We start from the raw sequence: 115,103 nt of genomic DNA, 5'->3' as shown, positions 1-115,103 counted from the left end.
ACAGGAAACGCATCGCCCAATTTTGCTTACCAGTCGCGGCCGCGGCGTAGCGGTTGTTCAGGGGCTTGAAGATTATGAGAAAACCGCAGAGGAACTGCAGTTTGTAAAAGCGGTGGCGCAGGGACTGATGGATGTTCGCGAAGGCAACTCTGTATCGTTGGAGGATGCCAAGAAAACCTTGGGTATCAAGTAAATGGAATTACGCATCGCACAGTCTGCTCTTGAAGATTTACAGGCTATTCAGGAGTATTACCGAGAGCAAGAAGTGCCGCATATCGGTGAGGACTTTGTCGCTGCTATCTTGAAGCATTGCGGAATGCTTCAAATTCCCCCTGATGCTGGTCGAGTTGTTCCTGAATTCAACCTAGACCATATTCGCGAATTGATTCATGTACCATTTCGGGTTGTCTACCTCAGACAAGCTAAAGAGATTGTGCTAATACGAGTCTGGCGAAGTGAAAGACAGCTCGAATTATCAGAGAATGAAACATAAACAAACAACCCTCGGACGTTAATATCCAACATTGCCGTTTGACCTCGCTCTTTGTGTTCGCTTTGCTCGTTTGGTCCATCTAAATAATTTAAATTACACGTTTAGACTGGCAGAGAATGAAAAACCTCACTAAGATCAATAAATAAAAAAAACAGCACGAAAAAAAACAATGAGTTGCTGTTTATCAAAAATAGTTTGTTGTTAAATTTCGAGAAGGGTTTTCAATGAGTTTTGATAGTTTTTGGGCAGATATAATCGCCACATTAGTTGGTGGTATTTGTTTAACACTTCTTTTTTTTGTTGCTAGAGAAAAACTATTTCCTGTACCTGAAATTACAGGTCGCTGGTACATTGAAATGGTTACAGTAAATACCGCGTACAATCCCTTTAAGGGCATGGTTTTGAGATACGTAATAATGATCTGGCGAGAGGGAAATGTTCTAAAGGGAAGTGCTGAAAAAATTTACGAGGACTCTTCTACAGGTAAGCGAAACTTTGTAGGAAAGAATAGGACTAGAGCGAATGTCGAAGGGTATATTGAAAGAAAATATCTTGGAAAAGATAAAGTCTATCTACATTCAGTAGAAAATGGTCATGGCCGAGAATCTACGAATTTCTACGATCTATTAGTAAAATCTGAATCAGAAATGATCGGTGCATTTAATTCAATGGTTGCAAATCAAGACGGTACAGTTACTTGCCAAAGGGAACCTTTTTGAGGGCTATTTATTTCATAATAACTATTCCGATAAATTTTATAGGGGGCTTCTTATTATTCTTTAACGTTTTTCAGTTGAAAGAAAAATTAGACAAATGCATTCAAGTAGTAGATCAACAACACTCTGAAATACCGGGCTTTTATACTTATTATCTTGTGGTAGCAGAAGATCATAGGTCATACTTTCATTATGGAATTGATCAAATTGGTATCATTAGAGCTCTTTTTAAGAGGTTCTTTAGCTCCGAAATCCAAGGTGCTAGTACTGTCGAACAGCAGTTCGTTCGTGTTGTGACAGGAGACTATTCGTACTCTCTTCAAAGAAAGTTTAAAGAACAACTATTGGCGGTTCTACTTTCAAAAAAAAGAAACAAAATTGATATAGCAAAAGCGTATTTAGCTATTGCTTACTATGGTCATAATTGTGAAGGAACTTTTGGTATTTCTAACCTAGTAGGTAACGATCTTAAGCTTGCATCTGAGAGCCAAGTGATCTCAATAGTGGCTAGATTAAAGTATCCAAAACCTTTGGCTAATGTAGAAATATGGGAAGAGAAGTCTAATCGGCGTATATCCTATATTACGAAAAGATGTCAACTGTCAGCTAACAAATCAAGGCTGCGGGCGCTTCATACCGAAGACTTGAGGCATTGCAGTCAAAACAATCAATCACTAAGAAAACCATAATCCTGCAACAAGGGAATTTAGGGTCAGATGAAAAATAGCGTTTTTTTCATCTGACCCTAAATTCGAACCAAACACCACCGCTCGACACTATCGTTTGACCTCGTTCTTGGTGTTCACTTTGCTCCCTGATAAAACTTTGTCTCCATTGCAGGAAAAAATATCTAAGTGATCTAAACAAAACAGAAGTGAAAAAAAGGGTAGTAGATTTACTTGGAAAAAACCAACAATGAGTTGGGTAATGTGAAATACAGTTCAGTGGTTTGAAAGTACAACTTTAGGAGATTGAACAAATTGACATTCCTTTCACGGAACTGCCACTTACCTCGGTGTAATGTCATTTTTTTAATTCTACTGATGCTTCTATCACATTTGAAGATATCATCTCAAACCCCGTGAAAAATAATGACGCGATGGAAATGCATAACGCTGTAACTGATGCAGCTAGAGTGAGTTTAAATCTGCGGTCTTGAATTTTAAGGTCTGCTAATATGGATGCCATAAAAGGAAAATGAACACACTTTACGTCTTTTCCTACTTTAAACTCAAACAGTCTTACTATTGGTGCTGTGCCATTATCATGATCGGTATATTTGTACTTATTTGCTAAGTGATAGTAGAGTCGCCCGAAAACAATATCTCCGTTTGTTCCTAGTTTTTGTGCTATTTTCTGGCAATCAATAGGGACGAAGATTTTTGAATCGCGGATAGATTTATCTTGATCATAGGAACAAAACTCATCGTAATAAAAATTATAAATTGTCTGTAAAATCTGCAGATCTGTTGGAACGTTTCTAGCCATAGCTGCCTCTGAAAAAATAATACATTGACATTAAATTAATTTTCCATAGTTTGCTATCGTTACACAAATAAGATGGATGCTATCTTTCTGCTAGGTCGATTAAGGTCAGCAATATAAATAAAAACATATTTCCCTGTCTTGTCCTAAAATTACTTCCAAACTGGCTTTCTCACTTCGTGTTCCACGTCGGCCGCGGTTAGGCCGATGTCTTTTCAGTTGAGCGTCGTCTAGACGGCTCAATCTGCTTCTAGTACGCCAGTTATGAGCTTTTTTGGCTTGTCAATTGGGTGAAGTCGAAGTAAAAAGACACATAGCGCAAATTAAAGACAGCGTAACAGTAATACGTGCAAAACCACCATCGCATTCCGTATGTCAAGATGAGCGAAGCGTAAGCTGTCGCGAAAACGCAGTTTTTTGTGTATGCAGAATAAAATTTAGGATGAAAAAATACGAAAAGAAATTACAGCGTAAGCTGTGTGCATGTACAGTTTATTTTTATTAAGCTCATTTTTCTGGTGAAAAATAAATAACCCCTTTATTATCAATAGATAAGAATTCACGACATATAGATAGCGATCAGTGAATAAATATTTAAACGCATGCGCTTATTTTTCCAGTTTTTGCTTTGTTTATGGATAATTACATTAATCGCTTAAGTGGTTTGATGATTTTTTAAATGTGTGAATGAGCATGCGAACTATTAAAATATTATGTATGAGTAGCCGATGAAATTACTTTTTGCTGTAATCTATTTAGTTGTCTTGGTCCTATATATTGGGAGCCATATCTTTGAGTTGCCGGATGCTCTCATAGAGTTTATACAGTACTCAGAAACAGTGTTGCTATACTATTTTCTGGTGTCACTCACAATCCTGTCAATCTCGGAAATATTATCGAGATGGCGTCGTAAAGGCTGCAGAACATCTTCAGAGATAATGTCTGAAAATCTTAAAGCACACGTTTATACAACTAGAATAGTTGTTGCGCTAATAGTTGTTGGTTTTCCTGCTTTTGTCTACTTTAATTGGTCTCGTAGTTGGGGGATTTCTGATGCTGTGATCGTAGCAATTCCAACAATTCTTCTTGCAATTGTAATTGCAGAACAAAATGTATATACCTACTTGTCAGGCCGGCTTGATCGTATCGGCATTGAGCAAGCAAGAGTGGCAGCAATTTACCAGGTTGTGGACACAATGCTTAAAGACCCTACGAGAAAAGGCATGCCAAGCAAAGAGGATCTAGATGAATTAGAACATCGTCTTAGGCTATGGGAAGATCGAACCGCAGAGGCTAACTTTGCAAAATTTGCTGCTCAGTCAGTAAACACGTTGCGCTCAATAGAAAGAAACTCTGCTAAAGCTGTTTGGGATGACTATTTGAGGCTCATCCATAAGGATCTTAAAGAGTATGTTGAGAGCTTTACATAACAAGGCTAGACACCGCGACGGCTTTTACATTTCGGCTTTGCTCCACTATAAAGTCGCGTGTGCTGCTGCCTTATAGGTCAAAAGGAAATGTATGGATAGTTTTTTATTCTTTTGGGGAATGTATAAAAGAGCAAGCTTTTGGCGTGTTCTACGTGATGGCTATCGCCCTGATGGGCGTACGAACATAGGTTTACTCACCTATTCAACTTTGTTGCTGGTGTTTCTAATTGTGCACGCTTTTAGGAACAGAAATTTTTATATATATATAGATTTTTTGCTTATTGGATTATGGGTGTTCTGGTTGTGGAAAAGCATTAAACGTGCATATCGACACTACGAAGAACAGTACGCTTCCAGACTTGAGTATTACAAACAAGAGCGACAGTATCTACGTTACCTAATATTTCGTGACGAAGTAATAAGAGATAATATATCGCATGGAATTTCTATTTCTGATGCGCTGGCGCACATAGAGACAGATTTAGATACAGAAGTTACTGATGTGCTTAAGACAAGTATTTTTATAACAACAGGATTGTCAGTAGTTATAACATTAACAGTTAACTTAATAGGAAAGTGGGACACTTCTTACACACTACTAGTCCTTTTTGTTTCAGCCATTACTCTACTTATTGGGATATCCATTCTCGGTTCAGTGCGAAGCAGGAAGGTTAAGCTTTTGGAATTGAAACGTTATTTAACATGGCTTCAGCGCGAAGAAGCATTAACAAGAGCAACCGAGTAGCGCCAAAATCGGCGCACTTGATGCTTATTGTTAGAAATCAATCTTAGATTCGTAACTATAAGAGTTACAATACCTCAATGGTTATTAGTTTCGTGCATAAAGGGCTCGAACTCAGACTACTAATAGACCACCCATCTTTAAGCGTAAGTTATATGAAGGGATTGGCTGTTTAATAAAGCCGATTGTACTACCGACAAGAAAATTATGAATTGGAGAGGGATAAGGTTGTCAATTGAGTTAAAAAATAGATTTAAAAAAAGTTAAAATAACGTATTGAAGGTGTCGGCAACCATAAAGTCATAAAGTGACAGTAATACGTGCAAAACCACATCGCAAGCGAACAGGGAAGTCAGATAATGAAAAGAGTAAATCCCCTATATAGCCTTTCCTAAGCCACCGTATAACCTTTAATTGTTAAGTGCTGGTCAATTTTAGCAGATCCCAAATAATGTAAATGGAGAAAAAATGCAGTTTGCTAAGGCGTTTCAATACAAAAAGTGGGCAAATAATGAATTGCTTGATCTAGGAGAAAAGCAGTTTTCAAAACTTCCAGAAAGTGATGGTACATTTTTCATCAGAATCTTAAATCATACAGCGGTTGTTGATAGTCTCTTTATAAGCCGAATTTTAGGAGAACCTGAAAAATACATTGGTGATAATACAGTGGAGACTCCAACGTTATCGGAGCTACGTGAAACCATGAATCAAAATGATTTTTGGCTAGTTCAATATGTCGAATCAGCATCTGAGCAAGAACTAAAAAGGGTTGTTTCATTTAAGTTTGTCGATGGCGATACAGGGCAATTGTCGGTCGAAGAAATACTGATCCATTTGCTAACTCATGGTAGTAATCACCGAGGTATGGCATCTAGAACGCTGGCTATAAATAGTTTAGAACGTCCAAAAGATACATTTACGCGATATCTGCATCAAGCGGAGCCTTCAAGAAGAACAGGGGCTAGCATCTAATAAACTAATCAAGTGGGGGAATATCAAGCCTGCCACTTTTAGAAGCTAGTCATATCGAGTGATTAGCTTTTTTTACAGAACAACGTTAGTTGCAACAAGGGCACCCGCACCAAGCACCCTTGCTCCCCCCACAATCACTTCCAAGCCGGCTTTCTCACTTCCTGATCCACATCCGCAGCGGTTAGTCCGAGGTCTTTTAGTTGAGCGTCGTTAAGTTGGCTCAGTCTGCTTCTTGTACGCCAGTTGTGAGCTATTTTGGCTAGGCGTTGTTTCCATGTGTTTGCTTTTAGTTTAGCTAATGCGTTTTTGCAGTTAGAAGTTATGTCTAGTTGGCTGCTTTCGAGCTTGTTTAATTCTTCTGATGTGCAGTTTTTCATGGTGCTATCCTTTTCTCTGTTAATGAGTTTGTTTGCTTTATGTTCAAATAATCGGCTTTTAATTGCGGTGCGACAAACGAGAAAAAGTGTTTTATAGTTAAGAAAATCTTACTTATAAAAGGTGCCTTCCATGTCTTCTAATCGAGCTTTACCGCCGCTGAAATCTTTGCAGGCGTTTCGTTATGCGGCGCAGACGTTGAGCTTTAAAAAGGCGGCGGAGTCTCTTTTTGTGACGCAGGCGGCGGTGAGTCAGCAGATCAAAACTTTGGAGCAGGCGTTGAGTGTTGAGTTGTTTGAACGACACACTCGCCAAGTGGTGCTGACGTCGGAAGGCCAGTATTTGTTTGAATACGTTGAGAAAGCGTTTGGTTTATTAGAAGAAGGAGTAAAAGGCATCACGGAAGATCCGAATCCCAATACCTTGGTGATTAGTTCGGTGCCGTCGTTTTCGAGTCGTTGGTTGGTGTCGCGTTTGGGTGGGTTTCAATCGCAAGAGCCGGAGATTAACCTTCGCCTAAGTCCGAGTATTGATTTATCGACTTTTACTGATAGTGATTTGGATTTGTGTATTCGTTTAGGTCGAGGTGAATATGCGGGGCTGAAATCGCAATTGTTATTCAGGGAGCATTTGGTGCTGGTTTGCCATCCTTCGATGATTAATCTGGACCAGCCAATTAAGGCGCAGTTAATCAATATTCCGATTATTACCGATACTGGGCCGGATGTCCGACATGTGTGGCCTGTGTTGCAGCGGTTTTTGGATCTTTACGATATGCCGATGAAGTCGCATTTGCATGTGGCGGATTCGACTTCCTTGGTGGAGGCGTTGTTGTCTCAACAAGGTTTGGCAATGATGCGTTATGGTTTGGTGTATGAGCTGATTGAGAAGGGGCAGTTGATTTCTCCGCTGCCTATTTATATGAAGTCGCAGTATGACTTTTACCTTGTAGCGCCAGCACCGCATTTTAAGTACCAAAAAGTGATGGCGTTCAAGCGCTGGATTGAAGATGAGGTGAAGGTGATTGATTCCTCTTGGAAGGCGTATTTGAAAAATAACCCTGATATGGAAGAGGTTAAAGTGTAGTTTTAATTCATTGCTATCTAGAATTTATCCTTGCTAAGGAATATGCGATAAAGTCAGCAGCATGAGATAGTTTTGCTGACTCAGTCCTATGAAGCCTTCTTTCTGATATGAACCAACTCTCCTTCGCAGACACTGAATTTACTAATAAATGCCGCAAGACCCGAAAAGAGCTCTTTCTCGGAAGAAAGGGTGAGTTAATTTAATTCCTTGGCGGCAGCTTCGCAAATTGAACCCTTTTATCCAAAAGCTGGCTATGGCCGTCATTTATAACGGCTCGCCAGGATGCTACGTATTCACTTTATGCAGAACTGGAACAACATGGGTGATCCAGCTATGGAAGACTGTTTACGATAATCGCTCAAATCAAGGGCAGGTTGAAGTGCAAAGAAATGTAACAAGGATGCTTTGTTACATGCTTTTTTTCAGTATTTTACTGATTTTTTTGAGTTGTTCACCATTATGCTTCTAATCAGGCTATACAATTTTAGCTAAGCGTTTTTATAATCTTTTAAATATAAAAAAAGGTATTTTTATGTCCACGGTTCGAATTATTGCTCGTCATACTGGTTTTTCAATTGCAACCATTTCAAGAGCGATTAATGAACCTAATAAAGTTTCGGTAGAAACCCTTGCAGTTGTTAGAAATGCAATGCAAGAACTAAACTATGAAAAAAAGGAAAAAATTAAAAAGAAGAGTAATATTTTTGGTGTTATTTTTCCCAATATCTCTAATCCTTTTTTTTCAGAATTATTAGGAGTTCTAGAGAATGAGGCGTTTCATAATGGACGATGTATTCTTTTTTTTAATAGCCGTCATAATCTACACCAAGAGAAAATTGCTTTAGCTGAGTGCAAAAGTCATGGGGTTGACGGTGTTTTTTTAGTTCCTCATTCAACATCGCCGGAGTATTTACAAACAATTAAAAACCTTCCATTTCCAACAGTATTACTAACACAAACATCTCCCTGCCTTCCTAGCGTTGGTGTTGATCATATTGAGGGAGGGCGTTTAGTGGCCGATCACTTTTTTTCTTCTGGTCATAACAAGATTGGATATATAGGTCCAATCTCTAAACAGGAAGGGAAGTATATTGGTTTTATAAATAGGCTTAATGAACTTGGTATCAATATTAGTGAAGAATTTCAATTCAATGCTGTGGAAGGTACCTTTCTGAAAGGATTTATTAATAGTTGTATAGATGAGAATCAAAATTTAAAGATATCTGCTTTATTTTGTATGAATGATATGGTGGCGCAAAAAGTAATTGAAATATTGACGGAATTTGGATTTGTTATTCCAAAAGATCTTGTAGTTGTTGGTTTTGATAACACTTTTACTTCAAGGATACTGGGAATAACAAGTGTTTCTCAGCCGATGCAAGAAATTGCACACGTTGGTTTTCAAGAAATGCTCGATTTGATAAAAGAAAATAAAAAATCTGAAAATTATTCTGCGCAATTATTATTGCCTAGATTGGTGCTAAGAGAAAGTTCTCTTCAATTAAAAAGGAAATAAAAAATGAAAAAAATAAAAATTCCATTATTAACCGGACTTTTAGCGTTAACAGCCCCTGATTTTCTACAAGCGAAGCAAATAACTGCTTGGGTAATTGATGGTGAATCAGAACGCCAATATTTTGTACAAATGGAAAAGGACTTTAATGAAAAATTTGCAGGGCAAGATGTTTCGCTAAAAATTCAACCCATACCTTCCTATGATGATGCAATCCGAGCTGCTTGGATGTCAAATGACTTACCTGATGTGGTAATGGTTGATGGTCCAAACATGGCCAACTACATTTGGTCAGGTATGTTACAACCTATAGGTAATATGCTGGATAAAGGAGTGGTTGAACAAATTTTGCCCGGTGTGAGAGCTCAAGGAACTTATAGTCCAGATAACAAGATCTATATGTTAAGCCAAGGTGATTCATCGGTTTTGTTGTGGGGAAATAAAAAGTATTTAGACAAAGCGGGGATCGTTGTTCCTAGAACAATTGAGGATGCTTGGGATTACGATCAATTTACTGAAGTGCTGAATAAATTGTCTAAAGTTGATGGAGTGAAATGGCCCCTTGATTTTAAATTAGGCAATGGTGGGGAATGGAATACTTATGGTTATTACCCCTTCATTAAATCGGCTGGTGGAGACATTATCAATCAAAAAACCTGGAAAGCAGACGGAACAATTAATAGTAAAGAAACCAAATCCGCTATCAATAAAATGAAAAGCTGGATAGATAGTGGCTATGTTGTTCCTGCGACCGCTGGAGATAACCGTTTTTTTGGTGATAAAACAGCGGCTTTGTCTTGGGTAGGTAACTGGATGTGGCGTTCTCATTCGCAAGCATTAGGCGATGACCTTGTTTTAATTCCTGCGCCTAGGTTTGGTGAGCATTCGTATGCACCAAATGGTGGTTGGGGATGGGCTGTGCCATCTTCATCAAAAAACACAAAAGATATTACTACTTTTTTAAACTTTGTGTTGTCGGCTGATCAAGTTGCGAAGTGGAGTACTGCTACTGGTTATATCCCTGCTCGTCGAGATTCAATAAAAATGACACCGATGTTTGCTGAAGGTGGTAAGGCTGAAATGTTAGCCTTGCAAGCACAAAAAATTGCAGTAGTACGCCCAGTACATCCTGCCTATCCGGTCATTACCAGTGAGTTTGGTAAAGCGCTAAAGAATATTTTCGAAGGCGCAGATATAGATACCGCATTAAATCGGGCTGCGATGGCGATTGATGATGATATCGAAGACAACATGAATTACCCACCATTTGATAAATAACATTTAAATTGTTGGCAATATTTTATTGCCAACTTCCTTTTTAAATTTCACGGACACCTATTATGAAAAGTTATAGACGCTTTTTACCTGAAGTGGGGATGCTATTGCCTGCGATTATATTAATGGTTGTTTTTATTTTTATTCCATTTTTCTTGTCAGGGTATTTTTCATTCACTAACGAGAGATTAATGCCGAGGCCGATTCCAACACAATGGATAGGGTTAAGAAATTACGAACGTATACTGGCCGATAGTGAGTTTTGGATGTCAGTAAAAAATACGCTTTATTTTGCTATTGTTGTTATTCCAATTCAATTGAGTTTGTCGTTAGCGACTGCAATTTTATTAAACAGTAAACTTAAGTTTATTGCAGTCTTTAGAGGTATTACTATTTTACCAATACTGACCCCTATCACCGTTATTGTTGTCATTTGGGCTGCTATTTTTCAAACGCCAGATGGATTATTAAATGGCGTTTATCAATGGTTAACTGACTCTTCTGATTACATTGATTGGTTAGGTGATGAAGCAATCGCAATGTTATCTATTGTTATTTTATCAATTTGGGCTTCGTTTCCATTTCAAATGTTAATCTACTTAGCTGGTTTGCAAGAGATTCCAAAAGATCGCTATGAGGCAGCAGAGATTGATGGTTTTAATAAATGGCAGCAGTTTAGATATATCACCTTTCCTGGTTTGAGAAATACCAATATCTTTGTGGTCATTATTACCACAATTGGAGCATTAAGCCTGTTTACTCAAGTGAATATTTTAACTGGAGGTGGGCCAAATGGTTCTACCACAACCATTATTCAGTATATGTTTAGTAATGGTTTTTCATCTCAAAAAATTGGCTATGCCTCTGCAGTATCCGTCATATTTTTTATTACAGTTGCCTCACTTGGTTTACTTCAACGTCGTCTAATGAGAAATGAATAGGAATTGAAGAATGCAATATTTTAAGTACCTTTTAGCATTTATACTGTCTATGTTTATTCTGATTCCATTAATGATGGCAGTAACAATTAGTTTAAATCCATCTAATACTGATATTTTGGCGAACATGGGGTCTTGGAAAAGTTTTATTCCTCAGGTGTTTTCTTTTGATAACTATCGTGCCGTTTGGTCAGATCCATATCATCCTTTTGGTCTTTATCTATTTAATACATTTTTTATTACTTCAATATCATTAACCTTATCATTGATGGTTAACTCTTGTGCGGCTTTTTCGCTAGCATGGGGGGAGGGGAAATACCGGAAGTATATATTAGGTGCAATTATTTCTGTGCTAGCTATTCCCGGAGAAAGTTTAGTTTTACCGCAGTTATTAATGGTAAGTAAAGCCAACCTTGTTGATACCTATGCAGTACAAATTCTACCGGGACTTGCCAATGCGTTCTTTATATTCTTGTTTTATCAATTCTTCAGCAAGATACCAAAAGATCTCATTGACGCAGCAAGAGTGGATGGTTTTAGTCTATTTCAAACCTACCTAAAAATTGCTTTACCTTTGTCAAAACCAGTGTGTGTCACTGTTTGTATTTTACATTTTCTAGGTATTTGGAATAGTTATCTATGGCCCATTATGGTAACTCGTGGTCCAGAAGTTCGTCCATTATCTGTCGCTATGGCTGCATACTTTGGTAGTAATCAAACTCAATGGGGTAACGTTATGGCATTTGCTGTTTGCATGGCCATACCTGTCATTATCTTCTTTTTAATTATTCAGCGTCAATTTATCGCTAGTATTACTGGTTCATCTGTAAAAGGTTAATTTTAATGTCAAGTAAAAATGATTTATATAGACCCGCGATACATTTCTCTCCCGCCTTTGGTTGGCTTAATGATCCCAATGGTTTGGTTTACTCTGAGGGTCAATGGCATATGTTCTACCAGTATTATCCAATGGATACTATTTGGGGACCAATGCACTGGGGACATGCAGTCAGTCAAAACTTGGTAACTTGGCAGCATTATCCAATCGCCTTGGCTCCTGATGAATTAGGTAATATGTTTTCGGGATCAGCGATTGTTGATAAAGCTAATACAAGTGGTCTTTTTGAGAAAGAATCTGAGGCTAATTTGGTGGCTTATTATACTGCAAGCTTGCCAAGCTCAGATACTTCGTTGGCTGATTATCAGACGCAGTGTTTAGCTTATAGTGATGATCAGGGTTTGAATTGGATAAAGTATGAGCAAAACCCTATTTTAAATAATCCTAAAATAGAGTGTTTCCGTGATCCGAAAGTATTTTGGTTTGAGCAAGCTAAGCACTGGGTGATGGTGATTACTCATGGACAATCGATTGGTATTTATTACTCTCAAAATATGGTCGACTGGGAATTAAGCTCTGACTTTGGAGCAGAAGAGGGGCACCATAGTAATGGACCATGGGAATGTCCTGACCTGTTTCCATTGACAGCGCAAAATGGCGTTACTAAATGGATAATGGTTGTCGGTATCGGCGATGGTTGTTATGCCCCTGGCTCAGGTACGCAATATTTTATTGGTGATTTCGATGGTAAAAAATTTACTAACGATGGCCCTGCTGACAAAGTATTGTGGATGGACTATGGACGAGATTATTACGCTACACAAAGTTGGTTTAATGCACCTGATAATAAAAGAATTGCTATTTCTTGGATGAGTAACTGGCGATATGCTCGTCAAACTGAAACAAAAACATTCCGTGGTATTATGACTTTACCTAGAGAATTTAGTTTGATTTTTAATGAAAGTGGCCATTATATTTTGAAACAGTCGTTTTATGAATCGGTGTCTTATTTTTTAAATGAAACAATGTCAAATGATAATGTTGGTGTTTTTCGCGTGAATGGCAAAGTAATGCTTGAAATAGGCGAGGAAATTGAAATCAATTTATTTGAAGAAGACTGCCCACAGTTTATATTCAAGAGGCTTGATGCGAAAACAATTTCTATTATTAATAATCGTCTTTATCTAGGCTCAGATAAAGTTATGGAAGATGAATTTTCTCATAACTATACCTCGAATATCACTAATGAAAAGTTTGAAAATGATCTTGAAATAATAGTTGATAAAGGCGCTGTTGAACTTCTTTTTGCTGATGGTACCTTTAGTATGACTCAACTTTATTTTCCCGATAAAATCGAAAATGAAATTCAAATAACTGGCTCTGGTCGATTTTCATCTATCGCTGAAGATTCCAAATAATATAAGAGTAATAATATGTCAAATTTGAAATTAAGTGGAATAAGTAAGTCTTTCGATGGCATTAAAACCATTCATGATGTTGATCTAGATATTAAAGATGGTGAGTTTGTTGTCTTTGTTGGTCCATCTGGTTGTGGTAAATCTACATTATTAAGATTAATTGCCGGGCTTGAAAAAGTTACAGAGGGTGAAATTAATATAGGAGGCCGAGTTGTTAATGATTTAGAGCCTTCTAAGCGTGGTATATCTATGGTGTTTCAATCATATGCGCTGTATCCACACATGACAGTTCGACAAAATATGAGTGTCGGTCTTAAAGTTGCCGGTTTGAAAAAAAGTGAGATTGAAAGAAAAGTTAATGAAGCGGCTAAAATTTTACAATTAGATGATTTAATGGAGCGTAAGCCCGCACAATTATCTGGAGGTCAAAGACAGCGTGTTGCTATTGGGCGCTCTATTGTTCGTAATCCAGATGTATTCTTATTTGATGAACCGTTATCAAATTTGGATGCCGAGTTGCGTGTAAAGATGCGTTTAGAAATTACTGCATTGCATGAGCAACTTAAAAGTACAATGATCTATGTTACTCATGATCAAGTTGAAGCAATGACTATGGCCGATAAAATCGTTGTATTAAAAGAGGGTAGAGTCGTGCAAGTTGGTTCTCCTCTGGAATTATATAATAATCCAGTTAATCAATTTGTTGGCGGTTTTATAGGCTCACCAAGAATGAATTTCATTGCTGCTTCTTTTCATAAACAAGAAGGCAAGAATATTACATTAAAAACAAAGACTGGTGAAAATGTTGACTTTGCCCTGGACACGGATACGACACTAAAAAATGATCCCCTATCAATTGGCATTCGTCCTGAACATATTGCGTTAGGAAATAAATATTCAGTTAAAATTAGGTTGAAAATAAAGGCTATCGAATTGCTTGGAGGGACAAGTTATGTTCATGGAAGTCAAGAAAATGGTGAAGACTTAATTATTGAAATAAAATCAGAGAATATGCTAGAACGTCACAAAGAATATGATTTTTCTTTTTGTCCTTCACGCTGCCATGTTTTTGACCATTTAGGTAATGTAATTAAACTTGCTAGAAATTAACTTTATTTGAAGTAAATGGCGGAAGTGATTTTCTTCTTTTTCTCTGAGGAAAACCAAGGTAGTTAGGGAACATGGGATCAAGCCTGGTTGCTTTCCAATAAGCTATTTCATACAGTTCGATGTATTCTAAAATGTAGTTTTAGAATACATCGAACGCTAACTTAGGGCGTTAGTACCTAAATTCCCTTTCATTTTACGGATTAACCTGTTGCAGAGCGCATCAGCTGGTCAAGTTGTAGCAGATCTTTAAAAGCAAAAAGACCGCAAGTTTATTGTCATTTTAAAATAAGCCTTTATAGACTTCTTTTCTAAAGCCGAATAGGCATTTCAGTATTCTAAACATATACTTAACTTTCGCTCGGATGCTCGCTTTTAAGTACTCAGTTCCGGTTTTTGGTTGAGCTAGCGGCTCCGATGATCGTCGCATCAACGGTCGATCGTTTCTTAAAGTAAGTGCCCGAGTCAGACAAGTCACTCGTTTACTCCTATAAAGAGCGTACGACTATGCTTTTCGGAGAGAAGGCTTCACAGGAGTGAGTAAGCAAAACTATTTCATACTGCTGACATATCGCATATTCCCTAGGATGTAGATTCTTTTTTAGGAAAAAAGCGGCGAATTTGTTACAGTCTGTCGTTAGTCAAAAATAAGGTAGCACCTCTGTATTATGCCCATTAGAAATTTATTCGGTTCATTGCCTACTTTTGCAGTTGAACCTGACCAATTCCAAGTTCTGCAATCTGCCCTTAGTTTTCGAGAATATTTGTTAGAAGCTATCCATAACGCGACGTCGAGAATTTATCTTGTTGCGCTTTATCTCGAAAATGATGAAGCGGGCAGGGAGGTTTTGACAGCGGCTTATGAAGCCAAACAGCGTAATCCTGAGTTAGATATTATTATTTGTGTGGATTGGCATCGTGCTCAGCGCGGTTTGATCGGCGCAGAAAAAGCCAAAGGCAATGCCGCTATGTATCAGGCGTTTGCTGAAAAATATGAGCATGCAATTCCTGTTTATGGTGTGCCGGTTCGTAATCGTGAAGTGTTTGGTGTTTTGCATTTAAAAGGTTTTGTCATCGATGATGCGGTGATATACAGCGGTGCGAGTTTAAACAACGTTTATCTGCATTATCAGGATCGCTATCGATTTGATCGGTATCATGTTATTCAGAATCCATCGCTGGCAGACAGCATGGCGGGATTCATTCGTAAAGAGATGATCCAAAATCCTGCGGTGAATAATCTTGCTGAAACGGATTTACCTTCAACGAAAGAGCTTAAATCCACAATTCGGCAGTTTAGAATCTCGCTGGGTAAGTCGTCTTATAGTGGCGAAAAGCAAGTGGTAGGTGATCATCAGGTGGCGGTGACGCCTATGGTTGGCGTGGGTAAGCGTAACAATGTGCTTAACCAAAAAATTACTGCGTTGTTGGCGGATGCGAAACAAGAGATCGTGCTTTGTACGCCGTATTTTAACCTTCCTAAAGTGGTGTTGAGAGAAGTGAAGCGTGCTATTAAGCGTGGCGTGAAGGTTCATGTTGTGGTGGGGGATAAAACCGCCAACGATTTTTATATCGCGCCAGATCAGCCTTTTAAAGCTATTGGTGGTTTACCGTATTTGTACGAGATGAATTTGCGTAAGTTTGCTCGCGCTAATGAAAGCCATATTGCGTCGGGTGGTTTGTCTATTCATTTATGGAAGCACGACAACAATAGTTATCACCTAAAAGGGCTTTGGGTAGATCGTCGTACCATGTTGCTAACAGGCAATAATGTGAACCCAAGAGCGTGGGCGCTTGATTTGGAAAACGGCTTATTGATTGAAGATCCAAATCAGCATTTGCTAGCTAAGTTCACTGCTGAGTTTGATAATATTCATAAGTATACGCAGCGAATCTCATCTTACAGTCAGCTTGAAACCATTCATGATTATCCAGTGAAAATCCAAAGGCTGCTAAAAAAAGTTATTCGAACACGGGCGGATAGATTACTTAAGCGGATTTTGTAGTTTTTGAGTGTGTTCTTTCTTAATTAAAGGGGTGAAGCTGTATGCTTCAACCCTTTTTTATTTGATCTAATTCTGATTAATATCCAGCTGTATAGAGCCAATTCCCTCGATAGCACCGATGATTCTGTCTCCTTGTACTACGGGACCGACACCGTCTGGTGTGCCTGTGTAAATTAAATCACCCGGTTGTAGGTGATAGAACTTAGACAAATGAGCGATGATCTCACGCACGTTCCAAATCAAAAGGTTGATATCCGATGCTTGTTTTGTCTTACCATTGACTGCTAGCTCTATTTTACCTTGGGTAATGAAGCCCGTTTTTTTAATCGGAATTATAGGGGCCAGTATGGCGGATTCTTCGAAGTCTTTACCTAAATCCCATGGTCGACCGGTTTCACGGGCTTTTAATTGTAGGTCACGACGTGTCATGTCTAGTCCACAGGCGTAGCCGAAGATGATGTCTTCCGCTTGTTCTTCAGTGACGTTAAAACCTTCCTTGCCAATGGCAACAACAAATTCCATTTCATAATGATAGTTGGCAGTTTGTGGTGGATAGTTGATGCTTGAACCACTGGACACGTAAGTGCTGGCGTCCTTGATAAAGTAAAAAGGTTCCTGTGTAGTTTTATCAACAGCGACGCCCATTTCTGCTGCGTGGGCGTGGTAATTGCGGCCAACACAAAAAATCCTATGTATTGGAAATAGATTGTCTGAATCAGCAATTTTAGCTAAAACGGGTTCTTTGGCAGGAAACGCAAGTTTGTTCGTCATGATTTTGTCCTTTTATTAAATACAATTGAGGCAGAATAAACCGATTAAAAAATACCAAGATAACGATGAAGAGGAGCTTCGTCAGCGGTAATGATGAAAGCTGGTTCGGTGGTAGAGGCATTGCTTATGGTTATTTCTGTGTAACCAGGAGCGCTAAGGGTGTCTTTTTCTGTCCAATGGATAGAGTCATTGGTATCGACTTTTAGTGAGCCTTGGCCTTCTACAATATGAAAAACGCATGCTGTGGTGCGTTTGGGTATTGGTAAGGTTTCCCCAGGACGTAACATCATAGCTCCGAATCCAATACTCGGGAATAAACTGGAGCCTGTTTCAGGATTCACATAAGTAATACGTAACGGTCTATCACCATAGTGTTGTGCCATTTCCAGAAGACAAGCGCGGGTTTTTGTCCATGGATATCGCAACATAGGGGAGTCTACACTTGCTCGCTGGAAGTCAAATTCAGGTACTACGCCAGCGGCACTGTATTCAGCAAATGATTTGTCTCGTTCTAAGGTTGTAGTTTGAGGTTTTCCCTCGATTGCCCAAGAGCTTTCTAATTGATACATCAGGGGTAAATCTAAAATATCCAACCAAACAATAGCAGTGCCTCCATCATGCTGATGCTGATGCCATTTGCCTGATGGTGTCAGGATTAAATCCCCCCTTTCCATAATGCAAGGTTCGCCATTGACAATCGTCGTCGCTCCTTTGCCTTCAATGATGATGCGTACCGCATTCGGAGTGTGACGATGGTTAGGAGCGGTTTCACCAGGCAAAATCAATTGCAGGCCCATGTAAATACTCGGAGTAGCTTGCATGTTAGCGAGCCCGTGGCCTGGATTAGCCAATACCAACACTCGACGCTCAGCTTTTTCTATTGGCGTTAAATCACCAGCTTCAATCAACAAGGGACGAAGCTTATCAAAACGCCAATTTAGCGTTTGTGTTTTACGACTTGGGACTTTATGGGGCAAAACTGCTCGCATATTTGGCCACAATGGCACCAAATTCAATTCTGTTAATTTGTCGCGATAGGATTGAGGTAAATCCTCTAAAGTTCCTAATGATTGCATATGACTCTCCTCGTATTTGGATGTGTCGGTGTTTCGATAATGTTGTTTAATTCATGCTCTTTAATTCATGTAATCGGGTTGTTGATCCGGTGCAGCTTGTTGAAAAGCAGGCTGCTGCTGGCAATGCTCATATACAGCTAATACCTTAGGAAAAGTCGATAGATCACAACCGAAGCGCAAAGCATTAGCGACTTGTGGGACTAGACAGCAATCGGCTAGAGTTGGTTGTTCTCCAAAACAATAAGAACCGTGACCATGTCTCGTTAGTAGTGTTTCTACTGCAGTAAAGCCTTCATTAATCCAATGTTGGTACCAGTCATTTTTTTGTTCGTCACTAATGCCAAATTCTTTTTTCAAATACCCTAGAATGCGTAGGTTGTTGACTGGATGCATATCACAGGCAATGACATTGGCTAGCTCTAGTACTCGGCTTCGATCCATGTTGTCTGCGGGAATAAGTCTTGGAATAGGATGGGTTTTATCCAAATAGTCGATGATAGCCAGGGATTGGCTGAGCGTTTGCTCATCATCGGTAATGAGCACAGGTACACCTTTTGATGGATTTATACGCATGTAATCCATGCTGGATTGCTCACCAATGCGGATGTTTATTCCATGGTGCTGATAATCTAGTCCCTTTAGGGCTAAAGCGATACGAACTCGATAGGAGGTCGAACTGTTGAAAAAATTATATAAATACATAGCTGCTTCCTAAGATTGAGTCTGTTTAGATGACGCCTGAGACGTTGCCTTATTAACGAGAAGAGTTGCGCAAAGTAGAGTAGCTAATAGAGCCAGACCTGCCACCTTTGGAGCAATTGGCGTATCACCGCCTTGTAAATTTGGCAGTAAAAATAAGCCTCCCGCGATGACAAAACCAAATCGAAATACGAGGTTTAGTTTATTTTTGAAGTAACCCGCAAAGCCTACCGATACAGCCCAAACACCGATCAGTGCGCTCATCACTGTAATGACAATTTGTGATGTCTCTCCGATTAATAAGAGTGACGGCGTTGTGACAAACAAGAATGGGATAATGTATGCCGTCCAACCGAGTCTCATTGAGGTCAATGCTGTTTTCATTGGATTTGCCTTGGCAATGCTGGCAGCAAAGAAGGCGCCAATGGCTATCGGCGGTGTCACCATGGACATCATGCCCAGATAGAAGATGAACAGATGTGCTGCAATAGGTTCTACACCAACTTGAATTAATGAGGGCGCGACTAAAACAGCGAGCAATAAATACACGCCGACGGTTGGCATTCCCATACCGAGTACGATGCAAACCACAGCAGAAATGACCAGTAAGAGGAATAGATTGCCTTGTCCTAATTCGACCAAGAAATAGGTTAATCCGAAGCCTAAGCCGGTGATATTTAGTATGCCGATAATGAACCCTGCAGCGGCACCAATCATGATGATATCGACAATAGAATGCCCAGTTTCCTCTAGGCTGCCCAAGATGTCTTTAGCGCCCATGCGTTTGCCCTTATAACCTTTTAATACACCAACAATTAGTGCACCAAGAGCACCCCAAAGGGCGGCCGTTTCCGGACGTTGGTTAAAGCTAAAGAGGGCTAAAATTACGGCAGCGAAAGGAATGATAAAAATCCAACCTTGTTGTAGAACCTTTCTTTTAGAGGGAATAAGTGCAGGATCAATCGGTTTGATTTGTTCTTTTGCCGCTTCTAAATCTACTTGGATATACAGTGCTGCATAGTAAAGAATGGCAGGTACCAAAGCGGCAATGACCACCTCGCTATAACCAATTTGCAGGAATTCTGCCATCAAGAAAGCCACAGCACCCATTACAGGAGGCATAATTTGCCCACCCGTTGATGCAACAGTTTCAATGGCGGCTGCCGTGTGAGGTTTGAATCCACCTTTTTTCATCATACGAATAGTGACGACACCTGTAGCCACAATATTCGATACAACGACGCCGGAAATGGAGCCAAATAACGCTGAAGCGATAGTGGCGATTTTGCCTGAACCACCTTTGCTTCGACCCATTAGAGCTAAAGCAATATCATTGAAAAAGTCAGCTCCACCAGAACGAAGTAACAGCTGCCCGAATAAAATAAAGCCAATAACAATGGTGGCCGCTACGTTAAGGGTTAACCCTAACATACCGTTAGTATCGACACCTAGATAAACGAAGAGTCTATCTAGGTCAATGTCACGTGTTTGTAGAGGGCCTGAAAGATGGCTTCCTAGTAGGGCGAATACCATAAATAGCATGACGACAATGACTAAGGTGAGCCCAACTACTCGTCTTAATCCTTCCAATACCAGAACAAATAGTATGGCGGAAACTGCTAAGGCATCTAAAGGAAGATCGAGTTGTCGCTCAACAAGATCAGGATATTGCACTGCTAAATATAGACTGGTGATCAAACCGAGTAGCGCAAGCAGACCATTTAGGCTGCGTTTTAATTGGCTACTTTGGGGTTTTAGAAAGACCAGCGCTAAGCTGATCCCCAAGATCACCGCTAGATATTGCTCAGTATAAATTGCAATTCCTAAGCGGCTGAAAAGATCAGCGGCAAAAGCAATGGCGGCGAGGGCGATTAACACCCCTAAGCCATTTCTTAATACTGATATCATCGCAGGCTCGTGAATAACAACTTCTTGAGTTGATGATTCCGTGTTCATTTAAAGCACCTTTTACTGAAGTAAATAAGAGTACTGATGGTTAAAAAGAGAGGTATTACTCCTGCCAAAGGCCTTTTTCTTTGAAGTAACGAATCGCACCTGGGTGGTATTGAATTCCGGGATAGTTTTTGTTTGGTGTATTAATAGCTAATGTTTTAAAGCCTGGGTAAAGCTGTACCAAGGCGTCTTTGTTTTCCAAAATGGCTTTTACCATTTGGTAGACTTGCTCATCAGAGACTTTGTCATTGACGACTAAGACGTTATCCCATGTCAGCATGTTTATGGTTTTGTCGATGCCAACTAGATGCGGTGCAGGTTTAATTTCTGAAAAATAAAAAGCAGGGCGTATTTTTAGTACTGCGTCGAGCGCCGCTTGATCCGCGTTGACAGGAAGAAAGGTGACGCCACCAACAGACGCATCAACTTCCGCCACTTTGGGTCCACCTACAGCAAAATAAGTTGCATCTAAACGATTGGCGGAAAGATTGTCAGCAGCACGAATTAAGTCAGGAACAGGAACTTGTTGAACATCGTCCCAAGTTAAGCCGCCAGTTGCCAACATGGCCTCCATGTGAGGACGACCAATTGGAAAAGCATTCCAACCTGATGCAACGCGTTTACCTTTTAAATCTGCAATCGTATTTATGCCCGCGTCTTTACGGACAAAAATGCCAATAGGTTGAGGGCTGATTCGTAGGGCAATTCTTAAGTGGTCGCGTTTTTTACCCTTGTAATCTGCTTCGCCTTGGGCAGCCACTATGGCATCGTTTACATCATTAATGGCAAACTCGGCCAAGCCTTGATTTACCGCATCCATCATGGCGCGGTTGCCGCTATAGGGCTGAACCACTAAATTAATGTTTTCTTTGGATCTGCCTACATTGGCTATGCCATTACTCATCGTGTTCCAAACAGAACCTTGTGGCGGTGACGCAATAGACAAAATTTGTGCAGAGGTATTGGCTGATAGCAGCGTGATTGAGCAAGTCGTAAGAACTGCTAATAGTGATTTTTTCATTGTTTCTCTCCAGATTATTTATATTTATTGTTTGCTGGTTTGCCAGTGATATCACAGCAGATGTTATAAGCATCAGACAGTAAATATCGTTAACTAAATCTTAGGAAAACCTGCCCGTTTTCCGTTCTAGTTACATAGGTTTTAATGTCTTCTGTTAGCGGTTCGCTCATGGCTTTACCGCTTTTTATACAGAACCGTCCTTGATGAAGAGGGCATTCAATTTCCCCATCTTCCAAGAAACCATCGCTTAACAAGGCATGCCCATGTGTGCAGATATTGTCTGTAGCGAAGATTTCATCTTCTACTTTATAAAGTGCTATCTGGTGGCCATTTACAGTGATACCAATAACGTCATCTTCGGGAATATCGTTAATACTGATCGTATTTATCCAATTTTCGCTCATAGGGACCTCGACTTATCCTTATGTTTTTAAGTGAGTTAGATGGGGTAAATTAACGAGTTGAGGATCATCTCGTTATCAAAAATACAGAGGCGGGATTCAATCTGAATACCATCATCTGTTATCCGCAAGCGATCGAGATAACGACCTACGTTGTAGACTTCTGCAATACCATCATTTTTGGTTCGGAAAACGGTGTAATTTGCTTGTGATTCAATAACACCTTTATCAGATTCACTGAGAATTAATGGTGATGACACCATATGCAATTGATGGTAAGGGTCGTGAAATATTGTTTCCGTGATGCCATAAATACGGTCTTTCAGCATGCCTTTACTGGTTAGCGAAAGCGCTGCCATTGGCAAGTTTCTGTCATAGTTTTCACGAGCTTGAATCTTGTAGACACAATCCTCTGCGAACATATCGAGCCATGCAGTCCAATTAGCTTGATCCACTACGGCGGCGTAGGTTTGATAGAACTGAGTCAGCTTTAGATAGTTTTTAGTTGTTATTAGCGTTGTTTTCATGGCTATACTCCCATCACTTTGCGCCAGTAGGCATACATGCCTCGGATTAAGGTTTCAGAGACCATGTGATCGGTTTCTTCTATGTCTTTACCGCCAAGTTCTGCAAGTGACCTATGGAAGGGTTTTTGTTCAAAGCCCTGCTGGGAAAATTCAATAACCTCACCGTCATCGGCCGAAACAAAACCTGCTGGGCCAAATAAATTAGCTTGACGTAAACGGCGTTCAGTCATTTCTGGAGTGTCGTCTTCATAACCGAAATGCGTCCAGACAAAATCGAACGAGCCATGCCCATTGGGTTGAATGTGGCGCGTACTGACACTGTTAACTTGTTGTTGCAGAATGACACTAGGGAATAGGGTCATCATTACTGCTGTAGGACCGTCCCACCATGGCTCCACTTCAACATCCAGGAAGCTCGGATCATTGAGTTGCATGGATTCTTTAAAACTAGAGACATTGGTGGTTTGGGTGTCTTTACCACCTGAACCGCGAGTTGAAATCATTGCCGCATGACGAAAATGTTCATCCATTTTGAGTTCTGAGCGATTATCTGCACGCCATAAGCCAAAAGTGACAAACCAAGTATGCAATAAGCCAGGATGATAAGGATCTTTGATATTTTCTTGCATGAGTTTCCAGTTACCTGGAATGCGTTGTTTGTTGTAACCCAATAAAGTGAGTTTTCGACCATTAAACATGCGGTCAAAATAAGACAACATAGTAGGACCAAGGAAGGCTTCGAAAGATTCCACATCATGATCAAAACTGGCGAATACCACACCACCACGTTCTGCTACTAATAATTTGGTTAGCCCATGATCGGAGGTTTTAAAGTCTTTTGACATGCCGCCTTTTACTTTGCCGTCTTGCTTGACGCCACGACGAAAAGGAACGCCTTGAAGATTGCCTTCTAGGTCGTAATTCCACTGATGATAGGGGCAGGTGAAGCTTTTAGTGTTGCCATGCTTTTCACGGCAAAAACGCATGCCGCGGTGGGCGCAGACGTTTTCTACCACATAAATGCTGTTATCTTCATGGCGTACCATAATGACTGAGCGTTCACCAATCACGGTACGTTTGAAATCGCCTGGTTGTGGGATTTCTGCTTCTAATCCTACATAGCACCAATGATTCTTGTAGAAGAGCTTTTCAAGTTCTTGCTTGTGTATGTCTTCGTTTGTGTAAGCCCAAAATGGAATTCGACTCGTGTCTTCATGGTCCCAAATTGGCGTCATTGGAATGCGATTTTCCTGACTCATTTTGTTCACCCTTTTTTGTCTTTATTGTGGGTTGGATTTTGTCCTTTAAAGAAATGACTGGTTTTCTGTAAAGGCATTATTTGGATTCAAAAATTAGAAATACTGGCTTATACCCCACTCGGGTAAAATGCATCGGCGTATATCCGCTCGATGTCTGCACCGCGCTTAGTGCACGCCAAGGACGCAGCTTCTACCATGGCGGGAGCACCAGCTAAGTAGATTCGCCAGTTTTTAAGTTCGGGAAAATGAGCCGCGATGGCATCAGTCACCAAACCACGGAAAGAGGTGCTATTGGGTTTGGTATGATCTAAAGCGATTAGGTATTGGAAATTTGAGTATTCAGTAGCCAAGCAATTCAAATAGTCCAAGCCGTATAAATCTTCTTCGGTGCGGGCTCCAAATACCAAATGAATGTCGTTTTTCATACCAGATTCTAATGCACCACGAACAATTGAAAGAATGGGAGCAAGCCCTGTTCCAGTTGCGACACACAGCATAGGGTCGTTATTTTTACGTCTTAGGTAAGAGGCGCCAAGAGGACCATTGAGTTTGATTGATGCACCAATTTCTATGTGTTCATCTAGTTTTGATGTGACTCGGCCATTGGGAACAAGACGTATATGGAATTCTAGTAAATCGTCTTCTGTTACCCCTGCCATTGAGTAAGAGCGGGTTCCGTCTTCACGCCAGAAAGTGAGGCTAGCAAATTGTCCTGGAGAATAGTCGAAGCCTTTGTTGATTTTGAGCTTAAGGCTACGAACGTCATTGGATAACACATCGTAAGCAACAATTTGGGCTTTTACTGTTTTGGTTGGGTGCGTAATGATTTCATCTGGCTCAGGTATCTCAATGATTGAATCGGTTTCAATACGGCTTTGGCAGGCTAAAACAAATTGACCATGTTGGGCCAAACGGCCTTCTGCAGCGGATGGTCCGCTTACAGTACCTTCAATTACTTTACAGCGGCAGGTACCACAACGGCCAGATAAGCAACTATAGGAAATAGGAATCTGATTTTCCAAAAACGCTTCTAGCAAGGTGCTGCCTTGAGTAGCTGTTATCGTTTTATTGGTAGGCTTAATTAAAATTTCCATCTTCGCTCTTACTTATTATTGTTTGATTTATGTGCGATGCTTTTTCATAAACGGACTATAGAAGTTGTAGAGATATTCAGATATAAAATAATCCTAATAATGTATATTCACGACAGTGAGATCTCTAACATGATTCGCCTGCAAGATATTGATTTAAACCTGTTGGTTGTTTTTCAACTAATGTATCGAGAACGTAAGACTGGGCTAGTGGCAGAACAGCTTGGATTAACTCAGCCTGCAGTAAGTAATGCCCTAGCCAGATTAAGGTTGGCGTTAAATGATGAGCTGTTTGAACGAACGGCACGTGGTATGAGGCCCACTCCATTTGCCGACAGTATTGCGGAGTCTGTTGGCTATGCGTTAAGCACATTACAAGACGGCTTAAATTATCAGGAACGTTTTGATCCGCTTTCGAGTGATCGATCCTTTTGCATTAATATGACGGATTTAGGTGAGATTTATATGTTGCCAAGATTGATGGCGTATCTTGCTGAACATGCACCTAATATTTCGGTCAGTACTGTAAGAGATCAAGGGCAATCACTTAAAGAGGAATTAGAAACAGGAAGTGTGGATCTTGCGATTGGGCTTTTGCCTCAGCTAGAAGCGGGTTTTTATCAACGAAGACTATTTGATCAAGATTATGTTTGTTTGATGCGTAAAGGGCATCCCTATGCAGAAGAGACTCTTACTTTAGAAAGCTTTTCAGAATCGGAACATATTATTATAGAAGCTCAAGATACAGGGCATGGGCGAGTAGAAAAGTTATTGGCTAAAAGTGGTATTTTGCGAGTCAGTAAATTGAAGTTACCGCACTTTATTTCTGCTCCGTACATTGTTGCGAAAACAGATCTAATTGCTACAGTGACCGAGAAACTTGCCTTACAAACAGCCGAAAATCTTGGGTTGATCGTTAAGCCGCACCCAGTTGATATTCCTCCAGCACAGATCAATATGTTTTGGCATCGTCGCTATCACCAAGATACAGGCAACATTTGGTTTCGTAATCTGATTTTTGAATTGTTTTCAGAATAATTTTATAAAAAAGCAAAAAACAAAAAGCGAATCAAACGATTCGCTTTTTGTTTTTCTAGAGGGACTAGAAAAAGATTTGGGCTATTTGAACATGTTCGAATTACTTGGCTTTTAGATTTTTCTGCATAGTGGATGAGTACCAGTCTAAAAAGTTGATAACACCAAATTCATAGGTTTCTGAGTAAGGACCAGGTTGGTAACCAATCGAGTTGATCCCTAACTGGTTGCGCTCGCCGAGAATTTTGTCTTGTTCGTTGGTGGCGTCCCACACTTTGCGTAGGGTATCTGTCTCGTAGTCTATGCCTTCTACGGCGTCTTTATGGACGAACCATTTGGTGGTGACGATGCTTTCTTGGGCCGAAACAGGTAATACGCGGAACACAATAAAGTGGTCTGACTGCATGTGGTTCCACGAGTTTGGTAAATGCAAAATACGCATGGAACCAAGTTCGCGGTTTTGAATTCTTCCAAGTGGTAACGAGCAAGCGGAAGAGCCGTCTATGGTCATTACTTTCGTGCCTTTTTTGAGCGGCATCCGCACGATGCGGTTACGTTGCACTTCACCAAAGCTTTTTAGCTTGTGAGGAATGCCTTCTTTATCCCATTGTGCAGCTTGAGCATTGTAATGATCGTGAAAGTCTTGTGGTGCGCGAGGATCTTCTGTGTCGTCCCATTCTAGTAGTGTTTGTAGTAACTCTGGGTGACTTCCAGCGCAGTGATAACACTCGCGGTTGTTTTCGAGTACCAATTTCCAGTTAGCGCGTTCATACATGGTGGATTCGACCGCTAATTTGGTGCTTTCCACGTCGTAGGGCTCCATGTATTCGTCTAGCGTTGCTAAGAATTCGTCAAATTCGTCGGTTGGTTCAGTCTTACCTAGACAAACAAAGATGAAGCCACCGCCTGTTTTGCAAAACGCTGATTTTAGGCCGTGTTGCTTCAAATCGAACTCTTTATTCATTTCTGTGCCAGCAAACAGTAAGTTGCCTTTGAGGTCGTAAGTCCATTGGTGATAAGGACAAACGAGGTTGGCAACCTTGCCTCTGTGTTCGGTGCAAAGTATTGAGCCGCGGTGTCTACAAGTGTTGTGGAAGGCGTTCACGTTGCCTTCGCCGTCACGCAGAATCAACACTGGGTTTTGTCCAATTTCGACGGTTATATAGTCGCCTTTTTTTGGGATCTCACTAGTCATGCCCACAAATAGCCATTCTTTTTGAAAGACTTCTTCCATGTCGATTCTGAACATGTGTGGGTCGTTATAAAGCTGTGCGTCGAGTGAATAGTTGCTAGGACGTTTTTCTAGCAAGTCTGTCATGGCTGTTTTGGCTTCATCTAAGGAAGCATGGCGAACATTCAGTAGGTCGTGTTGATTCATCTTTCTGGGCCTTAATGACAAAAAGATTGATGGAATGCGTCTTTTGACTACGAGGCTATAGTCGCTTAATCAATAGGGAAAGAAATGACCATTAACGACAAGAGTTGATACATAAATCGACTCTCAATCGCTTGAGGTACCTAGTCTTGATCTAGCCTTGGCTGCCCTGAGCAACTAATTGTCGCGCAGAGTTAACTTACATTGATCAACAGGACCCAGAATGGCTCAAAACGGTGCCGCTCTTTGTAAGTCAAAGAGTAGATGCTCAACTTCAGGCACTTTACTTTAGGTGTGTGAATTTAATTAAGAGATTTCAATATGACTAACTCTTCTACTATGGTGAACGCTGATTATTTAGCACCTGTAAATACTCAGACTTGGGTAAATGGACGTCACAATGTTCGTTGTGTGAAGGTGATTCATGAAACATGGGATGTGCGCACGTTTTGCTTTATGGCGCAGCAACCGGTTATGTTCTTTTTTAAACCGGGACAATTTGTCACTTTAGAGTTGGAGATCGAAGGCAAGCAGGTGATGCGCTCTTACACGATTTCGAGCTCGCCTTCTGTGCCTTATAGCTTTTCTATTACGGTAAAGCGTGTGCCTGGTGGGGAGGTGTCGAATTGGCTACATGAGAATATGTCGGTCGGTTCTGAACTGGCAGTACATGGTCCTGTAGGTCAGTTTAATTGCATCGATTTTCCTGCTGAGAAAGTCTTGTTACTGTCTGGTGGTGTTGGGATTACGCCAGTTATGTCCATGGCGCGCTGGTGGTTTGATACTAATGCGGATGTGGATATTACCTTTATTCACAGCGCGCGTTCGCCAAGGGATGTGATCTATTCTCGTGAGTTAGATCATATGGCGGCGCGATTAGACAATTTTGGTTTGTATTTGATTGTTGAACGCATGGAGAACGGTCTGCCTTGGCAAGGATATCGAGGCTATTTGGATGCTTATAAACTCGATATGATTTCCCCCGATTTTATGGAGCGAGAGATTTACTGTTGTGGCCCTGCGCCTTATATGAAAGCGATTCGTGCGCTGCTTCTCGATCGTGGCTTTGATATGTCGCACTATCATGAAGAATCTTTTGGTGCGACACCTGTCAATGTCGTGGAAGATGCCATTGAGCAAGCAGAAGTGGCTCAGGCGGAAGCCGATGCAGTTAATCAAGAGGACTTATTGCGCGTTGAGTTTATGGGCAGTGGTAAGAGTATTCAGGTCCTTGCGGGGGAAACCTTGCATAATGCTGCGGCAAAACTAGATCTCATGATCCCGAAAGCCTGTGGTATGGGGATTTGCGGAACTTGTAAAGTTTTGGTGAAAGAGGGCGAAACCCAGATGGATCATAATGGCGGGATTACCGACGATGATATTGAAGCAGGCTATGTTTTGTCTTGTTGTACGGTGCCTAAATCAAACGTGGTTGTGGAATATTAGAGATAGGTGAATTTTTATTAAATAAGCGTTCAATAAAAGCGCGATCTTGTTCTATATTAGTGCATGGTGTTATGTTCTACGTGTTGGTCTTTATTGAGGGTTAGGATGATTTACTCTCTAGAGTCGATAGGCATTGTGTGAATATACAATGTGATACCTTGGATTTTGTATCTCCTTAAAAATAATAAAGTGTTTTTACGGTTATTAGGAATGTCATCTAGAAATATGGTCTAGATTTTGCCTAGTAGTTAAGAAGCACAAATATGAGGACACTAATATGGTAATGGCAAATAACGCTACGCTCGCTTTTGATGCAAGAAGCACAACGAAGGTAGGTTTTCTATTGCTTGATCATTTTACGATGATTGCGCTTGCCTCTTCTATTGAACCGCTGCGTATGGCGAATCAGTTATCGGCAGAAGAACTCTATAGTTGGAGTTTGATTTCTGAAAATGGCCAGCCGGTTACCGCCAGTGACGGCTTGAGTTTGACACCTGATATGTCGATTGAAGACAGTACGGAGTTTGACCTCATTATTGTTGCTGGTGGTATCGATATTACTCGTACTTTTACCGCGAAGCAGGTTTCTTGGCTAATGAAACAATCGCGTAAAGGTGTCCAGCTTGGTGGTATTTGTACTGGCGCTTACGTGCTTGCTTATGCTGGCTTGTTAAATGGCTATCAGTGTAGCGTGCATTGGGAGTGTTTAACTGCTCTACAAGAAACCTTCCCCAAAGTTAACTGTAATAACAAGCTGTTCTCCATCGATAAAGATCGTCTGACGTCATCTGGTGGCAGTGCACCAATGGACATGTTTTTAAACATGATGACCAAGCAGCATGGTCCTAAATTATCTAATGCGATCTCCGATATGTTTATTTGTGATCGTATTCGTAATGAATCCGATCAGCAGCGTATGCCAATGCGTCAGTTTAATAGTGCAGGTGTTTGCACGCCGAAGCTGGTGGATGTGATCGAGTTAATGGAAAACAACTTGGAAGAACCCATTGAGCTAGATGAATTGGCGACTTTTGTTGACGTATCTCGTCGTCAAATTGAGCGCATGTTTCATCGCCATTTAGATTGTTCTCCGTCACGCTTTTATTTACGCCTGAGACTCGAACGAGCGCGTAAATTATTAAAACAATCGAATATGTCGATTGTAGAAATCTCCATGGCGTGTGGCTTTATCTCGACACCGCATTTTAGTCGCTGTTATCGAAAACACATTGGCGTATCGCCTCGTGATGAACGAAAAATTGCCTGGAAAGGTGAGGCGTCTGAGTCGCTTAAAATCGAAAAAGATGATGCGATTGTCTATATTCCTCATGCCCATGATGCGTTAAATCATTCGCATACTGAACCGAGTTATGGATCTGTTGCTGTTTAGGTTTACTGACTTAACATATTGAAAAGGAGCCTTAATCGGCTCCTTTGTTTATGTCTTGCTCTAAAACACGTTTAGTAAAGTAGAAATCAAAGTTATGGTTTGTTTTCGCAATACATAAGATCTTCTTTTCCTGTTGTGTTTCTTTCCTCACATAACCAATTTGAATACACAATATGATCATTATCAGATTGCACGATGAAAAACGGCTTGTTTTGTGCTGGTAACCAAGAGCTTAAATCTGTTGAGCGCTGTTTCGCTTTACCAGATGAATAGTATTGACCAGAGAACGGGCGCTTATGCAGATAAAATAAATCGCTTTGCGTGGCTTCTGGCTGTTGTTTCCAAACGGCAAGTATTTTGTTTTCAGAGCGGTTTGGTATTAAATCAAAATGCAATACGCTGATTAGAACGATAAGTAAAAATGGCGTTATGAATCCGACTTTGTAGAGCCAGTTTTGTAATGGTCTTTGCTTATGAAGATGCGCTAATAACAGCGCCATTGCTGGCAATGCAGGCATTACGTAGCTCGCTAAAATGTTGCCGGAAAAACTGAACAGAATCATCGGTGACAACATCCAGAATAATAAGAAAGTGCCGAAACCATCTGAGCTTTCTTCAACATCTTTGTCGTCTCTAATAGAGCGAATCCATTGCCATATAATAAGGGGACTCCAAGGTAGCATAGAAGCTAACGCGTAAACCCAAATAGTGCCGCGAGTTCTTTCGTGTGCGCTGCCATACAAATCCCCTTGCCAGCCGCTGACAATGAAACGTTTTATGTGTTCACCGACGATGAAGTAATCTAGAAAACCTGGCGTTTTATATTCAGCAATGGCGTACCAAGGCACAGTAATAACGAGAAAAAGTAATGTGCCATATCCCCAAGGTAGAATGTTCCATAGTCTTTTCCAGCGGCCATTAGGAGTCAACCAAATAGTTAAACTTATGCCAATCAATACAATCGCCAATGGGCCTTTTGATAACATGCCTAATGCTAAACCGATAAAGAATAAATAGCCCCAGATCTTGCCTTTATTACTCCAAGCTTGCCAAAAGCTAATCATGCTTAGGGCGATAGAAAAGGTGAGGGCCGTATCAGTCATTACCGCGCCACTTAATACGATAAACGAGACGGTAGAGGCTAATATGCTGGCAGAAAAAATGCCCATTACTGAAGATTGAAAGTGGTCTTTTGCCAACTTGTAAACTAACCAAATAACCGCTAATCCAACAATCAGGTGTGGTACTCGTGCGGCAAATTCATTGACGCCAAATAGGCTAAATCCAAGACTACTTAACCAAGTGAAAATTGGCGGTTTTCCCCAAAATGGCACATTGTAGTCAAACATCGGCGTGATCCAGTTGCCAGTTTCAAACATGATGCGTGCCATTTCGCCATAACGTGCTTCGGTGGTGTCCATTAACGGATAAAGAGATAAAGAAATAAAACGCAATGCCAAACAGCTAATTAATAGTATCAGCAGTAATTTGGCCGAGGGTAATGAGTAGGTCGGTTGTTGCATTATTCAGAGTCCGAGTATTTGAACGTGGGTTTTGTCATAGCGTCTTCCATGAGTACATACAACGGTCGTTGTTTGGACTCAATAAACAACCGTCCAACGTACTCGCCTAGTACACCAATGGATAAAAGCTGAATACCACCTAAAAATAAAACGACGAGTATTGTCGATGGATAACCTGCAACTGGATCACCCCAGACGATGGTTTTGGTGAAAATAATCAGAGCCATAATAAAGGCGATAGCTGATGTGGTTAATCCTGCCATAGTCGCCCAGCGTAATGGTTTTGTGCTGAATGAGGTAATGCCTTCCAATGCCAAATGAATCAGCTTTGGGTAATTCCACTTGGTGTCACCGGCCAAACGAGGGTCGCGGTCAAAGGTGAGGACTTTACGAGTAAAACCAGGCCAAGCAAGTAAACCTTTCATAAAGCGGGTCCTTTCTGGCAAAGTGTTAATAACGTTTACGACTTTTTGATCCATCAAACGAAAATCACCGACGTTTTCGGTAATTGGGTGATCGCTTATTTTGGACATAAAACGATAGAAGCAATGTGCGGTGGTGCGTTTTACCCAGCTCTCTCCATGGCGCTCGCGGCGTTGCATTTCGACGACTTGTGCGCCATCTTGCCACGCTTGTACCATATCGGGAATGTATTCTGGTGGATCTTGCAAATCCGCATCAAGTAGAATGACACAGCGGCCTGAGGCTGCTTTCATGCCTGCGCTCATTGCAGCTTCTTTACCGAAATTTCTGCTTAATCTTAAGCTGCGTATTTGATGTAAGGGGTGTTTGAACTGACTCACCATTTTCCAGCTGTTGTCATTACTGCCATCATCGATGTAGATGATTTCACAATACTGTTGGAGTTTAGAAAGCGCTTCACAGACACGTCGATGGCAAACTGCCAATACATCCGCTTCATTTAGGAATGGAATGATTACTGATACGAGAGGCTGCGCCTTTACTGTAGGCTCCTTTGCCGCGGATTCAAAGTTCGCGTATTGTCTATATGGAATGGCGCTCATTGGCGTTCTCCTGAAACGGAAAAAAGTTCATGAGTACATCCTAATAACAGTGGTGTCGCAAAAAGGTGATTCACTTTTTTTTCACGCTTTTATGTGACAATTCGGCTTTATTAGCCCACTCTTTTTTTACAGCATTTTTTGATAATTGAGACGAATATGAAATTACTGTTAGTGGAAGACCATAAAGATATTGCCGGTGTGATTTTTGATTACTTTGAAATCAAAAACTATGTGCTAGATTACGCGAATAATGGTTTGCAAGGTTATGAATTAGCAAAAGCCGAACATTATGATGCCATTATTTTAGATGTAATGTTGCCTAAAATGGACGGACTAACGGTATGTAAATCATTGCGAGAAGCCGGTATTGATACGCCTATATTAATGCTGACAGCGCGCGATACCAAAGACGATATATTGACTGGTTTTGCCCATTTTGCTGACGATTATTTAGTGAAGCCTTTTGATTTGGAAATTCTTGATTCTCGATTGCAAGCTCTGGTAAGAAGACGAAAAGGCAGTGTCGCCAACCGTACGTTAACTTTTGGTAATTTGTCTTTGGATATGAATACACGAGTGTTGCAGCGTGAAGGTGGCCGATATTCTTTAAATCCTTCTCAATACACGATTTTAAAATGTCTTATTCAAAAAGCCCCTGATGTGGTGTCAAAAGATGAAATCTGCGATGCCTTATGGGGTGATGAAGAACCAGATAGCAAAGTGCTGCGTAGTCATATTTATCAATTACGCAGTTTGATTGATCGACCTTTTGAGCATGCTTATTTAAGAACCGTATCTAAGGTGGGTTATCGTCTTGTTGCTGAAGGTGGTGAATGAAACAAATTAAAACTGCGAAACAGCTAACCTTCACTTATTTCTCAATCGTAGCGTTCGCGATTATAGCGTTTCACTTTTCTATGTTTACCTCAATGATCGAAAACATAGAAATGATTTATGCAGAAAATCGCATGTTAAAAGATAAAAATACGGCTGTTTCTTTATTAAATGGCACTGATTTAACACATGTGTCTGTGCCGCCTTTTTCCGAAGTGTACGTGGGTAAAGAAAATTTACCATCTGGTGTGGTTCTTGCTGCCAACGCCAAAGACGATAAGCCTTATGAATTAGACAAAGAATCAGATACGACATTAGAAATGTTTTCTATGCATTCTAGAGTGATGCTAAATGGCGAGTTGAAAGATATTTATGTGATTCATTACGATGAGATTTATGAAATCTCTGAAGCCCAGATGTTTGAAACACAGAGTACTCAACTTGTGTTGTCTCTGTTGTTGTTGATCGTCAGTTTGTGGGTGGTCATGCGAATCTCTGATCGCTTAACCAAACCGCTTGCCCAACTTTCTAAAAGTCTTGGCGAAAGAACGCCTGCCAATTTGTCTGCTATTGAGTTGCCAGAAGGGGCGGCGACAAGAGAAATTCGCCATTTAGTTGATAGGTTAAATAGCTACCAAAATCAAATTCGAGAGTTGATTCAGCGAGAGAGAGCATTCAACCGTTATGCTAGTCATGAGCTACGTACACCTCTAATGGTCATGAAGGGCGCGACAACGCTGCTTGGTAAATCTGATTCGAAGGAATTTTTAGAACGTCAACGAGTTCGCATGGTTCAAGCCTGTCAAGAGATGGAAGATTACATCACGACTCTGTTGTCTCTAACTCGAGATGAAGATTTGGCTGCTATTGCTTCGCGTGTTGTGCAGACAAGTGAATATGAAGACATTCGACAGACGCATTTGGGGTATCTCACAGGTAAATCTGTTGCGGTTGATATTGTTGAAAATGGTCAAATTATTACTAAATTACCTATTCCTACTTTTCATATTTTAGTGGGGAATTTACTGAAAAATGCCATGGCCTGTACTGAAGAGGGCTATGTGAATCTAGTGATATCAGATAATGAATTATCTATTGTCGATACAGGTTGTGGTTTGAGCGGCAAACCGGGCGGCGAAAGTTATGGTTTGGGGTTGATGATAGTGCGCGATATTTGCGCCAAGTATAATTGTTCGTTCTCTTTGGCGGATAACTGTTCAGCTGATAATGGTGCGCTAGGGTGCACTGCTACAGTCGTTTTTCCAAGTGATACACAATGTTCTCAATGATCTACGTATTTAAAAAATAGATAGATTGGAACCAATATAAGCATAAAACAATCAAGTTTATAGATGTTATGATGTGTGCATCAGTTACACTATTTCTTGATGGAGAAACATAATGAGCTCGTCAATTTTAAAACGAATTCCTCTGCAAATGTTCTGGCCTACATTTGATCCTTTTTTATTTTGTGCTTTCCATAATGATACTTACCCAAAAGCAAACGCATCTATGGGGCCTGATGCACCGCTAAATAATCGTCCATTGGGGCAAGACTTTGGCGGTATTGATGGTTGGCGTATGTATCACGGTAAAAGTATTCCTGGGTTTCCTGCTCATCCGCATCGCGGGTTTGAAACGGTAACCATTGTGAACAAAGGCTTTGTTGATCATGCCGATTCTATTGGTGCGGCTGGCCGTTATGGGGAGGGTGATACTCAGTGGATGACGGCAGGTGAAGGCGTTCAGCATTCCGAAATGTTCCCTTTGTTGAATGAAGAAGATGTTAATCCATTAGAACTTTTTCAAATTTGGTTAAATTTGCCAAGCAAGAATAAAATGGTGCCACCGCATTTCACCATGCTTTGGAATGAAGATACGCCAGTGGTAAAGGTTGCCGACAGTGAAGGTCTGGAAACTCAAGTTAAGGTGGTTGCTGGCACGTTTCAAAATGTTGATCCTTCACCTTGTCCGCCTAATTCATGGGCGGCGGATAGTAAAAACGATGTTGCTATTTGGTTGATTGATTTGCCAGAAAACGGTGAATGGAACTTGCCTGCAGCGGTAGCTAATTTGAGCCGTACTTTGTACTTTTTTGAAGGTGAGAAGGTCACGTTAGATGGTGCAAATGCGTCTATTAATGAAGCTTTTGTCTTGAAAAGTGATTCCGCTTTGGTATTGCGTAATCAGGGCAAAAAAGCCAGATTCTTGTTGTTGCAAGGCCGCCCAATCGGTGAGCATGTTGAACAACATGGTCCTTTTGTTATGAATACACGTGCAGAGCTACAGCAAGCGTTTCAAGATTATCAACGTACACAATTTGGTGGTTGGCCTTGGCCGCGCCATGATCAAGTGCATGATAAATCGAAAGGCCGATTTGCTGAATATAGCGCTGAACAAGCCAAGGCTTGATTGAATTGACAAGCACGGCTGATTAAAGCTTAGCGGGAGAAAACACCCAATAGCGTGAGAAAACATAATTGAGCATCATGCCAATTAATATGCCGGGTATCATGGCTAAATAAGGCCATAAAAGAGTCAGTGTAGAATTGGATGTTGCTGGTGGTTGAGACATTAATATTAGATAGCAACCCCAATTAGGCACAAAGGCAATAACAGAGCTGCCAAGAAATTGCATCCATTGCAGAGCGGCAGCCTTTTTGCTGTCGCTTGTTTTTTCTTGTTTGGGGACAGTAAAAGTAATAGTGCGATTCCACCACCAGTTCGAGCTGGCTGCGACCCAAAATGCGAAACCACGAGCAACAAGATGCGGCAACCAAATGGAAAGCAGCAGCATACTGGCAAGGTCGACTAGAAAGCCAGCACCACCGACGATAGCAAAGCGTACAAAAGTATGTTTGAAAATTAAGTTCATGGTGGCATTCTAAGCAGCTGAACATCAAAAAAATATGAAACTATTTCTCTTGAAGAAATTTTTAATCTTAACGAAATAAAAGGACCGAAAATGAAAATACTTGCATTTGGTGCTAGTTCAAGCAGCCAGTCTATTAACAAGGCTTTGGCCGGTTATACAGCAAACCTTGTAGAAGGCGCGGAAGTGACACTTCTTGATCTTAATGATTTCGAAATGCCGCTTTTCAGTGAAGACTTTGAGAAAGAATCAGGTGTTCCAGCTCAAGCACAAGCTTTTGTAGATGCTATTGCTCAAACAGATGTAATCGTTGCATCTTTTGCTGAGCACAATGGTTCTTATTCTGCTGCTTATAAAAATATCTTTGATTGGGCATCTCGTATTGAAAAAGCCGTTTATCAAGATAAGCCAATTGCTGTGCTTTCAACATCTCCAGGACCTGGTGGTGCAAGTAGTGTGCTTGCACAAACTGTTAACAGCATGCCGTTTTTCAAAGGCAATATTGTTGGTAGCCTGAGTGTGCCTAACTTCTATAATGTAATGAAAGACGGTGAAGTTGTTGACGCTGCCATTAAGCAAGCCTTGTCGGATATTGTTGCTAAGTTTTAAGCTTTTAGTTTTAAGTATAAGGAGGCCAGATGAAACAATTTCGTTCATGTGATTGGTTGGGAATGGACTATCCGATTATTCAGGCACCTATGGCAGGCGTTCAAGACAGTGCTTTGGCTATTGTGGTCTCGGAAGCGGGTGGTTTGGGGTCTTTGCCATGCGCTATGCTAAGCGTGGATGATATTGCTCATCAGGTTTCCTTAATTAAAGCCTCGACGAATAAACCGTATAATCTGAATTTTTTCTGTCATGACACTTCAGAATACAATGAAATAAAGCATCAACAATGGCTAGCGTTGTTGAAACCGTATTTTGATAAGCTTTCAGGTCAATATGATGCGACCATAAAAGCCGCAACCCGAATGCCTTTCAGTCATGATATTGCCGATGTGATAGAAGACTTTGCTCCCCCCGTTATTAGTTTTCACTTTGGTTTGCCTGACGCTAAGTTGCTTGCACGGGTTAAAAGTTGGGGAACTAAGGTACTGTCTTCTGCGACAACACTTGAAGAGGCGGTTTGGTTAGAAGAAAATGGCGTGGATGGCATCATTGCGCAAGGTCTTGAGGCGGGAGGGCATCGAGGGATGTTTCTGTCGAAAGATGTTTCTACTCAAATTGGTTTGTTTTCACTATTGCCTCAAATTGTCGATCGAGTAAGTGTCCCTGTGATTGCAGCAGGCGGTATTTGTGATGCTCGTAGTATTAACTGCGCTTTGTCTCTGGGTGCGTCAGTAGTACAGATAGGGACTTCCTATTTGTTGTGTCATGAAGCTAAAACATCTCAACTTCATCGTGCTGCGTTAAAAAGTCAAAGAGCCCATCATACGGCTTTAACCAATGTTTTTACTGGGCGACCTGCACGAGGTATTGCTAATCGTATTATGAAAGATCTTGGCTATATGAATTCCAGTGTGCCAGATTTTCCTTATGCATCAATGGAAATGGCGCAATTGAAAAATTTGGCAGAGAAGCAGAATTTGGATGATTTTTCTTCTTTGTGGAGTGGGCAGAATGTGTCAGGTTGCCAAGAAATATCCGCTTTTGATTTGACCAAACAATTCGCTGAGGCCTGTCGAATTGTTTCCTAATTATTCCTATATGGAATCCAAAATATAAGTTTTATTCCTTTTACAAATACATGTCTTAACCTCATGCTAGCGCTTTCAAATTTGTGAGATAAGGCGTTGGCATGTGGATCTTTATTACTCTGTTTGCAGCAGGTTGTCAGTCGGTTCGAACGGCGTATCAAAATACTCTGGCTCGTGAAACTGGGTTTTTACATGCCACTATGTCGCGTTCTTTATATGGCTTGCCTTTAGTCAGTGTGTATCTTGTTATTTGTTGGCAGCTATTTGGTTGGGTATCTGTCGAAAAAAGCCTAGTTTTTGTCATCGCGGCAAGCATTTGTGCCATTACTCAGATTATGGCGACGTATTTTATGTTGCGAGCCTTTCAGGCTGGTAGTTTCGCATTGGGAACCTTGTTGTCTAAAACAGAAGCGGTTTTGGCTGCGTTAATTGGTTTGCCTCTACTGCATTATACTTTGACCATGGGAGCGTGGTTTGGCATTGCTTTTGGTGTGTTAGGGGCTATTGTAATGAGTGTTAAGTGGAACAATATTAGACAAGCGCACAAGGACGTATCTCTTTTACTTGGGCTTGCTAGTGGTTTGTGTTTTGCTATTACCTCGGTAACATCGTCTATCGCCAGTCATTCTTTATCTGGTTCTCTGATTACTAGTGCAGGCGTCACGCTTTGGTATGTTTTAGCTTTGCAATCTATTATTTTGTGTGGCATTCAGATTTATAAAAGCAAAGATATTTTAGCTCCGTTTAAGCATGAATTTGCGTTAAGTTGTAAGGTAGGTGTCTTAAGTTCTCTAGGGTCAATTGGTTGGTTTACTGGTTTTGCTTTGGTTAATCCAGCTTTGGTGAAAACGTTAGGGCAGATTGAAATAATCGGAACCTTGTATTATTCAAAAGTTCGTTTTTCTGAAAAAATGACGACGCAGCAATGGATTGGTGGCGCAATGATTGTGATCAGCGTTATCTTAGTAGTGACATCGACGATTAAGTGAGGGATATATGGAATCCAATAAGATCAATTATGTTGAATTACCAGCGCGTGATTTGGCGTTAAATAAAGCCTTTTTTAGTCAAGTGTTTGGTTGGGGGTTTAGAGATTACGGCCCAGAATATTCAGCGTTTGAAAATGCAGGATTAGATGGAGGCTTTTTTCAAGCGAACTTTTGTTCAAGACCACAAAATGGCGCGGCGTTGATTATTCTGTATAGTAATGAACTTGAAGTCGTATTTGAAAAAGTACAAGCGGCGGGTGGAACGATTGAACAAGTAATTTTTGACTTCCCTGGTGGTCGTCGTTTTCACTTTCTAGATCCGTGTGGTAACGAATGGGCGGTGTGGAGTGAGCCTGCTTAACGTTTTAATCTGCAAATAAACATAACCGGACTGAATTCAAAAACAAACTCTGTCCGGTTATTGTGTCTGCCTATTTGTTTCCTCTAGTCATCGTTATTGGAGAGTAAACTCGCCACAATAATTAGTGTTCCATTTTTCTAGTATGCCGTAATAGCTTTCACCTGTAGCAATGAGCCAATGGAGCTTGCAGAAGGCTGCTTCTAGGGTCATGTCTCTACCACTCAAAACGTTCATAGAGGATAAGATAGATCCCGCTGCATACGCGCCCTGAGACACTCCACCGTGTAGGCATTGGGTCAGATTTACAATGTTTTTCTTGCGCAGCATAGCCTCTGTTAAGAATGATAAAAACGCTGGGTTTTGATCCGGTACATTACCTGCACCATAAGTTAGCAGAACAATTGCCTTGCAGTTATCGTCGTCCAAGAGGCTTAAATAAATGGCAACTGGTTGACTAGGGTGCAGTGTAACCACTCCAACCGCACCAGTTTTAAAGCTGACAATATTGTTTTCAAGTAATGTTGTTACGCTCTCGTCATTACTTTTAATCATGCGATTTGGATAAAGCTGCATGCCAATCGCTAATTCACCTAACAAATCGTCATTTGGGGTATGGAAGGCTTCAAATCGACCGCTGCTAATTTTTTGGATGCGATTGCCGCGCATTAGTTTGCCATCAAAAACCAAGCTTACGTCTGCTATCCTATGAGAAATTGCCAATGATAGGGCAGCTTGTAAATTTGAAGTGGCATCACTTCGGTTCATCCCTAACGGAATTTGAGAGCCTGTTAGAATGATGTTTTTAGTGCAGGCGCCTAGCATAAAAGACAAGGCAGAGGCTGTGTACGCCATGGTGTCCGTACCATGAAGAATCACAAAGCCATCATAGTCTTGCCAATGAGTTGCAAGAATAGACACTAGTTTGGTCCAGTGCTTTGGCGTTATATTGGCGCTGTCAATTAAAGGTGAAATTTCCAGCACTTCAAAAGAGGGAAGAGTGTTTATGCTCATCCCTAACGCCATTTCTATACGCTCTTGCAAACCAGAAGCAGGGGCTAAGCCCTGCTCTGTTTGAATCATGCCTATGGTACCACCTGTATACAAGATGAGTACTTTTGCGCTCATATTACAACCTTGCTAGGGGAAAGCATGGATTGTGGGCTTAGCAAAATATTCACCTGCTCTTCCGTTAGCAGGTTTTCTTCAATTACCAAGGCTTTTACTGTGTTGCCAGTGTGCAGTGCAGTATTAGCAATGCGAGAGGCATTAGCATAACCAATATGCGGAACCAGTGCAGTAATGATACCGATACTGTTTTCTACGTGGCCAGCGCACACTGCCTCATTAGCTGTGATGCCGCGTATGCAGCGAGTTTCCAGCATTTGGCAGGCTTCTTTAAGCATTTTTAACGAATTTAGTACGTTATAAATGATCATAGGTTCCATGGCGTTCAACTGTAATTGACCCGCTTCAGCCGCTAGAGTTACAGCAAGATCAGACGCGATGACTTGATACGCAGTTTGGTTCATCGCTTCAGGAATCACAGGGTTTACCTTACCTGGCATAATGGAAGAGCCTGGCTGCATTGGTGGTAGGTTTATTTCGCCTAAACCTGTACGAGGTCCACTAGATAGCAAGCGCAAGTCGTTGCTCATCTTGCTTAGTTTAATGGCAAGACGCTTCAAAATGCCGGAGAAAAATACAAACGCACCCATGTCTGATGTTGCTTCGACTAAGTTGCTGGCAGGTACGAGTGGTTTTGTTGAAATAGTTGCTAGTTTTTCTACTACTAGTTTGGCATAACCTTCAGGTGTATTGATGCCAGTACCGATTGCAGTACCGCCAAGGTTTACTTCGCAAAGTAGTGCGCAGGCTTCACTGATGCGGTCAATATCTTCACCAAGGGTAACAGCAAAGGCATCAAACTCTTGGCCTAATGTCATTGGTACTGCGTCTTGAAGCTGCGTACGTCCCATTTTTACGATGTGCGCGAATTCACGAGCTTTGGCTTCTAATGCTTCTTTTAGTGATGCAAGGCTTGGTACAAAGTTGTCGGCTGCAAACTGAATGCCCAAACATGCTGCCGTTGGGTAAGCGTCGTTGGTGGATTGTGAGCGGTTTACGTCATCGTTTGGGTGTAGGAACTTGTATTCGCCTTTCTCATGCCCTAATTTCATTAGTGCAATGTTGGCAATAACTTCGTTGGCGTTCATGTTGGTTGAAGTGCCTGCACCACCTTGAATTACATCGACAATGAATTGATCGTGATATTGACCTTGGATCAAATCTTGGCAGGCATAGACAATGGCATCGGCTTTTTCAGTTGTTAGTAGTTTCATTTCTTGGTTGGTTCGAGCTGCAGCCGCTTTTACCATTGCCAAGGCTTTAATCAATTCAGGAAAGTGAGAAATAGGAACGCCAGTAATCGAGAAGTTTTGAGCTGCACGCAATGTCTGTATACCATACAACGCGTCAGCGGGAACGTCCATATTGCCAAGTAAATCGTATTCAGAGCGAGTATTCATGATGTTCTTCCTGACGCCTCACCGGATCACGATGAGGCGTAATTTAAGTTGGTTTATTGGTGGTTATTTTCGTTATTTGGCCAAGACTCTTGGTCTAGATCCAAATCGGCGAAACGGTTTGCTTCAAACGTTGGCACTTTATTACCTTGTTTGCGCTGATCATCAAAGTCTTTCATAACGCGTTTAGCAACTTTAAATAACAGAGCTAGAGCAAATAAGTTAACGAGCGCCAATAGACCCATGCTCAAATCTGCAAAGGCGAACACTGTTCCTAGATCAAGGATAGCACCCGTGCAGCAAAGGCAAATAATGATGACGCGGAAGGCATTCATGTAGAAGCCATGATTGTCTGATTTAGTTAGGTAGCTAACGCTGTTTTCGCCTAAGTAGTAGTTGTATAAGATGGTACTAAAACCAAATAGCAGCAGAGCAATACTGACGAACATACGGCCATAATCGCCCATGTGAGTTGCCAATGATGCTTGAGTTAGAGCTACGCCTTGAACAGTTTCAGTGCTGCTTGGATCATAAGCGCTACCAAGAAGGATAATCAGTGCAGTACAAGTACATAATACGATTGTGTCGATAAATACAGAGAAGGCTTGAACGATACCTTGGTTCGCTGGGTGTGGAATATAAGCAACCGCTGCAACGTTTGGTGCGCTACCAAGACCCGCTTCGTTAGAGAATAGGCCGCGTTTTACACCCATTAATATAGCGGCACCAATACCACCGCCAAATGCTGGCTCTAAGCCGAACGCGCTTTTAACTATCATAATCAAAGTATCTGGAACCGCGCTTAGGTTCATCGCAAGAACGATAAGAGCAATTAACAAATAGCCGCCAGCCATAATAGGGACTAGTATTTCAGCTACTTGCGCAATACGTTTAACGCCGCCAAAAATAATCAGGCCAACAATTAGTGCCATGCCGATGCCGCTGTAGTAAGGCTGGATGCCAAATGCGTCTTCTAATGAGGTAGCGACAGAATAAGATTGCAAGGTCGTGAAGGCGATACCGAAAGTGGCTAATAGTAAGATTGAATACAGTACGGATAACCATTTCCAATTTTTACCTAGACCGCGTTCAATATAAAATGCTGGGCCGCCACGGAAAGTACCGTCTTTTTCTGAAGCTTTATAGGTTTGTGCTAGCATACATTCGACAAAGCTGGTTGCCATGCCCATTAGGCCAACAACCCACATCCAGAAAATTGCACCTGGGCCGCCAATCGTAATCGCAACCGCAACACCAGCAATATTACCGCCGCCGACACGGCCCGCTACAGATAAAATTAAAGCTTGGAATGAGCTTAAATGTTTGCCATCAGCTTCATGATGTTTTGCGGTAAGAATACCGAACATATTGCCGAAATAGCGAAATTGTACAAAACGGGTTGCAATGGTAAACCAGATACCAATGCCGATTAATACAGCGATAAGAACTTTGCTCCAAAGCAAGTCGGTGAGAAGAGATAGCATGGGGAACTCCTACTTTTTTAGATTTATTATTTAGTTTTATTTGGTAGTGCTAAGAAGCTCATTGGAACGAAAAATTAGTAGGAAAGGCAGTTCGTAAAAAGGCGCTATTTGGTGCTATTTGATGCTTCTATAGCGTCAACTAGCATCATATTTGGCGTGTTTTTGGTGGGATTATTTATTACACTGCTGAGTTGTTGGGTGAGTGAATTTTGGAATCGATTGGTGGGAATAATCATGGTGCAGCATTTTGCTGATAATCTGCAGTTGTTATGCAGTTACTACAAATCGGTGGCGGATGTATGTCGTCGACTAAATATCAATCGTGCTCAATTTAATCGTTACCTAAATGGGACGACGGTGCCGAGTAGTAGTACTCGGCGTCGTATAGGAGAGTTTTTTGGTGTTGAGCCTAGTGAGATGGCGTTGCCACACGATCAATTTGTTAAATTGGTTCAAGCACGACCTATTCGTCAGAGTGAGGACGTAAAAAGTCTTACGTCTGAGCAGCAGCAATTTAATCAGCTGAATCAATCTGGACAGCATGGTTTAGCTAAGTACTCTGGTTATTACTTTGAATATTATCTTTCCATGGCGTGCCCAGGAAAAATTTTACGCACCTTGGTTCATATAGAGTCTCAAGGTGACAAAACTTACTATCAGCGTACTGAGCGTCTGAATCCTCGTAATTTAAAAAAATCTTTTCATGGTATTTATAATGGTGTGGTGCAGCTCTTATCGGATCGATTATTTTTAATTGATTATGAGCGTCAGACTCATGTTGAGATGACGCAGACAATTCTTTATCCTTCTTTTCAAAATCGTGTCGAGCGATTAACTGGATTGCGGTTAGGTGTATCAGGAAGTGGTGAAAGAGCACCATGTTGCGCTCGAGTTGTCTATGAGTACTTAGGTTTGAATATCAATAAAAAGCGTGCAGTTGCTCAATGTGGATTGTATGACGTAGACAGTGATCTGATAGATGAGGATATTTGCCAGTCAATCAAAAATGATATGAAAGAAGGTGACTGGCATTTTAGAGCGAGATTTTAAGCGTCTTTTGTTTCGCTTGTTTCAGAGGCTTCTGCGTCAACATCCGTGCTTGGATTTGCAGCAGCTTCTGCTTCCATTTTTGCGCGCTCAGCTTTAGAAATGTACTTAGGCTTAGCCTTTTTAGGGTTAACCTTTAAGTTAGCTTGCTTCATACGCTTATCATAAATGTCTTTGATTTTTTTGCGGCGATTCATGTTTTGTTCCTAAAATGACGCTGTTGTCCCAGAATAGCATTCAAGGAACGAAAAAAAAGCCCTGATCAATGATCAGGGCTTTTTATGTTGGTACCAGTAGGCGGACTCGAACCGCCACACCCGAAGGCAACGGATTTTGAACTTATACTGTCTTTACAAAAGCCCTTGAAAATCATAGTCTTATGTAGTTATTTAAAGTTGCTATACAACTTACTATACAACTATTTACATAAGAGATTGCCATATGGTAGCAAAATACGAGCGTTTAGCGAAGAGTTTAGCTATTTATAGAGTTAAAAACTCAAATAATTTTTACGCTCGTATACGAGTGAATGGAGTAGAAATTAAGCGAAGCTTAGGAGTGTCAGACGAAGACGAAGCGAAGTTCAGAGCTTGGGAACTCCGTTCCGAACTCGAAAACCGAAATAAGCAAGGATTAGCTATTTTAGCTAATAAAAAAATTTACATTGAAGATATTGTAAATAATGTAATTATTCAGTTAGATAGTAAAAAAACACAGCTACAAATCTATAAAGACTATAAAACAGTCTTTTCAAATTTTATCATTCCATTCTTTAAAAATGTCGAAATCGTTGATTTTACAACTAAAAAAATAAGGGATTATTTTGATAGTCAAGAATTATCTGTCACGAGAAAAAATATTAATAAAACTTGTTTTAAAATGATACTGGAATATTTAGAAGAAGAAAAAATAATTAAGAAAAATGATATTCCTATAATTCCGAAGGTAAAATCTTTTAAAGTTGAGGCAAGAGACGCTTTTAATGATGAAGATTTAAAGATTATTTTAGAGCATCTACCAAACTTTCACGAAATCGAAAAAAATGGACGAAAAGCTAATTTTAAGACTGTTGAATACAGAAAAATACTTAATGAATATTTTCTAATATTATTAGAAACGGGATTGAGGACTGGCGAAGAATTTATAAATTTACGTTTTAATGATATCAAGAAGAAAAAACATTCTTACTACAAAGATGATTTATTGATAGAAAATGATAATTACCTTGTGAAAATCAGCAAAGGCAAGACGAAAAAATATTCGAATGGTCGTGTTATTGCTTTAAGTTCAAAAGCAATTAACGCAATTGTTAACATTGCTAAAATTACACAGAAAGATAAGAATATCACTATTGATAATTTTATATACAGTAATAAATTGATTTTAGAAACTTCTTTTAATAAAATCGCAGAATTTAGCGACATTTTTAAACAATTTACAGACTATTTGAAAGAAAATAATTTAATAAATACTCATTATACTTTATACAGTTGTCGCCATACGTTTATAACAAAAAGACTTATGCAAGGCGTAGATATTTATCTAATTGCGAAATACGTTGGTAGTTCGGTTGAGATGATAGAGAAACATTATGATAGTTATAAATTATCACAGCAGGCGCATATAGATAGTTTGACAGATTTTAATCGCAATGAATTAGAATTAAAAGCTATTCTAAATAATGTATCTTATACAGATTATGATGATATACCGCCAGATCCTACAGAAGCTGAATTATTAAGTTTTTATAATCAAGCTGAAGAGTTTTTCAAACATAACAAATAACCCCTAAATTTCATTTCCAGAAGGGCACGAAGTGCCTTTTTCTTTTCCCTTTCTCTTTTTTTATATTGATTTGACAGATCAATCAAATATGCTAAATGTATTATATTGCAAGTAGAAGCTTGGGTTCCCCAAACTAACTTGATTTTCTCCGAAAATATGAAATTTAATAAATTAAATTTGAGAGATAGATATAAAATAAACAGCATAATTTTCCGCGTTGCACTTGGATAAATTATAAACAAAAAAGGAATTGAAAATGGAAAACAAAAATAAAAAAAATAGAAGAAAAAGTATTCACATAAGAGTAGATGATAAAACTTATGATTTACTAAACGAGCAGAAAAGAAACTCTGGATTGAAAACTTGGGAAGCTTTAATTATTCATTATATGAATAATGGAAAAGGCTTTAAAAGTGTTTATGTAGATAAAGAAGGGCATTCTTTAAAAGTATTAAATCACCTTATTAAGTATGGAAATAATTTAAATCAACTTGCAAAAGTAGCAAATGAAAGAAAATCATTAAATGATGATGATATTAAAAAAATCAAAGATTTTTTAAGTCAGGGAATTAAAGCTAAAAATTATTTCACAAAACACGTAAAACAAGCGAACAGGGGGAAATAATGACTATTTTTTCCTTAAAACATGAAGCAACGACAATTAGACAATTAAAAAAAGTTGTCAAATACAATAGCAATAATAAAGCAGGATTAAACAATTCTAATAATCCTAGGTTAATTTCAGTATCTTCTAATTGTGGTTATTGTTCAAATATAAACGACGAAAACGAATATAACCAGCTCGTAGATAACTTTATTTTATCAGTTGATGCTAATTCACAACTATCTAAAAATTCACGTCAAAAATACCTATACGAGCATTCTGTAATATCATTTTCAAATGATGATGATGAAAGATTAGGTATGGCTAACGCTTTAAAATTAGCAATAAAAACAGCTAAAAAATACGATCCTAATTTTGAAAAAACGCCATATATGATATGGCCGCAGATCGACAGCGGGAAGCTTCATTTTCACATCGTCAGGGGATATCACGACGAAACGGGCAACTACCATAGACAAAGCAATTCAGGCTTAAAAAGACAGTCAGCAGCACAAAAAATAGAGAAAGAACATAAATTAACATACACAGGTAAAAATGACCCTAAAAATTATGTATGGAAAACTGACGTTAATAACAAAAAAAAGAAAATATATGTCCCAAATTTGAGTGATGACAATAAAAAAATCGTTAAAAATAAAGCAATTGATTATGATTGTAAAATTGACGAATTTGGCAATATTAAATATCCTTTGAAAAAAAAAGAAAATAAATTAATTTCAGATATAAATAATAATAAAAATATTCATACAAATAATAAAAAAATAGTTAATAATAAAATAAATGTAATATTTGAAAAAATTACTGAATTAGAAAAACCTATCAAATACAGTGTCTTTAAGAAAGTTCAAAATTTGTTTACTGATCAAGTTCAAATTGACAATGAATATAAAGAAAGTTTAATAAATGAGAATAAAAATGAAGTTTCAAACCTTCAAAGAAAAATAAAAAAAGACTGGAAAAAAAGAAATAATACTCATCATAAATTAGTTGATAAAAAATTATTTAATGAAATGAAAATTAATGTTATTAGTAATGAAGAAAAAAAATATTAGATAAAAAAGATGATCTTTTAAATGATGATGATGTTTTTTCAAATTTAAAAAATACGGTTAATAATGCATACAGGAAGTCTAAAACGACACAAGAATTTATTGATATACTAAATGATAATAAGATAGAAATTTATGTAAATAAAAGAGAAAACGGAGCAGGCGGCATAACATTTACATCGTTAAATGATGATATTTCTCTTGCTGCTGGAAAAATTAATTCATATTTGACTTATGGCAAAATTAAAAAAAATGATGCTGATTTATTCGAATACTTAACTAATAGAAGCTTTAAAAATGATGAAAAATTAAGCATTAGAGATGATTTTGATGTCAAAAATTTAAACTACAATTATAAACAAGTTAAAAATAATGACGGTTCTTTATCGATTTTTTACAACAAAAAAGATGAAGAAAAAAGACCTAATAACTATAATTTGAAGATAAGCGAAGATAAAAAAACAATATCATTAAGCCCAAATTCAAATCCTTTCGATTTAGAGCTTACTTATAAAATAGCAAAAGAAAATGGCTGGAAGGGTGCAAGTTCAAGTAATAAAGAACTTACTTTAAATTCTATGAGAATAGCATTTAAAAACAACAAAGATGATTTATTTTTCTTTCAATTAGAAAATTCTTTAATCTCCCTTAATGATGTGAAAAGTGTTGTTTTAAATGAAAAAATGAGCAATTCAAACTTAATTAATCTTTACGATAATAAATTAACTAATAATAGTATTGATGACCAAAGACAATTTATATTATCAAAGTTAGATAAACGATATGATACTGATTATGTTCTAAAAGAATTAAACAAAGATAGATCACTGAAAAGTATATTAAATGATAAAGACGACTTATATATTTTAAAAATAGATCATAAAAATGATCTAAATAATAATAATAAAAATGAAAACTCAAACAAAAGACGCTATAAATTTTAATAATAAAATTTATAGTGTTCTTCTAATACTGGGGAATTTTTATTTTTAGGATATTTATATTCGACATCTACATTTAAGCTTTTAAAAGCTTGCTTAATTTTGAATATTCTTCTGTCTCTTCGCTCAATTTTATACAAATCTAAAACTTTAAATAAATAATTTACGTCTAAATAGCCACTAGGCTTCATCGCTAAAATCATAGCTAATTTAGTTGTTCTAATGTCTTTTATGCTTTTCAATGTTTTTAGTTCTAATTTATTAAAACCGCTTTTTTTCATAGTTTTTATATAATTTTCAGTAAAAGTAAAACTTATAGTTTTGTTTTCTAAATCATAATCAATAAAATCAAAAAATTTTGACATTATTATTTCATTAGTTCTTAAAAACTTTTCGATATAAATAAAACTTAAAGTAGCTCTACATAAATAACTATCACTTGCAAAAAAGTTTTTTAATGAAAAAGTCAAATAGTTTTCATCTGTTTTGTTATTCTTATAAATCATCGTTGCGTTTGATAAGATCGCAACAAATAGTTTAATGTCGTGATTTTGTTTAAAATCAAATAATTCATAATGTAGTTTGTTTTCTCTGTTCATTAATTCTCTCGCTATTGTAAAGTATTCTATCATTTTTTATATTCCTCATTATATAATTTTAAAAATTAAACAGTGAAGAAATACAATTTTTCAAATTTAATTATTGACTTTTCAATAATTAAATGTATATTAATTTATATCTTCTTTGCAGGAAGTTTAATTTTTAAAAGTCGCATTCATTTATTTGAATGCGATTTTTTTTGTTTATAATTTCAATTAATCATATTTTTTTAAATTGTCAAATTATGTATTGAAGTGTTGTGTCAAAAAGCTTAATTCTGGTGTGTGTGATTGAAAATAAAAGCTTAATTGTGGTGTGTGCAAAGTAAAATAGTGGTGGATGAAGAAGTAAAATAATGGTGGATGAAGATGTAAAATAATGGTGTCCTAATAATATAGATTACTAACTAATGTAAATTAGTAACTAATTTAGAATCTTTAATATAGATAAAAAGTACTTAGATTTTCTTTCTTTTATTTTTCGCCAAAAGACGCAAAAAACAAAAGTAAGACTTATTAAGTGCATAAGAGATTTAAGAGATATGGCCTACGGCCTTTTCTGGAAGTGCCAAAGAGCGGAGAGATGAGGGTGTATAAGGCTTTTAAATGATGTTTTAAGCGTGTTTTGTAAGTCTTTGATGTAATTGATCAAGAGATTTAAGAGACATGCCGCAAGCGGATTTTCTGGAAGTGATAGGGTTTGGATATTTTTATATTATAGCCATATTTGATAATAAATTAAAGATTTATAGTTTTTTTCTATATGTTGAAGAATTAAACGATCTTTTTATCAAATATGATTTATTTAGAATCAAATATGATTTATTATTTGGCTTTATAGTTTTAGGTGAGAGGGAAAATTAATGCGAAGTATTGAAGTATCATTTGACACATACAATAGATTAGAGGCGTTGGCAGAGGGGTTTGACACGCCAGAAGCCGTAATTATTCGTTTATTAGACAGTGCTGAGGGTAGAGTGGAGGCAAAACCTCTATTAAGTTTTAGTCCTATGGATGAAGATTTTTTTAAACAAAAACTAATTGAAACGAAAGAAGCAGAAGTTGTAATTTATAAAACAGATGGCTCTAGAGAAGTGACAAGGTGGAAGGCCAATAGAATTAGTAGTACTTCAAATCTTCGTGGAAATTTATGGTCTGGGCTTTTAAGAGGATGGAAGAGTAAGGGAATTAAAAGTGCAGAGTTTAATATTTTACCACAATGGTCTGGTTTACCTGAAGATGATACAGAACAAATAAAAGCTTTGGCTTTATCTTTAAATTTAACCTTTGAAGAATTGTCATTATTAGATTATACGATAGATGAAAATATTAGTGATGAAGGTATACTTTATAATCAGATTATCCAATTTTCAGAAAGTTGTGATAAAGAAATTCTTAAACTAATCGATGGTTTACATGAAAACTTATGGATTAATATTTAAGTGAAAGTACACTGTACAGGCATCTATAAAAAATTATCATAATTTAGTTATATATTATCTGATTTTGGAGTTCATTTTGAAAATACTAGTTTCGATTTTTCCTGCATTTTTACTTTTGGGTTGTACTTTAAGCCCATTAGAACAAGAACGATTAGCTCAGTTTCCTGAATGTGAAGTACCTTCTGCCAGATGGAATTCTTTGAGTTCAAAACTCACACAAGATGAATCTAATTGTATTGTCTTAAAAAAAATGAAATTACAAAATAAGCTTGATAATGAGAAGATACAAAATGAATATCGTTTGCAGAAAATAGTTGAGGATAATAATATTAAAGAAGAGCTTTTGGAACGACAAAGGTATAACGCATCATCTCAGGGAGTAAGTGATAGATTGATGTGTGAGAAAATACTAAAAAAATCTCTTAATAATTTTTCCTATATTGATTTTGAGCTTAAAGATTTTAGTCGAACTAGTGATGGATTTGTTAGTTGTGTTGCATATGTTAGTTATAAGGCATTTGTAGGAACTGGATATATGACTAGGGTTATTATTTATAATGAATCTAATGGGATGTACAAGATACATGATAGATAATTAGGTTTTATACTTTTTTAAGTTATAAAAAAGCCCCAATAAAGGGGCATTTTTTTAGTTGGTAGCGGTAGCCAGACTCGAACTGGCACACCCGAAGGCATCGGATTTTGACATTTTCACGGACTATATCATCACCCTAAAATTAGGGGCTGGACGCTTTTTCACAAAGCTATTAACACTTTGCTAATTCCTGTTTTTAAGCCTATTCGCATAAGCTCAGGTAGTCTCTGAACCTTCCCACTCAGTGGGCTTGGCTGCTGATTGTCTCGTCAAAGATTTTCCAGCAATTCATCCAGTTTTATCGACTTTCTTGCGAAAGAAGCGGACTCGTTTATTTTTTCTTTCACTCTAATAGAGTGTTTTCAGACACAGATTAATCCGACGTGTCTACCAATTCCACCATACCGCCACAATCTTCAAAAGCTATACAACATTTATACAACTTTTTTTATCTTTTTCAAAACTGTATGTTGATGATTTAAAAGAATATTTTCTTAAAAAGATGATAAACCGCTTCGATTTTGAATCCGTCGTGTCTACCAATTCCACCACACTGGCCTTGAAAAAGGTGAGGCGTATTCTATGGTATTTATAAGATAAGTCAACGGCTATACGTATTATTTTTTATCTTTTTAACAAGTAGTGGCTTGGAAGTACCTTTTTGAGAGGATTTTCGCTAGAATGCTGGGTCGTTTTTTCTAGGTAGCTTTCTTTTCATGCTCGTTTCCGATTATCACTTTGATTTACCTGATTCACTGATCGCTAATTACCCTATGCCTGATAGAACAGCCAGTCGGTTGTTGCATCTTGATGGTCCTAGCGGTGACGTGGTTCATCGTCAATTTCCAGATGTGTTGGATTTGGTTCAACCCGGTGACTTGATGGTGTTTAACAACACTCGAGTTATTCCTGCGCGGGTATTTGGTCAAAAGGAATCTGGCGGGAAAGTTGAGGTACTGGTTGAGCGAGTTATTAATACGAATGAAGCGCTGGCTCATGTTCGTGCAAGTAAGTCGCCAAAAGAAAACAGCAAGCTGATTTTGGGGCAAGATAAAGGTGAGCAGATTGAAGCGACTATGGTTGGTCGTTCAGGTGCGTTGTTCCACCTTGTTTTTAATGAGCCTGTGTTGGATGTCTTGACGCGTGCTGGTCATATGCCGTTGCCGCCTTATATTGAGCGTCCTGATGAAGACAGTGATCAAGAACGTTATCAGACGGTTTATAATCAAAAGCCCGGTGCTGTTGCGGCACCGACTGCTGGTTTGCATTTTGATGATGCTTTGCTTGAAAAGCTAAAGGCAAAAGGCGTTGAGATAGCATTTGTTACCCTACATGTTGGTGCTGGAACATTTCAGCCAATGAAGGTCGAAAATGTAAAAGACCACATTATGCACGCTGAATACGTAGAGGTTGAACCTAGTGTAGTTGAGCAAGTTAAAGCTGCTAAGGCTCGTGGCGGACGAGTTATTGCTGTTGGTACGACCAGTGTTCGTAGTCTTGAGTCGGCAAGCCAGAGTGGGGAAATAGCGCCGATGCAGGACGACACCAGTATTTTTATTTACCCAGGTTACGAATTTAAAACAGTGGATGCTTTGGTGACGAATTTTCATTTGCCAGAGTCAACACTGATTATGCTAATTAGCGCTTTTGCGGGTTATGACCATGTGATGGCCGCTTATAAAAAAGCAGTTGAGCAGAAATATCGATTTTTTAGTTATGGTGATGCCATGTTTATTACACGAAATGCGCAGGCTAAAGGCCCGCAAGGTGAGGAATAAGACGTATGTCTGATAAGCGTCCAGAATGTTTTATGGATTTTGAACTTCACACTACGTCAGGAAAGGCGCGTCGTGCTACCTTGACGTTTCCGCGTGGAAAAGTTGAAACGCCAGCTTTTATGCCTGTTGGTACTTACGGTACGGTGAAGGGTATGTTGACCAAAGATATCGAAGAAATTGGTGCTGATATCATTTTGGGAAACACTTTCCATCTTTGGTTGCGTCCGGGAACAGATGTTGTGAAAGCACATGGTGATTTGCATGATTTCACTCAATGGAAAAAGCCAATCTTAACAGACTCTGGCGGTTTTCAAGTGTTTTCGCTTGGCGAAATGCGCAAAATTACCGAAGAAGGCGTTAGCTTTCGTTCGCCAATTAATGGTTCGAAGGTGTTTTTAAGTCCTGAAATCTCCATGCAAGTTCAACGCGATCTTGGCTCTGATATTGTGATGATTTTCGACGAATGTACGCCTTATCCAGCGACGCCAGAAGTGGCCGCTAAGTCCATGCGTATGAGTTTGCGTTGGGCGCAACGCTCGAAGGATGAGCACGGTGACAGTCCATCTGCGTTATTTGGCATTATCCAAGGCAGTATGTATGAAAACCTTCGAGATGAGTCTCTAGAGGGGCTGGTGGATATTGGTTTTGATGGTTATGCGATTGGCGGATTGTCAGTTGGTGAGCCTAAAGACGAAATGATGAAGGTGTTAGATCACACCACGCCAAAAATGCCTGAAGATAAACCTCGCTATTTGATGGGCGTCGGCAAACCAGAGGATTTGGTTGAAGGTGTTCGTCGTGGTGTTGATATGTTCGATTGCGTTATGCCAACGCGTAATGCGCGCAATGGTCATCTGTTTACTTCAGATGGTGTAGTTCGTATTCGTAATGCTCAATATCGTCACGATGTTGGCCCATTAGATAAAGAATGTGATTGTTACACTTGTAAAAACTTTTCTCGGTCTTATTTACATCATTTGGATAAGTGTCAAGAAATGGTAGGGGCGCAATTAAATACAATTCATAACCTACGATATTACCAAACACTCATGGCGGGATTGCGTCAGGCGCTCGATGAAGGTAGATTTGACGCCTTTGTTGATGAGTTTTATGCAAAGCGAGGCCTAGAAACGCCAGCTTTGAGTGAATAATAAACAAAATTATGCAAATTCCTTTACAAAAGGGTTCGCAACAGTTTCATAAACCATTGGAGAGTTAACACCATGATCGCATTGATCTCACCAGCTTACGCTGAAGGCGGCGCAGCAGCAGATACAGGTATTTTTAACCTAGTGCTTCTTGCAGGCTTCGTTGTCATTTTTTACTTCCTTATGTGGCGCCCACAAGCGAAACGTGCAAAAGAGCATAAAAACTTGATTGCATCTCTAGCGAAAGGTACTGAGGTAGTAACTGGCGGTGGTGTACTAGGTAAAGTGTCTAAAGTAGACGATAACTATGTAGTACTTGAAGTATCTGAAGGCATCGAAATGAAGTTTCAAAAGTCTTCAGTTGCTGCTGTTTTGCCTAAGGGAACGTTAAAGTCAATTTAACCTTCTTTGAAAAGCGCCTTCCTAGGCGCTTTTCTTCTTTATCGATCCATTTAATTTTTTAGGTGTAAAGGAATTTTCATGCTTAACAAGTATCCCTTGTGGAAGTATTTGCTAATTCTTCTTGTTTTGGCTTTGGGGCTACTGTATGCCTTCCCAAACCTTTATCCGGATGATCCAGCGCTACAACTATCTACCCAAAAAGCGACTGCTGTTGTTGATGAGCAGGCTCTGCAAAAAGCGAAAAGTGCGCTTTCAAAAGCGAATATAGATTTAAAAGAAGCAGAGCTTACCTCTGCTGGCGGTACCTTACGCTTTAATAGCGGTGAGGACCAACTTGCTGCTAAGCCGGTTGTAGCGGCAGCATTGGGTGATGACTATGTAACAGCGCTTAACCTTGTTCCTACGACGCCTGAATGGCTGTCTTCTTTAGGTGCTGGGCCTGCTAAGCTTGGTCTTGATTTGCGTGGAGGTGTTCACTTCTTACTGGAAGTTGATACGCCTGCAGCGTTAAAGCAAAAGCTTGAAGTTAGCTCAAGTGAAATGAAAGCAGCCTTGCGAAAAGATCGAGTGCGTTATCGCAGTGTTGACATTGAAGATGGTGTGCTTTCGATTCGCTTTTTACAGCAGCCTGATTTGGCTTCAGCTGAAACCTTGTTAAAGAAAGGCTTTTCTGAATACCGTTATGCGACTCGTCAAGATGGCAGTGATTTTTACCTAGATGTGAGTTTCACCGAAGCGGCTAAGAAAGAAATCGAATCTTATGCGCTAAAGCAAAACTTAACGACATTGCGAAATCGTGTAAACGAACTGGGTGTGGCTGAGCCTTTGGTGCAGCGCCAAGGTAGTAATCGTATCGTTGTGGAGTTGCCAGGTGTACAGGATACGGCGGCAGCAAAACGTATTATCGGTGCAACTGCGAACCTTGAGTTCCATTTGGAAGCAGGTTTGGATAGCAATGGTAGTGATGTTGAAACTTTAACTTTCCGTGATGGTAGTGGTCGTACTGCTCGTTTAGAGCGTGATCTTATTATTACTGGTGATAGTGTTTCTGATGCAAGTTCCTCTTTTGATGAAAATGGTCGCCCGCAGGTAAACATTAGTTTGGATGCTAAAGGCGGTAAGCAGATGAGTAAAGTCACTCGTTCTGCTGTAGGTCGTAACATGGGTGTTGTCTTTATTGAGCATAAGTCTCGCAGTCGTTTTGTCGAAAAAGATGGCAAAATGGAAGAAGTGCGTAGAAGTTATAGCGAAAAAAGCATCATTTCTTTAGCGACGATTCAAACGACGCTGGGTAATTCATTTCGTATTACTGGGCTAGATAGTCCTCGTGAGTCTTCTGAGTTGGCTTTGTTGTTGCGTGCCGGTGCTTTAGCTGCGCCAATTTACTTTGTTGAAGAGCGTACCATTGGGCCTAGTTTGGGTGCAGAGAACATTAAATTAGGTGTTGATTCTGCCCAAATTGGTTTGTTGGTTGTTATGGTGTTTATGCTGCTTTATTACAAGGTGTTTGGTCTTTTTGCCAATATCTCGTTAGCATTAAATATTGTGTTGCTGATGGCGTGTATGTCTTTGCTTTCCGCTACGCTTACCTTGCCAGGTATAGCTGGTATTGTATTGACGATGGGGATGGCGGTGGATGCAAACGTGTTGATTTTCTCGAGGATAAAAGAGGAATTAGCAAGTGGAGTGCCGAATCAGCAAGCGATTCACTCTGGTTTTAACCGCGCATTTACGACTATTTTTGATGCCAATATCACCACTTTGTTGGTTGCTGTGATTTTGTTCGCGGTAGGAACTGGGCCTGTTAAAGGTTTCGCAGTGACATTGTCGCTGGGTATTCTTACTTCTATGTTTACGGCAATCGTTGTAACTCGTGCACAGGTTAATCTTGTGTATGGTGGTCGTAAAAACAAGAAACTGTACATTTAGGAGAACGCCATGAAAGTGACAAATATTCCGTTTATGGCAATGCGTAAGATCGTAGCTGTCTTTTCGCTTACGCTGATACTCATCTCTCTTGGCTCTTTGGCAACAAAGGGACTACAGTTTGGGTTGGATTTTACTGGTGGTACATTGATTGAGGTGTCTTATAAAGAGGCGCCACAGTTAGATGATGTACGTACGCTACTGGGTGATAATGGCTACTCTGATGTCGTTGTGCAGAACTTTGGTTCGCCAACTGATGTTGTGGTTCGTATGGCAAATTCCTACACAGCGACCCTTGGTGATGAAGTGTTATCTACACTTCAAAATAATGGGACGACTGATGTATCTCTACAGCGCTCTGAGTTTGTGGGTGCGCAAGTAGGTGAGGAATTACGTGAGCAGGGTGGTCTGGGTATGTTGCTTGCCTTGGCCATTGTGATGATTTACGTAGCTGTGCGTTTCCAGTTTAAGTTCTCTGTGGCATCCGTTGCGGCTTTGATTCACGACGTAATTATCACGTTAGGGTTCTTTTCTATCTTCGAGGTAGAGTTTGATCTTACAGTACTGGCAGCGTTGCTTGCTGTGGTCGGTTACTCTCTGAACGATACGATAGTGGTGTGTGACCGAATTCGTGAGAATTTCCGTATTATGCGCGATACGAAGCCCTATGATTTGGTGAATGATTCTATCAATCAGACGCTTGATCGTACTTTGATAACATCATTAACAACGTTGTTTGTGTTGGTTGTTTTGTTTGTTATGGGCGGCGAAGCTATTCACAATTTCTCTATGGCGTTGTTGGTAGGGATTGTGATTGGTACTTATTCTTCTATCTTCGTGGCAGCAAATTTACTACTAGCGATGGATGTTAAGCGAGAGGATTTAATCCCCGCGCCAAAGGCGGAATTGGAAGACGATCTGCCTTAGGTGGTGAGTTTATTTTACACATAAAAAAAGCCTGCTTCGAGCAGGCTTTTTTATGTGTTTTCTTTTGTGATAGTTATTTATCGGCAATTTTGCCAAAATGCATGCCCATTTTTGTTGGGGTTTCTGCTTGCAGAGATTCCTCCCAATTAACGGCATTTTTTCCAAATAAAACGATAGCTGTTGATCCTAGTTTGAATCGTCCCATTTCTTCGCCTTTTTTGATTTCAATGTTATTTAGTTCTTTGTAGTCCCAAGTAACGACGTTCTTATTGAATGGCGTTACTTGTCCAGCCCATACTGTTTCTATGCTAGCAACTATCATAGCCCCCACTAATATAACGGCCATTGGGCCTGCTTCTGTGTCAAATAGGCATACTGTACGTTCATTGCGTGCGAAGACGCTAGGTATTTGCTCTGCTGTCACTTTGTTGACTGAGAATAGCCTGCCTGGGATGTGGATCATTTTTGTCAGTTTGCCAGTTAGTGGCATGTGGACTCGATGGTAATCTTTTGGAGATAGGTAAACGGTCGCAAAAGAGCCGCCAAGAAATTGATTTGATAGAGAGGCGTCGCCACCCAAAAGGCTTGTTAGGCTATAGTGGTGTCCTTTTGCTTGTAGGATTGTGCCGTGCTCTATTTTGCCAAGTTGGCTGATTGCGCCGTCAGCAGGGCAGGCGATGCCGTTATCTTCATCGCAGATTGGGCGTAGCTCTGGGCGAATGGCTCGGGTAAAAAAATCGTTAAAGTTACGGTAAGATAGTGGGTCATTATTGATCGCCTCAGACATATCTACTTGGTATTTTTTTACAAATTGGCCAATAAATGTGTTTTTAACCCAGTTGTTTTCGCATTCGGCTATTTTTCCAATAGCGCGAGACAGTGTTTTTTGCGGGGTGATGTGTTGAGCAAATGCAAAAAGTTGATCTTTAGTCACGTTATTTATCCTGATATTTGTGAATTTATAGTATGTTGTGGCTGATTAAAGACACGATCTGTTTTAGGTTTTTATAATCTATTTCGTTGAATTCGGTGCGGGTTTCTAACCAAAATATCGCTGTTTCATCTTTTGAGGTTTGTGTTGATGCCAGAATAAGGTGGCTATTTGCGTCAATTATTTGATTAGATGTGTGTGGTAAATCTTTTAGTAAATTATCAAGTTTTTGTCCAAATATGTGAATGGCAGAGCGCTTGTCGGACAATTTTTTAAACACGCTTGATGGTGCGCTCCATTGGATGGCTTTGATGACATCTATATTGTAGCCAAATTGGTACATGGGGGCGGTTTTGTTATTTGAGTGTTTAAAAATAATGCTGTGTTGTGCATTTGGTATAGCTTGCTTGATGGTTTTTAGAGCAAGTCCTGTTTTTTGTTTTGTGTCGTATTCTTTATTTTGCTTGAGTGCTTTTTTGAGTGCTGCAATAGGGGATAAAGATGTTTTAGGTTTTGATCTTGTTTTGCCTAAATATAAATCAGGATCAAGTAATTGTTGCGCAAGTGGGATTTTTCCGCCGTTGTTAAATAAAGTTGCAGCTTCAGTGCTTGCGAAGTGTGCTGTTTTGATGATGTCGCTCAGTCGCTTGTGCATTACCGTGGCAACAACGCGATAGAAAAATGGCAGGTTTTTGGAGTCCCATCGCATTAGGCTGGCTTCATGGGCTACCTTGTTTGCGCAGTATGAAAAAATAAGTGGATTATTTACTAAAATGGTCAGTCTTTTATCTTCGGTGAAACCAGGTAGCTCGTCTGGATGGTTTGCTAGATGTGCCAGTGCTTGTAGCTCCTTTGCGTTCGGTATGTGCTTGGTTAAAAATGATTCTATGACTTTGTTTGGTGTGTGCCAATGGTTGCATAGATGGACGGTGAGCTCATCTATGCGACACCCCAAAATGTTTAGCTCGGCTTGGCTGGCTTTTTCGCCTTGCTGTATTCTTTGCTTTAGGGCTGCCATGGTTGGGTAGGCATAGAACCACAATAGCCACCTTGCAGAATCTCGAAATAGCGTTATCCAGAAAATATCATCTTCTTGGCTGGTTAGTTTTTCAATTGACCAGTGTCTGGCAATGGTAGCTGCTTCATAGCTGGTTTGTATCTCGCTTAAAAAGGCGACTAAATGTGGAGGTTTTTTTTGGGTGTTGAGCTCGTAGGGGGCAAAGTGTGAAAGTAGTTTTGCAATGCCGTTCATTCCCACCATGGCAGCAGCATGAAAAGGCGTTTTTATTTCATTGTTTTTATTCGGTATGATGCGATTTGCTTCATTTAGAATAGCGAAAGCTAGCAGTGGGTCTGAGGCTATATTTGCTTGCATTCCATCAAGAGTGTCTTCTGTTCTTTTAATTTGAGTTTTTAGGCGAGCTAAATTAACTGCTCTAACAGGAAATTTTTTATTTTTAAGAAAATGTAGCCATTCATTTAGGCCAGAAGGTGACTTGTCTATCATAGCTGGTTACATTAGTGACTCGGTTGTAGGTAGTTTTTAAATGCTCTTATATTTTTGATCTCATTAATCATACTGTATATTGAGGTAAGAGCATACTTTGTCGGTATTAAGGAAGAGAATATGTTTGCATTAGCTGGCTTGCTAGTGGTTATTGTTAGTGTGGTATTTGGCTATTTAGCATCCCACGGGAATTTGTTGGCGTTATGGCAGCCTTTTGAAATAGTCATTATTTGTGGTGCTGCTTTAGGTGCTTTTATGGTGGCGAACCCATTTATTGTGCAGAAAAAAGTGTTAACTATGTTGCCCCAAGTTATTTCTGGTAGTCGGCACAATAAGAAATTTTATTTGCAGTTGCTAGGGTTGATGTATTGTTTATTTCAGAAAAGCCGTCAGGAGGGGTTTTTGTCCATCGAAGACGATATTGAGTCGCCTTTTACTAGTGAATTATTTAATCGTTTCCCTGATGTGGTTCGTGACCATGAAGTGGTGGATTTTTTGACAGATAACTATCGTATCTTCACATTAACGGGTCTGCCTGCTTATGAAATAGAAGCCATCATGGATAATGAAATTGAGCAAATTCAAGAAGAATTGGTTGCTCCAAGTCATGCTCTAACTCGGGTAGCTGAAGGTTTGCCAGGTTTTGGTATTGTTGCTGCAGTGTTGGGTATTGTTATTACCATGGGATCTATTGGTGGTCCGTTAGAAGAGATTGGGGCGCATGTGGCTGCCGCTTTGGTGGGGACATTCTTGGGTATCTTTTTTGGTTATGGTTTTGTTGGGCCTGCCGCTTCGCACTTAGAGAGCTTGGGGATGCATGAATTGAAAGCCTATTTGTGTATTAAGGCATGCTTGAATTCCATTGTGTCTGGCTATGCGCCGCCTGTAGCTGTCGAGACGGGTCGAAAGTTACTTCCTCCGGAAATGCGTCCAAGTTTTATTGAACTGTCGGATGGTCTTAAGCAATATCGTTAATATGGATGCATCGTGCTGGGTTAATAAGGAGAGTATTGGATGGCCCTAGGTTCTAATGGGTTGGTTATTCGCCGAGTTAAAAAAATCAAAAAAGGCGGTCATCATGGTGGTGCTTGGAAAATAGCGTTGGCCGATTTTGCCTTGGCGATGATGGCATTTTTCTTGGTTTTATGGATTATGAGTGTGGCTTCTCCTGAGGAGTTGAAAAGTATAGAGGGCTATTTTCAAGATCCCATGGGAGCATCTACGGCTGGCTATAGCGCCAATCCTATAGATTTAGGTGGTAGTCCGGCGAAGAGTACAGATAAGAAATTGGATTTGCAGTTGCCTGAAGCAGGTAGTGCAGATGTTAGGTCAAGAGATAAGCTTCTGGGGAATGGCCCTGATTCTGCGGAGTCTAAGAGCATCAATAATATGCTGCAAGAGGAAATGAGCAAAATGAATGCTTTGATCTCTCAGCAGAAGAATATGCGCATTGAAATTACACCACTTGGTGTTCGGATTACTCTGTTGGATGACCCTGATAAGCCAATGTTTGAGCGTGGAAGTGCTCGAATGATGCCGGATATTGAGAATACTTTGCTTAGTATGTCACCAATATTTAATAAGGTGACGAATCCGATTGTCATTACTGGTCATACTGATTCTTCTAAGTTTGGTGGTACAGGAAGGGTTGATAACTGGGATTTATCCGCTTTACGAGCGAATGCTGCGCGCCATATTTTGGAAGAAGGAGGGGTTGAAGGTAAGCGTATTGCTCAGGTGATTGGCTTGTCTGATACTATTCCTTACAATAGATTCGATACGGACAGTGCAGAAAATAGGCGTATCAGCATTACCTTGTTAACTGATGATGCTTATAAGAAATTGCTGGATCAGAATCGTAGTAATTTTGGTAATCCTGGCCAGCAATCTGACTTAAATCTCACGCCTGAAACTGTTTTTTAGAATGCTTGATTCTCGCGTATAGAATGCTTGATTCTTAAGAAGCTTTGGAAGCGATGTTCTGTGATTTCACCTTTTTCTAAGGCTTCTAGAATTGCGCATCCTGGCTCTTTTTCATGGGCGCAATCGCGGAATCGGCAATAGCCAATATGTGGTCGAAATTCTATAAAGCCATTCAACAGCTCGTCTTCCGAAATATGCCACAAACCAAATTCTCGAATCCCCGGGGAGTCAATAAGGTCGCCGCCTTTCGGCATGTGAAATAGTCGAGCTGTGGTAGTGGTGTGTACGCCTTTTTTTCGTTTTTGCGAAAGTTCGCCCACACTAATGTCTATATCAGGAAGTAGTGTACCGATAAGAGAGGATTTTCCTACGCCTGATTGTCCAACAAAAACGCTTGTTTTGTCTTGTAAAAAATCATAAAGCGCTTCCATTCCTGCTTGGTTCTTGATGGATGTTCTGATGATTTTGTAATTCAGATCTTCATAGGTTTTTAGTAACGTGTCTAAATCTGCTTTATTGCTGTCATCAATTAAGTCGCATTTATTGAGCAAAATAACCGGTGGTATGCCAACGGTTTCGGCGGCGACTAAGTAGCGGTCTATTAAGTTAGCGTGTGCGACCGGTTCGGCGGCAATAACAACGATGATATGGTCTATGTTGGCAGCAACAGGTTTTATTCTGCCATGCATATCAGGCCGAGACAGGGATGTGTGTCTTGGCGTAGTGGCAACAACAACGCCACCTTCATTTTGTTTTGGGCGCCAGACAACTTTATCGCCAGTTACTAGTTGGCCTAGGTTGGCGCGTAAATTACAGCGTGTAGAGATGCCAATAAAAGGTTCTTGAGTGCCTTCTACTTCAACTTGTGTGCCGAAGTGAGAAATAATAATGCCTTCAGTTTCAGGTCCGAGATCTGATGACTGTAGGAGCTCTTCGGCGACATCGCCTCGTTTTTGAGTGCGTTCAACGCGCTCTTTGTGAATTCTTTCGATTCGCCAAGTTTGTTGTTTAGTAAGTTTTCGCTTCGACATTAGATTCGTCTGGTCATAAAGTAAGGCGCATAGAGTATAATGCTTGGCATTGATAATAAAGGACTTGGAAGATTATGAGCTTAAATGAAGAGAATTTAGTGTGGATCGATCTTGAAATGACAGGATTGGACCCAGAAACCGATACTATTATTGAGATTGCCACGGTAGTTACGGATAAACATTTGAATGTGTTAGCTAAAGGGCCGAGCCTTGCTATTCATCAAGAAAAAGCGGTGATGGATGCGATGGATGAATGGTGTACGCAGCATCATGGTGATTCAGGGTTAACGGCAAGAGTATTGTCTTCAACGATTAGCATGGAGCAAGCAGAAGGAGAGACTATTAAGTTTTTGGCTCAGTATGTTCCGGCTGGTAAGTCGCCTATTTGTGGTAACAGTGTTGGGCAAGATCGCCGTTTTTTATATCGTTATATGCCTAAGTTGGAAGTGTTCTTTCATTATCGCTACTTGGATGTTAGTACCGTTAAAGAACTGGCGAAGCGTTGGAAACCAGAAGCGTTAGAAGGTTTTTCTAAATCAGGTTCGCATCTGGCAATGGATGATATTTTGGAGTCTATTGGTGAGTTGAAGCATTATCGTAAAACCATGTTTGGTTTAGATTATAAGGCTTAAGTAATTTTGCGTTAATTTTTTCTTGCGAATTGGTGAGCTTATAAGTTGTTTGAAGCTCACCAATTGTTTTGTTTTTTTTGCTCTCTTTTTTTCGTTCGCTTCTTTATTAACTTATTCCTGCTATCCCATCCCATATTAGTTTTATTCCTGTAAAGAAAAGAAAGCTGTACATGACCTTGAAGAATAATGCGGTAGATATTTTGTAGTGTAACCAAGCACCAAGTTGCACGCCTAAAAAAGCTACCGGTGTGAAGCAAAGTGACAGAAGTATATTTGAACTATTAAGTTGCCCAAGCATCCCGTATGGGATGAGTTTTACATAGTTGATGGCGGTGAAAATAACGGCTGCAGTCGCTACGTATTGTGTCTTATCTAGATTTGCCCTAAGTAAATAAACGCTCATTGGTGGCCCGCCAGCGTGAGCAATAAAGCTTGTAAAGCCGCCAAGTGCACACCAGAATTTTCCTGCAAGAGTACTAAGCGGTTTTTGTTGTGCTGTCCGGCTCTTTTTTGGCCATGAGTTTAGGGTGAAGCCTACCGCAATAATACCTACCATTATTTTCAACCATTCTGCCGAAAACCATGATGCAGTGAGTCCGCCAATAACAACGCCTATTATGGCGGCTGGAATGCATTTGATGAGTTGCTCTGTATTCCATTTTTTCCAGAACTTTTGCACTGTAAATATGTCCATGATGCACAGAATGGGTAGCATGATAGCAGCTGCAAGCATAGGTGAAGTTTGCAGTGAAATAAGCGGAACGGCGAGAATGCCAAATGCACCAGAAAAACCACCTTTAGATATGCCTGTAATGAAAACGGCAATGGCAATGAGTGAAATGAAGAGCCAGTCCATATGAGTCCTTTGCTGTGTGATTGTTATTGTGGATTGGGAAGTTGGTTTATTATGAATTATTGGTGCTTGTTTCAAAAGGCTTCTGTATTAGAATTGTCAGAAATAAAACGACCGTGTGGTTGGTGTTTGCTCTATTTTGAGTGGAAAAAGGATTGATAGGTAATGCGAATAGAAAAAGATGTTTATGGTGAAGAGGCGATGGAAAATCTAGGTGAGGTTTTTTCATCGGTGTTGAAGTCAGGTGCAGTTGTATACTTAGAAGGCGATCTTGGAATGGGTAAAACGACTCTAGTAAGGGGGGTTTTACGTGGTTTGGGATATGAAGGGCCAGTAAAAAGCCCAACCTACACTATTGTTGAACCTTATGAATTATCTGATGTTGAGGCTTTTCATTTTGATTTGTATCGAGTGGCGGATGCAGAAGAGCTTGAGTTTATGGGGATTCGCGATTATTTTTCTGATGGAAGTTTGTGTTTAATTGAGTGGGCTGAGATGGGGCGTGGTGTTTTGCCTGAGGCGGATTTACTTGTCTCGCTGAGCTTAATTAGACAAGGTCGTCACGTGTCTTTAGAGGCGCATACAGAAAAGGGTAATGCGGCTCTAAACGTTTTGAAGAGCGCTATAACTTCTTGATGTATAGAAGACTTTACTATAAGTAAGATTGAGATCCATTTAATCAGCAGTTATAGTGTGTCAGATATACTAGCTAGCTGTCTGATATGCATACTAAATTTCATACTTATCTTTTTATTTTTATTAATTTAATCCTGTCTTTGGCGACCTGTAGCGTTTTAGCTGCGGAGGTTCGAGATATTCGCGTTGCTCAGCAAGAGGGGGTGACGCGTTTGGTGTTTGAGCTTTCTGAGGCTGCGGAGCATCGAATTTTCCCTCTTTCAAATCCTGATCGCATTGTTTTAGATATTAGTGGCGTAGATCTGAATGCCTCCGTTGTAAATGGGTTGTCGGCTCTAACTTCTGATGTATTGATGCGCGTGCGCTATGCTCGTCGAGATTCTGGTGTTCGTTTTGTGCTTGATTTGGGTCAGGCTGCAAAGGCTAAAAGCACCGTATTGGCAGCAAATGGTACTTATGGCCCCAGAATACTGGTTGAGCTTGAGTATGGCGTAAGAAAGCCAGCCACGATTGTTAAAAGTTTGGCGAATTTATCTAAAGAGAAGCGCGATATTGTGATTGCAATTGATCCAGGCCACGGTGGTAAAGACCCTGGTGCCTTAGGTCAATATAATGTGCGAGAAAAAGACATTGTGCTCTCTATCGGCAAAGAGTTGGCAAGCCGGATTAATGCTGTAGACGGCTTTAAGGCTGTCTTGACGCGTTCAACAGATACCTATCTTCAGCTTCGAGATCGTTCGCGGGTTGCTCGTGATGCTAATGCGGATTTGATGATTTCTATTCATGCGGATGCGTTTACCAAGTCGAGTGCAAGAGGTGCTTCTGTTTGGGCGTTGTCATTAAGTGGCAAAAGCTCCGAAATGGGGCGTTGGTTAGCGCAGCAAGAAAATTCTGCCGACCTAGTGGGCGGTATTTCACTGGATGATAAGGATCAGCTGCTTGCTGAGGTTCTATTGGATATGTCGATGAACTCTACTATTCAAATGAGTTTGAATATAGGTAAGAGTGTTTTAGGTGAAATGAAGGGGGTTGCTGTTTTGCACAAAGACAGTGTTCAGCAGGCTGGTTTTGTCGTGCTGAAATCGCCAGATATACCTTCTATATTGATTGAGACCGGATTTGTTTCGAATAAAACTGAAGCTAAAAATTTGTCGAGTAAAACTTATCGTGTGAAATTAGCGGACTCTATATCGAGGGGGGTGGTTGAATATTTTACTAAAAATGCCCCAGATGGAACCTTAGTTAATTGGAAGCAAAAGAAAAATTCTGATTATGTTTATACGGTTAGTAAGGGTGATACCTTGTCCGAAATTGCTCGTCGTAACCAGGTGTCTTTGCCCGTTTTGCGACAAGCAAATAGTTTGAGTAATGATGTTATTTGGATTGGTCAGAAGCTTGTTATTCCTGCTGGATAAAATCATATTTGAGTCTCTGCGTTTTTTAAAGAGGCTGTTTTCACATTAAAGGTCGTTCATGCAAAGAATTAATCTTTTATCTCCACGTTTAGCCAACCAAATTGCCGCGGGAGAAGTGGTTGAGCGACCAGCTTCTGTTGTTAAGGAATTGCTTGAAAATAGCCTTGATGCTGGCGCTTCTCAGCTTGATATAGATGTTGAGCAGGGCGGTGTAAGGCGTATCAAAATTCGTGATAACGGCACCGGTATCATGAAAGACGATTTGTCTTTGGCTTTAAGTCGTCACGCAACGAGTAAAATTATTACATTGGATGATTTAGAAGCTGTGCGCACGCTGGGGTTTCGTGGTGAGGCACTGGCCAGTATTAGTTCTGTTTCAAGGATGCATCTTACTTCTCAGGCTGAAAACGAAGTGGAAGCTTGGCGTGTTGAAGCGGAAGGGAAAGATATGGCGACTGCCATTCGGCCTGCATCTCATCCGCAAGGTACGACCATTGAGGTGCGAGATTTATTTTTTAATACCCCAGCTCGCCGGAAATTCCTTCGTACTGAAAAAACAGAATTTGTTCACTTGGAAGAAGTGGTAAAGCGTCTGGCGCTGAGTCGTTATGAGACTGGCTTTCGTCTCAGTCATAACGGTAAGCAGGTTTACGATCTTCGTCCTGTTACTGACCAGCTTCATGCCGAGCATAGATTAGCGACTCTGTTGGGTAAAAAGTTTATCGAAAACTCTCTGACGCTAGATGTTGAAGCGGCTGGGTTGCGTCTATGGGGTTGGATTGGTTTACCGACGTTTTCTCGTTCTCAGGCGGATCTACAATATTTCTTTGTGAATGGTCGAGTCGTTAAAGACAAATTAGTCGCTCACGCTGTACGCCAAGCTTATCGTGATGTTTTATACAATGGCCGTCACCCTACTTTTGTACTGTATCTTGAATTGGATCCGTCGACGGTTGATGTGAATGTTCATCCTACTAAACACGAAGTGCGCTTCCGAGATGGGCGTTTGGTACATGATTTCTTATTTAGTCGAATTCATAAAGCGATTGCAGATGTACGGCCTGAGTCTGATGCGGCTCCGACAGGGATGAATAATTCGACGAGCAGTGAACCGGTTGGTTATGGTGCGACGAACATAACAGAACAATCTGCTTTGCCGTTGTCTAATCGTTCTGCGTCTTCTTCGATGGACTGGATGCGATCTACGTCAAATTCGTTAGGTTCTTCAGAAGTACGTGGACAGCTTGATGGCATGAGTCGTTTGTCTGGTTATGCGCAAGAGTACGTATCTAAAACTGAAGAGGTTGATCCTGAAACGGGCGAAGTAAGAGAGATTTCACCTCCTAGCGCTTTAGGGCAAAGTGAAAGTCCGTTTGTTAGGCCTGAAGGGGATTACCAAGCGGTTCCGCCTTTGGGTTTTGCTGTGGCTCAGTTGCACGGCGTGTATATTCTTTCTGAGAGTGAACAGGGGCTTATTTTAGTTGATATGCATGCAGCCCATGAGCGAATTGTTTATGAGCGCATGAAAGCGGCATTTTATCAGAAAAATATTTCATCTCAGCCTTTGTTGGTGCCTATTAATATTGCGGTGTCGCAAAGTGAGGCGGATCTCGTTGAAGAGAGCGGTGAGGTTTTTGAAGCTTTCGGTTTCCGTGTAGAAAGAACGGGACTAGAAAGTGCCATGGTTCGCGAAGTTCCCGTTATACTCATTCGAGGTGATGTAGAAGGTCTTGTTCGTGATGTGATTAGTGATCTGTCTGCAAACGGTGTGTCAGATCTTATGGAGTCTCGGGCGAATGAATTGATGGCGTCAATGGCGTGCCATGGTGCTGTTCGTGCAAATCGTAAGCTTACGATTGCGGAGATGAACAGTCTTCTTCGTGATATGGAAGTTACTGAGCGGAGTGGGCAGTGTAATCATGGTCGACCGACTTGGGCACATTTGAGTATGTCCGATTTAGATAAACTCTTCTTGAGAGGGCGTTAATATGGCAAAGCCACACGTTGTTTGTTTGATGGGGCCAACGGCTTCAGGAAAAACTGGCCTGGCCGTTGAGTTAGCTGAGCATCACGATTTTGAAATTATCAGTGTTGATTCCGCTCTTGTTTACAAGGGAATGGATATTGGTACGGCAAAACCTGACGCTGAGTTGCTGGCTAGGGCTCCTCATCGGTTGATTGATATTATTGATCCGCTCGAGTCTTACTCGGCGGCTGATTTTGTATTGGATGCGGTTAAGCAGTCGCAAGAGATTCTTGCCAAAGGTAAAACGCCACTGTTAGTTGGCGGTACGATGATGTATTTCAATGCTTTGCAAAAAGGTTTGGCGGAAATGCCGCAAGCCGATGCGGAGCTTAGGGCCTTAATTGAAGCCGAGGCGGCTGAAAAGGGTTGGGTTGCTATGCATGAACAATTGCAAGCCTTCGATCCTGAGGCGGCGTCTCGCATCCATCCGAATGACCCGCAGCGTTTGCAGCGCGCTATTGAGGTGTATCGGTTGACCGGCAAAACCATGACTCATTTCTGGGCGCAGCAAGAAACTGTTTCTTTGCCATTTGAAATGATCAATATGGCAGTGATGCCTAAAGAGCGCAGTGTGCTGCATGAACGAATTGAGCAGCGTTTTTACGACATGATGGATCAAGGTTTTTTAGCTGAAGTGGAGGGGTTTTATCATCGTGGTGATTTGACGATTGATATGCCCTCTATGCGTTGTGTTGGTTATCGGCAGCTATGGCAATATTTAGACGGTGTTGATTTGCTAGATGATGCTATCTTTAAAGGTGTGGTTGCCTCTCGTCAATTGGCAAAAAGGCAGCTTACTTGGTTGAGAGGGTGGGAGGATTTGATGATTTTTGATAGTTTGTCGAAAGATCTTGTGCCTGAAGCCTTGAATTACATAGAAAGCAGGATTATATAGGGGAAATGGATAAAAATTTGGTGTAGTATCTACAGTATTGTTTTATCAATAATTAATTTAATATTTTTGCTTGTTTAAGGAGATTACAATGTCAAAAGGGCAATCATTACAAGACCCTTATCTAAATATTCTACGTAAAGAAAGAGTGCCAGTATCTATCTTTCTTGTAAATGGAATTAAGCTTCAAGGTCAAATCGAATCATTCGATCAGTTTGTGATTCTATTGAAAAATACTGTTAGTCAAATGGTTTATAAACATGCCATTTCTACAGTTGTGCCTTCCCGTACAATTCGCATCCCGTCTCCTGATCAGCCGGAAGATGACGCTGAATAGTTTGTCTGTAATAAGACAAGCAGAGGAATACTAGATTGTTTTTTGAACGTCCAGATAGTGGTGAAATAGCTGTATTGGTCCATATAGATTTTAACGATCAAAGTGAATCTTATGGGCCGGAAGAGTTTGTTGAGCTTGCTATTTCGGCTGGCGCTGACCCTGTTGCTGTTGTTTCAGGGACTCGCCAGCGTCCAGATGCTAGATACTTTATTGGTACTGGCAAGCTAGCAGAAATTAAAGATATTGTTGATCGAGAAGAGGCGCAAGTCGTTCTTTTTGATCATGCATTATCTCCCTCCCAAGAGCGTAATTTAGAAAGTGTTTTGCAATGTCGTGTACTTGATCGTACAGGGCTTATACTTGATATTTTTGCTCAACGTGCGCGTACCCATGAAGGTAAGTTGCAGGTAGAGTTAGCTCAATTGCAGCATATGTCGACACGTCTTATTCGTGGTTGGACGCACTTAGAACGCCAAAAAGGCGGTATAGGTATGCGTGGGCCTGGTGAGACGCAGCTTGAGACTGACCGTCGGTTACTTAGAGAGCGTATCAAGGCTATTCAGAAAAGATTAGCGAAAGTGGGTTCTCAGCGTGATCAGAATCGTCGATCTCGTGATCGATCTTCTGTGCCAACAGTTTCATTGGTTGGTTATACTAACGCTGGTAAATCTACTTTATTTAATCGTGCGACTGGTGCTGACGTTTATGCGGCTGATCAGTTGTTCGCAACGCTCGATCCAACTTTGAGACGTCTAGATATAGAGCAGATTGGCTCCATAGTGTTGGCTGATACGGTTGGTTTTATTCGTCAATTGCCTCACCGTTTGATTAAGGCATTTCAGGCGACATTGAAAGAGTCGTCTGAGGCAGATTTATTGCTGCATATAGTAGATGCGGCTGATATTTCTCGTGATGAGAATATGAAGCATGTTGACTCTGTATTGGAAGAGATTGGCGCTAACGAAGTGCTAACTTTGACTGTATTTAACAAAATAGATGTATTGCCGACAGCAGAACCTAGAATTGATAGGGATGCTAACGGGAACCCTATTCGAGTTTGGTTGTCTGCTCGTGATGGTCAAGGTATTGATTTACTTAAGCAGGCTATCGCAGAGCTGTTGGCGGAAGATGTCTTTAATGAAACGCTTTGTTTGTCGAGCAAGTATGGGCGTTTAAGGGCCATGTTGTTCGAGCATGGGGCTGTAAAGTCTGAGCGCTTTGATGAAGCGGGTCGTTTTGTTCTTGATGTCAAGTTGCCTAAAAAAGATTACTTGCAGATTTTGGCTCGCGCTGGCATGTCTGAGGATCAGATAGAGGCCGTGTAAGTTATACAGGATTATCATTAAAATAAAGTGGAGACGTAGTATGGCCTGGAATGAACCGGGTAATAACGACAATGACCCATGGAATCCAGATAAAAACCGTAATAATGGTGCTGGGCGCCCAGATGGAGATCGTGAGAAAGAGACTAGCAATGACCCTTGGGGTCGTAAGCCTGGAGGTAAGGAGCAAGGTCCTCCAGACTTGGATGAAGCTTTTCAGAAGTTGATGGGGATGCTTGGGGTTAAGAAAACTCGCAAATCCGGCGGTTCTAATGGTGGTGATTCCGGTATGTCTGGCAAATTTGGCGGTGGCATAATTGCCCTTGTTCTGATTGCTTTGCTTGCTTTGTGGGCAGCTACGGGTATTTATCAGGTGGATCAGCAGGAGCGAGGTGTTGTGCTTCGTTTGGGTAAATACCACTCTACTGTTATGCCGGGCCTTCATTGGAATCCGCCGATGATAGATTCTGTTAGCAAGGTGAATGTGACTAAGGTTCGTTCGCATGATCACAAAGCACTAATGTTGACAGTTGATGATGCCATTGTTGAAGTGGGTGTTTCTGTTCAATATTCTGTTCAAGACCCAAAGGATTTCTTGCTTAATGTTCGTAATCCTGAAGAGTCTCTTGCTCAGGTGACAGAAAGTGCGCTTCGTCATGTGGTTGGTAGTTCTGAAATGGATCAAATCTTAACTGAAGGTCGTGAGTTGTTGGCGACAGAAGTTAAGGCGCGTATTCAGGATTACAGTGATGCTTATGGTACTGGCTTGTTGATTTCGAAAGTAAACGTTGAAAATACTCAGGCGCCGACTCAGGTGCAAGAGGCATTTGATGATGTTATTAAGGCGAAAGAAGATGAGTTGAGAGTGCGTAACGAAGCTGAGTCTTATGCAAATGGTATTATTCCTGAGGCTCGTGGTCGTGCTCAACGTATTAGAGAGGAGGCTGAGGCTTACCGATCTGAGATAGTTGCTCGTGCTAGTGGTCAAGCTGATCGTTTTGATCGATTGTATCGTGAGTATACTAAGGCGCCAGATGTAACTCGTCGTCGTTTGTATATCGAGACAATGGAATCTGTTTATAAAGATGTGAACAAGGTTGTTGTTGATACTAAAGGAGGGAATAACATGCTGTATTTACCTTTAGATCAGTTAATGAAGCAGCGTGCGGAATCATCTAAAGGTACTGGATCAGTGAATTCAGGTAATATTGGGGCGTTAACAGATCAAGTTCTTGATGAGATACGTAAGCGCCAAAGTGCAACAGTTCGTAGAGAGGGCAGAAACTAATGAAAGGCTTTTCTTTTTCAGTTTTATTTGTTGTTCTTCTTGGTGTGCTGATTGCTTCCCAGACGCTTTTTGTTGTCAATGAGACAGAGCGTGCAGTGGTGCTTAAGTTTGGTGAAATTGTTCAGGATGATGTTAAGCCTGGCATTCACTTTAAACTTCCGATCATGAATGAAGTTAAGAAGTTTGATGCTCGAATTTTAACAATGGATTCACGTCCTCAGCGTTACTTGACGTTGGAGAAAAAGGCTGTTGTTGTAGATTCTTATGTTAAATGGAAGATAGATTCTGTTTCTAAGTTTTATCAGGCGACGTCTGGTGATGAATTTGTTGCAAATCGCGTATTGTCTTCTCGTGTGGACACTGGACTTAGAAATAAGTTTGGTGAACGAACTATGCATGAGGTTGTCTCTGGGGAGCGTGATCAGTTGATGACTGAGCTACGTGATGACTTGAATAAGGTCGCTCAGAGCGAATTGGGTATCTCTATTGTGGATATTCGAGTTAAGCGAATTGATTTGCCACCAGATGTTAGTGAATCTGTTTACCAGCGTATGAGAACTGAGCGTGAGCGTGAAGCTCGTGAGCATAGGTCGAAAGGTTTAGAGCTTGCTGAAGGTATTCGTGCTGACGCTGATCGTCAGCAAGTTGTACTAGAAGCTGAAGCGCAACGTGATGCTGAAATGATTCGTGGTGATGGTGATGCTAAAGCAGCAGCCATTTACTCTAAGGTTTATAAGCAAGATCCTGAGTTTTACGAGTTTTATCGTAGTCTTCAGGCATACCGTGAAAGCTTCAGCGGTAGCAATGATTTGTTTGTACTTGAGCCTGATAGCGAATTCTTTAAGTATCTGAATAGCTCAACTAGCCGTAGTGCTAAATAGAGTAGATATTCATCAATAATCGTGCATGAAGCCTATTTGTTAAAATGGGAAACATGGTACTATTACACAAACCGGGCCAAGCCCGGTTTTTTAATGGTCAAAATAAAGAGAATCTATGCAGGAATTGTTGCAGTCGCTGCTGGTTGGCGTCAGCCTTTTATTGATCGCCGAAGGTGTTTTGCCTTTTCTCGCTCCAAATATATGGAGAGAAATAATGGTGAAAGCTATCGCGAGCTCGGATTGGAATTTGCGTATTCTGGGCGCGGTTAGTATGTTTCTTGGATTAATGCTTCTTTTGCTGACTCGAAGCTAAGAGGATAATTTAATGACATTAGCAGATCGCTGGTTACTTCCTGAGGGCGTTGACGAGGCGTTGCCTGAGCAGGCCGCTAAGATCGAGCACCTTAGAAGAACTCTGCTTAATCTCCATGAGAGTTGGGGATATCAATTAGTAATACCTCCTCTTTTAGAGTATCTGGATTCCCTTCTTACGGGTGCTGGCTCAGACCTAGAAATTGAAACATTTAAAGTAATTGACCAGTTATCAGGTCGACTTTTAGGTATTCGTGCCGATTTTACATCCCAGGTTGCTCGTATTGATGCTCACTGTCTTAAAGATGATGGTGTGCAGCGTTTGAGTTATTGCGGTAGTGTATTGAGAACAATGCCTGCGGGCTTAGATGGTACTCGTAGCCCTATTCAATTGGGCGCAGAAATTTATGGTCATGGCGGCGTAGAAAGTGATGTTGAAGTTTTGTCTTTGATGTTGCAAACCTTGTCTGTGGCCGGTTTGTCTAACCTTGTTCTTGATCTTGGGCATGTTGATGTTGTTAGTGGTGTGCTTGCTGCTTGTAATCTTAATGCGGATCAAGAAAGTAAATTAATTGAGCTTTACAAGGCAAAAGATTTGCCCGAGCTTGATCGATATGCTGAAGAGCTTGGTTTTCTGAGTGATATTCAAAAGCAATGGCTGGTTGGTTTGCCGCGTTTGTGTGGTGGTAAAGAAGTATTAAAACATGCGACAGATTTGCTTGGTGATGTGAATGAATCAATTCGTGATGCGATTGTATTATTGCAGAAAGTGAGTGATTTCATCTGTAAGCGCTTCCCTCAGGTTGGCCTACATTTCGATCTGAGTGATTTGGTTTCTTATAGTTATCATACGGGTGTGATCTTTGCGGCTTACGTTCCTGGTCATGGTAATGCTATTGCTCGTGGCGGGCGTTATAACAATATTGGGCAAGTGTTTGGTCGGTCTCGTCCGGCTACGGGTTTTAGTACGGATGTAAAGGCCTTGGTTGCTTTGACTGATATTGTGGTCAATAAGCCAAAAACTGTTCTGTCGCCAATTTGCTCAAGTGATGAGCTTTGGCAGAAAGCAAATTCCTTACGTACTGAGGGATATCGAGTGGTAGAGGTCTTGGATGATATTTACGCTGGAGATGCTGATTTTAAGCTGGAATTTGTTGATGAAGCTTGGCAGTTAATGCCGGTTCATAACTAGACTTTTCTTTAAGAACTATCTAAATGAGACCTGAAATTATGGGTAAAAATGTTGTTATTCTAGGCACTCAATGGGGCGATGAAGGTAAAGGCAAGGTTGTAGACCTACTTACTGAAGATGTTGCTGCAGTTGTACGTTTTCAAGGTGGTCATAATGCGGGCCACACCTTGGTTATTGATGGCAAGAAGACGGTTTTGCATTTGATACCTTCTGGTATTTTGCGTGAAGGTGTTCAATGCATTATCGGTAATGGTGTTGTGTTGTCTCCTGCAGCGTTGAAGGCTGAAGTGCTTGAACTGCTTGAGCAAGGTGTTCCAGCAGTTGATCGCTTGAAAATTAGCGCGGCTTGTCCTCTGATTCTTCCTTACCATATTGCTATTGATCAGGCTCGTGAGCTTGCTAGAGGTGAGAAGAAAATTGGTACAACTGGCCGTGGTATTGGGCCAGCTTATGAAGATAAAGTAGCACGACGAGCAATTCGCGTTGGTGATTTATTGGATTCTGAGCGTTTCGCGTCTAAGCTTAAAGAAGTGCTTGAGTATTATAACTTTGTCCTTACTCAGTATCACAAAGTTGAGCCTATCTCTTTTGATGAGGTTTATGCTTCTGGTTTAGAAATGGCAGAATTTCTACGTCCTATGGTGGCTGATACTATTACTTTGTTGCATGACTTGCGTAAAGCGGGTGCGAACATCATGTTTGAGGGTGCGCAAGGTTCATTATTAGATGTCGATCACGGTACTTATCCTTATGTGACGTCTTCAAATACAACGGCCGGTGGTGCTCCAGCGGGTACTGGTTTTGGTCCTTTGTACTTGGATTATGTGCTTGGCATCACGAAAGCCTATACCACCCGTGTTGGCTCTGGTCCTTTCCCAACAGAGCTTTTTGACGAAGATGGTGAGCGTTTAGGTCGTCGTGGTCATGAGTTTGGTGCTACTACTGGTCGTTCGCGTCGTTGTGGTTGGTTTGATTCGGTTGCTTTGCGTCATGCGGTTCAGATTAACTCGGTTTCTGGCATCTGTCTGACTAAATTGGACGTGCTTGATGGTTCTTCTGTCATTAAAGTTTGTGTTTCTTATGCAGATGAAAATGGCAACCCTGTCGCTGGTTCTTTGGTTGATAGTGAAGGGTATGAAAAGGCTAAGCCGGTCTATGTTGAGTTACCTGGTTGGACTGAATCTACGGTAGGTGCTGAAAATTTTGAAGCTTTGCCAAAAAATGCTCAAGATTATATTCGCTTCCTAGAAGAGCAGGTTGGTGTGCCGGTTGATATTATTTCTACTGGGCCAGATCGTAATGAGACAATTGTGATTCGCGATCCTTTTAAACAATAAGTCTAAATTGCTGGATGTATTGTTAAAAAAAGCCGCTTAGTTGCGGCTTTTTTGTTTTTATGGATAGCTAAGTTCATCATATTAGTATTCTTTGTAAATAGAGTGAAAAGAGGGGGAGGAGTTTGTCTGGCGCTAAGGTAATATTTACAATTGAATTTTAGGCGATATAAGTGCCTGCTAAATAATGAAAAAATGAGAGGGAATATTTATGGTTAAGTTATTGCTTGCTGATGATGATGCTCGTTTATCGGATTTAATCAAAGAGTACTTTGATGGCGAGGGTTATGAAGTAGCGCATGCTTGGAATGGTCGTGAGGCATTAGAGCTTATGGCAGCAGACATGCCTGATATTATTATTCTCGATGTAATGATGCCTGAATTAGACGGTTTCGAAACGTTAAAACAGATCCGTAATAAAAGCTCGGTGCCGGTTATTATGTTGACGGCAAAGGGTGACGATATAGATCGTATTCTTGGTTTAGAAATGGGGGCTGATGATTATTTGTCTAAGCCTTTTAATCCGCGTGAATTGTTGGCCCGAATTAAAGCGATTTTGCGTCGAGCTAGCCAAGAGCGTGAGGATGATCCAACAGCAGATATAGATCTTTCTGGTGTTTTATTGCGTCGCAAAGATCGTACTGTGTATCTGGAAGGTGAGTTAGTAGAGTTGACGACATCTGAATATACTTTGCTAGAGTGTATGTTGATGGCGCCAGGTCAGGTACTCACGAAGCAAGAGCTTTCTGAAAAGGCCCTTGGTCGTAAATTAACCATGTACGATCGAAGTTTAGATATGCACATTAGTAATTTACGTAAAAAAATTGGCAATTTAGAAAATGGCGATCCACGAATCAAAACAGTTCGCGGTGTAGGCTATATTTTTGTGTCAAATGAGCAGGGTGCATAGTCTTCTATGAAAAATACTTTTCTACGTGTGTTTCTGGTGGTGTTACTGTCCAATATTGTTGTTGTTAGTATTGGTTTGGCGATGGTTCAGTTTATCCAGAAGCGCAATCAGGTATCAGCTGATTTACTGGGAGATGTCGGTGTTCAGTTGGTGGCTGGGTATGAAAAGTTTGGTATTACTTCATTGCAGGAGGAAACTAAAAAGGCAGAGAAGCGATTGTCCGGAACTATTTATTTGTATCAGGAGAATGGTCGCCCTCTGTTAAAGCCTTTGCCTCGTAATTTTAAGGAGCAAAATACGCCAAGCGTTACTACTCGGCCAGCAGCGGATTTTTTACATAGCCAATTCATTCAGGTTATTGGTGGGAATAATGTTCAGTATCTGCTTATTTTTAAGCCGAATCCTGAAATTAGCTCTCTTGCACCTGAGGCAGTTGTTGGCTTCTCTTTGTTGGGTTTGTTTGTTTCGAGTGGGGTATTGGCGTATTGGTTGCTGGGGCCTTTGCTTAAGTTGCAGCGAGTTGCTCGTTCCTTTGGTCAGGGTGACATGACGGCTAGGGTCGAAAATAAGTTGGCTCGAAGAAGTGATGCTGTTGGTAAATTGGCGCGAGAGTTTAATGAGATGGCGGTCAGGATTGATACGCTACTCTCGTCGAAAGAGAGGTTGATGCGTGATGTTTCTCATGAGTTAAGGACGCCGCTGGCAAGGATTGAAGTAGCACTGACTATAGCGGAAGATAAATATGCAACAGAGGCTCAGAAAGGGTATTTGAGTCGTATTCGTACTGAGCTTCATGAGCTTGATGAGTTGATTGGTCAGGTTCTTACCTTGAGTCGGTTGGAGGCTGCTTCTCTAATAAAAGAGGAGATGGATCTTCAAGAATGGTTAAGTGAAATTGTTGCGGATGTAAGTTTTGAGAGTCAGTTAAAGGGAATTTCCGTTTCTAAAATTGGGCGTGCACCAAAAACAATATTGGGGGATCCTCTACAGTTGCGTCATGCAATCGAAAATGTGCTTCGTAATGCCTGCTTTTATGCGGGTTGTAATGGAGTTATTGAGGTCGAAACTCAAGAAAAAGCCGGAACGGCTTTTATCTATGTGCGTGATAATGGTCCGGGTGTTTCCGATGATAAGTTAGAAAAGATTTTTCACGCTTTTTATCGCTCTTCTGAAGCAAGAGAGGCGAATAGTGGTGGATTTGGTGTTGGCCTTACTATTTCGCAACGTATTATTCGTGCTCATAAGGGGCAGATAATGGCGAGAAATCGGGAGGAAGGTGGTCTTGAGGTGTGTTTTCAGCTGCCTATTGCTTGATTTTTGATCTTTTGGTTTTTTTAATATGCATGAAAATTTTCAGCTTTCGAGAAAGCACTTGTTATTGTCTCTATAGATAAGTAATATGCGCCTCGCAAGTTGGCTAGGCAGTCGCCGCTCAATTTATTGGGGGGAGGAAAGTCCGGGCTTCGCAGGGTAAAGTGCCAGGTAACGCCTGGGGGGCGTGAGCCTACGGAAAGTGCAGCAGAAAATACACCGCCTAAGCAGTTTACTGCCGGTAAGGTTGAAATGGTGCGGTAAGAGCGCACCGCGCGACTGGCAACAGTTCGTGGCTAGGTAAACCCCACTTGAAGCAAGACCAAATAGGAACTCTTTGGCGTGACCCGCGCTGAGTTCGGGTAGGTTGCTAAAGACGTGCAGTGATGTACGTATTAGATGAATGACTGTCCACGACAGAACCCGGCTTATCGGCCAACTTGCAATTTTTTCCTCGCGTTTCGTCTCCTTTTTTATTCTATGAGTGCCATGGTTAGTGGTGCTTTCTGTTTTATTGAATTTCCAAATCTGTTTGCTTCTTCTATCTATCGTTTGTGCTCAATTGCGTGAATGGCTTTTTTTGCCTAAAAAGTGTCGTTTTGTGTTTTTTCTTCTGTTTTAGTCTCTCCATTTGTCTATTTTTTGCCTCTTTACAAAATCATTGCATCTATTTTTGCCTATTTGGTTGGTTTTTTTTTACTCTTTTTCATAAATAGTGTTAAATTGTGGGATAAAGTGTCGATAAGTGGGATATGGCAATGTTTCGTGGGATTCATCAGGTGAGTGTAGATGTGAAGGGGCGAATGTCGCTTCCGGCACGCTTACGCGATGATCTGGCCCAATATGATGACGATGGTGTGGTTGTGACCATTGATCCTGTTTCTCGATGCTTGTTGCTCTATCCCTTATCTGAATGGGAATTGATTCAGCAAAAATTAGATAAGTTGCCCACGTTTCAGCCACAAGCTAGGCGTTTGCAGCGTCTTTTAGTGGGGCATGCGACTGATTTGGAAGTGGATAAAGCGGGTCGGATTTTGTTGCCTGCGCCACTGCGTGAATTTGCTCGGTTGGATAAAAAGTTAACGATTCTTGGCCAAGGTAAGAAGTTAGAAATTTGGAGCCAAGAAGAGTGGGAAGCGCAACGTGAAGATTATTTGTCCCAAGATGCTCTTGCGGACTTACAAACTGAAACCATGATGGATATTTCTTTATGACAAAGACGATGGCAGAACACATAAGCGTCATGCTTAATGAGTCCGTCGATATGCTAGTAACCGATACTAATGGTCTGTATGTCGATGGGACGTTTGGTCGCGGTGGGCATACTCGTTTGGTTTTGGATCGATTAGATAATGGTCGTTTGCTTGGTTTTGATAAAGACCCTGTGGCGATTGGTCATGGCAAGTTGTTAGAGCAAGAAGATGCACGTTTTTCTATCGTGCAAGATAGCTTTGCAAACATGGCTGAACACATTACGGGTGTGTTTGGTGTTGATAGGGTCGATGGTGTGATGATGGATTTGGGTGTGTCTTCTCCTCAGATCGATGACGCCGAACGCGGTTTTAGTTTTATGAATGACGGTCCGCTTGATATGCGGATGAATCCTGACAAGGGTATAAGTGCTGCCCAGTGGATAGCCACTGTTAGCGAAAAAGATATGGCGGATGTGATGTATCAGTATGGCGAAGAAAGATTCTCTCGTCGTATAGCAAAGGCTATCTGTGAGTATCGTTCTCATACACCAATCTTAACAACGCTCCAGCTATCAAAAATTATTGCTGAAGCGAATCCAGCTTGGGAGAAAGGCAAAAATCCAGCTACTCGGGTATTCCAGGGTATTCGAATTTACATTAATAATGAATTGGGTGACTTGGAAATTGGTCTTGATGCTGCTGCGCAAGCTCTAAAAGTTGGTGGTCGATTGGCTGTTATTAGTTTTCATTCTCTTGAAGATCGTATCGTTAAACGCTTTATGAAATTGCAAGCGAAAGGGCCTGAATTACCAAGACATTTGCCAATTCGAAATGCTCATCTTGATATTAAGTTTAAAACAGTCGGTAAGGCGATTAAGCCATCTCAATCTGAAGTGAGTGAGAATGTTCGCTCTCGTAGTGCTGTCTTGCGCGTTTTGGAGCGGGTCAGTGATTAAGGCTCGTTTTTCACCGTTAGTATTTGCTATCGGTGTTGTTGTTTTAGCGATTGTTTCAATCGCTGTTGTTATTCAGGTATACGATTTTAGGAAGGATTTCTCTTACCTTCAAACATTGAAGCAAGATGAAGTGGATTATGAAGTGAAATGGGGTCAGTTGCTTCTTGAACAAAGTGCACTAACCCAGCCAAGTCGCTTGGAGCAAGCGGCTATTAAAGATTTAAAAATGCACGCACCCTCTCAGGATGAATTGATAATAGTGAAACCATGAATATTGAAGACAGTGTTCACACTCCAGGAAAATGGCGCTTTAGATTTGTATATGGCGTTGCTTTGTTATTGTTTCTTATTGCTGGCGGTCGATTATTTTATTTGACTGTTGTTGATAAGGCGTTTTTACAAAACCAAGGCGAGATGCGAGCTGTACGCACAGAAGCCATTCCGGCGACCCGAGGTATGATTTTGGATCGTCGTGGAGAGCCTTTGGCTGTTAGTACGCCAACTTGGACGATAATTGCTAATCCAAGAGCCTTATGGAAGCTTCCTAGAGATCCTTCTTTAAATATTGGCCCAGAGCAAGAGATTAAACGTCTAGCAGAAGTGATGGGGGTTGGTCGTGCTTGGCTACAAGAAAGATTTGAAGCTAATAAGACTCGTTCTTTTATGTATCTTCGACGTCAAATACCGCCTCATGAAGCTGATGCTATTATGGCGGCTAATGTTGTTGGGGTGAGTAAGACTAAAGAATATAAGCGTTTCTATCCTGCTGGTGAAGTGGCTTCTCATGTTGTTGGTTTTACCAATATCGATGACAAAGGTCAGGAGGGTATCGAACTTGCTTATGATCAAGCTTTAGAAGGTCAGCCTGGTCGTCGAAGCTATGTGAAGGATCTTACTGGCAATATCATTCGTGGTGTTGGTGTTGAAGAAGCAGAGCATCCGGGTGAAAATATTGAGCTAAGTATTGATCTTAGATTGCAGTATTTGGCTTATCGAGAGCTTAAAGCTGCAGTGACGGAGCATCGCGCTACGTCTGCATCGGCGGTGATTTTAGACGTTAAGACTGGTGAAATCTTGGCGATGGTTAATCAGCCATCTTATAACCCAAATGACCGTTCTAAACTGGAATATGAAGAGTTGCGCAATCGTGCTGTGATTGATTTGTTTGAACCGGGCTCTACCATGAAGCCGTTCACTATTTCGGCGGCGTTGATGTCTGATCAATATACCACAGAGACAACAATTGATACCTCTCCCGGTTATCTGCGCTTTGGCCGCTTTACTATTCGTGATGCCGCCAATTACGGTGTAATCGATTTTGAAAAATTGCTAATTAAATCGAGTAACGTCGGGGCGTCGAAAATTGCTTTGTCGCTTCCTCAGGATGCGATTTGGAATATGGATTATGAATTAGGTATAGGTTCGCCTGTCGGGATTGGGTTTCCAGGAGAGGCATCCGGTGTTCTTCCGTCTCATCCTAAATGGCACCCATCAGAAATTGCTACCTTGGCTTACGGTTATGGTTTGTCTGTGTCTACGTTGCAGCTAGCTCAAGCCTACATGACATTGGCTAATGGTGGTTATCGAGTTCCTGTTACTATTTTTAAGCAAGATGTGCCTGCAGATGGTAAGCAAGTGATTCCTCAAAAAGTGGCTCATGATGTTGTGAAGATGATGGAGTCTGTTGTGCAGCGAGGTTCTGGTAAAGCTGCGCAAATCCCAGGTTATCGCGTCGCAGGCAAAACGGGTACTGTGCATAAAGTTGGTTCTAAAGGGTACGAATACGATCAATACATTGCCTTGTTTGCGGGGGTTGCGCCTGCGTCAAATCCTAGATTGGCAATGGTGGTAATGATTAATGATCCAAAAGGTCGTGAATATTATGGCGGTGAGGTTGCTGCGCCAGTATTTTCTCGCGTTATGGAAGGAGCGTTAACAACTCTGAATATTTATCCCGATTTGCCAGAAGGGCTCAGAGAAGTTCGTTTAGAGTCTAAAAAAGTTCCTTATCAAGTTGTACAGGGTGGTTAAATGGGGCAAATAACACATGCTCAACTGCTTAATTTGGCGGGTTATTCTTTGGAGGGTAACTCGCATTCTGCTTTATATAATTGTCTAGAAACTGACAGTCGCAAAGTAGATCAGGAGAGCGTTTTTTTTGCTTTGCCTGGTGTAACTTCAAATGGCTGGGAATATTTAGATGATGTCATCGAACTAGGTTGTAAGATCGCGGTTGTTCCTTCTGAATTAAATTTGCAGCGTGATGATATTGAACTTGTTTCTGTTGCTAACCCAGCTGAGCTGCTAATTACTTGTTTGCATAGTTTTTTTGGTCGTATGCCGCAGCGTATGGTGGCTGTGACTGGAACTAATGGCAAATCTTCTATCTGTTTTTATATTGCTCAACTTGCTAAATATATTGGCTTTTCGAGTGGGCTGGTGGGTACTTTTGGTGTTGGGCCTTTGGATCGTTTGACAGAAGCTAAACAAACGACACCTGATCTTCTCTCTTTACATCTCACTTTGATGAAAATGGCTGAAATAGGCGTCGATTTTGTTGCTTTTGAAGCGTCGTCGCACGCTTTAGATCAGGGGCGTATTGAAGGTGTTCCTTTTCAAACCGCTGTATTTTCAAATCTTTCTCGTGATCATCTCGATTATCATGGCGATATGAATTCCTACGCTTTAGCTAAGCAGCGGTTGTTTTCTTTTGATGGTTTGTCTCATTCCATATTTTGTCTTGATGATAGTTATGCTGGTTTTATGGCGGAAGCTGCGGCCGGTTCGAGTCGACATTATTATAGCGAGCAAAACTCGCAAGCTGATTTTTATGTGAAGCAGTTAGTGTTGGAGCCGACAGGTTGTAGATTTATTTTGTGTCACCCGGAAGGTGAAACTCCTGTATTTTTGCCATTGTTAGGGCGTTTTAATGTGCAGAATGCCCTAGCAGCTTTAGTAAGTCTTTGGTATGAGGTAAGAGATAAATCGACCTTAATAAGTGGTCTGTCTACATTAAGTGGTGCGCCTGGTCGTATGGATAAGGTTGAGTTACCAAATGCCCCTCTTGTCGTTGTTGATTTTGCACACACTGCCGATGCTTTGGTAGTCGCTTTGCAAGCACTAAAAGAGCATACGAACGGTCGATTAATCTGTGTGTTTGGTTGTGGTGGTGATAGAGATCGAGGTAAACGACCTCTAATGATGGCGGCAGCTATGCAAAATGCTGATTACGTATGGTTAACATCAGATAATCCTCGTACTGAATCCATAGAGCAAATATTTTCTGATGTCTTAGCGCAAACAAACGAGGATGAGGCATTTAGTTTTGAGCCTGATCGTCGAGCGGCTATTCGTCAGGCCGTTTTGTCGGCTGGACCTAATGATGTGGTTCTTATTGCTGGAAAAGGACATGAAACTTATCAGGATGTTCAGGGTGTTAAACACCATTTCAATGACAAAGAAGAGGCGCTGAGAGCGTTGGAGGCTTATGTTAATTAACCTTGCTCTTTCAGATATCGCCGAAGCTTGCGGCGGCCAACTTATCGGTGAAAATTGCGTGTTAAATGCAGTTATTACTGATACAAGGAAAATAACTTCAGGCTGTGTCTTCGTTGCCTTAAAAGGTGAGCGTTTTGATGGACATGATTATATAGGGCAAGCGGTTCAAGAAGGTGCTGTTGGTGTTGTCTCTGATCGAGATGTTGATGCGCCTAATTATGTTAAAGTTGTGGACACCACATTGGCTTATGGTGTGATTGCTCGCTTGATTCGGGATGCCTTTAAGGGGCCTGTTGTATGCATTACAGGCAGTAATGGTAAAACAACCGTAAAAGATTGGTTGGCTCAGTCCCTTACGGATGAAAATGTGTTAAAAACACGCGCCAATTTGAACAATCAAATAGGTGTGCCACAAACGCTTCTTGAGTTAGATGCTGATCATGATGTTGCAGTCATAGAGGCTGGGACTAGTTTTACTGGCGAAATTCCTCTGTTGGCTAAGATTGCGTTTCCAGACATCGTTATATTGACGAATGCCAGTGGAAGTCATTTTGAAGGGTTGGGTGGTATTGAGGATATTGCAAAAGAAAAAGGAGCCTTGATTTCAGGCTCCTCGCCCAATGCTAGCATAATTCTAAATGCTGATGATGAGTACTTCGATTATTGGTGTAGTTTAGCTGGAGATCGTCAGGTTTATTCTTTTGGATTTACTGAGTCTGCCGATCTTTATGTGTCTGATATTGAGTTGGATGCTGAGTCAAGTTTAGCTGTGTTTCATTACAATGGGGGAGCTCAATCAGTCTCTATTGCTGGTGCTGGAAAGCATCAAATTGCAAACGCTATGACCGTTGTTTTGGCTATGTTAGTAATGGGGATTGATTTTAAACAAGCGGCTGATAAATTAGCCACCCCTGTGCTAGTTTCTGGACGATTAGAGCGGCTTAAAGCAAAAAATGGCGCTCTATTAATTAATGATTGTTACAATGCCAGCCCAGCGTCTGTTGAGGCGGCTATTGATGTTCTTGCAATTCAGCCAGTAGAAGAAACTTGGTTGATTTTAGGGGCTTTAGCTGAGCTTGGTGCTCAAAGAGATGACATTCATCATGGCTTAGGGGTATATGCTAAAAACAAAGGGATTTCGTGTTTGATTTGTGTCGGTCCCGTAGCGAGTATTGCTGGTGCTGCTTTTAGAAGTGAAGGTGGTAACGCTATTTTTTGTAATACTCATAATGAAGCGGCGACAGTAGTTCGTCCGCTAGATAAAAAACACGCTATTTTAGTCAAAGGTTCTCGTTCGGCTAAAATGGAAAACGTCATTGAAGCACTAATTAATTAGGATATTCCTTACCAATGTTACTTCTGTTAACGGCTTATTTAAGTAAATATCATACATTTTTTACGGTATTTAATTACTTGTCTCTGCGCGCCATTTTAGGTGTTCTCACTGCATTGGCTATTTCTCTATTAGTTGGCAATAAGGTTATTGTTTTGTTGCAGCGCTTGCAAATTGGTCAGGCGGTTCGCAGTGATGGGCCTCAAACGCATTTAGCGAAAGCTGGAACGCCAACTATGGGTGGCGCGCTTATTATTTTTTCGATTTCTGTTAGTACTCTTTTGTGGGGTGATTTGCGTAATCAATACGTTTGGGTTGTTTTATTGGTTATGTTGGCATTCGGTGTTGTTGGCTGGGTTGATGATTATCGAAAAGTGGTGGAGAAAAATCCACGAGGTCTTCCTGGTCGATGGAAATATTTTTGGCAGAGTGTGTTTGGTTTAGCTGCTGCGTTTTATTTGTATTACACCGCAAGCACGCCTGCTGAAACAGCCTTAATTGTGCCTCTTTTTAAAGATGTTGCGATCCCTTTGGGTATGTTTTTTATTGTGCTGACTTATTTCGTTATTGTCGGTACAAGTAATGCAGTAAATTTAACCGATGGACTGGATGGTTTGGCGATTCTACCAACCGTGTTGGTAGGTGGTGCTCTTGGTGTGTTTGCATATTTAACCGGTAATATTCGATTTGCTGATTATCTGCTTATCCCTTATGTACATGGTTCCGGTGAGTTGCTGGTGTTTTGTGCCGCTCTTGCAGGGGCTGGTTTGGGTTTTTTATGGTTTAACACTTACCCTGCACAAATTTTTATGGGTGATGTGGGGTCTTTGGCTTTAGGTGCTGCATTGGGAACAATTGCTGTTATTGTTCGCCAAGAATTAGTTTTGTTTATTATGGGCGGCGTTTTTGTAATGGAAACGGTGTCGGTTATTTTGCAGGTTGCTTCTTACAAGTTAACTAAGCGAAGAATATTTAGAATGGCGCCGATTCATCATCATTTTGAATTAAAGGGTTGGGCTGAACCGAAAGTGATTGTGCGTTTTTGGATCATAACTGTTTGTCTTGTTTTAGTAGGTTTTGCCACCTTAAAAGTACGTTAGGAGTTTTGCATGTCGTTGATCGGGTCAGATCGGGTAAGAGCCGTTGTAGGCTTGGGTGCGACAGGCTTGTCTTGCGTACGCTTTTTAGCTAGCAAGGGAATTGAGTTTTATGTGGTGGATTCTCGTGAGAATCCACCGGGATTGGAGCATGCGAAAGAGTTTTGTTCGCAAGAGCGGATTTTCACGGGCAATTTAGAAGTGCTTGAAACCCTTGGTGTAACGGAGTTGTTCGTTAGTCCTGGGATTGCTTTGCGCACACCTGTTCTGGCTCGCTTGGCTGAACGTGGTGTTGCGATGCGCGGCGATATCGATTTGTTTCGTGATTATGTCAATGCGCCTTTTGTTGCGATTACCGGATCTAATGCCAAAAGTACAGTCACAACATTGGTAGCTTTGTTACTTCAGGCTTGCGGAAAAAATGCCATAGCGGGCGGTAATTTAGGCTTGCCTGCATTGGATCTACTTTCTCCAAATGCCGATTTTTATGTGCTTGAGTTATCTAGCTTTCAGCTTGAAACAACACACGCACTACAGGCCGATCTGGCCTGTCTTCTTAATGTCTCCGAAGATCATATGGATCGTTACAAAGATCTTTATGAGTATCAACGCGTCAAGCAAAAAGTCTATCGAGGTTGTAAAGCTGCCGTTTGTAACAAGCAAGACATCTTAACGGCGCCATTGCTGGCTGAAGGTGTTCCTGTTCGTGCATTTACAACAAAAAGTCCTGATTTAAAAGAGTATGGCATGCTCAAAGATGGTGATGGGGCTTGGTTGTGTAAGGGTGTTGAGCGGCTTTATCACACGTCACAAATTGCTTTGAAGGGCTCTCATAATCACGCCAATGTGTTGGCGGCTCTAGCTATGCTTGAATTGCTGGGAGTGGATGTTCTGTCTGAGGCAGTAGGAAAGGTACTGAAAGAGTTTGGTGGTTTGCCTCATCGTTGTGAAACGGTTCGGGTTCTTAATGGCGTGACTTATATTAATGATTCAAAAGGCACCAATGTTGGCGCGACGTTAGCCGCGCTTCAGGGGCTTGGATCGGCTGCTAATAAAAATATTTTACTTATTGCTGGCGGTGAAGGGAAAGGCGCGGATTTTCGTGCTCTTGCTAAACCCGTAAAGGATCTAGTGCGCATTGTTTATTTGTTTGGAAAAGATGCCGATCGTATTGCTGAAATTTTGCCTTCAGACACTGAAGTTAAGCACTTTGATACGTTAGACCAAATTGTGGCTAGTATTGGGCAGGATAGTAAAGAGGGGGAGATCATTTTATTTTCGCCAGCTTGTGCCAGTTTAGATATGTATAAAAACTATGAAATGCGCGGCGCGCATTTTGCCAGTTTGGTTGCTGAGTTATGACATGGTTGAAAATATTTGACCGAGTGTCTCTTCGTGAATTTGCTCAAGTTGATGCTGTTTTTGTTGCTGCTGTTGTTTCTATTTTGGCGCTAGGGATGGTGATGGTCTCTAGTGCGTCTATCTCTATTTCTGAAACTATCCATGGCCAACCCTATTTTTTTATGGTGAGGCAGGGTTTATATCTCGCTATTGGGCTGGTATTTGGTTGGGTGTTATTGTCTCTGCCAACGCATCAACTGCAAAAATGGGGTATTTTGATGATGGGCTTGTCTCTCATCTTACTTATTCTTGTGCTTATGCCTGGAATTGGAAAAAGTGTTAATGGTAGTCGTCGTTGGATTAATTTGGTGGTATTTAACCTTCAGGCCTCGGAAGTCGCAAAAGTTTGTATGGTGGTTTATGTTTCTGGTTATCTAGTGCGAAGAGCTGACCGTGTTAGAGAGGGTTGGGTCGGCTTCGTTCTTCCGCTCTGCCTTTGTAGTATTTTTCTTTTGTTTTTGCTTTTTGAACCAGATTTTGGTGCGTCTGTAGTATTGCTAGGTACAGTGATGGTGTTACTGTTTTTGGGCGGCGCACCCTTGTATCAGTTTTTACTTTTAATGGTTGGTGCCGTTTCAATGTTGGGCGTTGTTGCCATTTCTGAAAGTTATCGCTTAAAGCGTTTGATGAATTTTATAGACCCGTGGGCAGATCCTTTTAATGAAGGGTATCAGCTTAGTCAGGCTTTAATCGCTTATGGTCGTGGCGAGTGGTTTGGTTTGGGGCTGGGAAACAGTGTTCAAAAGCTATCTTATCTGCCTGAAGCCCATACAGACTTTGTGTTTTCTATTTGGGTTGAAGAAACGGGCATGTTTGGCGGTTTGTTGTTGATATGTTTGTTTGCGCTAATGGTTGCTCGCGCCTTTAAGATTGGTCGTCAAGCCATGACGTTATCTCGACCTTTTGCTGCTTATATGTGCTTTGGTTTTTCAATTCTTATTTTGGCTCAAGTTATTATCAATATAGGTGTAAATACCGGCTTTTTGCCTACTAAAGGGCTAACTTTGCCATTAATTAGTTATGGCGGCAGTAGCTTGATAATTACCTTGGGGAGTTTGTTTGTTGTAGCGCGTGTCGATATTGAGAATAGACGGGCTGAGAAAGGTGATGGCTCTGGTGAGTCGATTAAAATGAAAGAGAGTACAAAATGAGCGATGTCAAAAGAGTCGTTATAATGGCTGGTGGAACAGGTGGTCATATCTATCCAGCATTGGCTTGTGCTCAAAGTTTTAAGAATAAAGGTGCCGATGTTCAATGGCTTGGCTCTAAAGGTGGGATGGAGGAAACTCTTGTGCCTAAACATGACATAGCATTGCATTCTTTATCTATCAAAGGAGTGAGAGGCAAAGGGGTTTTAGGTCTATTGGTAGCTCCTTTTAGGATCTTGCATGCTATTGGGCAGGCGGTGGCTGTTTTGCAAAAAATTAAGCCCGATGTCGTTCTAGGTATGGGTGGGTTTGTTGCAGGTCCTGGTGGCGTGGCTGCTAAAATTTTAGGTATTCCATTAGTTGTGCATGAGCAGAACGCCGTTGCTGGTACTACCAATAGGTTACTCTCTAAAGTAGCAAGTTTAAGGTTGCAGGCTTTTGATGGTGCACTACCTAACGCTATTAGCGTTGGTAATCCAATTCGAAGCGATATTTTGAAGCAGCGTGTTCGAGTATCAAGAAGCGGTGCTGCAAGGCCTTTGCGATTGCTTGTTGTGGGTGGGAGTTTGGGCGCAAAAGCGATTAACGATGTCATTCCTCAGGTTTTAGCAGAATGGCCTTTCACTCAGCGTTTAGATGTATGGCATCAGACTGGTATTCGTAATTTTGAAGCGGTATCAGAACTTTATAAAGAGGCAAAGGTTGACGCTCGTGTTGAGGCCTATTTGGATAATATGGATCAAGCATATTATTGGGCTGATATTGTGTTGTGCCGAGCTGGCGCTATGACGGTGAGTGAGCTTGCTGTTGCCGCCTTGCCTTCCATTTTAGTGCCTTATCCGCATGCTATAGATGATCACCAAACGGCAAATGCGTGTTATTTAGAAAAAGTTGGGGCTGCATATCTGTTGCCGCAACCACAGCTAGGTTGTGAAAAAATCATTTCTTTGCTTTCTGGTTTTGTAGAAAGTGAAGAGACATTATTGAAAATGGGTGAGCAGGCCAAGCTGGTTGCTCGTCCAAATGCGACACAAGAAGTTGTTGCACACTGTTTAAGGTTAATAAAATCATGATTGATATTAAAGTTCAGTACGATATTCCTACGATGCGCCGTATTCAAAATATCCACTTTATTGGTATTGGTGGTGTTGGTATGTGTGGTATTGCAGAGGTATTGCATAACCAAGGCTATCAAGTTTCAGGGTCTGATCTTAAAGCGTCGTCTACCACGGAGCGTTTAGAAGAATTAGGTATCAAGATTTATCTAGGGCATTTAGAAGAAAACGTTTATGACGCCCATGTGATTGTGGTATCTACCGCGATAAATGAACAAAACCCAGAAATTATCTGGGGTAAAGAACATAGAATTCCGATTGTTCGAAGAGCAGAAATGCTGGCTGAATTAATGCGTTATCGCCATGGTATTGCTGTAGCGGGTACTCATGGCAAAACAACGACAACGAGCTTGATGGCATCTATATTAGCGGCTACTGGTGAAGCGCCAACATTTGTTATTGGTGGGCGTTTAACTAGCGCTGGGGCAAATGCACAATTGGGTAGTAGTGCTTATCTTGTTGCTGAGGCAGATGAAAGTGATGCGTCATTCCTGCATTTGCAACCACAGACGGTGATAGTGACTAATATCGATGAAGATCACATGGACACTTATGATGGCGACTTTGAAAAGGTTAAGCATACTTTCATTGAGTTTGTGCATAACTTGCCTTTTTATGGTTTAGCTGTTTTATGTGTTGATGACGAAAATGTTCGTGAAATTCTGCCTTCTTTGAGTCGCCCAGTTTTAACGTATGGTATTGATCAAGAAGCGGACTTTTATGCGACTGAGATTGTGCAAACTGGCCGTTATTGTGAGTTTTTGGCGCATCGTCCTGAAGGTGAGCCCTTGAAAATTCGCTTGCCGATGCCAGGTCGTCACAATGTACTTAATGCTCTTGCAACGATTGCTGTTGCCACCGATTTGGGTGTTGAAGCAATAGCTATCCAAGCTGGCCTAATGGGCTTTGAAGGTGTGGGGCGCCGTTTTCAAGAGCAGAAACCGTTAGAGCTTCCTAATGGTTCGAGTGTTATGTTTGTTGATGACTATGGTCATCACCCGAGTGAAGTATTAGCAACTATTAAAGCGATCCGTGCAGGTTGGCCTGAGAAGCGCTTAGTCATGGTTTATCAGCCACATCGTTATACTCGAACCCGTGATCTTTATGAAGATTTTGTGCGAGTTCTGTCTCAAGTGGATGTTTTGCTCTTGCTGGATGTTTATTCCGCTGGCGAAGCGCCTATCAACGGTGCTGACAGTCGTTCTTTGTGCGGTAGTATTCGTCAGCGGGGTAATGTTGATCCTATTCATGTTGGTAGTGAGGCGGATTTACGTTCTATTTTGAGTAATGTTTTGCGCGAAGGTGATTTGTTGATTACGCAAGGTGCTGGTGATATCGGTATGGTTTCTAAAAACTTATCAGTGAGCGGAATTTAATATGTCTAAAACACTAAAAGAATCAGTTATTGCCGTCATTTATGGCGGCCGTTCTGCGGAGCGTGAAGTTTCAATGCAAAGTGGTCCTTTGGTTGCTGAGGGGTTGCGTTCAAAAGGCTTTCAAGTTGTAGAGCTTGATCTTTATGGTCCTGATGCCGCGCTTGATCCTATTGTTCAATTGCAGGCTATTAAGTTTGATCTTGCTTTCATTGCCTTGCATGGTGGGGAGGGTGAAGATGGTCGAGTTCAGGCTTTACTTGAAATGTTTGGTAAGCCGTATACAGGTAGTTCGCCCTTAGCTTGTGGTTTGGCTATGGATAAAGTCTTAACTAAGCGTTTTTGGAATGGTATTGGTATTCCGACTCCCGCTTATTTATCTTTTGTCGATCATGCTAATGCGGATGTAATCGAGGAGCAGATGTCTTATCCAATGATTGTTAAGCCTTCTAGAGAGGGTTCTACCATTGGGATTAACAAGGCTATGAATAGAGCTGAGCTTGATGATGCTCTTCTAAAGGCGCTTGAGTATGACTCTGATATATTGGTCGAAGAGTTTGTCGATGGGCCTGAATTTACTATTACGGTTATCGATGATGTCGCTTATCCGCCAATAGGTTTGAAGCCTGCTCCGAATCATAAGCTTTATGATTATGAGGCTAAATATATAGCGGATGATACTGAATATTTGTTGCCTTGTGGTTTAGATGAAGATGATGAAAATGAGTTGCAAATGCTGGCTCTGGATGCTTATCGTTCATTAGGTTGCTCTGGTTGGGGGCGTGTCGATGTCATGCGAGATCAAGCTGGTGTGTTTTGGGTGTTGGAAGTTAATACTGCACCAGGTATGACGTCTCATAGCTTAGTGCCTATGGCGGCTAAATATGTGGGCATTGATTATGCGTCACTTGTGGAGAAAATTGCGCAAAATGCTTGGGATAAAGTAGGGCGTAATTGATTTATGAGGATAGCGGCACTAATCGGGGCAGTTTTATTGATATTGGTGGCTGTTTTTCAGGGAAATGATTCATCTGAAACTTGGTTTGCTATTCAGAAGATCGAGATTAAAGGTGATTTGAAATACGCAACTGAAGATGAGTTGCGATCTGATTATTCCTCTTTGCTTGGTCAGAGTCTTCTGAGTGTCTCTTTGTCTGATGCTTTGGCTACTGTTTTGTCATCTGAATGGGTAGCAAGTGCAGAGATTCGTAAAGTTTGGCCAAATACGTTGCAGGTGCTTGTTCATGAACATACGCCTCTTGCATACTGGGGGGATGGGCAATTGATATCCACCTCGGCGGTAGTCATTACGCCGCCTAAGGTGCCTAATTTGCCGCTTACTAGATTGTATGGTCCCGAAGACTCAAGTGATGTTGTGTTAGAGCAGTTTGGATTGGTTAGTCAGGTGCTTGCTTCAACGTCTCTACGTGTTTCTACTCTTACCTTAGAGCCAAGGGGAGCGTGGAGTATTATTTTTACCAATGGTGTAGCGGTCAAGTTGGGTAGGGAGGAGATTTTAGAAAGATTGCAGCGCTTTATAGCTGTGTATAAAAGTGATTTATCGGGTAGAATAGACCAGATAACGTCAGTCGACGCTCGCTATCCTCATGGGGTGGCTGTAGGTTGGAAAAAAAATAAATGATATTGGCCTGTTTGTTGCTTTTTTATACAGCAAAGAAGGTCTTTTCAAAACAACACGTAATGCCGGGAAGGTGAAATGATAGTCGGTTTGGATGTAGGCACATCGAAAGTTATCTGTTTGGTTGGCGAAGTTCTAGCTGATGGTAGTTTGGAAATTGTCGGTATTGGCTCTCATAGTTCAAAAGGTATGAAGCGTGGTGTTGTAATCAACATTGAGTCAACGGTTCAGTCAATTCAGCGTGCTGTCGAAGAAGCTGAGTTGATGGCTGGGTGTAATATACATTCAGTTTATGTCAGTGTTGCTGGTAGTCATATTCGGAGTTTGAATTCTCACGGTATAGTTGCCGTCAAAAATGGTGAGGTTCAAAAAGAAGATATAGATCGAGTTATTGATGCTGCACAGGCTGTGCCGATATCTTCTGATCAGCGAGTGCTTCATATTTTGCCTCAGGAGTATCACATTGATTCCCAAGAAGGTATTAAAGACCCTCTTGGCATGTCTGGTGTTCGACTTGAAGCGAATGTGCATTTGATTTCTGGTGCTGTTAACGCTGTGATGAATGTTGAGAAGTGCATTAAACGATGTGGGTTGGGGGTAGATGGTGTCATCTTATCTCAACTTGCTTCTAGTGAATCTTCACTTAGTGAGGATGAAAAAGATTTAGGTGTTTGCTTGATTGATATCGGTGCGGGAACATCTGATATTGCTGTTTGGATTGATGGTGCTTTGCATCATACAGCAGTGGTTCCGGTTGCTGGTGATCAGGTTACAAATGATATTTCGATGGCTTTACGCACGCCAACTCAGCATGCGGAAGAAATCAAAGTGAAATATGCATGTGCCATGTCTTCTATGGCATCCGCGGATCAGGTTCTTCAGGTGCCAAGTGTTGGTGATCGTCAGCCAAGATCAATCACCCGTCATGCTTTGACAGAGGTTGTTGAGGCAAGATATGAAGAAATTTATAATTTAATTCTGGATGAATTAAGGCGTAGTGGTTATGCGGAGCGTATCCCTGCAGGTATTGTAATTACTGGTGGTACGTCGCTTATGGAAGGTGCGGCGGAGTTGGCTGAGAAGGTATTTCAGATGCCAATTCGATTATCTTTACCAGATTGCACTAAAGGAATGTCTGACATTGTCGATAACCCTATATATTCAACAAGTGTTGGATTATTGGCTTATGGTAGTAAAGAGGCTGAAGTAACCGAGATCTCGAAGCGGATGATGTCTAAGACGCAAACTAAACGAGAATCATCAGTTCTGGTTCCTAAAAAAGAAATCGGGCCATCCTTCAGTGCAACGAAGGCATGGCAGAAATTAAAGCACTGGTTTCAGAGTTATATTTAGTCAGAATTGATTGTGAATTTATTGAGGAGCGATAAGCCCATGAATGTCTTTGATTTAGCCGAAGATAATTTATCAGATAATGCTGTTATTAAAGTTATCGGTGTCGGTGGTGGTGGCGGCAATGCTGTACGTCATATGCTTGAAAATCGATTGGAAGGTGTTGAGTTCATTTGTGCTAACACTGACTCTAAAGCGCTGATAGGTTTTGAGACTGGAGTCTCTTTGCAGTTAGGTTCAACCATTACTAAAGGGTTGGGTGCTGGGGCAAATCCAGAAGTAGGTAGGGATTCAGCCTTAGAAGATCAAGAAAAAATCACCCAGTTGCTGACTGGTGCGGATATGGTGTTCATCACTGCTGGTATGGGTGGTGGAACGGGTACAGGTGCTGCGCCAGTTATTGCCAAAGTCGCGCGTGAATTGGGTATTTTGACGGTGGCGGTTGTGACTAAGCCTTTTCCTTTTGAAGGTCGCCGCCGCGCAAGAGTTGCTGAGGAAGGTGTTAAGGAGTTGCGTGAAAATGTTGATTCCTTGATTACTGTTCCAAATGAGCGTCTTTTGCCAGTATTGGGTAAGAATATTTCATTGCTGAAGGCATTTGGTGAAGCAAATAATGTTTTGTTTAATGCGGTTCAGGGTATTACAGATTTGATTATGCGACCTGGTTTAATCAACGTCGATTTTGCAGATGTAAGAACAGTTATGTCTGAAATGGGGATGGCGATGATGGGTACTGGATCTGCATCTGGTGAGGATAGAGCTAGAGTAGCTGCTGAGGCTGCAATACATAATCCATTGCTTGAAGATATTAACCTTAGAGGTGCGCGTGGCGTGCTGGTGAACATTACAGCAAACGAAGAAGTTGGTTTGTCTGAGTTTACTGAGGTTGGTAGCATTATTGAAGAATATGCATCGGAAGATGCTACTGTCGTGATTGGTTGTGCAATTGATCCTAGTGTAGGAGATGAAATGCGAGTCACGGTAGTTGCCACTGGTTTAGAGGGTCGCTCTGCAGTTGAAATGAAGTCTGCTGTTGGTGAATCTGTTGTCTCTCAACCAGTTGTGGCAAAGGTTGAGCAGGTTATTGAAAGTGAAAACGCTAAAATGACTGTTGCTCAATCTGTGCCGAAGCCTTCACAGCATGTGAAAGCAGAAGTGGTAGAGAAAAACTTGGATGAAAAGAAGGGGTCTGTTGATTCTGCCTCTATTTCAAGTGGCGATAAATTATCGTATTTGGACATTCCAGCATTTTTGCGTCGTCAAGCTGACTAGTTTGAGTAAAAACGATGCAATATCAAGGCGTTGGATTGTATAAAAAATGTGTTATTGATACTATTTTTCAAAGAATAGTATCCAGTCATAAAAATGTAGGAATATAATGGTACGCCAACACACACTTAAAAACATTATTCGAGCAACTGGAGTGGGATTGCACTCTGGCGAGAAAGTGTATTTGACACTAAAGCCTGCGCCTGTGAATACAGGTATTGTATTTGTTCGTACAGATTTGGATCCAGTTGTAGAGATTCATGGTGATGCGCGAGCAGTCGGATCAACAAATTTTGCTACAGCTTTATGTCAGGGTGATGTGAAGGTAAGTACTGTAGAGCATTTGTTGTCTGCAATGGCTGGTTTGGGTGTAGATAACGCTTATGTAGAAGTGAGTGCTAGTGAAATTCCTCTTATGGATGGAAGTGCTAGCCCTTTTGTTTTTCTTCTGCAATCGGCAGGCCTAGAGGCTCAGAATGCACCAAAAAGATTTATTCGAGTTAAGAAACCTATTCGAGTAGATGAAGGTGATAAGTTTGCTTCTCTTGAGCCTCATTCGGGATTTCGGTTGTCTTTCACAATTGACTTTCAACATCCGGCTATTGGTGAGGATGTTCAAAGTACATCATTTGATTTTTCAACGACCACTTTTGTAAAAGAGATTAGTCGTGCGAGAACATTTGGTTTTATGAAAGATCTTGAATATTTTAAGAATAACAACCTTGCTCGTGGTGCAAACATGGAAAATGCCATCGTACTAGATGACTACCGTGTGCTAAATGATGAAGGTTTACGCTACCGAGATGAATTGGTGCGTCATAAAATTTTGGATGCGATCGGTGATCTTTATCTTCTTGGTCATAGTTTGATTGGTGAGTATAAGGCTTACAAATCAGGTCATGCTTTGAATAATAAGCTATTGCTTGCTCTGCTTGAGCATCAGGATGCTTGGGAATATGTTGTTTTCGAAGATGAAGCGCAAACGACACCAATTTCTTATGTGGAACCTGCTTTTGTTGGTGCTTAGTAAGTGATTAATTCTTGATCGAATCTTTAAAAACCAGACTATATGTCTGGTTTTTTTGTATTTAGGTCCTTGATATTTCATGTTTTGTCACACATTACCATGATAGACTGTCTTTATTACTAATTGGCTACGATGAGTTCAAGATGTTAGGAACTGTAATTAAAAAAATTGTCGGCACAAAGAATGACCGAGAAGTTAAACGATATAGAAAAGTCGTTGCACAGATAAACCAGCTTGAAGAATCTTTCCACAAATTATCTGATGATGATTTGTCAGGGAAAACAAGCGAGTTTCGTGATCGTCTCGCAAAGGGTGAGTCTTTAGAATCTATTTTGCCTGAGGCTTTTGCGGTGGTACGAGAAGGCAGTAGCCGTGTTATGGGCATGCGCCATTTCGATGTGCAGCTCATTGGTGGCATGGTTCTTAATGAAGGTAAAATTGCTGAAATGCGTACAGGCGAAGGGAAAACGCTTGTAGCAACACTGGCTGTTTACTTAAATGCTTTGTCTTCCAAAGGTGTTCACGTTGTTACGGTGAATGATTATCTGGCTAAGCGTGATGCTAACTGGATGCGACCTTTATATGAATTTTTAGACATGAGTGTTGGTGTGGTTTTCTCTGGTCAAGATCGTGACGAGAAGAAAGCAGCATACTTGTGTGATATTACTTATGGTACCAATAACGAGTTCGGTTTTGACTATCTTCGCGACAATATGGTTTTTCGTTTAGAAGATCGTGTTCAGCGTGATTTAAACTTCTCTGTAGTGGATGAAGTGGACTCCATTCTGATAGATGAGGCTAGAACGCCTCTCATTATCTCGGGTGCGGTTGAGGATAGCTCTGAGCAGTACCGTAAAATTAATCAACTTGCTCCTTTATTGGTTAAGCAGGAAGATATTGAAGGTGAAGAGCCAACAGGTCATTACGTTTTTGATGAGTCTCAGCGCAGTATTGAATTGACGGAAGATGGTCATTCTTTTGTTGAGGATTGGCTGGTTGAGCAGGGTTTGTTGGGTGAGGGTGAAAGTCTTTATGCGGCTGGGAACCTTTCTCTATTGCATCATGTTCATGCTTGTTTGAAAGCGCATGTTATTTTTAAGAAGAATGTTGATTATGTGATTCAGGGAGACCAAATCGTCATTGTTGATGAGCATACAGGTCGAACTATGGCTGGTCGTCGTTGGTCTGAAGGTATTCATCAGGCGGTAGAAGCTAAAGAGGGTGTGACTATTCAAGCAGAAAGTCAGACGTTGGCTTCGACAACTTTCCAGAATTACTTCCGTTTATATGAAAAGCTATCTGGTATGACCGGTACAGCTGATACGGAAGCGTTTGAGTTTCAGCAAATTTACGGGTTATCCGTTATTGTTATTCCTACAAACCGCCAGGTTCAGCGTAAAGACTTCAATGATTTAATTTATATGTCTACTGAAGACAAATTTGAAGCGATTGTGTTGGATATTGAAGAGATTGTTAAGCAGGGTCGTCCAGTGTTGGTTGGTACTGCATCTATTGAATATTCAGAGCTTTTATCAAATTACCTGCTTGAAAAAGACGTGAAGCATAATGTTCTTAATGCTAAGCAGCATGAGCGTGAGGCTGAAATTGTTGCTGATGCTGGTCGACCTGGTGCGGTAACAATTGCTACTAACATGGCCGGTCGTGGTACAGATATTGTATTGGGTGGTAATTTGCAAGTTGAGTTAGCTCAACTAGGTGAAAATGCTAGCCAAGAAAGTATTGATGCGCTTAAGGCTGATTGGAAGTCTCGTAATGAGTCAGTTTTGGCAGCAGGTGGTTTGCATATTATAGGTACTGAGCGTCACGAGTCGCGTCGTATTGATAACCAGTTGCGTGGTCGTGCTGGCCGTCAAGGTGATGTTGGTTCTTCACGCTTTTATTTGTCTTTAGAAGATAATCTAATGCGTATCTTCATGTCTGATCGTATCAAGAAAATGATGATGGCGCTTGGGATGGAGAAGGGTGAGGCCATTGAACATAAGATGGTTTCAAATGCGATTGAAAAAGCGCAGCGTAAAGTTGAAGGTCGTAACTTTGATATTCGTAAGCAATTGCTTGAATATGATGATGTGGCAAACGATCAGCGCCAAGTAATTTATCGTCAGCGTTTTGATATGATGGTATCTGAAGATCTCTCTGAAGCTATTTCTGCAATGCGAGAAGAGGTTGTTACCAGTTTGATTGATGAATTTATTCCGCCTCAAAGTATCTTTGATATGTGGGATCTTGAGGGATTGGAAGATAAGTCTCGTAATGAGTTTGGTCTGGAGCTGCCTGTTGCTAAGTGGGTTGAAGAAGATAAGAAACTATATGAAGAGCCTCTGCGCCAGAAAATACTAGATACATTTGTCAGTGATTATCAGGCTAAAGAAGAAATTGCTGGTGCGCAGTCATTTAGGGCTTTTGAAAAACAAGTGCTATTACAGGTTCTTGATACTTTATGGAAAGAGCATCTTCAGACAATGGATATGCTTAGGCAAGGCATCCACTTACGTGGTTACGCACAAAAGAATCCTAAGCAGGAATATAAGCGTGAGTCGTTTGAGTTATTTCAAGGTTTGCTAGAACAAATCAAATATGAAGTGATTCAAATTATTACTCGTGTAAAAGTTCAGTCTGCTGAAGAGGCTGAGAAAATAGAAGAAGCCCGTAGAAAGCAAGAAGAGAAAACGACTGTTAATATGATTCATGATTCATTGAATTCATTGGCTGAAGATTCTTTATTGTCTACAGATGGTGCTCAAGAGTTCCCTAAAGTGGGTCGAAATGAGCCTTGCCCATGTGGTTCAGGTAAAAAATACAAACAGTGTCACGGTAGTCTTATTTAACTGGAGAAAGCTTAAATGGCTGTAGGGTTACATGATTTTCCTCTTATTCCAGAAATAAAAGGAATTAGAATTGGTGTTGCGGAAGCTGGAATTAAAAAGCCTAACAAGAAAGATGTTGTGATTTTTGAAATATGTGAAGGCGCATCTGTTACTGGTGTTTTTACTCAGAATGCTTTTTGTGCAGCGCCTGTGCGTATTTGTCAAAAGCATTTAGGTTTGGTAGGTAGTCGTTATTTGCTGATCAATACAGGTAACGCTAATGCTGGTACTGGAAAATCTGGTCTTGAGACAGCTCTAAAGACTTGTGAAGCTTTGGCTAATGAAACTGGTGTAAGTGTAGAGGCTATTTTGCCTTTCTCAACTGGTGTTATTGGTGAGCCTTTGCCAGTGGCGAAAATTGTTGCGGTGATTCCTTCAGCTCTTGCCAATTTATCTGCTGATAATTGGCGTTCTGCAGGTGTTGGTATCATGACGACTGATACTTTACCAAAAGGCTCTATTCGCACTTTCGAATTTGACGGTCTAACTTATAGTATCGCCGGTATTTCGAAGGGTGCTGGTATGATTCGCCCTAACATGGCAACTATGTTGGGTTATGTTTGCAGTGATATCGCAATGGATGTGGATGTTCTTCAGTCGATATTGAAAGATGTTGTAAATAAGAGCTTTAACCGTATTACTGTTGATAGCGATACATCTACGAACGATTCTTGTATTGCTGTGGCAACTGGTATGGCTGGAAATACGAAGGTGACTTCTGTTGATGAGCCTTTGGCCCAAGCTTTTATAGTTGCCTTTACAGAAGTTATGCAAGAGTTGGCTCATGCTATTGTTCGCGATGGTGAAGGTGCGACTAAGTTTGTTACGGTAGAAGTGGTTGGCGCTGTTATTGAATCTGATGCCACGAAAGTTGCGTTTGAAATTGCACACTCGCCTCTAGTTAAGACTGCATTGTTTGCTTCTGATCCAAATTGGGGGCGAATTTTAGCGGTTGTTGGTCGTGCAGGTGTTGAAGGTTTGGATGTTGATCACGTACAGCTTCATATAAATGGTTTTGAAGTTGCTCGTGATGGTGGTCGTTCTCCTGATTATCTTGAAGAGCACGGTAAGCAGGCTATGGCGCCTCAAGAAATCCATATTGTGCTTGATTTGGGTATGGGTGCTGAGTCTGATATTGTTTGGACGACAGATTTTTCTCATGAGTATGTCACTATTAATGCTGAGTATCGTACCTAATGTTGGTTAGAGTTGCTGTTGGTATTATTCTTCGTGGTGGTGAGGTTTTCATTGCTCTTCGTAACTCAAATCAGCATCAAGGTGGTTTGTGGGAGTTTCCGGGGGGGAAGTGCGAGTCTTCTGAGTCTGCTGAGACGGCTTTAGCTAGAGAGTTGAAAGAAGAATGTGGTATTGCTGTAACTGAGAGTTCTTTCTATAAAATGATATCTCATGATTATGGTGATAAGCAGGTCGAGCTTTGCTTCTATAAGGTAACAGGTTTTGATGGTGAGCCAGAGGGGAGTGAAGGTCAGACGGTAAGTTGGGTGGCTATTTCTAATTTGTCGACGTATCGTTTTCCTGAGGCTAATCAGCAAATTGTTTCTGAGTTGATGGCGGCGGTCTGATTTAAGATTGCCAATGTTTGGTTTTAAAAAAGAGCTTCATTTTGAAGCTCTTTTTTTGTTTTTAATCTTTGAATTGAGCTTTGATAAAAAGGTTAAGCGATTTGGTTGTTAATTTAGGATTTTCGCCAATAGCTTTCTTACTACGCTTGGTTCAAAGGGCTTTCCGCAGATCGCATCAACACCTTCTTGGGCGATATTTGATAGTTGGCTATCTTCTGAGTTTGAGCTCACCATTAGTATGGGGATGTGTGCTAATGCAGGGTCTAATCTAACTGCTTCGGTTAGTTCTCTGCCATCCATTTCTGGCATGTTGTAGTCTGTAACAATAAGGTCAAACTCCATTTCGTTAAGGAGTGCAATTGCTTCTTTGCCATTTTCTGCGAATTGTATATCCTCAATTCCCATTGTGTTTAGTGTTTTGCTTACATGCTTTCGTGCCATCCGGCTGTCATCTGTAACCAGTACGCGAAGGCTTTTTGGGTCGAACATTTCTAAGTCAATTTCTTCCTCAACGATAAGGTCTAAGGTCGCGTGAATGGCGCGAGTTAGGTCTTTTTGGTTGAATGGCTTGGGGAGGATAGCGAGTACGCCAGATTGTCTTAGGTGTTCTAAATGATCTCTATTTCTTTCGCTAGAGATTAGCATAAAGCACTGATTTTCAGTTTCTTCATTGTTTCTGATTCGATCAATGAGGTCATTGGCTGAGCCATCAGGGAGATACATTGAAGATATTACAAGGTCGGGTGGAAAAGAAGAGAGTGACTCGATAGTTTCTTGGATGTTGTTTGCGTATGCAATTTGCTTTATTCCGGCTTCTTCAAGTGCTTTGGTGATAACTTTCCTTTGCATGTCTGATGGTTCTACGAGAAGAAAGGAGAGGTCGCTTATTGCTGCATAAGTACTCATATTGTAAAGCCGCCTATATATTTTGTGTTGATACTACTTTTGCCAAGAATATTTAAGGTTAGTGATTGCTTATAGTTAATTCTATTATACTAAATAGGTTAACATGTTTTATCTAGTTTATTTGAGTGATAGGGGTGTGAATGTCGACGGCGAGTGCGTGTCATATTTTGGTTAAGACGAAAGCAGAAGCGGAATCCTTAAAATTGAAATTGGATAAAGGTGCTGACTTTCATAAATTGGCCAAGCAATTTTCTACTTGTCCTTCTGGTAAGAAGGGTGGAGATCTTGGTGAATTTCGTAAAGGGGATATGGTGCCGGCTTTTGATAAGGCGGTTTTCGGTGGCCCTTTATATAAGATTCAAGGGCCTATTAAAACGCAATTTGGTTTCCATCTTATAAAAGTGTTGTATCGTTCTTAAATGTATTTAAGGAGAGATTTATGAGTAATGTTATTCAACTTGATGACTCTTATTTTGTTGCGCCTCAATTAGTCGAGGCTGATTTGGCCTCACTTAAATCGCAAGGCTTTGAGCGAATTATTAATAATCGGCCAGAAGCGGAATCTGCTGATCAGCCTTCTGGTGAAAGTATTCGTGCTGCTGCTGAAGCGTTGGGTATGGAGTATGTGAGTAACTCAATAGATTTGTCTAAATTATCTCAAGAGCAAGTTGATTTTCAAAGTGCTGCTTTGCTTGAGGATAAGAAGACGCTGGCTTTTTGTCGGACTGGTACTCGATCTTCAGTGTTATGGGTGTTGTTAGAGAATGGTAAGGGCGGTAACTCTAGTGATTTGATATCTTACGTATCGGGTAAGGGCTTTGATCTTTCTCGTTGCTCCATGGCTATGGCGCCTTTGTTAAAAGTATAGATTCTATTCGGTTTCTTGTATAAAAGTAGTATTGGTAAATTATGGTTAGTCGTCCATCGTTAGAAACTGCCACAGCGTCAGATCCTGATCGGTTTGTTGAGCCACTAGAGCTTGGTAAACGTGTGAAGGAAATTCGTTTAGCGAAAGGCTGGACGCTGGAAGAGGTGGGAAAAAGAACAGGAATAGCTCGGTCAACGTTATCGAAAATCGAGAATGATCAAGTTTCGCCAAGCTTCACTATCGTGCAGAAGTTGATTAATGGTTTGGAAATGGATCTGCCACAGCTTTTTGTTGAGGCGAGTGAGCATTCTATTGCAGGGCGTCGAGATATTACTCGCAAAGGGAAAGGGGAGCCACATCCAACGGCAACTTATGAGCATGAGCTGTTAAATTATTCTATTAGCCGTAAGAAAATGGTTCCTTTTAAGACAACTGTAAGAGCTCGATCCTTTGCTGAATTTAAAGAATGGGTTCGTCATGATGGCGAGGAGTTTTTATTGGTTTTGCAAGGTAAAATTAATTTTTTCTCTGAACTCTATGAGCCGATTGAATTAAAAGAAGGTGATAGTGTGTATTATGATGCCACTATGGGGCACGCGGTCGTTTCCTTGTCGCTAAAAGACGCGGAAATCCTTTGGGTTGTTGCTCGTTAATATATATTAAAAAATAATGAATAGAATAAGGTTGTAGAAAATTATGTCACAGTGGAACGTAACAAGTTGGAGAGAAAAAACGGCGCTACAACAGCCTGTTTATCCTAATGCAGAGCATTTGGCTCAAGTTGAAAATACATTAGGAAAAATGCCTCCTCTTGTTTTTGCGGGTGAGGCGCGCCAGCTTAAAAAAGCTTTAGCGCAAGTGGCCAATAGGCAGTCATTTTTGCTGCAAGGTGGTGATTGTGCTGAAAGTTTTGCTGAGTTTCACGCTAATAATATTCGCGATACGTTTAAAGTTATGCTGCAAATGGCGGTTGTGTTGACTTATGCGGGTAAATGCCCCGTTGTAAAGGTTGGGCGCATGGCTGGGCAGTTTGCTAAGCCGAGATCGTCAGGTAGTGAAGTAATTGGTGGTATTGAATTGCCAAGTTACCGTGGTGATATCATCAATGGTATTGATTTTACTGAGCAGGCAAGGGTTCCAGACCCTGAGCGTTTGGTGCAAGTTTACAATCAAAGTGCTTCAACAATGAACTTGCTTCGAGCTTTTGCTCAGGGTGGATTTGCAGATTTACATCAAGTGCATCAATGGAATTTGGACTTTTTGAATGCGAGTCCAGCGGGTAGTCGTTTCCAGGGCGTGGCTGACAAAATTGATGATGCACTTCAATTCATGGAGGCGTGTGGCATTGGTCCTGGTTTAGCTCAGTTAAAAGAGACAGATTTTTATACTTCTCATGAGGCGTTGTTGTTGCCTTATGAGCAGGCTTTGACTCGTAAAGATAGCTTGACTGGTGACTGGTATGATTGTTCTGCGCATATGTTATGGATTGGAGATCGTACTCGTCAATTGGATGGTGCTCACGTAGAGTTTTTACGTGGTGTACAAAACCCAATTGGTGTAAAGGCTGGTCCTACTATGGATCCAGAAGATTTGCTAAGATTGTGTGATGTGTTGAATCCAAATAATGAAGCAGGTCGTTTGAATATTATTGTGCGTATGGGTGCAGATAAGGTTGAAGACGGCATGCCTAAGCTCATTCAAGCAATTCAGCGTGAAGGTAAGCAGGTTGTGTGGAGTAGTGACCCGATGCACGGTAATACTGTCAAAGCGTCTACGGGTTATAAGACTCGACGTGTTGATGACGTGTTGAGAGAAGTTCAGCAATTCTTCCAGGTTCATAATGCTGAGGGGAGTTATGCGGGTGGTGTTCACTTTGAAATGACAGGGCAGAATGTTACCGAGTGTGTTGGTGGTGCGTTTGAGGTGACTGAGGCGGACTTAGCTGACAGATACCATACTCATTGCGATCCACGCTTAAATGCCGATCAGTCTTTGGAGTTGGCGTTTATGATTTCAGAGACGCTTAAGAAAGCTAGGGCTTAATTTCTGCTCATTTGTTTTGTAAAATTTAAATAGACAAGATTTAGATATTAAAAAAGCTCAGTTATTAATTTAACTGAGCTTTTTTGTATCTAATTTTTCAGATTAACTTTTACGGCGACGAAATGCGGATGAGGCAGATTTGGATGTCACATCAATTTTTGCCATGATGAGAGCCATTTCTTCTGCTTCTGCTTGTTGCTGTGATTTTAATTTTTCTTCACGTTCTTTTTTTGATGCTTTCTCAGCTTCGCTTAGCATCTTCTGGATGCTGGCCTTGCTTTTGGTGCGAGCTGGTGCTTTTTTCTTTTCTGTGGCTGCTGCAGCGAGTGGGGTGCCTAATCTGTCTTCACCGATGAGTTCGCCAAAGAATGATTTTGTTGTTGGGGCTGGCTCAAGTGTTTTTTTTGGGAGTTCAACAGTCTTTTTTGTGGCTACTTTTCTTGTTTTCTTGGGCTGTTCTGCTGTCGATACGCCATTCGCATCAAATAATGCTTTTTTGCCTAGATTTAGATTTGTGGCTTTTTCCGCTGTCTGTGCAATCTTATAGCCGCGTAAGCTCTCACCGTTATAAATAGAAATGTAGTCTGTTTCTAATTCATACAGTTCTTCTTTGTCGCTTGTTTCAAATAGTTCTTCAACTGTAAAAGCTTCAACGCCATTCTCCCTAATGTCGTTGTATAAAGGGAAGTCTAAACCTTCGCTAGTTGCTTCTACGTATTGTTCGAAACGTTGAAAGCCACTATTGAAAGACGTTCCAATGTAGTGTTTGCCGGAGATGTTATTTGTGATTTTAAAAACGACCAAAATCGCTGCCTCTTACGTAATATCTTTTTAATAGCACATAAACCCCATTCACCAGAGGTGACCCAAAGGTGAATGGGGTTTATAAGAAATAGGGTTAGTGTTTTACGACGATGTTAAGACCGTCACGAACGTTCAGATGAACGTTTTCAACTCGATTGTCTTGCGCGATTAGGCGGTTGACTTGGTTGACAGCAATATCGCTGTTTTCTTTCGGGTCTAGAACTCTTCCTTGCCATAGGGAGTTATCAATAATGATAAGGCCACCAGATCTAACAAGCGGTAGTACTGCTTCGTAGTAATTTAGGTAGTTACGTTTATCGGCATCAATAAAGACAAAGTCGAATTCCCCTTCAAGGGATTCGATCGTATCGAGAGCGGGTCCAAAAATCGCTTTGATTTTTTTACCATGCTCGCTGCGATCAAAAAAAGACTGAGCGAATTCAATTGCTCTGGGATTGGTTTCACAACAAATAAGCTCACCACTTGCAGGCATGCCTTCTGCGATAGACAATGCTGAATATCCAGTAAACATGCCAATTTCTAACGCGCGCTTGGGTTGTGCTATTTTTGCCAGAAGCTTCAGCGTACGGCCGATGGTTTTTCCTGATAACTTATTTGGGTAGCCCATATCAGAGTAGGTTTTTTCAACCAGCTCAACTAATAGGTCAGGTTCTGCTTGAGTCGTCTCAATGCAGTAGTCGTCAAGATTATTGAGATCCATAGTGCCTTTTGATAAATGAAGTCTGTGTGAAACGGATGCTAATTTTACTCCGCATGCTGAGAATGTCTATGGCTTAATGATAGAAAAAGGGCTTGATTTTTGTCGATGGCCGTTACACGGTGAAAAAGAGGGTATTTAAATTAGATTCGCATGAATAATCGAAAAATGATAATTTATGCGCTGAAATTTACATGTGCTCTTTGGTATGGAGCACCACTGACTCCGATAGGGGAATAAAATGCCTGTAATTACTTTGCCAGATGGCAGCCAACGTTCTTTTTCAAACCCAGTAACTGTTATGCAAGTCGCCGAGGATATTGGTCCTGGTTTGGCTAAAGCAACGGTGGCGGGGCGCATAGACGGTCAACTTGTTGATGCGTGCGAACTTATTTCAGACGACGCTAAGTTAAGCATCATTACAGGGAAAGACCCTGAAGGTGTTGAGATTATTCGTCACTCTTTTGCTCATCTTGTTGGTCATGCTGTTAAGCAGTTGTATCCGACTGCACAAATGGCGATCGGACCTGTTATCGATGAAGGTTTCTACTACGACATAGCATACGAGCGTCCTTTTACGCCTGATGATTTGGCGGCCATTGAAAAGCGCATCGGTGAATTGGTTAAGACGGATTACGATGTTGTTAAAAGAATGACGCCAATAGCGGAAGCTCGCCAGCAATTTGTTGACCGTGGTGAAGGCTATAAAGTGGCATTGATTGATGATATGGATGAGTCAACGAAAGAAGTTGGTTTGTATCATCACGAAGAATACATGGATATGTGTCGTGGTCCACATGTGCCAAATACCCGTGTGTTACGTCATTTCAAATTGATGAAGCTTGCTGGTGCTTACTGGCGCGGTGATTCCAATAATGAGATGCTGCAGCGTATTTACGGTACTGCCTGGAACGATAAGAAAGAATTAAAAGGTTATTTGACACGCATTGAAGAAGCGGAGAAACGTGACCACCGTAAGTTAGGTAAGAAGCTAGACCTTTTTCATCTTCAAGAAGAAGCTCCAGGCATGGTGTTCTGGCATCCTAAAGGATGGCGTTTATATCAAGCTGTTGAGCAATATATGCGTCAGAAGCAGCTTGATAATAATTACCAAGAAGTAAAAACACCTCAGATCGTAGATCGTGTGCTTTGGGAAAAGTCAGGGCATTGGGGTAAGTATCATGAAAACATGTTTACCACGCATTCTGAAAACCGTGATTACGCAGTTAAGCCGATGAACTGTCCTTGTCATATACAAGTGTACAACCAAGGACTTAAGAGTTACCGTGATCTGCCGTTCCGTATGGCTGAATTTGGTTCATGCCACCGTAATGAGCCTTCAGGTGCATTGCATGGTATTATGCGTGTACGTAACTTTGTTCAAGATGATGGGCATATCTTTGTAACAGAAGGGCAGATTCAGCAAGAAGTATCTGAGTTTATCGATCTGTTGCATGAGGTTTATGCAGATTTCGGTTTTGATAATATTGTTTATCGCTTGTCTACTCGTCCTGAGCAGCGCGTTGGCTCTGATGAAGTTTGGGATAAGGCTGAAAAGGCGTTGTCTGAAGCGTTGGACTCTGCAGGGCTGGATTGGGAGGAGTTACCAGGGGAGGGGGCGTTTTATGGTCCTAAAATCGAGTTTTCTCTGAAAGATGCCATTGGTCGAGTGTGGCAATGTGGTACTATTCAGGTTGATTTCTCGATGCCTACTCGCTTAGGTGCGCAATATGTATCGGAAGATGGCTCTCGTCAAACACCGGTTATGTTGCATCGTGCTATTGTTGGATCGCTTGAACGTTTCATTGGTATTTTGATCGAAGATACAGAAGGTGCCTTTCCGGTCTGGCTTGCGCCCGAACAAGTTGTTATCATGAACATTACTGATCGCCAGGCAGACTATTGTTCTGTTTTGGAAAAAAGATTGAATTCAAATGGCTTTAGAGCAAAACTTGACTTGAGAAACGAGAAGATCGGGTTTAAAATCCGCGAGCATACTCTTCAACGAGTGCCGTATATGATTGTCGTTGGTGATAAAGAAGTGGAGCAGCAACAGGTTGCTGTTCGTACTCGCACCGGCGAAGACCTTGGAGTGATGAGTATTTCCGATTTTGAAGGTTTGCTTCAACAAGAGATTGCTCGCCGTAGCCGTAAACAAGAAGTGGAGATAGTACTATAAAAGGTAATATGAATCGTGGGCGTGCAGCTAGTAAGCAGCGCCCTCAAATCAACGAGAACATTCGAGCAACTGAAGTGCGTTTAATCGCAGCTGATGGTGAACAAGTTGGCGTTGTCTCTCTAGAAGAGGCACTAAAAGCAGCTCAAGAAGCTACTTTAGATCTAGTGCAAATTGCTGATTCAGATCCGATTGTTTGCAAAATCATGGACTACGGTAAGCATATTTTCGAAGCGAAGAAAGCGAAAGCTGCTCAAAAGAAAAATGCGAAGCAGATCCAAGTTAAAGAAATGAAATTCCGTCCAGGGACGGAGGAAGGGGATTATCAGGTAAAACTCCGCAACCTGATACGTTTCCTTGAAGGCGGGGATAAGGCCAAAGTATCACTACGATACCGCGGTCGTGAAATGGCCCATCAGGAGCTTGGCATGCAGCTTATGAATCGAGTCGCAGTAGACTTAGAGGATTACGGTGTAGTAGAACAAGCCGCGAAAATGGAAGGTCGTCAATTGACGATGGTGCTAGGCCCCAAAAAGAAGAAGTAATTTTAAATAACTTAGCTTTAAGGGTTTCGGCTCTTAAAGACTAAATTATTAAGAAATTATACTAACATTAACGAATGCGAGAGTGGTTTTATCATGTCCAAAATTAAGTCACACAGTGGCGCAGCTAAGCGCTTCAAACGTACCGCGAATGGTTTTAAGCATAAGCAGTCTCATACTAGTCACATTTTGACTAAAAAATCGACTAAGCGTAAGCGTCATCTTCGTTCTATGAACCAGATTGCGCAAAGCGATAAAGCGTTAATTGTACGCATGTTGCCATACATCTAAGTCTAGATTTTTTTAGTTCATTAATTTATTAGTATAAGGTTTATATTATGCCTCGCGTAAAACGTGGTGTTCAGGCTCGTCGCCGTCACAAGAAGATTTTAAAGCAAGCTAAAGGTTACTACGGTGCACGTAGTCGTGTATTTCGTGTAGCAAAACAAGCTGTTATCAAAGCTGGTCAGTATCAGTACCGTGACCGTCGTCAGCGTAAACGTCAATTCCGCGCATTGTGGATTGCTCGTATTAACGCTGCTGCACGTATCAATGGTCTATCTTACAGCCGTTTTATTGCTGGCTTGAAACAAGCTGCAATTGAAATCGACCGTAAGGTTTTGGCTGACCTAGCTGTGTACGAGAAAGAAGTTTTTGCTGCTATCGTTGAAAAAGCGAAAGTAAGCTTGGCTTAATTTCTGACGTAGCCTTAGGGTGATTCGATCTTGAAAGATTTCGTCTTAAAAGAAAGAATTACTCAATGCAGTCTTTGATAGGGGAAGAGCCAATGGTTCTTCCCCTATTTTATTTTTTGGAGTGTGTAAATGGAGAACCTAAAGCAGATTCTTGCTGATGCGCTAAGCGCAGTAGCTGCGTCTGAGAGTGAGTCCGCACTGGATGATGTACGTGTGCATTATTTAGGTAAGAAGGGCGCTCTGACTGCTTTGTTGAAGCAACTTGGTAATGTTTCTGCAGAGGAACGACCAAAATTTGGTCAGCTGGTCAATGAAGCAAAAGATCAAGTTCAGGAAAAAATTACTGAGCGTAAATCATCTCTTGCGAAAGCGGCGTTAGACGCCAAGCTTGCGACTGAGACGATTGATATCTCCTTATCCGGTAAGGGTCAAGAAGTGGGTGGTTTGCATCCAGTGACTCGTACAATGGAGCGTATTGAAGCCTTTTTTCGTGGTATTGGCTTTGATGTGGCTTCAGGGCCAGAAATTGAAGACGATTATCATAACTTTGAAGCTCTAAACATTCCTGCGCATCATCCTGCGCGAGCAATGCAAGATACCTTCTACTTTAATCCGTCAACCGTACTAAGAACGCATACATCTCCTGTTCAAGTTCGCACAATGGAAACGACGCAGCCGCCAATTCGAATCATTTGTCCTGGTCGTGTTTATCGTTGTGATTCAGATCAAACTCATACTCCTATGTTTCATCAGGTTGAAGGTTTGTTAATTGACGAAAATATTTCCTTTGCTGATCTAAAGGGTATTTTGCAACAGTTTTTAAACGTCTTCTTTGAGGATGATTTAAAAGTGCGCTTCCGTCCTAGCTATTTCCCATTCACTGAGCCTTCAATCGAAGTAGACATTATGCGCACAAACAGCAAGGGCGAAGAGTCTTGGCTGGAAGTGTTGGGTTGTGGCATGGTTCACCCGAAAGTGCTTGAAATGTCAGGAATTGATTCCGAGAAATATACAGGTTTTGCTTTTGGTATGGGCGTAGAGCGTTTTGCTATGCTGCGCTATAAAGTAGACGACCTTCGTATGTTCTTCGAGAACGATTTGCGCTTCCTTAAACAGTTCAAGTAACCAGTCGACCTAGGATGTTTTTATGAAAATTAGTGAGAATTGGCTAAGAGAGTGGGTCAATCCAGACATCAGTAGCGATGATTTGGTTGCTCAGATAACGTTAGCTGGCCTTGAAGTGGATGAGGTTTTACCTGCTGCCTCTGAATTTTCGGGTGTAGTAGTGGGTGAGATTATCGGTGCAGAACCTCATCCGAACGCTGATAAATTGCAGGTATGTCAGGTGTCTGATGGCATAGAGACCTTTCAGGTGGTTTGTGGTGCGCCAAATGCGCGTCCAGGCATCAAAATTCCTTTTGCTAAAATTGGCGCAGTGTTAGGTGCTGATTTTAAAATTAAAAAAGCCAAGCTTCGCCAAGTAGAGTCTTTTGGTATGTTGTGTTCTGCCTCTGAATTGGGGTTGAGTGATGATCATGACGGTATTATGGAATTGCCTGCCGTTGCTAAAGCGGGCGAAGACTTTCGTGCTTTTTTAGGTCTTGATGATCAGATAATTGATGTTGATCTGACGCCTAATCGCAGTGACTGTCTAAGTGTTGCTGGTTTGGCTCGCGAAGTGGGTGTTTTAAATAAAGCTGATGTGACACCGGTTAGCGTCACTCCGGCCGACATTGCTATTGATGATGCTTTCCCAGTGCGAGTAGAAGCGGCAGATGCTTGTCCTCGTTATTTGGGGCGTGTTGTGCGTGGTGTTGATGTTAAAGCTCAGACTCCTTTATGGATGGTTGAGAAGCTCCGTCGCAGTGGTATTCGCTCAATTGATCCAATTGTAGATATCACTAATTATGTGATGCTTGAGTTGGGTCAGCCGATGCATGCCTTTGACTTGGCAAATTTGTCAGGTTCGATTGTTGTGCGAATGGCCAAAAAAGATGAAAAAATCGTCTTGCTTGATGGTCAGGAAGTGACACTTCGTGATGATACTTTGGTTATCGCTGATGAAAAATCACCACTAGCTATTGCTGGCATTATGGGTGGCGAAGGGTCTGGGGTTAACGAAGAGACGAAAGATATCTTTTTAGAGAGTGCTTTCTTTGCGCCATTGTCTTTGGCTGGTAAAGCGCGTTCTTATGGTTTGCATACAGATTCCTCTCATCGATTTGAGCGTGGCGTAGATGCAACTCTGCAAGAGCGAGCAATTGAACGAGCTACTGCGCTAGTTGTAGAAATAGCTGGCGGTCAAGTTGGTCCAATTACGCATGCTGTTAATGAAGCTTCTTTGCCTGAAGCGGCATTAGTAACCCTGCGTCGTAAAAAGCTTGATCAGTATTTAGCAATGTCTATCGACAAAGATCTTGTGACAGATATTTTGACTCGTCTCGGTTTGGAGATGGTTGAAGTCACTGAGGAAGCTTGGACGACAAAAGCACCATCTCATCGCTTTGATATCGCCATAGAAGCTGATTTGATCGAAGAGGTTGCCCGCATCTACGGTTACGACAATCTTCCTTCTTCTATGCCTCAGGCTGCGGTCAACTTTACGCCTTTGTCAGAGACTAAAACTCAGATTCAAGTATTGCGTTCGATCTTGGTTTCACAGGGCTATCAAGAAGCGGTTACTTATAGCTTTATTGATCCTGTGTTGAGCAAGCAATTTCTACCTAACATCGAGCCTGTGCCATTGGCGAATCCTATTTCAGCAGACATGGGTGTAATGCGTCCAAGTTTGGTGCCGGGATTGGTTAAAGCGTATCTTTACAATCAGAATCGTCAGCAGTCGCGTGTTCGTTTATTTGAGACTGGTCGTCGTTTTATTGGTTCTGTTGAGGCTTTGGCTGATTTGGATCAGCAGCAGCAAGTGGCTGGCCTAATTGCAGGTGCTCGTCATGCTGAAGCTTGGTATCACGGCAGTGAGAAGGTTGATTTCTATGACCTGAAGGCACACGTAGAAGCTTTGTTTGCTTTAAATGACGGCGGCAAGCCAACTTACGAGCGCTCTAGTTGTGAGTTTTTACATCCCGGTCGCTCCGCTGATATCTTTTTGGATGGCAGGTTTGTTGGTTTGATAGGGGAGTTGCATCCTCAATTGTCTAAGACATTAGGTGCGAATCAACCTATTTATGTATTTGATATCGCTTTAAATGCGGTATTGAATGCAACTTTGCCTGAATATAAGGCTGTTTCTCGTTTCCCTGAAGTTCGTCGTGACCTGGCATTATTAGTTGATCGTTCTGTTCCTGTTAGTGAGTTGGAGAGAGTGATTTCTGCAACGGCTGGTGATGCACTTAAAAATGTATTGGTTTTTGATGTTTATCAGGGCCAAGGTATTGATGATACGAAAAAAAGTGTCGCTTTGGGCTTGACGTGGCAGCATCCTTCACACACTCTTAGTGATGAAGAAGTGAACAACTCAGTTGAACAAACTGTTGCAGCCTTGTCTGAGCAGTTGGGAGCCGTTGTAAGGGGGTAGATTTATGGGATCGTTGACAAAAGCGGACCTTGCTGAAAATTTAGTGGATTCAATTGGTCTAAGTAAAAAAGACGCCAAAGATCTTGTAGAAGGTTTTTTTGACGTAGTGCGTAGTTCACTAATAGAAAGACAGCAAGTTAAGTTGTCGGGCTTTGGTAATTTTGAAGTGCGCGAAAAGAGTCAGCGCCCTGGTCGAAATCCTAAGACGGGAGAGGAGATTCCAATTACTGCGCGTACCGTTGTTACTTTTCGACCTGGGCAGAAGCTTAAGTCAAAAGTAGAAGACTATATGCAAGAGTAGTTCGAAATGTTTCTAAAAAAGCCATCCACTGGGATGGCTTTTTTGTATCTAGCTGTTCAATGCGCCTATTTATCTAGTGTTGAGCCCTATAGTGTGTATCTGTGGTTAATAAGGCTAGTATGAAAAGTAGAATCATATTTAGATCAATGTTTAAGCGATAAACTCCTAAATTTCTAGCGTCATGATTAAATTGAAAAAAAGTTTATAAAAGTCTTCCCTTTTCAATTCGTTATAGTAATATACGCACCCGCTGACAGGGACAGAGTTTAACTCTTTAGCTGTTGGTTTCGGGGCGTAGCGCAGCCTGGTAGCGCACTAGCATGGGGTGCTAGTGGTCGCAGGTTCAAATCCTGCCGTCCCGACCAAAATTTGAGAAATGCCGCTATAGCTCAGTTGGTAGAGCATCTGACTTGTAATCAGAGGGTCCCGAGTTCGACTCTTGGTGGCGGCACCATAATTTGGTCGAAGTTTCTTTCTTTAGAAATGAAGAGTAGGAATAAAAAAAGATTTTGCTTTTATTAAAGCCGCTATAGCTCAGTTGGTAGAGCATCTGACTTGTAATCAGAGGGTCCCGAGTTCGACTCTTGGTGGCGGCACCACTTCTTAGGAAGTTTATAAAAGTGAACTGCGTCATGTAATGCCGCTATAGCTCAGTTGGTAGAGCATCTGACTTGTAATCAGAGGGTCCCGAGTTCGACTCTTGGTGGCGGCACCATTTACTTACTTTATGTTAGTAAATTAAAATTTGTTTTAGCGTTAAGCCGCTATAGCTCAGTTGGTAGAGCATCTGACTTGTAATCAGAGGGTCCCGAGTTCGACTCTTGGTGGCGGCACCACTTACTTAGTAAAGTAAGCTGGAATAAAAACGTTAAACAATGATTGGGTGTGTAGCTCAGTTGGGAGAGC

Annotated in this window: 111 protein-coding genes, 5 tRNA genes, 1 other RNA gene and 2 pseudogenes (1 of these 119 running past the window's edge); 91 read left to right on the top strand and 28 right to left on the bottom strand. The window is 41.1% G+C overall.

Translation table 11 applies throughout. The annotated features are described in order from the left end of the window. The 4 genes from TY87_RS00595 to TY87_RS00580 all read left to right on the top strand — a co-directional run. Positions 1-193, top strand: the 3' portion of a protein-coding gene (locus tag TY87_RS00595; protein ID WP_100185613.1) for a type II toxin-antitoxin system Phd/YefM family antitoxin. 77 nt of this gene lie to the left of the window's left edge; the window shows 193 of its 270 coding nt (coding positions 78-270); the start codon falls outside the window, past its left edge; its stop codon occupies positions 191-193. Then, on the top strand, positions 194-493 hold the full coding sequence (locus tag TY87_RS00590; RefSeq protein ID WP_100185612.1) for a type II toxin-antitoxin system RelE/ParE family toxin: 300 nt from the start codon (positions 194-196) through the stop codon (positions 491-493). A 224-nt stretch (positions 494-717) separates the two neighbouring features. Continuing rightward, positions 718-1,212 (top strand): hypothetical protein, encoded by a 495-nt coding sequence (locus TY87_RS00585; RefSeq protein WP_100185611.1) that lies wholly within the window; start codon positions 718-720, stop codon positions 1,210-1,212. Positions 1,213-1,286: 74 nt separating this feature from the next. Then, complete coding sequence (locus TY87_RS00580) at positions 1,287-1,898, top strand: transglycosylase domain-containing protein (RefSeq protein ID WP_157789855.1); 612 nt, start codon at positions 1,287-1,289, stop codon at positions 1,896-1,898. 334 nt (positions 1,899-2,232) lie between these two features. Here TY87_RS00580 and TY87_RS00575 read toward each other — a convergent pair whose 3' ends face one another. Further along, positions 2,233-2,697, bottom strand: coding sequence for a hypothetical protein (locus TY87_RS00575; protein WP_100185609.1), 465 nt, complete (start codon positions 2,695-2,697; stop codon positions 2,233-2,235). A gap of 935 nt (positions 2,698-3,632) precedes the next feature. Here TY87_RS00575 and TY87_RS00570 point away from each other — a divergent pair. The 3 genes from TY87_RS00570 (at position 3,633) to TY87_RS00560 (ending at position 5,838) form a co-directional block, all read left to right on the top strand. Beyond that, complete coding sequence (locus TY87_RS00570) at positions 3,633-4,124, top strand: hypothetical protein (protein ID WP_232617027.1); 492 nt, start codon at positions 3,633-3,635, stop codon at positions 4,122-4,124. A gap of 91 nt (positions 4,125-4,215) precedes the next feature. Continuing rightward, the gene (locus TY87_RS00565; RefSeq protein ID WP_100185607.1) at positions 4,216-4,869 is read left to right on the top strand and encodes a hypothetical protein; all 654 of its coding nucleotides are present in this window, start codon (positions 4,216-4,218) and stop codon (positions 4,867-4,869) included. A 465-nt stretch (positions 4,870-5,334) separates the two neighbouring features. Beyond that, on the top strand, positions 5,335-5,838 hold the full coding sequence (locus TY87_RS00560) for a DinB family protein (RefSeq protein ID WP_100185606.1): 504 nt from the start codon (positions 5,335-5,337) through the stop codon (positions 5,836-5,838). Positions 5,839-5,972: 134 nt separating this feature from the next. On the opposite strand, the gene TY87_RS00555 is transcribed toward TY87_RS00560, so the two are convergent. Then, a complete protein-coding gene (locus TY87_RS00555) occupies positions 5,973-6,215 on the bottom strand; it encodes a DUF1127 domain-containing protein (protein ID WP_100185605.1) in 243 nt (80 codons plus the stop codon). 130 nt (positions 6,216-6,345) lie between these two features. Between TY87_RS00555 and TY87_RS00550 the strand changes: the two genes are divergently transcribed. The 8 genes and pseudogenes from TY87_RS00550 to TY87_RS00515 all read left to right on the top strand — a co-directional run bounded on the left by TY87_RS00550 (position 6,346) and on the right by TY87_RS00515 (position 14,391). After that, positions 6,346-7,299, top strand: a complete 954-nt coding sequence (locus TY87_RS00550; RefSeq protein WP_100185604.1) for a LysR substrate-binding domain-containing protein — start codon at positions 6,346-6,348, stop codon at positions 7,297-7,299. Between the two features lie 225 nt (positions 7,300-7,524). Beyond that, a pseudogene (locus tag TY87_RS22680) lies at positions 7,525-7,647 on the top strand (IS5/IS1182 family transposase); the annotation flags it as partial. A 184-nt stretch (positions 7,648-7,831) separates the two neighbouring features. Then, on the top strand, positions 7,832-8,815 hold the full coding sequence (locus TY87_RS00540) for a LacI family DNA-binding transcriptional regulator (protein ID WP_100185603.1): 984 nt from the start codon (positions 7,832-7,834) through the stop codon (positions 8,813-8,815). Between the two features lie 3 nt (positions 8,816-8,818). Beyond that, positions 8,819-10,090, top strand: coding sequence for an ABC transporter substrate-binding protein (locus tag TY87_RS00535; protein ID WP_100185602.1), 1,272 nt, complete (start codon positions 8,819-8,821; stop codon positions 10,088-10,090). A gap of 62 nt (positions 10,091-10,152) precedes the next feature. Continuing rightward, the gene (locus tag TY87_RS00530) at positions 10,153-11,028 is read left to right on the top strand and encodes a carbohydrate ABC transporter permease (RefSeq protein ID WP_100185601.1); all 876 of its coding nucleotides are present in this window, start codon (positions 10,153-10,155) and stop codon (positions 11,026-11,028) included. 10 nt (positions 11,029-11,038) lie between these two features. Then, a complete protein-coding gene (locus TY87_RS00525; RefSeq protein ID WP_100185600.1) occupies positions 11,039-11,863 on the top strand; it encodes a carbohydrate ABC transporter permease in 825 nt (274 codons plus the stop codon). 5 nt (positions 11,864-11,868) lie between these two features. After that, positions 11,869-13,281: a glycoside hydrolase family 32 protein gene (locus tag TY87_RS00520; protein WP_100185599.1), complete on the top strand. Its 1,413-nt coding sequence runs from the start codon at positions 11,869-11,871 to the stop codon at positions 13,279-13,281. 15 nt (positions 13,282-13,296) lie between these two features. Next, positions 13,297-14,391, top strand: coding sequence for an ABC transporter ATP-binding protein (locus TY87_RS00515; RefSeq protein WP_100185598.1), 1,095 nt, complete (start codon positions 13,297-13,299; stop codon positions 14,389-14,391). A gap of 200 nt (positions 14,392-14,591) precedes the next feature. Here TY87_RS00515 and TY87_RS22675 read toward each other — a convergent pair. Further along, positions 14,592-14,773: pseudogene (locus tag TY87_RS22675) on the bottom strand (IS5/IS1182 family transposase); the annotation flags it as partial. Positions 14,774-15,056: 283 nt separating this feature from the next. On the opposite strand from TY87_RS22675, the gene pssA reads away from it, so the two are divergent. Continuing rightward, on the top strand, positions 15,057-16,394 hold the full coding sequence (pssA, locus tag TY87_RS00505; RefSeq protein ID WP_100185597.1) for a CDP-diacylglycerol--serine O-phosphatidyltransferase: 1,338 nt from the start codon (positions 15,057-15,059) through the stop codon (positions 16,392-16,394). A 66-nt stretch (positions 16,395-16,460) separates the two neighbouring features. Here pssA and TY87_RS00500 read toward each other — a convergent pair whose 3' ends face one another. The 9 genes from TY87_RS00500 to TY87_RS00460 form a co-directional block, all read right to left on the bottom strand. Next, positions 16,461-17,165, bottom strand: coding sequence for a fumarylacetoacetate hydrolase family protein (locus tag TY87_RS00500; RefSeq protein WP_100185596.1), 705 nt, complete (start codon positions 17,163-17,165; stop codon positions 16,461-16,463). Positions 17,166-17,209: 44 nt separating this feature from the next. Then, on the bottom strand, positions 17,210-18,241 hold the full coding sequence (locus TY87_RS00495; RefSeq protein ID WP_100185595.1) for a cupin domain-containing protein: 1,032 nt from the start codon (positions 18,239-18,241) through the stop codon (positions 17,210-17,212). Between the two features lie 60 nt (positions 18,242-18,301). Beyond that, entirely contained in the window at positions 18,302-18,943 is a 642-nt protein-coding gene (gene maiA, locus TY87_RS00490; protein ID WP_100185594.1) for a maleylacetoacetate isomerase, read from the bottom strand. 9 nt (positions 18,944-18,952) lie between these two features. Continuing rightward, entirely contained in the window at positions 18,953-20,896 is a 1,944-nt protein-coding gene (locus tag TY87_RS00485; protein WP_100185593.1) for a TRAP transporter permease, read from the bottom strand. Positions 20,897-20,951: 55 nt separating this feature from the next. Continuing rightward, complete coding sequence (locus TY87_RS00480; protein WP_072840526.1) at positions 20,952-21,914, bottom strand: TAXI family TRAP transporter solute-binding subunit; 963 nt, start codon at positions 21,912-21,914, stop codon at positions 20,952-20,954. Between the two features lie 89 nt (positions 21,915-22,003). Continuing rightward, a complete protein-coding gene (locus TY87_RS00475; protein WP_072840527.1) occupies positions 22,004-22,318 on the bottom strand; it encodes a non-heme iron oxygenase ferredoxin subunit in 315 nt (104 codons plus the stop codon). Between the two features lie 35 nt (positions 22,319-22,353). Next, positions 22,354-22,842, bottom strand: coding sequence for an aromatic-ring-hydroxylating dioxygenase subunit beta (locus TY87_RS00470; RefSeq protein WP_100185592.1), 489 nt, complete (start codon positions 22,840-22,842; stop codon positions 22,354-22,356). 2 nt (positions 22,843-22,844) lie between these two features. Further along, complete coding sequence (locus tag TY87_RS00465) at positions 22,845-24,101, bottom strand: aromatic ring-hydroxylating dioxygenase subunit alpha (RefSeq protein ID WP_072840529.1); 1,257 nt, start codon at positions 24,099-24,101, stop codon at positions 22,845-22,847. Positions 24,102-24,208: 107 nt separating this feature from the next. Next, entirely contained in the window at positions 24,209-25,195 is a 987-nt protein-coding gene (locus TY87_RS00460) for a 2Fe-2S iron-sulfur cluster-binding protein (protein ID WP_072840530.1), read from the bottom strand. A gap of 129 nt (positions 25,196-25,324) precedes the next feature. Between TY87_RS00460 and TY87_RS00455 the strand changes: the two genes are divergently transcribed. Beyond that, entirely contained in the window at positions 25,325-26,230 is a 906-nt protein-coding gene (locus TY87_RS00455) for a LysR family transcriptional regulator (RefSeq protein WP_072840601.1), read from the top strand. A gap of 100 nt (positions 26,231-26,330) precedes the next feature. Here the strand turns inward: TY87_RS00455 and TY87_RS00450 are convergent, their stop codons facing one another. Further along, complete coding sequence (locus tag TY87_RS00450) at positions 26,331-27,605, bottom strand: aromatic ring-hydroxylating oxygenase subunit alpha (RefSeq protein ID WP_100185591.1); 1,275 nt, start codon at positions 27,603-27,605, stop codon at positions 26,331-26,333. 318 nt (positions 27,606-27,923) lie between these two features. Here TY87_RS00450 and TY87_RS00445 point away from each other — a divergent pair, with 318 nt between their 5' ends. Next, positions 27,924-29,048, top strand: a complete 1,125-nt coding sequence (locus tag TY87_RS00445; protein ID WP_269777496.1) for an FAD-binding oxidoreductase — start codon at positions 27,924-27,926, stop codon at positions 29,046-29,048. A 277-nt stretch (positions 29,049-29,325) separates the two neighbouring features. Then, positions 29,326-30,438, top strand: coding sequence for a choline metabolism transcriptional regulator GbdR (locus tag TY87_RS00440; protein ID WP_072840532.1), 1,113 nt, complete (start codon positions 29,326-29,328; stop codon positions 30,436-30,438). A gap of 92 nt (positions 30,439-30,530) precedes the next feature. On the opposite strand, the gene TY87_RS00435 is transcribed toward TY87_RS00440, so the two are convergent. Together TY87_RS00435 and TY87_RS00430 are read right to left on the bottom strand one after the other, a co-directional pair. Then, positions 30,531-31,961 carry an ArnT family glycosyltransferase gene (locus TY87_RS00435; RefSeq protein ID WP_100185590.1) on the bottom strand — a complete coding sequence of 477 codons (1,431 nt, stop codon included), beginning with the start codon at positions 31,959-31,961 and terminating at the stop codon, positions 30,531-30,533. Beyond that, a complete protein-coding gene (locus tag TY87_RS00430; RefSeq protein ID WP_100185589.1) occupies positions 31,961-32,986 on the bottom strand; it encodes a glycosyltransferase family 2 protein in 1,026 nt (341 codons plus the stop codon). The genes TY87_RS00435 and TY87_RS00430 overlap by 1 nt, the downstream gene beginning before the upstream one ends. 156 nt (positions 32,987-33,142) lie before the next feature. On the opposite strand from TY87_RS00430, the gene TY87_RS00425 reads away from it, so the two are divergent. The 3 genes from TY87_RS00425 to TY87_RS00415 all read left to right on the top strand — a co-directional run bounded on the left by TY87_RS00425 (position 33,143) and on the right by TY87_RS00415 (position 36,232). Beyond that, the gene (locus TY87_RS00425) at positions 33,143-33,823 is read left to right on the top strand and encodes a response regulator transcription factor (protein WP_100185588.1); all 681 of its coding nucleotides are present in this window, start codon (positions 33,143-33,145) and stop codon (positions 33,821-33,823) included. Continuing rightward, positions 33,820-35,109, top strand: a complete 1,290-nt coding sequence (locus TY87_RS00420) for a sensor histidine kinase (RefSeq protein ID WP_100185587.1) — start codon at positions 33,820-33,822, stop codon at positions 35,107-35,109. Before TY87_RS00425 ends, TY87_RS00420 begins: the two co-directional genes overlap by 4 nt. Positions 35,110-35,221: 112 nt before the next feature. Next, the gene (locus tag TY87_RS00415) at positions 35,222-36,232 is read left to right on the top strand and encodes a pirin family protein (RefSeq protein WP_072840537.1); all 1,011 of its coding nucleotides are present in this window, start codon (positions 35,222-35,224) and stop codon (positions 36,230-36,232) included. Between the two features lie 22 nt (positions 36,233-36,254). On the opposite strand, the gene TY87_RS00410 is transcribed toward TY87_RS00415, so the two are convergent. Then, positions 36,255-36,695 (bottom strand): GtrA family protein, encoded by a 441-nt coding sequence (locus TY87_RS00410; RefSeq protein ID WP_100185586.1) that lies wholly within the window; start codon positions 36,693-36,695, stop codon positions 36,255-36,257. A gap of 90 nt (positions 36,696-36,785) precedes the next feature. On the opposite strand from TY87_RS00410, the gene TY87_RS00405 reads away from it, so the two are divergent. The 4 genes from TY87_RS00405 (at position 36,786) to TY87_RS00390 (ending at position 39,739) form a co-directional block, all read left to right on the top strand. Beyond that, a complete protein-coding gene (locus tag TY87_RS00405; protein WP_100185585.1) occupies positions 36,786-37,301 on the top strand; it encodes an NADPH-dependent FMN reductase in 516 nt (171 codons plus the stop codon). A 29-nt stretch (positions 37,302-37,330) separates the two neighbouring features. Then, on the top strand, positions 37,331-38,389 hold the full coding sequence (locus tag TY87_RS00400; RefSeq protein ID WP_100185584.1) for an NAD(P)H-dependent flavin oxidoreductase: 1,059 nt from the start codon (positions 37,331-37,333) through the stop codon (positions 38,387-38,389). 101 nt (positions 38,390-38,490) lie between these two features. Beyond that, a complete protein-coding gene (locus TY87_RS00395) occupies positions 38,491-39,378 on the top strand; it encodes an EamA family transporter (RefSeq protein ID WP_100185583.1) in 888 nt (295 codons plus the stop codon). A 7-nt stretch (positions 39,379-39,385) separates the two neighbouring features. After that, the gene (locus tag TY87_RS00390; RefSeq protein ID WP_072840542.1) at positions 39,386-39,739 is read left to right on the top strand and encodes a VOC family protein; all 354 of its coding nucleotides are present in this window, start codon (positions 39,386-39,388) and stop codon (positions 39,737-39,739) included. A gap of 93 nt (positions 39,740-39,832) precedes the next feature. On the opposite strand, the gene TY87_RS00385 is transcribed toward TY87_RS00390, so the two are convergent. The 3 genes from TY87_RS00385 to TY87_RS00375 are packed head-to-tail and all read right to left on the bottom strand — an operon-like array spanning position 39,833 to position 43,745. Then, entirely contained in the window at positions 39,833-40,864 is a 1,032-nt protein-coding gene (locus TY87_RS00385; RefSeq protein ID WP_072840543.1) for an asparaginase, read from the bottom strand. Then, on the bottom strand, positions 40,861-42,264 hold the full coding sequence (locus tag TY87_RS00380) for an aspartate ammonia-lyase (RefSeq protein WP_100185582.1): 1,404 nt from the start codon (positions 42,262-42,264) through the stop codon (positions 40,861-40,863). Before TY87_RS00380 ends, TY87_RS00385 begins: the two co-directional genes overlap by 4 nt. A gap of 53 nt (positions 42,265-42,317) precedes the next feature. Continuing rightward, positions 42,318-43,745, bottom strand: a complete 1,428-nt coding sequence (locus tag TY87_RS00375) for an alanine/glycine:cation symporter family protein (RefSeq protein ID WP_100185581.1) — start codon at positions 43,743-43,745, stop codon at positions 42,318-42,320. 198 nt (positions 43,746-43,943) lie between these two features. Here TY87_RS00375 and TY87_RS00370 point away from each other — a divergent pair, with 198 nt between their 5' ends. After that, positions 43,944-44,795, top strand: a complete 852-nt coding sequence (locus tag TY87_RS00370; RefSeq protein ID WP_332835587.1) for a helix-turn-helix domain-containing protein — start codon at positions 43,944-43,946, stop codon at positions 44,793-44,795. Here the strand turns inward: TY87_RS00370 and TY87_RS00365 are convergent. Further along, the gene (locus TY87_RS00365; RefSeq protein WP_072840547.1) at positions 44,792-44,989 is read right to left on the bottom strand and encodes a DUF2986 domain-containing protein; all 198 of its coding nucleotides are present in this window, start codon (positions 44,987-44,989) and stop codon (positions 44,792-44,794) included. The genes TY87_RS00370 and TY87_RS00365 overlap by 4 nt on opposite strands. 244 nt (positions 44,990-45,233) lie before the next feature. Between TY87_RS00365 and TY87_RS00360 the strand changes: the two genes are divergently transcribed. The 4 genes from TY87_RS00360 to TY87_RS00345 all read left to right on the top strand — a co-directional run bounded on the left by TY87_RS00360 (position 45,234) and on the right by TY87_RS00345 (position 49,195). Continuing rightward, entirely contained in the window at positions 45,234-46,577 is a 1,344-nt protein-coding gene (locus tag TY87_RS00360; RefSeq protein WP_100185580.1) for a site-specific integrase, read from the top strand. A 256-nt stretch (positions 46,578-46,833) separates the two neighbouring features. Continuing rightward, the gene (mobC, locus tag TY87_RS00355) at positions 46,834-47,202 is read left to right on the top strand and encodes a plasmid mobilization protein (RefSeq protein WP_100185579.1); all 369 of its coding nucleotides are present in this window, start codon (positions 46,834-46,836) and stop codon (positions 47,200-47,202) included. Further along, positions 47,202-48,254, top strand: a complete 1,053-nt coding sequence (locus tag TY87_RS00350) for a hypothetical protein (protein ID WP_100185578.1) — start codon at positions 47,202-47,204, stop codon at positions 48,252-48,254. The genes mobC and TY87_RS00350 overlap by 1 nt, the downstream gene beginning before the upstream one ends. A gap of 224 nt (positions 48,255-48,478) precedes the next feature. After that, a complete protein-coding gene (locus TY87_RS00345) occupies positions 48,479-49,195 on the top strand; it encodes a hypothetical protein (protein ID WP_100185577.1) in 717 nt (238 codons plus the stop codon). Here TY87_RS00345 and TY87_RS00340 read toward each other — a convergent pair. After that, complete coding sequence (locus tag TY87_RS00340; protein ID WP_100185576.1) at positions 49,192-49,824, bottom strand: hypothetical protein; 633 nt, start codon at positions 49,822-49,824, stop codon at positions 49,192-49,194. The two genes, TY87_RS00345 and TY87_RS00340, sit on opposite strands and share 4 nt — an antisense overlap. A 633-nt stretch (positions 49,825-50,457) precedes the next feature. Here TY87_RS00340 and TY87_RS00335 point away from each other — a divergent pair. The 8 genes from TY87_RS00335 to secF all read left to right on the top strand — a co-directional run bounded on the left by TY87_RS00335 (position 50,458) and on the right by secF (position 58,009). Continuing rightward, entirely contained in the window at positions 50,458-50,655 is a 198-nt protein-coding gene (locus TY87_RS00335) for a hypothetical protein (protein WP_100185575.1), read from the top strand. Continuing rightward, on the top strand, positions 50,655-51,233 hold the full coding sequence (locus TY87_RS00330) for a hypothetical protein (RefSeq protein WP_100185574.1): 579 nt from the start codon (positions 50,655-50,657) through the stop codon (positions 51,231-51,233). The genes TY87_RS00335 and TY87_RS00330 overlap by 1 nt, the downstream gene beginning before the upstream one ends. A gap of 76 nt (positions 51,234-51,309) precedes the next feature. Continuing rightward, entirely contained in the window at positions 51,310-51,828 is a 519-nt protein-coding gene (locus tag TY87_RS00325) for a hypothetical protein (RefSeq protein ID WP_100185573.1), read from the top strand. Positions 51,829-52,544: 716 nt separating this feature from the next. Next, complete coding sequence (gene queA / locus TY87_RS00320) at positions 52,545-53,606, top strand: tRNA preQ1(34) S-adenosylmethionine ribosyltransferase-isomerase QueA (protein ID WP_100185572.1); 1,062 nt, start codon at positions 52,545-52,547, stop codon at positions 53,604-53,606. Positions 53,607-53,638: 32 nt separating this feature from the next. Further along, positions 53,639-54,757: a tRNA guanosine(34) transglycosylase Tgt gene (tgt, locus tag TY87_RS00315; protein WP_072840603.1), complete on the top strand. Its 1,119-nt coding sequence runs from the start codon at positions 53,639-53,641 to the stop codon at positions 54,755-54,757. Between the two features lie 72 nt (positions 54,758-54,829). Further along, on the top strand, positions 54,830-55,156 hold the full coding sequence (gene yajC / locus TY87_RS00310) for a preprotein translocase subunit YajC (protein ID WP_072840549.1): 327 nt from the start codon (positions 54,830-54,832) through the stop codon (positions 55,154-55,156). Between the two features lie 78 nt (positions 55,157-55,234). After that, positions 55,235-57,085, top strand: coding sequence for a protein translocase subunit SecD (secD, locus tag TY87_RS00305; RefSeq protein ID WP_100185571.1), 1,851 nt, complete (start codon positions 55,235-55,237; stop codon positions 57,083-57,085). 9 nt (positions 57,086-57,094) lie between these two features. Next, positions 57,095-58,009 carry a protein translocase subunit SecF gene (secF, locus tag TY87_RS00300; RefSeq protein ID WP_100185570.1) on the top strand — a complete coding sequence of 305 codons (915 nt, stop codon included), beginning with the start codon at positions 57,095-57,097 and terminating at the stop codon, positions 58,007-58,009. Between the two features lie 73 nt (positions 58,010-58,082). Here secF and asd read toward each other — a convergent pair whose 3' ends face one another. Both asd and TY87_RS00290 read right to left on the bottom strand, forming a co-directional pair. Continuing rightward, positions 58,083-58,943, bottom strand: a complete 861-nt coding sequence (asd, locus tag TY87_RS00295) for an archaetidylserine decarboxylase (RefSeq protein ID WP_072840552.1) — start codon at positions 58,941-58,943, stop codon at positions 58,083-58,085. 25 nt (positions 58,944-58,968) lie between these two features. Then, positions 58,969-60,447, bottom strand: coding sequence for an HDOD domain-containing protein (locus TY87_RS00290; protein ID WP_100185569.1), 1,479 nt, complete (start codon positions 60,445-60,447; stop codon positions 58,969-58,971). A gap of 120 nt (positions 60,448-60,567) precedes the next feature. On the opposite strand from TY87_RS00290, the gene motA reads away from it, so the two are divergent. Both motA and TY87_RS00280 read left to right on the top strand, forming a co-directional pair. Continuing rightward, positions 60,568-61,422, top strand: a complete 855-nt coding sequence (motA, locus tag TY87_RS00285) for a flagellar motor stator protein MotA (RefSeq protein WP_072840554.1) — start codon at positions 60,568-60,570, stop codon at positions 61,420-61,422. Between the two features lie 39 nt (positions 61,423-61,461). After that, positions 61,462-62,370, top strand: coding sequence for a flagellar motor protein MotB (locus TY87_RS00280; protein WP_100185568.1), 909 nt, complete (start codon positions 61,462-61,464; stop codon positions 62,368-62,370). On the opposite strand, the gene rsgA is transcribed toward TY87_RS00280, so the two are convergent. Further along, the gene (gene rsgA / locus TY87_RS00275; RefSeq protein ID WP_100185567.1) at positions 62,367-63,401 is read right to left on the bottom strand and encodes a small ribosomal subunit biogenesis GTPase RsgA; all 1,035 of its coding nucleotides are present in this window, start codon (positions 63,399-63,401) and stop codon (positions 62,367-62,369) included. The two genes, TY87_RS00280 and rsgA, sit on opposite strands and share 4 nt — an antisense overlap. A gap of 74 nt (positions 63,402-63,475) precedes the next feature. On the opposite strand from rsgA, the gene orn reads away from it, so the two are divergent. Beyond that, positions 63,476-64,033, top strand: coding sequence for an oligoribonuclease (orn, locus tag TY87_RS00270; RefSeq protein WP_100185566.1), 558 nt, complete (start codon positions 63,476-63,478; stop codon positions 64,031-64,033). Between the two features lie 106 nt (positions 64,034-64,139). Here orn and TY87_RS00265 read toward each other — a convergent pair whose 3' ends face one another. Continuing rightward, positions 64,140-64,889, bottom strand: coding sequence for a sulfite exporter TauE/SafE family protein (locus tag TY87_RS00265; protein WP_100185565.1), 750 nt, complete (start codon positions 64,887-64,889; stop codon positions 64,140-64,142). Between the two features lie 162 nt (positions 64,890-65,051). On the opposite strand from TY87_RS00265, the gene tsaE reads away from it, so the two are divergent. From tsaE to mutT, 33 genes are all read left to right on the top strand, one after another. After that, a complete protein-coding gene (gene tsaE / locus TY87_RS00260; RefSeq protein WP_100185564.1) occupies positions 65,052-65,522 on the top strand; it encodes a tRNA (adenosine(37)-N6)-threonylcarbamoyltransferase complex ATPase subunit type 1 TsaE in 471 nt (156 codons plus the stop codon). 86 nt (positions 65,523-65,608) lie between these two features. Further along, complete coding sequence (locus TY87_RS00255; RefSeq protein ID WP_100185563.1) at positions 65,609-66,937, top strand: N-acetylmuramoyl-L-alanine amidase; 1,329 nt, start codon at positions 65,609-65,611, stop codon at positions 66,935-66,937. 58 nt (positions 66,938-66,995) lie between these two features. Next, entirely contained in the window at positions 66,996-68,924 is a 1,929-nt protein-coding gene (mutL, locus tag TY87_RS00250) for a DNA mismatch repair endonuclease MutL (protein WP_100185562.1), read from the top strand. Position 68,925: 1 nt separating this feature from the next. After that, positions 68,926-69,858 carry a tRNA (adenosine(37)-N6)-dimethylallyltransferase MiaA gene (miaA, locus tag TY87_RS00245; RefSeq protein WP_100185561.1) on the top strand — a complete coding sequence of 311 codons (933 nt, stop codon included), beginning with the start codon at positions 68,926-68,928 and terminating at the stop codon, positions 69,856-69,858. 88 nt (positions 69,859-69,946) lie between these two features. Continuing rightward, positions 69,947-70,192, top strand: coding sequence for an RNA chaperone Hfq (hfq, locus tag TY87_RS00240; RefSeq protein WP_012070321.1), 246 nt, complete (start codon positions 69,947-69,949; stop codon positions 70,190-70,192). 35 nt (positions 70,193-70,227) lie between these two features. Beyond that, positions 70,228-71,517, top strand: a complete 1,290-nt coding sequence (hflX, locus tag TY87_RS00235) for a ribosome rescue GTPase HflX (protein WP_100185560.1) — start codon at positions 70,228-70,230, stop codon at positions 71,515-71,517. A gap of 40 nt (positions 71,518-71,557) precedes the next feature. After that, complete coding sequence (hflK, locus tag TY87_RS00230) at positions 71,558-72,802, top strand: FtsH protease activity modulator HflK (RefSeq protein WP_100185559.1); 1,245 nt, start codon at positions 71,558-71,560, stop codon at positions 72,800-72,802. Further along, positions 72,802-73,683: a protease modulator HflC gene (gene hflC / locus TY87_RS00225; RefSeq protein WP_100185558.1), complete on the top strand. Its 882-nt coding sequence runs from the start codon at positions 72,802-72,804 to the stop codon at positions 73,681-73,683. Before hflK ends, hflC begins: the two co-directional genes overlap by 1 nt. Positions 73,684-73,798: 115 nt before the next feature. Continuing rightward, a complete protein-coding gene (locus TY87_RS00220) occupies positions 73,799-73,996 on the top strand; it encodes a DUF2065 family protein (protein ID WP_012070317.1) in 198 nt (65 codons plus the stop codon). Positions 73,997-74,008: 12 nt separating this feature from the next. Further along, positions 74,009-75,187, top strand: a complete 1,179-nt coding sequence (locus TY87_RS00215) for an ATP phosphoribosyltransferase regulatory subunit (RefSeq protein ID WP_100185557.1) — start codon at positions 74,009-74,011, stop codon at positions 75,185-75,187. A gap of 38 nt (positions 75,188-75,225) precedes the next feature. Next, entirely contained in the window at positions 75,226-76,524 is a 1,299-nt protein-coding gene (locus TY87_RS00210) for an adenylosuccinate synthase (RefSeq protein WP_100185740.1), read from the top strand. Between the two features lie 208 nt (positions 76,525-76,732). Further along, positions 76,733-77,431 carry a response regulator transcription factor gene (locus TY87_RS00205; protein ID WP_072840568.1) on the top strand — a complete coding sequence of 233 codons (699 nt, stop codon included), beginning with the start codon at positions 76,733-76,735 and terminating at the stop codon, positions 77,429-77,431. A 6-nt stretch (positions 77,432-77,437) separates the two neighbouring features. After that, on the top strand, positions 77,438-78,745 hold the full coding sequence (locus TY87_RS00200; RefSeq protein ID WP_100185556.1) for a sensor histidine kinase: 1,308 nt from the start codon (positions 77,438-77,440) through the stop codon (positions 78,743-78,745). Positions 78,746-78,840: 95 nt separating this feature from the next. Then, positions 78,841-79,189: RNase P RNA component class A (gene rnpB, locus TY87_RS00195), an RNA gene on the top strand. A 311-nt stretch (positions 79,190-79,500) separates the two neighbouring features. Further along, on the top strand, positions 79,501-79,956 hold the full coding sequence (gene mraZ, locus TY87_RS00190; RefSeq protein WP_072840605.1) for a division/cell wall cluster transcriptional repressor MraZ: 456 nt from the start codon (positions 79,501-79,503) through the stop codon (positions 79,954-79,956). Continuing rightward, on the top strand, positions 79,953-80,891 hold the full coding sequence (gene rsmH, locus TY87_RS00185) for a 16S rRNA (cytosine(1402)-N(4))-methyltransferase RsmH (protein WP_100185555.1): 939 nt from the start codon (positions 79,953-79,955) through the stop codon (positions 80,889-80,891). Before mraZ ends, rsmH begins: the two co-directional genes overlap by 4 nt. Beyond that, the gene (ftsL, locus tag TY87_RS00180; RefSeq protein ID WP_012070310.1) at positions 80,884-81,162 is read left to right on the top strand and encodes a cell division protein FtsL; all 279 of its coding nucleotides are present in this window, start codon (positions 80,884-80,886) and stop codon (positions 81,160-81,162) included. The genes rsmH and ftsL overlap by 8 nt, the downstream gene beginning before the upstream one ends. Continuing rightward, positions 81,159-82,922 carry a peptidoglycan D,D-transpeptidase FtsI family protein gene (locus TY87_RS00175; RefSeq protein ID WP_100185554.1) on the top strand — a complete coding sequence of 588 codons (1,764 nt, stop codon included), beginning with the start codon at positions 81,159-81,161 and terminating at the stop codon, positions 82,920-82,922. The genes ftsL and TY87_RS00175 overlap by 4 nt, the downstream gene beginning before the upstream one ends. After that, complete coding sequence (locus TY87_RS00170; RefSeq protein WP_100185553.1) at positions 82,923-84,389, top strand: UDP-N-acetylmuramoyl-L-alanyl-D-glutamate--2,6-diaminopimelate ligase; 1,467 nt, start codon at positions 82,923-82,925, stop codon at positions 84,387-84,389. Further along, entirely contained in the window at positions 84,379-85,725 is a 1,347-nt protein-coding gene (locus TY87_RS00165; protein WP_100185552.1) for a UDP-N-acetylmuramoyl-tripeptide--D-alanyl-D-alanine ligase, read from the top strand. Before TY87_RS00170 ends, TY87_RS00165 begins: the two co-directional genes overlap by 11 nt. Before the next feature lie 14 nt (positions 85,726-85,739). Then, positions 85,740-86,822, top strand: a complete 1,083-nt coding sequence (gene mraY, locus TY87_RS00160) for a phospho-N-acetylmuramoyl-pentapeptide-transferase (protein WP_072840575.1) — start codon at positions 85,740-85,742, stop codon at positions 86,820-86,822. 9 nt (positions 86,823-86,831) lie between these two features. Then, positions 86,832-88,181: a UDP-N-acetylmuramoyl-L-alanine--D-glutamate ligase gene (gene murD / locus TY87_RS00155; protein WP_100185551.1), complete on the top strand. Its 1,350-nt coding sequence runs from the start codon at positions 86,832-86,834 to the stop codon at positions 88,179-88,181. Next, a complete protein-coding gene (gene ftsW, locus TY87_RS00150; protein ID WP_100185550.1) occupies positions 88,178-89,371 on the top strand; it encodes a putative lipid II flippase FtsW in 1,194 nt (397 codons plus the stop codon). Before murD ends, ftsW begins: the two co-directional genes overlap by 4 nt. Continuing rightward, on the top strand, positions 89,368-90,441 hold the full coding sequence (murG, locus tag TY87_RS00145) for an undecaprenyldiphospho-muramoylpentapeptide beta-N-acetylglucosaminyltransferase (protein ID WP_100185549.1): 1,074 nt from the start codon (positions 89,368-89,370) through the stop codon (positions 90,439-90,441). Before ftsW ends, murG begins: the two co-directional genes overlap by 4 nt. After that, on the top strand, positions 90,438-91,859 hold the full coding sequence (gene murC / locus TY87_RS00140; protein ID WP_100185548.1) for a UDP-N-acetylmuramate--L-alanine ligase: 1,422 nt from the start codon (positions 90,438-90,440) through the stop codon (positions 91,857-91,859). Before murG ends, murC begins: the two co-directional genes overlap by 4 nt. Before the next feature lies 1 nt (position 91,860). Continuing rightward, entirely contained in the window at positions 91,861-92,814 is a 954-nt protein-coding gene (locus TY87_RS00135; protein WP_100185547.1) for a D-alanine--D-alanine ligase, read from the top strand. Positions 92,815-92,817: 3 nt separating this feature from the next. Next, positions 92,818-93,498, top strand: a complete 681-nt coding sequence (locus TY87_RS00130) for a cell division protein FtsQ/DivIB (protein WP_100185546.1) — start codon at positions 92,818-92,820, stop codon at positions 93,496-93,498. Between the two features lie 75 nt (positions 93,499-93,573). Then, positions 93,574-94,848, top strand: a complete 1,275-nt coding sequence (gene ftsA / locus TY87_RS00125; protein WP_072840582.1) for a cell division protein FtsA — start codon at positions 93,574-93,576, stop codon at positions 94,846-94,848. Positions 94,849-94,887: 39 nt separating this feature from the next. Continuing rightward, the gene (ftsZ, locus tag TY87_RS00120) at positions 94,888-96,117 is read left to right on the top strand and encodes a cell division protein FtsZ (protein ID WP_072840583.1); all 1,230 of its coding nucleotides are present in this window, start codon (positions 94,888-94,890) and stop codon (positions 96,115-96,117) included. A 106-nt stretch (positions 96,118-96,223) separates the two neighbouring features. Beyond that, positions 96,224-97,141, top strand: coding sequence for a UDP-3-O-acyl-N-acetylglucosamine deacetylase (lpxC, locus tag TY87_RS00115; RefSeq protein ID WP_072840584.1), 918 nt, complete (start codon positions 96,224-96,226; stop codon positions 97,139-97,141). 143 nt (positions 97,142-97,284) lie between these two features. Next, positions 97,285-99,990: a preprotein translocase subunit SecA gene (secA, locus tag TY87_RS00110; RefSeq protein ID WP_072840585.1), complete on the top strand. Its 2,706-nt coding sequence runs from the start codon at positions 97,285-97,287 to the stop codon at positions 99,988-99,990. A 15-nt stretch (positions 99,991-100,005) separates the two neighbouring features. Further along, positions 100,006-101,226, top strand: a complete 1,221-nt coding sequence (gene argJ / locus TY87_RS00105; RefSeq protein ID WP_100185545.1) for a bifunctional glutamate N-acetyltransferase/amino-acid acetyltransferase ArgJ — start codon at positions 100,006-100,008, stop codon at positions 101,224-101,226. Beyond that, the gene (gene mutT, locus TY87_RS00100) at positions 101,226-101,612 is read left to right on the top strand and encodes an 8-oxo-dGTP diphosphatase MutT (protein WP_100185544.1); all 387 of its coding nucleotides are present in this window, start codon (positions 101,226-101,228) and stop codon (positions 101,610-101,612) included. Before argJ ends, mutT begins: the two co-directional genes overlap by 1 nt. A gap of 108 nt (positions 101,613-101,720) precedes the next feature. Here the strand turns inward: mutT and TY87_RS00095 are convergent, their stop codons facing one another. After that, a complete protein-coding gene (locus TY87_RS00095; RefSeq protein WP_072840588.1) occupies positions 101,721-102,518 on the bottom strand; it encodes a response regulator in 798 nt (265 codons plus the stop codon). Positions 102,519-102,658: 140 nt separating this feature from the next. Between TY87_RS00095 and ppiC the strand changes: the two genes are divergently transcribed. Genes ppiC through TY87_RS00075 form a run of 4 tightly spaced genes read left to right on the top strand, consistent with a single transcriptional unit; the run spans position 102,659 to position 105,429 of the window. Next, positions 102,659-102,937 carry a peptidylprolyl isomerase PpiC gene (gene ppiC, locus TY87_RS00090; protein WP_072840589.1) on the top strand — a complete coding sequence of 93 codons (279 nt, stop codon included), beginning with the start codon at positions 102,659-102,661 and terminating at the stop codon, positions 102,935-102,937. A 20-nt stretch (positions 102,938-102,957) separates the two neighbouring features. Next, the gene (locus TY87_RS00085; protein WP_072840590.1) at positions 102,958-103,386 is read left to right on the top strand and encodes a protein tyrosine phosphatase family protein; all 429 of its coding nucleotides are present in this window, start codon (positions 102,958-102,960) and stop codon (positions 103,384-103,386) included. Between the two features lie 41 nt (positions 103,387-103,427). Continuing rightward, the gene (locus tag TY87_RS00080) at positions 103,428-104,039 is read left to right on the top strand and encodes a helix-turn-helix domain-containing protein (RefSeq protein WP_072840591.1); all 612 of its coding nucleotides are present in this window, start codon (positions 103,428-103,430) and stop codon (positions 104,037-104,039) included. Positions 104,040-104,082: 43 nt separating this feature from the next. Next, entirely contained in the window at positions 104,083-105,429 is a 1,347-nt protein-coding gene (locus tag TY87_RS00075) for a class II 3-deoxy-7-phosphoheptulonate synthase (protein ID WP_100185543.1), read from the top strand. Between the two features lie 102 nt (positions 105,430-105,531). Here the strand turns inward: TY87_RS00075 and TY87_RS00070 are convergent, their stop codons facing one another. Beyond that, positions 105,532-106,233, bottom strand: a complete 702-nt coding sequence (locus TY87_RS00070) for a GIY-YIG nuclease family protein (RefSeq protein ID WP_100185542.1) — start codon at positions 106,231-106,233, stop codon at positions 105,532-105,534. Positions 106,234-106,327: 94 nt separating this feature from the next. After that, a complete protein-coding gene (locus tag TY87_RS00065) occupies positions 106,328-106,954 on the bottom strand; it encodes an O-methyltransferase (RefSeq protein ID WP_100185541.1) in 627 nt (208 codons plus the stop codon). 238 nt (positions 106,955-107,192) lie between these two features. On the opposite strand from TY87_RS00065, the gene thrS reads away from it, so the two are divergent. From thrS to TY87_RS00005, 12 genes are all read left to right on the top strand, one after another. After that, positions 107,193-109,130: a threonine--tRNA ligase gene (gene thrS / locus TY87_RS00060; RefSeq protein WP_100185540.1), complete on the top strand. Its 1,938-nt coding sequence runs from the start codon at positions 107,193-107,195 to the stop codon at positions 109,128-109,130. 8 nt (positions 109,131-109,138) lie between these two features. After that, positions 109,139-109,672, top strand: a complete 534-nt coding sequence (gene infC, locus TY87_RS00055; protein ID WP_100185539.1) for a translation initiation factor IF-3 — start codon at positions 109,139-109,141, stop codon at positions 109,670-109,672. A gap of 93 nt (positions 109,673-109,765) precedes the next feature. Further along, positions 109,766-109,960 carry a 50S ribosomal protein L35 gene (gene rpmI / locus TY87_RS00050; RefSeq protein ID WP_012070284.1) on the top strand — a complete coding sequence of 65 codons (195 nt, stop codon included), beginning with the start codon at positions 109,766-109,768 and terminating at the stop codon, positions 109,958-109,960. Between the two features lie 47 nt (positions 109,961-110,007). Further along, a complete protein-coding gene (gene rplT / locus TY87_RS00045; protein WP_012070283.1) occupies positions 110,008-110,364 on the top strand; it encodes a 50S ribosomal protein L20 in 357 nt (118 codons plus the stop codon). Between the two features lie 129 nt (positions 110,365-110,493). Then, positions 110,494-111,489, top strand: a complete 996-nt coding sequence (pheS, locus tag TY87_RS00040; RefSeq protein ID WP_100185538.1) for a phenylalanine--tRNA ligase subunit alpha — start codon at positions 110,494-110,496, stop codon at positions 111,487-111,489. Between the two features lie 22 nt (positions 111,490-111,511). Further along, complete coding sequence (gene pheT, locus TY87_RS00035; RefSeq protein ID WP_100185537.1) at positions 111,512-113,896, top strand: phenylalanine--tRNA ligase subunit beta; 2,385 nt, start codon at positions 111,512-111,514, stop codon at positions 113,894-113,896. Between the two features lie 4 nt (positions 113,897-113,900). Then, the gene (locus TY87_RS00030) at positions 113,901-114,197 is read left to right on the top strand and encodes an integration host factor subunit alpha (protein WP_012070280.1); all 297 of its coding nucleotides are present in this window, start codon (positions 113,901-113,903) and stop codon (positions 114,195-114,197) included. 288 nt (positions 114,198-114,485) lie between these two features. Further along, positions 114,486-114,562: transfer RNA gene (locus TY87_RS00025), tRNA-Pro, on the top strand. Between the two features lie 13 nt (positions 114,563-114,575). Beyond that, a tRNA-Thr gene (locus tag TY87_RS00020) sits at positions 114,576-114,651 on the top strand. 69 nt (positions 114,652-114,720) lie between these two features. Further along, a tRNA-Thr gene (locus TY87_RS00015) sits at positions 114,721-114,796 on the top strand. Positions 114,797-114,836: 40 nt separating this feature from the next. Next, positions 114,837-114,912 (top strand) — tRNA-Thr (locus TY87_RS00010). A gap of 45 nt (positions 114,913-114,957) precedes the next feature. Continuing rightward, a tRNA-Thr gene (locus TY87_RS00005) sits at positions 114,958-115,033 on the top strand. The last annotated feature ends 70 nt before the right edge of the window (positions 115,034-115,103 follow it).

This window comes from Marinomonas sp. BSi20584 (genome assembly GCF_002792415.1).
Classification (GTDB): Bacteria; Pseudomonadota; Gammaproteobacteria; order Pseudomonadales; family Marinomonadaceae; genus Marinomonas; species Marinomonas polaris.
This window is presented reverse-complemented; position numbering and strand designations above follow the sequence as displayed.

Coding starts and splice junctions, on each gene's coding strand:
- secA (WP_072840585.1), top strand. CDS start 97,285: ATGTTAGGAACTGTAATTAAAAAAATTGTCGGCACAAAGAATGACCGA.
- TY87_RS00450 (WP_100185591.1), bottom strand. CDS start 27,605: ATGAATCAACACGACCTACTGAATGTTCGCCATGCTTCCTTAGATGAA.
- maiA (WP_100185594.1), bottom strand. CDS start 18,943: ATGTATTTATATAATTTTTTCAACAGTTCGACCTCCTATCGAGTTCGT.
- TY87_RS00280 (WP_100185568.1), top strand. CDS start 61,462: ATGGCCCTAGGTTCTAATGGGTTGGTTATTCGCCGAGTTAAAAAAATC.
- pheT (WP_100185537.1), top strand. CDS start 111,512: ATGAAAATTAGTGAGAATTGGCTAAGAGAGTGGGTCAATCCAGACATC.
- TY87_RS00095 (WP_072840588.1), bottom strand. CDS start 102,518: ATGAGTACTTATGCAGCAATAAGCGACCTCTCCTTTCTTCTCGTAGAA.
- rplT (WP_012070283.1), top strand. CDS start 110,008: ATGCCTCGCGTAAAACGTGGTGTTCAGGCTCGTCGCCGTCACAAGAAG.
- TY87_RS00340 (WP_100185576.1), bottom strand. CDS start 49,824: ATGATAGAATACTTTACAATAGCGAGAGAATTAATGAACAGAGAAAAC.
- TY87_RS00130 (WP_100185546.1), top strand. CDS start 92,818: ATGAGGATAGCGGCACTAATCGGGGCAGTTTTATTGATATTGGTGGCT.
- hflK (WP_100185559.1), top strand. CDS start 71,558: ATGGCCTGGAATGAACCGGGTAATAACGACAATGACCCATGGAATCCA.
- TY87_RS00500 (WP_100185596.1), bottom strand. CDS start 17,165: ATGACGAACAAACTTGCGTTTCCTGCCAAAGAACCCGTTTTAGCTAAA.
- yajC (WP_072840549.1), top strand. CDS start 54,830: ATGATCGCATTGATCTCACCAGCTTACGCTGAAGGCGGCGCAGCAGCA.
- TY87_RS00570 (WP_232617027.1), top strand. CDS start 3,633: ATGTCTGAAAATCTTAAAGCACACGTTTATACAACTAGAATAGTTGTT.
- TY87_RS00205 (WP_072840568.1), top strand. CDS start 76,733: ATGGTTAAGTTATTGCTTGCTGATGATGATGCTCGTTTATCGGATTTA.
- TY87_RS00385 (WP_072840543.1), bottom strand. CDS start 40,864: ATGAGCGCAAAAGTACTCATCTTGTATACAGGTGGTACCATAGGCATG.
- TY87_RS00350 (WP_100185578.1), top strand. CDS start 47,202: ATGACTATTTTTTCCTTAAAACATGAAGCAACGACAATTAGACAATTA.
- TY87_RS00080 (WP_072840591.1), top strand. CDS start 103,428: ATGGTTAGTCGTCCATCGTTAGAAACTGCCACAGCGTCAGATCCTGAT.
- TY87_RS00445 (WP_269777496.1), top strand. CDS start 27,924: ATGACTAACTCTTCTACTATGGTGAACGCTGATTATTTAGCACCTGTA.
- TY87_RS00435 (WP_100185590.1), bottom strand. CDS start 31,961: ATGCAACAACCGACCTACTCATTACCCTCGGCCAAATTACTGCTGATA.
- TY87_RS00465 (WP_072840529.1), bottom strand. CDS start 24,101: ATGAGTCAGGAAAATCGCATTCCAATGACGCCAATTTGGGACCATGAA.
- argJ (WP_100185545.1), top strand. CDS start 100,006: ATGGCTGTAGGGTTACATGATTTTCCTCTTATTCCAGAAATAAAAGGA.
- TY87_RS00215 (WP_100185557.1), top strand. CDS start 74,009: ATGACATTAGCAGATCGCTGGTTACTTCCTGAGGGCGTTGACGAGGCG.
- murC (WP_100185548.1), top strand. CDS start 90,438: ATGATTGATATTAAAGTTCAGTACGATATTCCTACGATGCGCCGTATT.
- rpmI (WP_012070284.1), top strand. CDS start 109,766: ATGTCCAAAATTAAGTCACACAGTGGCGCAGCTAAGCGCTTCAAACGT.
- TY87_RS00175 (WP_100185554.1), top strand. CDS start 81,159: ATGAATATTGAAGACAGTGTTCACACTCCAGGAAAATGGCGCTTTAGA.
- TY87_RS00540 (WP_100185603.1), top strand. CDS start 7,832: ATGTCCACGGTTCGAATTATTGCTCGTCATACTGGTTTTTCAATTGCA.
- TY87_RS00430 (WP_100185589.1), bottom strand. CDS start 32,986: ATGAGCGCCATTCCATATAGACAATACGCGAACTTTGAATCCGCGGCA.
- thrS (WP_100185540.1), top strand. CDS start 107,193: ATGCCTGTAATTACTTTGCCAGATGGCAGCCAACGTTCTTTTTCAAAC.
- secF (WP_100185570.1), top strand. CDS start 57,095: ATGAAAGTGACAAATATTCCGTTTATGGCAATGCGTAAGATCGTAGCT.
- TY87_RS00365 (WP_072840547.1), bottom strand. CDS start 44,989: ATGAATCGCCGCAAAAAAATCAAAGACATTTATGATAAGCGTATGAAG.
- TY87_RS00425 (WP_100185588.1), top strand. CDS start 33,143: ATGAAATTACTGTTAGTGGAAGACCATAAAGATATTGCCGGTGTGATT.
- ppiC (WP_072840589.1), top strand. CDS start 102,659: ATGTCGACGGCGAGTGCGTGTCATATTTTGGTTAAGACGAAAGCAGAA.
- TY87_RS00395 (WP_100185583.1), top strand. CDS start 38,491: ATGTGGATCTTTATTACTCTGTTTGCAGCAGGTTGTCAGTCGGTTCGA.
- TY87_RS00375 (WP_100185581.1), bottom strand. CDS start 43,745: ATGCTATCTCTTCTCACCGACTTGCTTTGGAGCAAAGTTCTTATCGCT.
- hfq (WP_012070321.1), top strand. CDS start 69,947: ATGTCAAAAGGGCAATCATTACAAGACCCTTATCTAAATATTCTACGT.
- TY87_RS00065 (WP_100185541.1), bottom strand. CDS start 106,954: ATGGATCTCAATAATCTTGACGACTACTGCATTGAGACGACTCAAGCA.
- TY87_RS00515 (WP_100185598.1), top strand. CDS start 13,297: ATGTCAAATTTGAAATTAAGTGGAATAAGTAAGTCTTTCGATGGCATT.
- TY87_RS00085 (WP_072840590.1), top strand. CDS start 102,958: ATGAGTAATGTTATTCAACTTGATGACTCTTATTTTGTTGCGCCTCAA.
- TY87_RS00410 (WP_100185586.1), bottom strand. CDS start 36,695: ATGAACTTAATTTTCAAACATACTTTTGTACGCTTTGCTATCGTCGGT.
- TY87_RS00560 (WP_100185606.1), top strand. CDS start 5,335: ATGCAGTTTGCTAAGGCGTTTCAATACAAAAAGTGGGCAAATAATGAA.
- TY87_RS00460 (WP_072840530.1), bottom strand. CDS start 25,195: ATGGAAATTTTAATTAAGCCTACCAATAAAACGATAACAGCTACTCAA.
- mraZ (WP_072840605.1), top strand. CDS start 79,501: ATGTTTCGTGGGATTCATCAGGTGAGTGTAGATGTGAAGGGGCGAATG.
- TY87_RS00400 (WP_100185584.1), top strand. CDS start 37,331: ATGAAACAATTTCGTTCATGTGATTGGTTGGGAATGGACTATCCGATT.
- TY87_RS00550 (WP_100185604.1), top strand. CDS start 6,346: ATGTCTTCTAATCGAGCTTTACCGCCGCTGAAATCTTTGCAGGCGTTT.
- motA (WP_072840554.1), top strand. CDS start 60,568: ATGTTTGCATTAGCTGGCTTGCTAGTGGTTATTGTTAGTGTGGTATTT.
- ftsZ (WP_072840583.1), top strand. CDS start 94,888: ATGAATGTCTTTGATTTAGCCGAAGATAATTTATCAGATAATGCTGTT.
- TY87_RS00265 (WP_100185565.1), bottom strand. CDS start 64,889: ATGGACTGGCTCTTCATTTCACTCATTGCCATTGCCGTTTTCATTACA.
- TY87_RS00555 (WP_100185605.1), bottom strand. CDS start 6,215: ATGAAAAACTGCACATCAGAAGAATTAAACAAGCTCGAAAGCAGCCAA.
- ftsA (WP_072840582.1), top strand. CDS start 93,574: ATGATAGTCGGTTTGGATGTAGGCACATCGAAAGTTATCTGTTTGGTT.
- TY87_RS00405 (WP_100185585.1), top strand. CDS start 36,786: ATGAAAATACTTGCATTTGGTGCTAGTTCAAGCAGCCAGTCTATTAAC.
- TY87_RS00335 (WP_100185575.1), top strand. CDS start 50,458: ATGCCGCAAGCGGATTTTCTGGAAGTGATAGGGTTTGGATATTTTTAT.
- TY87_RS00170 (WP_100185553.1), top strand. CDS start 82,923: ATGGGGCAAATAACACATGCTCAACTGCTTAATTTGGCGGGTTATTCT.
- TY87_RS00290 (WP_100185569.1), bottom strand. CDS start 60,447: ATGATAGACAAGTCACCTTCTGGCCTAAATGAATGGCTACATTTTCTT.
- TY87_RS00165 (WP_100185552.1), top strand. CDS start 84,379: ATGTTAATTAACCTTGCTCTTTCAGATATCGCCGAAGCTTGCGGCGGC.
- TY87_RS00360 (WP_100185580.1), top strand. CDS start 45,234: ATGGTAGCAAAATACGAGCGTTTAGCGAAGAGTTTAGCTATTTATAGA.
- queA (WP_100185572.1), top strand. CDS start 52,545: ATGCTCGTTTCCGATTATCACTTTGATTTACCTGATTCACTGATCGCT.
- TY87_RS00455 (WP_072840601.1), top strand. CDS start 25,325: ATGATTCGCCTGCAAGATATTGATTTAAACCTGTTGGTTGTTTTTCAA.
- TY87_RS00210 (WP_100185740.1), top strand. CDS start 75,226: ATGGGTAAAAATGTTGTTATTCTAGGCACTCAATGGGGCGATGAAGGT.
- TY87_RS00480 (WP_072840526.1), bottom strand. CDS start 21,914: ATGAAAAAATCACTATTAGCAGTTCTTACGACTTGCTCAATCACGCTG.
- TY87_RS00135 (WP_100185547.1), top strand. CDS start 91,861: ATGTCTAAAACACTAAAAGAATCAGTTATTGCCGTCATTTATGGCGGC.
- TY87_RS00475 (WP_072840527.1), bottom strand. CDS start 22,318: ATGAGCGAAAATTGGATAAATACGATCAGTATTAACGATATTCCCGAA.
- tgt (WP_072840603.1), top strand. CDS start 53,639: ATGGATTTTGAACTTCACACTACGTCAGGAAAGGCGCGTCGTGCTACC.
- secD (WP_100185571.1), top strand. CDS start 55,235: ATGCTTAACAAGTATCCCTTGTGGAAGTATTTGCTAATTCTTCTTGTT.
- TY87_RS00485 (WP_100185593.1), bottom strand. CDS start 20,896: ATGAACACGGAATCATCAACTCAAGAAGTTGTTATTCACGAGCCTGCG.
- TY87_RS00585 (WP_100185611.1), top strand. CDS start 718: ATGAGTTTTGATAGTTTTTGGGCAGATATAATCGCCACATTAGTTGGT.
- lpxC (WP_072840584.1), top strand. CDS start 96,224: ATGGTACGCCAACACACACTTAAAAACATTATTCGAGCAACTGGAGTG.
- miaA (WP_100185561.1), top strand. CDS start 68,926: ATGGCAAAGCCACACGTTGTTTGTTTGATGGGGCCAACGGCTTCAGGA.
- TY87_RS00575 (WP_100185609.1), bottom strand. CDS start 2,697: ATGGCTAGAAACGTTCCAACAGATCTGCAGATTTTACAGACAATTTAT.
- rsgA (WP_100185567.1), bottom strand. CDS start 63,401: ATGTCGAAGCGAAAACTTACTAAACAACAAACTTGGCGAATCGAAAGA.
- TY87_RS00495 (WP_100185595.1), bottom strand. CDS start 18,241: ATGCAATCATTAGGAACTTTAGAGGATTTACCTCAATCCTATCGCGAC.
- TY87_RS00565 (WP_100185607.1), top strand. CDS start 4,216: ATGGATAGTTTTTTATTCTTTTGGGGAATGTATAAAAGAGCAAGCTTT.
- TY87_RS00470 (WP_100185592.1), bottom strand. CDS start 22,842: ATGAAAACAACGCTAATAACAACTAAAAACTATCTAAAGCTGACTCAG.
- TY87_RS00530 (WP_100185601.1), top strand. CDS start 10,153: ATGAAAAGTTATAGACGCTTTTTACCTGAAGTGGGGATGCTATTGCCT.
- TY87_RS00415 (WP_072840537.1), top strand. CDS start 35,222: ATGAGCTCGTCAATTTTAAAACGAATTCCTCTGCAAATGTTCTGGCCT.
- murG (WP_100185549.1), top strand. CDS start 89,368: ATGAGCGATGTCAAAAGAGTCGTTATAATGGCTGGTGGAACAGGTGGT.
- mutT (WP_100185544.1), top strand. CDS start 101,226: ATGTTGGTTAGAGTTGCTGTTGGTATTATTCTTCGTGGTGGTGAGGTT.
- tsaE (WP_100185564.1), top strand. CDS start 65,052: ATGCGAATAGAAAAAGATGTTTATGGTGAAGAGGCGATGGAAAATCTA.
- murD (WP_100185551.1), top strand. CDS start 86,832: ATGTCGTTGATCGGGTCAGATCGGGTAAGAGCCGTTGTAGGCTTGGGT.
- rsmH (WP_100185555.1), top strand. CDS start 79,953: ATGACAAAGACGATGGCAGAACACATAAGCGTCATGCTTAATGAGTCC.
- TY87_RS00590 (WP_100185612.1), top strand. CDS start 194: ATGGAATTACGCATCGCACAGTCTGCTCTTGAAGATTTACAGGCTATT.
- TY87_RS00380 (WP_100185582.1), bottom strand. CDS start 42,264: ATGAATACTCGCTCTGAATACGATTTACTTGGCAATATGGACGTTCCC.
- TY87_RS00535 (WP_100185602.1), top strand. CDS start 8,819: ATGAAAAAAATAAAAATTCCATTATTAACCGGACTTTTAGCGTTAACA.
- pssA (WP_100185597.1), top strand. CDS start 15,057: ATGCCCATTAGAAATTTATTCGGTTCATTGCCTACTTTTGCAGTTGAA.
- mutL (WP_100185562.1), top strand. CDS start 66,996: ATGCAAAGAATTAATCTTTTATCTCCACGTTTAGCCAACCAAATTGCC.
- infC (WP_100185539.1), top strand. CDS start 109,139: ATGAATCGTGGGCGTGCAGCTAGTAAGCAGCGCCCTCAAATCAACGAG.
- orn (WP_100185566.1), top strand. CDS start 63,476: ATGAGCTTAAATGAAGAGAATTTAGTGTGGATCGATCTTGAAATGACA.
- TY87_RS00255 (WP_100185563.1), top strand. CDS start 65,609: ATGCATACTAAATTTCATACTTATCTTTTTATTTTTATTAATTTAATC.
- TY87_RS00075 (WP_100185543.1), top strand. CDS start 104,083: ATGTCACAGTGGAACGTAACAAGTTGGAGAGAAAAAACGGCGCTACAA.
- ftsW (WP_100185550.1), top strand. CDS start 88,178: ATGACATGGTTGAAAATATTTGACCGAGTGTCTCTTCGTGAATTTGCT.
- TY87_RS00520 (WP_100185599.1), top strand. CDS start 11,869: ATGTCAAGTAAAAATGATTTATATAGACCCGCGATACATTTCTCTCCC.
- TY87_RS00030 (WP_012070280.1), top strand. CDS start 113,901: ATGGGATCGTTGACAAAAGCGGACCTTGCTGAAAATTTAGTGGATTCA.
- TY87_RS00220 (WP_012070317.1), top strand. CDS start 73,799: ATGCAGGAATTGTTGCAGTCGCTGCTGGTTGGCGTCAGCCTTTTATTG.
- TY87_RS00200 (WP_100185556.1), top strand. CDS start 77,438: ATGAAAAATACTTTTCTACGTGTGTTTCTGGTGGTGTTACTGTCCAAT.
- TY87_RS00525 (WP_100185600.1), top strand. CDS start 11,039: ATGCAATATTTTAAGTACCTTTTAGCATTTATACTGTCTATGTTTATT.
- TY87_RS00330 (WP_100185574.1), top strand. CDS start 50,655: ATGCGAAGTATTGAAGTATCATTTGACACATACAATAGATTAGAGGCG.
- mraY (WP_072840575.1), top strand. CDS start 85,740: ATGTTACTTCTGTTAACGGCTTATTTAAGTAAATATCATACATTTTTT.
- TY87_RS00440 (WP_072840532.1), top strand. CDS start 29,326: ATGGTAATGGCAAATAACGCTACGCTCGCTTTTGATGCAAGAAGCACA.
- mobC (WP_100185579.1), top strand. CDS start 46,834: ATGGAAAACAAAAATAAAAAAAATAGAAGAAAAAGTATTCACATAAGA.
- TY87_RS00390 (WP_072840542.1), top strand. CDS start 39,386: ATGGAATCCAATAAGATCAATTATGTTGAATTACCAGCGCGTGATTTG.
- hflC (WP_100185558.1), top strand. CDS start 72,802: ATGAAAGGCTTTTCTTTTTCAGTTTTATTTGTTGTTCTTCTTGGTGTG.
- pheS (WP_100185538.1), top strand. CDS start 110,494: ATGGAGAACCTAAAGCAGATTCTTGCTGATGCGCTAAGCGCAGTAGCT.
- TY87_RS00420 (WP_100185587.1), top strand. CDS start 33,820: ATGAAACAAATTAAAACTGCGAAACAGCTAACCTTCACTTATTTCTCA.